The 115,343-nt window shown below is 55.9% G+C and carries 102 protein-coding genes and 2 pseudogenes (2 of these 104 running past the window's edge); 51 read left to right on the forward strand and 53 right to left on the reverse strand.

Annotation, left to right across the window (positions count from 1 at the left end):
- Together hslO and pckA are read left to right on the forward strand one after the other, a co-directional pair.
- A protein-coding gene (gene hslO, locus ACTJKZ_RS17560) for an Hsp33 family molecular chaperone HslO (protein ID WP_150011098.1) crosses the window boundary here: on the forward strand, positions 1-427 show its 3' end. The gene continues 440 nt to the left of window position 1, outside the view; the window shows 427 of its 867 coding nt (coding positions 441-867); its start codon lies off the left edge, out of view; its stop codon occupies positions 425-427.
- A 368-nt stretch (positions 428-795) separates the two neighbouring features.
- On the forward strand, positions 796-2,415 hold the full coding sequence (gene pckA / locus ACTJKZ_RS17565) for a phosphoenolpyruvate carboxykinase (ATP) (RefSeq protein ID WP_440829886.1): 1,620 nt from the start codon (positions 796-798) through the stop codon (positions 2,413-2,415).
- Between the two features lie 39 nt (positions 2,416-2,454).
- On the opposite strand, the gene envZ is transcribed toward pckA, so the two are convergent.
- Both envZ and ompR read right to left on the reverse strand, forming a co-directional pair.
- Entirely contained in the window at positions 2,455-3,822 is a 1,368-nt protein-coding gene (gene envZ / locus ACTJKZ_RS17570; protein ID WP_003853013.1) for a two-component system sensor histidine kinase EnvZ, read from the reverse strand.
- A complete protein-coding gene (ompR, locus tag ACTJKZ_RS17575; RefSeq protein ID WP_003853014.1) occupies positions 3,819-4,538 on the reverse strand; it encodes an osmolarity response regulator transcription factor OmpR in 720 nt (239 codons plus the stop codon). The genes envZ and ompR overlap by 4 nt, the downstream gene beginning before the upstream one ends.
- Before the next feature lie 535 nt (positions 4,539-5,073).
- On the opposite strand from ompR, the gene yjbE reads away from it, so the two are divergent.
- From yjbE to ACTJKZ_RS17595, 4 genes are all read left to right on the forward strand, one after another.
- Entirely contained in the window at positions 5,074-5,322 is a 249-nt protein-coding gene (gene yjbE, locus ACTJKZ_RS17580; RefSeq protein WP_150011104.1) for an exopolysaccharide production protein YjbE, read from the forward strand.
- 180 nt (positions 5,323-5,502) lie between these two features.
- Positions 5,503-5,976, forward strand: a complete 474-nt coding sequence (greB, locus tag ACTJKZ_RS17585) for a transcription elongation factor GreB (RefSeq protein WP_010253180.1) — start codon at positions 5,503-5,505, stop codon at positions 5,974-5,976.
- A 103-nt stretch (positions 5,977-6,079) separates the two neighbouring features.
- The gene (locus tag ACTJKZ_RS17590) at positions 6,080-8,407 is read left to right on the forward strand and encodes a Tex family protein (RefSeq protein WP_161733692.1); all 2,328 of its coding nucleotides are present in this window, start codon (positions 6,080-6,082) and stop codon (positions 8,405-8,407) included.
- A 127-nt stretch (positions 8,408-8,534) separates the two neighbouring features.
- Positions 8,535-10,220 carry an alpha-amylase family glycosyl hydrolase gene (locus tag ACTJKZ_RS17595; protein WP_440829887.1) on the forward strand — a complete coding sequence of 562 codons (1,686 nt, stop codon included), beginning with the start codon at positions 8,535-8,537 and terminating at the stop codon, positions 10,218-10,220.
- On the opposite strand, the gene ACTJKZ_RS17600 is transcribed toward ACTJKZ_RS17595, so the two are convergent.
- Positions 10,221-10,490 (reverse strand): YdgH/BhsA/McbA-like domain containing protein, encoded by a 270-nt coding sequence (locus tag ACTJKZ_RS17600; protein ID WP_010671554.1) that lies wholly within the window; start codon positions 10,488-10,490, stop codon positions 10,221-10,223.
- A 172-nt stretch (positions 10,491-10,662) separates the two neighbouring features.
- Positions 10,663-11,436: a pimeloyl-ACP methyl ester esterase BioH gene (gene bioH / locus ACTJKZ_RS17605; RefSeq protein ID WP_161733696.1), complete on the reverse strand. Its 774-nt coding sequence runs from the start codon at positions 11,434-11,436 to the stop codon at positions 10,663-10,665.
- A gap of 34 nt (positions 11,437-11,470) precedes the next feature.
- On the opposite strand from bioH, the gene gntX reads away from it, so the two are divergent.
- Together gntX and nfuA are read left to right on the forward strand one after the other, a co-directional pair.
- Positions 11,471-12,151, forward strand: coding sequence for a DNA utilization protein GntX (gene gntX, locus ACTJKZ_RS17610; protein WP_033784173.1), 681 nt, complete (start codon positions 11,471-11,473; stop codon positions 12,149-12,151).
- 58 nt (positions 12,152-12,209) lie between these two features.
- A complete protein-coding gene (nfuA, locus tag ACTJKZ_RS17615) occupies positions 12,210-12,785 on the forward strand; it encodes a Fe-S biogenesis protein NfuA (protein WP_161733698.1) in 576 nt (191 codons plus the stop codon).
- Between the two features lie 35 nt (positions 12,786-12,820).
- Here the strand turns inward: nfuA and malQ are convergent, their stop codons facing one another.
- The 5 genes from malQ to glpE form a co-directional block, all read right to left on the reverse strand.
- Positions 12,821-14,902, reverse strand: a complete 2,082-nt coding sequence (gene malQ, locus ACTJKZ_RS17620; protein WP_440829888.1) for a 4-alpha-glucanotransferase — start codon at positions 14,900-14,902, stop codon at positions 12,821-12,823.
- A gap of 9 nt (positions 14,903-14,911) precedes the next feature.
- Positions 14,912-17,317, reverse strand: a complete 2,406-nt coding sequence (gene malP / locus ACTJKZ_RS17625; protein ID WP_440829889.1) for a maltodextrin phosphorylase — start codon at positions 17,315-17,317, stop codon at positions 14,912-14,914.
- Between the two features lie 155 nt (positions 17,318-17,472).
- Positions 17,473-18,231 carry a DeoR/GlpR family transcriptional regulator gene (locus ACTJKZ_RS17630; RefSeq protein ID WP_013359303.1) on the reverse strand — a complete coding sequence of 253 codons (759 nt, stop codon included), beginning with the start codon at positions 18,229-18,231 and terminating at the stop codon, positions 17,473-17,475.
- A gap of 32 nt (positions 18,232-18,263) precedes the next feature.
- Positions 18,264-19,085: a rhomboid family intramembrane serine protease GlpG gene (gene glpG, locus ACTJKZ_RS17635; protein ID WP_161733705.1), complete on the reverse strand. Its 822-nt coding sequence runs from the start codon at positions 19,083-19,085 to the stop codon at positions 18,264-18,266.
- A 29-nt stretch (positions 19,086-19,114) separates the two neighbouring features.
- Positions 19,115-19,441, reverse strand: a complete 327-nt coding sequence (gene glpE, locus ACTJKZ_RS17640) for a thiosulfate sulfurtransferase GlpE (protein WP_260059411.1) — start codon at positions 19,439-19,441, stop codon at positions 19,115-19,117.
- 227 nt (positions 19,442-19,668) lie between these two features.
- Between glpE and glpD the strand changes: the two genes are divergently transcribed.
- The 9 genes from glpD to mdcH all read left to right on the forward strand — a co-directional run bounded on the left by glpD (position 19,669) and on the right by mdcH (position 28,589).
- Entirely contained in the window at positions 19,669-21,174 is a 1,506-nt protein-coding gene (gene glpD, locus ACTJKZ_RS17645; protein ID WP_161733709.1) for a glycerol-3-phosphate dehydrogenase, read from the forward strand.
- A gap of 354 nt (positions 21,175-21,528) precedes the next feature.
- Entirely contained in the window at positions 21,529-23,184 is a 1,656-nt protein-coding gene (mdcA, locus tag ACTJKZ_RS17650) for a malonate decarboxylase subunit alpha (RefSeq protein WP_161733711.1), read from the forward strand.
- Positions 23,185-24,045, forward strand: a complete 861-nt coding sequence (locus tag ACTJKZ_RS17655) for a triphosphoribosyl-dephospho-CoA synthase (RefSeq protein WP_161733713.1) — start codon at positions 23,185-23,187, stop codon at positions 24,043-24,045.
- An 8-nt stretch (positions 24,046-24,053) separates the two neighbouring features.
- Complete coding sequence (gene mdcC / locus ACTJKZ_RS17660; RefSeq protein WP_033734248.1) at positions 24,054-24,353, forward strand: malonate decarboxylase acyl carrier protein; 300 nt, start codon at positions 24,054-24,056, stop codon at positions 24,351-24,353.
- Positions 24,346-25,179 carry a biotin-independent malonate decarboxylase subunit beta gene (locus tag ACTJKZ_RS17665; RefSeq protein WP_135907562.1) on the forward strand — a complete coding sequence of 278 codons (834 nt, stop codon included), beginning with the start codon at positions 24,346-24,348 and terminating at the stop codon, positions 25,177-25,179. The genes mdcC and ACTJKZ_RS17665 overlap by 8 nt, the downstream gene beginning before the upstream one ends.
- Positions 25,179-25,979 carry a biotin-independent malonate decarboxylase subunit gamma gene (mdcE, locus tag ACTJKZ_RS17670; RefSeq protein ID WP_150011130.1) on the forward strand — a complete coding sequence of 267 codons (801 nt, stop codon included), beginning with the start codon at positions 25,179-25,181 and terminating at the stop codon, positions 25,977-25,979. The genes ACTJKZ_RS17665 and mdcE overlap by 1 nt, the downstream gene beginning before the upstream one ends.
- A gap of 132 nt (positions 25,980-26,111) precedes the next feature.
- Positions 26,112-27,071, forward strand: coding sequence for an AEC family transporter (locus ACTJKZ_RS17675; RefSeq protein ID WP_161733715.1), 960 nt, complete (start codon positions 26,112-26,114; stop codon positions 27,069-27,071).
- Position 27,072: 1 nt separating this feature from the next.
- The gene (locus tag ACTJKZ_RS17680) at positions 27,073-27,690 is read left to right on the forward strand and encodes a malonate decarboxylase holo-ACP synthase (protein ID WP_161733717.1); all 618 of its coding nucleotides are present in this window, start codon (positions 27,073-27,075) and stop codon (positions 27,688-27,690) included.
- Positions 27,687-28,589, forward strand: a complete 903-nt coding sequence (mdcH, locus tag ACTJKZ_RS17685; protein ID WP_161733719.1) for a malonate decarboxylase subunit epsilon — start codon at positions 27,687-27,689, stop codon at positions 28,587-28,589. The genes ACTJKZ_RS17680 and mdcH overlap by 4 nt, the downstream gene beginning before the upstream one ends.
- On the opposite strand, the gene ACTJKZ_RS17690 is transcribed toward mdcH, so the two are convergent.
- The 6 genes from ACTJKZ_RS17690 to glgB all read right to left on the reverse strand — a co-directional run bounded on the left by ACTJKZ_RS17690 (position 28,579) and on the right by glgB (position 39,158).
- Positions 28,579-29,505: a LysR family transcriptional regulator gene (locus ACTJKZ_RS17690; RefSeq protein WP_253420292.1), complete on the reverse strand. Its 927-nt coding sequence runs from the start codon at positions 29,503-29,505 to the stop codon at positions 28,579-28,581. The two genes, mdcH and ACTJKZ_RS17690, sit on opposite strands and share 11 nt — an antisense overlap.
- Positions 29,506-29,728: 223 nt before the next feature.
- Positions 29,729-32,176, reverse strand: a complete 2,448-nt coding sequence (gene glgP / locus ACTJKZ_RS17695) for a glycogen phosphorylase (protein ID WP_135907558.1) — start codon at positions 32,174-32,176, stop codon at positions 29,729-29,731.
- A 19-nt stretch (positions 32,177-32,195) separates the two neighbouring features.
- Entirely contained in the window at positions 32,196-33,629 is a 1,434-nt protein-coding gene (glgA, locus tag ACTJKZ_RS17700) for a glycogen synthase GlgA (RefSeq protein WP_161733723.1), read from the reverse strand.
- Positions 33,630-33,692: 63 nt separating this feature from the next.
- Positions 33,693-34,985, reverse strand: a complete 1,293-nt coding sequence (gene glgC / locus ACTJKZ_RS17705) for a glucose-1-phosphate adenylyltransferase (protein ID WP_161733725.1) — start codon at positions 34,983-34,985, stop codon at positions 33,693-33,695.
- A gap of 10 nt (positions 34,986-34,995) precedes the next feature.
- Positions 34,996-36,978 carry a glycogen debranching protein GlgX gene (glgX, locus tag ACTJKZ_RS17710; protein ID WP_440829890.1) on the reverse strand — a complete coding sequence of 661 codons (1,983 nt, stop codon included), beginning with the start codon at positions 36,976-36,978 and terminating at the stop codon, positions 34,996-34,998.
- Entirely contained in the window at positions 36,975-39,158 is a 2,184-nt protein-coding gene (gene glgB, locus ACTJKZ_RS17715; protein WP_260059414.1) for a 1,4-alpha-glucan branching enzyme, read from the reverse strand. The genes glgX and glgB overlap by 4 nt, the downstream gene beginning before the upstream one ends.
- 659 nt (positions 39,159-39,817) lie before the next feature.
- Here glgB and ACTJKZ_RS17720 point away from each other — a divergent pair.
- From ACTJKZ_RS17720 to ACTJKZ_RS17730, 3 genes and pseudogenes are all read left to right on the forward strand, one after another.
- Positions 39,818-40,327: pseudogene (locus ACTJKZ_RS17720) on the forward strand (DUF2778 domain-containing protein).
- Entirely contained in the window at positions 40,308-40,574 is a 267-nt protein-coding gene (locus ACTJKZ_RS17725; RefSeq protein ID WP_260059415.1) for a hypothetical protein, read from the forward strand. Before ACTJKZ_RS17720 ends, ACTJKZ_RS17725 begins: the two are co-directional and overlap by 20 nt.
- Position 40,575: 1 nt before the next feature.
- On the forward strand, positions 40,576-41,061 hold the full coding sequence (locus tag ACTJKZ_RS17730) for an Hcp family type VI secretion system effector (protein WP_440829891.1): 486 nt from the start codon (positions 40,576-40,578) through the stop codon (positions 41,059-41,061).
- Positions 41,062-41,866: 805 nt separating this feature from the next.
- Here ACTJKZ_RS17730 and asd read toward each other — a convergent pair.
- Positions 41,867-42,976, reverse strand: a complete 1,110-nt coding sequence (gene asd, locus ACTJKZ_RS17735) for an aspartate-semialdehyde dehydrogenase (RefSeq protein ID WP_161735516.1) — start codon at positions 42,974-42,976, stop codon at positions 41,867-41,869.
- Between the two features lie 217 nt (positions 42,977-43,193).
- Between asd and ACTJKZ_RS17740 the strand changes: the two genes are divergently transcribed.
- From ACTJKZ_RS17740 to ACTJKZ_RS17750, 3 genes and pseudogenes are all read left to right on the forward strand, one after another.
- Entirely contained in the window at positions 43,194-43,787 is a 594-nt protein-coding gene (locus ACTJKZ_RS17740) for a YhgN family NAAT transporter (protein ID WP_013359324.1), read from the forward strand.
- A gap of 179 nt (positions 43,788-43,966) precedes the next feature.
- Positions 43,967-44,392 carry a hypothetical protein gene (locus ACTJKZ_RS17745; RefSeq protein ID WP_440829892.1) on the forward strand — a complete coding sequence of 142 codons (426 nt, stop codon included), beginning with the start codon at positions 43,967-43,969 and terminating at the stop codon, positions 44,390-44,392.
- Positions 44,389-44,685: pseudogene (locus tag ACTJKZ_RS17750) on the forward strand (DUF805 domain-containing protein); the annotation flags it as partial. The gene ACTJKZ_RS17745 and the pseudogene ACTJKZ_RS17750, both read left to right, overlap by 4 nt.
- 44 nt (positions 44,686-44,729) lie before the next feature.
- On the opposite strand, the gene gntU reads toward ACTJKZ_RS17750, so the two are convergent.
- The 4 genes from gntU to ACTJKZ_RS17770 all read right to left on the reverse strand — a co-directional run bounded on the left by gntU (position 44,730) and on the right by ACTJKZ_RS17770 (position 48,543).
- Entirely contained in the window at positions 44,730-46,070 is a 1,341-nt protein-coding gene (gntU, locus tag ACTJKZ_RS17755) for a gluconate transporter (protein ID WP_008926287.1), read from the reverse strand.
- Positions 46,071-46,072: 2 nt separating this feature from the next.
- Positions 46,073-46,609: a gluconokinase gene (gntK, locus tag ACTJKZ_RS17760; RefSeq protein ID WP_161735522.1), complete on the reverse strand. Its 537-nt coding sequence runs from the start codon at positions 46,607-46,609 to the stop codon at positions 46,073-46,075.
- A gap of 140 nt (positions 46,610-46,749) precedes the next feature.
- Positions 46,750-47,745: a gluconate operon transcriptional repressor GntR gene (gntR, locus tag ACTJKZ_RS17765; RefSeq protein ID WP_161735524.1), complete on the reverse strand. Its 996-nt coding sequence runs from the start codon at positions 47,743-47,745 to the stop codon at positions 46,750-46,752.
- Between the two features lie 102 nt (positions 47,746-47,847).
- Positions 47,848-48,543: a pirin family protein gene (locus tag ACTJKZ_RS17770; protein ID WP_440829893.1), complete on the reverse strand. Its 696-nt coding sequence runs from the start codon at positions 48,541-48,543 to the stop codon at positions 47,848-47,850.
- A gap of 348 nt (positions 48,544-48,891) precedes the next feature.
- Between ACTJKZ_RS17770 and ACTJKZ_RS17775 the strand changes: the two genes are divergently transcribed.
- Complete coding sequence (locus ACTJKZ_RS17775) at positions 48,892-49,386, forward strand: GNAT family N-acetyltransferase (RefSeq protein WP_161735528.1); 495 nt, start codon at positions 48,892-48,894, stop codon at positions 49,384-49,386.
- Positions 49,387-49,716: 330 nt separating this feature from the next.
- On the opposite strand, the gene ggt is transcribed toward ACTJKZ_RS17775, so the two are convergent.
- The gene (gene ggt / locus ACTJKZ_RS17780) at positions 49,717-51,468 is read right to left on the reverse strand and encodes a gamma-glutamyltransferase (protein ID WP_161735530.1); all 1,752 of its coding nucleotides are present in this window, start codon (positions 51,466-51,468) and stop codon (positions 49,717-49,719) included.
- A 208-nt stretch (positions 51,469-51,676) separates the two neighbouring features.
- On the opposite strand from ggt, the gene ACTJKZ_RS17785 reads away from it, so the two are divergent.
- The gene (locus ACTJKZ_RS17785) at positions 51,677-51,964 is read left to right on the forward strand and encodes a DUF2756 domain-containing protein (protein WP_161735532.1); all 288 of its coding nucleotides are present in this window, start codon (positions 51,677-51,679) and stop codon (positions 51,962-51,964) included.
- Here ACTJKZ_RS17785 and ugpQ read toward each other — a convergent pair.
- The 10 genes from ugpQ to ACTJKZ_RS17835 all read right to left on the reverse strand — a co-directional run bounded on the left by ugpQ (position 51,961) and on the right by ACTJKZ_RS17835 (position 62,235).
- Positions 51,961-52,704: a glycerophosphodiester phosphodiesterase gene (gene ugpQ / locus ACTJKZ_RS17790; protein WP_161735534.1), complete on the reverse strand. Its 744-nt coding sequence runs from the start codon at positions 52,702-52,704 to the stop codon at positions 51,961-51,963. The genes ACTJKZ_RS17785 and ugpQ overlap by 4 nt on opposite strands.
- Complete coding sequence (locus tag ACTJKZ_RS17795) at positions 52,701-53,774, reverse strand: sn-glycerol-3-phosphate import ATP-binding protein UgpC (RefSeq protein ID WP_440829894.1); 1,074 nt, start codon at positions 53,772-53,774, stop codon at positions 52,701-52,703. Before ACTJKZ_RS17795 ends, ugpQ begins: the two co-directional genes overlap by 4 nt.
- 1 nt (position 53,775) lies before the next feature.
- Positions 53,776-54,621 (reverse strand): sn-glycerol-3-phosphate ABC transporter permease UgpE, encoded by an 846-nt coding sequence (gene ugpE / locus ACTJKZ_RS17800; RefSeq protein ID WP_440829895.1) that lies wholly within the window; start codon positions 54,619-54,621, stop codon positions 53,776-53,778.
- Entirely contained in the window at positions 54,618-55,505 is an 888-nt protein-coding gene (ugpA, locus tag ACTJKZ_RS17805) for a sn-glycerol-3-phosphate ABC transporter permease UgpA (protein WP_010253295.1), read from the reverse strand. Before ugpA ends, ugpE begins: the two co-directional genes overlap by 4 nt.
- A 53-nt stretch (positions 55,506-55,558) precedes the next feature.
- Positions 55,559-56,875: a sn-glycerol-3-phosphate ABC transporter substrate-binding protein UgpB gene (gene ugpB / locus ACTJKZ_RS17810; protein WP_440829896.1), complete on the reverse strand. Its 1,317-nt coding sequence runs from the start codon at positions 56,873-56,875 to the stop codon at positions 55,559-55,561.
- Positions 56,876-57,314: 439 nt separating this feature from the next.
- Positions 57,315-58,028: a high-affinity branched-chain amino acid ABC transporter ATP-binding protein LivF gene (livF, locus tag ACTJKZ_RS17815; protein WP_013359341.1), complete on the reverse strand. Its 714-nt coding sequence runs from the start codon at positions 58,026-58,028 to the stop codon at positions 57,315-57,317.
- A gap of 1 nt (position 58,029) precedes the next feature.
- A complete protein-coding gene (gene livG, locus ACTJKZ_RS17820; RefSeq protein WP_013359342.1) occupies positions 58,030-58,797 on the reverse strand; it encodes a high-affinity branched-chain amino acid ABC transporter ATP-binding protein LivG in 768 nt (255 codons plus the stop codon).
- Positions 58,794-60,065 carry a high-affinity branched-chain amino acid ABC transporter permease LivM gene (locus tag ACTJKZ_RS17825; protein ID WP_161735544.1) on the reverse strand — a complete coding sequence of 424 codons (1,272 nt, stop codon included), beginning with the start codon at positions 60,063-60,065 and terminating at the stop codon, positions 58,794-58,796. The genes livG and ACTJKZ_RS17825 overlap by 4 nt, the downstream gene beginning before the upstream one ends.
- Positions 60,062-60,988, reverse strand: a complete 927-nt coding sequence (livH, locus tag ACTJKZ_RS17830; protein WP_009087789.1) for a high-affinity branched-chain amino acid ABC transporter permease LivH — start codon at positions 60,986-60,988, stop codon at positions 60,062-60,064. The genes ACTJKZ_RS17825 and livH overlap by 4 nt, the downstream gene beginning before the upstream one ends.
- A 134-nt stretch (positions 60,989-61,122) precedes the next feature.
- Positions 61,123-62,235, reverse strand: a complete 1,113-nt coding sequence (locus ACTJKZ_RS17835; protein ID WP_013359345.1) for a branched-chain amino acid ABC transporter substrate-binding protein — start codon at positions 62,233-62,235, stop codon at positions 61,123-61,125.
- Positions 62,236-62,630: 395 nt separating this feature from the next.
- Between ACTJKZ_RS17835 and panM the strand changes: the two genes are divergently transcribed.
- A complete protein-coding gene (gene panM, locus ACTJKZ_RS17840) occupies positions 62,631-63,026 on the forward strand; it encodes an aspartate 1-decarboxylase autocleavage activator PanM (protein WP_013359346.1) in 396 nt (131 codons plus the stop codon).
- 60 nt (positions 63,027-63,086) lie between these two features.
- Here the strand turns inward: panM and rpoH are convergent, their stop codons facing one another.
- From rpoH to ftsY, 4 genes are all read right to left on the reverse strand, one after another.
- Entirely contained in the window at positions 63,087-63,944 is an 858-nt protein-coding gene (gene rpoH / locus ACTJKZ_RS17845) for an RNA polymerase sigma factor RpoH (RefSeq protein ID WP_003852201.1), read from the reverse strand.
- Positions 63,945-64,184: 240 nt separating this feature from the next.
- Entirely contained in the window at positions 64,185-65,174 is a 990-nt protein-coding gene (gene ftsX, locus ACTJKZ_RS17850; RefSeq protein ID WP_013359347.1) for a permease-like cell division protein FtsX, read from the reverse strand.
- Positions 65,164-65,832: a cell division ATP-binding protein FtsE gene (gene ftsE / locus ACTJKZ_RS17855; protein ID WP_440829897.1), complete on the reverse strand. Its 669-nt coding sequence runs from the start codon at positions 65,830-65,832 to the stop codon at positions 65,164-65,166. The genes ftsX and ftsE overlap by 11 nt, the downstream gene beginning before the upstream one ends.
- Before the next feature lie 5 nt (positions 65,833-65,837).
- A complete protein-coding gene (gene ftsY, locus ACTJKZ_RS17860; protein ID WP_161735572.1) occupies positions 65,838-67,532 on the reverse strand; it encodes a signal recognition particle-docking protein FtsY in 1,695 nt (564 codons plus the stop codon).
- A 231-nt stretch (positions 67,533-67,763) separates the two neighbouring features.
- Between ftsY and rsmD the strand changes: the two genes are divergently transcribed.
- Positions 67,764-68,363: a 16S rRNA (guanine(966)-N(2))-methyltransferase gene (gene rsmD, locus ACTJKZ_RS17865; protein ID WP_222924888.1), complete on the forward strand. Its 600-nt coding sequence runs from the start codon at positions 67,764-67,766 to the stop codon at positions 68,361-68,363.
- Positions 68,353-68,625, forward strand: a complete 273-nt coding sequence (locus tag ACTJKZ_RS17870; RefSeq protein WP_003852192.1) for a DUF1145 family protein — start codon at positions 68,353-68,355, stop codon at positions 68,623-68,625. Before rsmD ends, ACTJKZ_RS17870 begins: the two co-directional genes overlap by 11 nt.
- 26 nt (positions 68,626-68,651) lie before the next feature.
- Here the strand turns inward: ACTJKZ_RS17870 and ACTJKZ_RS17875 are convergent, their stop codons facing one another.
- The gene (locus ACTJKZ_RS17875; protein WP_222924887.1) at positions 68,652-69,008 is read right to left on the reverse strand and encodes a DUF2500 domain-containing protein; all 357 of its coding nucleotides are present in this window, start codon (positions 69,006-69,008) and stop codon (positions 68,652-68,654) included.
- A gap of 144 nt (positions 69,009-69,152) precedes the next feature.
- Between ACTJKZ_RS17875 and ACTJKZ_RS17880 the strand changes: the two genes are divergently transcribed.
- The gene (locus ACTJKZ_RS17880) at positions 69,153-69,782 is read left to right on the forward strand and encodes a lysoplasmalogenase (RefSeq protein WP_253420318.1); all 630 of its coding nucleotides are present in this window, start codon (positions 69,153-69,155) and stop codon (positions 69,780-69,782) included.
- An 85-nt stretch (positions 69,783-69,867) separates the two neighbouring features.
- Positions 69,868-72,159, forward strand: a complete 2,292-nt coding sequence (locus ACTJKZ_RS17885) for a zinc/cadmium/mercury/lead-transporting ATPase (RefSeq protein ID WP_285087182.1) — start codon at positions 69,868-69,870, stop codon at positions 72,157-72,159.
- 52 nt (positions 72,160-72,211) lie between these two features.
- Here the strand turns inward: ACTJKZ_RS17885 and tusA are convergent, their stop codons facing one another.
- Entirely contained in the window at positions 72,212-72,463 is a 252-nt protein-coding gene (gene tusA, locus ACTJKZ_RS17890; RefSeq protein ID WP_161735554.1) for a sulfurtransferase TusA, read from the reverse strand.
- 204 nt (positions 72,464-72,667) lie between these two features.
- On the opposite strand from tusA, the gene ACTJKZ_RS17895 reads away from it, so the two are divergent.
- A complete protein-coding gene (locus ACTJKZ_RS17895) occupies positions 72,668-73,333 on the forward strand; it encodes a 7-cyano-7-deazaguanine/7-aminomethyl-7-deazaguanine transporter (protein ID WP_003852182.1) in 666 nt (221 codons plus the stop codon).
- A gap of 116 nt (positions 73,334-73,449) precedes the next feature.
- Entirely contained in the window at positions 73,450-74,004 is a 555-nt protein-coding gene (locus tag ACTJKZ_RS17900; RefSeq protein ID WP_010253333.1) for a DcrB family lipoprotein, read from the forward strand.
- Between the two features lie 49 nt (positions 74,005-74,053).
- Here ACTJKZ_RS17900 and iolE read toward each other — a convergent pair whose 3' ends face one another.
- The 3 genes from iolE to iolD form a co-directional block, all read right to left on the reverse strand.
- Positions 74,054-74,950, reverse strand: a complete 897-nt coding sequence (iolE, locus tag ACTJKZ_RS17905) for a myo-inosose-2 dehydratase (protein ID WP_161735556.1) — start codon at positions 74,948-74,950, stop codon at positions 74,054-74,056.
- Between the two features lie 47 nt (positions 74,951-74,997).
- Complete coding sequence (locus ACTJKZ_RS17910) at positions 74,998-76,008, reverse strand: Gfo/Idh/MocA family oxidoreductase (protein ID WP_440829898.1); 1,011 nt, start codon at positions 76,006-76,008, stop codon at positions 74,998-75,000.
- 62 nt (positions 76,009-76,070) lie between these two features.
- Positions 76,071-78,011 carry a 3D-(3,5/4)-trihydroxycyclohexane-1,2-dione acylhydrolase (decyclizing) gene (iolD, locus tag ACTJKZ_RS17915; protein WP_161735560.1) on the reverse strand — a complete coding sequence of 647 codons (1,941 nt, stop codon included), beginning with the start codon at positions 78,009-78,011 and terminating at the stop codon, positions 76,071-76,073.
- A 544-nt stretch (positions 78,012-78,555) separates the two neighbouring features.
- Here iolD and ACTJKZ_RS17920 point away from each other — a divergent pair.
- Together ACTJKZ_RS17920 and ACTJKZ_RS17925 are read left to right on the forward strand one after the other, a co-directional pair.
- Positions 78,556-80,469: a bifunctional 5-dehydro-2-deoxygluconokinase/5-dehydro-2-deoxyphosphogluconate aldolase gene (locus ACTJKZ_RS17920; RefSeq protein WP_222924885.1), complete on the forward strand. Its 1,914-nt coding sequence runs from the start codon at positions 78,556-78,558 to the stop codon at positions 80,467-80,469.
- Between the two features lie 572 nt (positions 80,470-81,041).
- Positions 81,042-81,884 carry a MurR/RpiR family transcriptional regulator gene (locus tag ACTJKZ_RS17925; protein ID WP_010253340.1) on the forward strand — a complete coding sequence of 281 codons (843 nt, stop codon included), beginning with the start codon at positions 81,042-81,044 and terminating at the stop codon, positions 81,882-81,884.
- Between the two features lie 98 nt (positions 81,885-81,982).
- On the opposite strand, the gene iolB is transcribed toward ACTJKZ_RS17925, so the two are convergent.
- Positions 81,983-82,801 (reverse strand): 5-deoxy-glucuronate isomerase, encoded by an 819-nt coding sequence (gene iolB / locus ACTJKZ_RS17930; RefSeq protein ID WP_161735564.1) that lies wholly within the window; start codon positions 82,799-82,801, stop codon positions 81,983-81,985.
- Between the two features lie 112 nt (positions 82,802-82,913).
- A complete protein-coding gene (locus ACTJKZ_RS17935) occupies positions 82,914-84,419 on the reverse strand; it encodes a CoA-acylating methylmalonate-semialdehyde dehydrogenase (RefSeq protein WP_161735566.1) in 1,506 nt (501 codons plus the stop codon).
- 420 nt (positions 84,420-84,839) lie between these two features.
- On the opposite strand from ACTJKZ_RS17935, the gene ACTJKZ_RS17940 reads away from it, so the two are divergent.
- The gene (locus ACTJKZ_RS17940) at positions 84,840-85,655 is read left to right on the forward strand and encodes a TIM barrel protein (protein WP_440829899.1); all 816 of its coding nucleotides are present in this window, start codon (positions 84,840-84,842) and stop codon (positions 85,653-85,655) included.
- 75 nt (positions 85,656-85,730) lie between these two features.
- Here ACTJKZ_RS17940 and ACTJKZ_RS17945 read toward each other — a convergent pair whose 3' ends face one another.
- Complete coding sequence (locus ACTJKZ_RS17945; protein WP_222924882.1) at positions 85,731-86,954, reverse strand: MFS transporter; 1,224 nt, start codon at positions 86,952-86,954, stop codon at positions 85,731-85,733.
- A gap of 276 nt (positions 86,955-87,230) precedes the next feature.
- On the opposite strand from ACTJKZ_RS17945, the gene ACTJKZ_RS17950 reads away from it, so the two are divergent.
- Complete coding sequence (locus ACTJKZ_RS17950; protein ID WP_161734145.1) at positions 87,231-88,286, forward strand: AI-2E family transporter; 1,056 nt, start codon at positions 87,231-87,233, stop codon at positions 88,284-88,286.
- Here the strand turns inward: ACTJKZ_RS17950 and ACTJKZ_RS17955 are convergent.
- Positions 88,275-88,958, reverse strand: coding sequence for a FadR/GntR family transcriptional regulator (locus ACTJKZ_RS17955; protein WP_161734143.1), 684 nt, complete (start codon positions 88,956-88,958; stop codon positions 88,275-88,277). The genes ACTJKZ_RS17950 and ACTJKZ_RS17955 overlap by 12 nt on opposite strands.
- Before the next feature lie 148 nt (positions 88,959-89,106).
- On the opposite strand from ACTJKZ_RS17955, the gene uxuA reads away from it, so the two are divergent.
- The 5 genes from uxuA to ACTJKZ_RS17980 all read left to right on the forward strand — a co-directional run bounded on the left by uxuA (position 89,107) and on the right by ACTJKZ_RS17980 (position 96,295).
- A complete protein-coding gene (uxuA, locus tag ACTJKZ_RS17960) occupies positions 89,107-90,291 on the forward strand; it encodes a mannonate dehydratase (RefSeq protein ID WP_253420344.1) in 1,185 nt (394 codons plus the stop codon).
- 287 nt (positions 90,292-90,578) lie between these two features.
- Complete coding sequence (locus ACTJKZ_RS17965) at positions 90,579-92,186, forward strand: EAL domain-containing protein (protein WP_440829900.1); 1,608 nt, start codon at positions 90,579-90,581, stop codon at positions 92,184-92,186.
- A gap of 426 nt (positions 92,187-92,612) precedes the next feature.
- Positions 92,613-94,118 carry a glycine betaine/L-proline transporter ProP gene (gene proP, locus ACTJKZ_RS17970; RefSeq protein ID WP_161734137.1) on the forward strand — a complete coding sequence of 502 codons (1,506 nt, stop codon included), beginning with the start codon at positions 92,613-92,615 and terminating at the stop codon, positions 94,116-94,118.
- Positions 94,119-94,245: 127 nt separating this feature from the next.
- A complete protein-coding gene (hemB, locus tag ACTJKZ_RS17975; RefSeq protein WP_033734324.1) occupies positions 94,246-95,223 on the forward strand; it encodes a porphobilinogen synthase in 978 nt (325 codons plus the stop codon).
- 103 nt (positions 95,224-95,326) lie between these two features.
- Entirely contained in the window at positions 95,327-96,295 is a 969-nt protein-coding gene (locus tag ACTJKZ_RS17980; protein ID WP_222924879.1) for a sensor domain-containing diguanylate cyclase, read from the forward strand.
- 26 nt (positions 96,296-96,321) lie between these two features.
- On the opposite strand, the gene ACTJKZ_RS17985 is transcribed toward ACTJKZ_RS17980, so the two are convergent.
- Complete coding sequence (locus ACTJKZ_RS17985) at positions 96,322-97,344, reverse strand: alpha/beta fold hydrolase (protein ID WP_222924878.1); 1,023 nt, start codon at positions 97,342-97,344, stop codon at positions 96,322-96,324.
- 347 nt (positions 97,345-97,691) lie between these two features.
- Between ACTJKZ_RS17985 and ACTJKZ_RS17990 the strand changes: the two genes are divergently transcribed.
- On the forward strand, positions 97,692-98,192 hold the full coding sequence (locus ACTJKZ_RS17990; RefSeq protein ID WP_013359375.1) for a helix-turn-helix domain-containing protein: 501 nt from the start codon (positions 97,692-97,694) through the stop codon (positions 98,190-98,192).
- Here ACTJKZ_RS17990 and ACTJKZ_RS17995 read toward each other — a convergent pair whose 3' ends face one another.
- Positions 98,193-98,852 carry an epoxyqueuosine reductase QueH gene (locus tag ACTJKZ_RS17995; RefSeq protein WP_150011223.1) on the reverse strand — a complete coding sequence of 220 codons (660 nt, stop codon included), beginning with the start codon at positions 98,850-98,852 and terminating at the stop codon, positions 98,193-98,195.
- Between the two features lie 270 nt (positions 98,853-99,122).
- On the opposite strand from ACTJKZ_RS17995, the gene ACTJKZ_RS18000 reads away from it, so the two are divergent.
- Positions 99,123-100,511, forward strand: coding sequence for a sugar porter family MFS transporter (locus tag ACTJKZ_RS18000; RefSeq protein ID WP_440829901.1), 1,389 nt, complete (start codon positions 99,123-99,125; stop codon positions 100,509-100,511).
- 15 nt (positions 100,512-100,526) lie between these two features.
- On the opposite strand, the gene ACTJKZ_RS18005 is transcribed toward ACTJKZ_RS18000, so the two are convergent.
- Complete coding sequence (locus tag ACTJKZ_RS18005) at positions 100,527-101,204, reverse strand: SDR family oxidoreductase (RefSeq protein ID WP_222924877.1); 678 nt, start codon at positions 101,202-101,204, stop codon at positions 100,527-100,529.
- A gap of 227 nt (positions 101,205-101,431) precedes the next feature.
- Between ACTJKZ_RS18005 and ACTJKZ_RS18010 the strand changes: the two genes are divergently transcribed.
- Both ACTJKZ_RS18010 and ACTJKZ_RS18015 read left to right on the forward strand, forming a co-directional pair.
- Positions 101,432-102,451, forward strand: a complete 1,020-nt coding sequence (locus tag ACTJKZ_RS18010) for a LacI family DNA-binding transcriptional regulator (RefSeq protein ID WP_161734127.1) — start codon at positions 101,432-101,434, stop codon at positions 102,449-102,451.
- Positions 102,452-102,794: 343 nt separating this feature from the next.
- Positions 102,795-103,877: a type I restriction endonuclease gene (locus ACTJKZ_RS18015; protein ID WP_253420353.1), complete on the forward strand. Its 1,083-nt coding sequence runs from the start codon at positions 102,795-102,797 to the stop codon at positions 103,875-103,877.
- A 32-nt stretch (positions 103,878-103,909) separates the two neighbouring features.
- Here the strand turns inward: ACTJKZ_RS18015 and ACTJKZ_RS18020 are convergent, their stop codons facing one another.
- Together ACTJKZ_RS18020 and ACTJKZ_RS18025 are read right to left on the reverse strand one after the other, a co-directional pair.
- Positions 103,910-104,737 (reverse strand): hypothetical protein, encoded by an 828-nt coding sequence (locus ACTJKZ_RS18020; protein WP_253420356.1) that lies wholly within the window; start codon positions 104,735-104,737, stop codon positions 103,910-103,912.
- A gap of 1 nt (position 104,738) precedes the next feature.
- Positions 104,739-104,936 (reverse strand): anti-sigma-F factor Fin family protein, encoded by a 198-nt coding sequence (locus tag ACTJKZ_RS18025; protein WP_161734151.1) that lies wholly within the window; start codon positions 104,934-104,936, stop codon positions 104,739-104,741.
- A 292-nt stretch (positions 104,937-105,228) separates the two neighbouring features.
- Between ACTJKZ_RS18025 and ACTJKZ_RS18030 the strand changes: the two genes are divergently transcribed.
- Positions 105,229-106,215, forward strand: coding sequence for an aldo/keto reductase (locus ACTJKZ_RS18030; protein ID WP_260059433.1), 987 nt, complete (start codon positions 105,229-105,231; stop codon positions 106,213-106,215).
- A 7-nt stretch (positions 106,216-106,222) separates the two neighbouring features.
- Here the strand turns inward: ACTJKZ_RS18030 and ACTJKZ_RS18035 are convergent, their stop codons facing one another.
- Positions 106,223-107,407: an NAD(P)/FAD-dependent oxidoreductase gene (locus ACTJKZ_RS18035; protein ID WP_440829902.1), complete on the reverse strand. Its 1,185-nt coding sequence runs from the start codon at positions 107,405-107,407 to the stop codon at positions 106,223-106,225.
- A gap of 243 nt (positions 107,408-107,650) precedes the next feature.
- Here ACTJKZ_RS18035 and pitA point away from each other — a divergent pair, with 243 nt between their 5' ends.
- Positions 107,651-109,153, forward strand: coding sequence for an inorganic phosphate transporter PitA (pitA, locus tag ACTJKZ_RS18040; protein ID WP_150011381.1), 1,503 nt, complete (start codon positions 107,651-107,653; stop codon positions 109,151-109,153).
- A 36-nt stretch (positions 109,154-109,189) separates the two neighbouring features.
- Here pitA and uspB read toward each other — a convergent pair whose 3' ends face one another.
- A complete protein-coding gene (gene uspB, locus ACTJKZ_RS18045) occupies positions 109,190-109,525 on the reverse strand; it encodes a universal stress protein UspB (protein ID WP_150011237.1) in 336 nt (111 codons plus the stop codon).
- Positions 109,526-109,940: 415 nt separating this feature from the next.
- Between uspB and uspA the strand changes: the two genes are divergently transcribed.
- The gene (uspA, locus tag ACTJKZ_RS18050; protein WP_161734119.1) at positions 109,941-110,378 is read left to right on the forward strand and encodes a universal stress protein UspA; all 438 of its coding nucleotides are present in this window, start codon (positions 109,941-109,943) and stop codon (positions 110,376-110,378) included.
- 440 nt (positions 110,379-110,818) lie between these two features.
- Positions 110,819-111,061 carry a hypothetical protein gene (locus ACTJKZ_RS18055; protein WP_253420362.1) on the forward strand — a complete coding sequence of 81 codons (243 nt, stop codon included), beginning with the start codon at positions 110,819-110,821 and terminating at the stop codon, positions 111,059-111,061.
- A 190-nt stretch (positions 111,062-111,251) separates the two neighbouring features.
- On the opposite strand, the gene rsmJ is transcribed toward ACTJKZ_RS18055, so the two are convergent.
- Positions 111,252-112,010 (reverse strand): 16S rRNA (guanine(1516)-N(2))-methyltransferase RsmJ, encoded by a 759-nt coding sequence (gene rsmJ, locus ACTJKZ_RS18060; RefSeq protein WP_222924873.1) that lies wholly within the window; start codon positions 112,008-112,010, stop codon positions 111,252-111,254.
- Positions 112,011-112,018: 8 nt separating this feature from the next.
- The gene (gene prlC, locus ACTJKZ_RS18065; protein WP_161734112.1) at positions 112,019-114,061 is read right to left on the reverse strand and encodes an oligopeptidase A; all 2,043 of its coding nucleotides are present in this window, start codon (positions 114,059-114,061) and stop codon (positions 112,019-112,021) included.
- A gap of 407 nt (positions 114,062-114,468) precedes the next feature.
- On the opposite strand from prlC, the gene ACTJKZ_RS18070 reads away from it, so the two are divergent.
- Positions 114,469-115,311: a 23S rRNA (adenine(2030)-N(6))-methyltransferase RlmJ gene (locus tag ACTJKZ_RS18070; protein WP_161734110.1), complete on the forward strand. Its 843-nt coding sequence runs from the start codon at positions 114,469-114,471 to the stop codon at positions 115,309-115,311.
- Between the two features lie 7 nt (positions 115,312-115,318).
- Positions 115,319-115,343, forward strand: the start of a protein-coding gene (locus tag ACTJKZ_RS18075) for a CPBP family intramembrane glutamic endopeptidase (RefSeq protein WP_161734108.1). It continues 794 nt past the right edge of the window; the window shows 25 of its 819 coding nt (coding positions 1-25); the start codon lies at positions 115,319-115,321; its stop codon lies off the right edge, out of view.

Here is a 115,343-nt window from a genome sequence, read left to right on the forward strand (position 1 = left end):
CGAGCAGTTGCCCACGCGCCTGTTTATCCGCACCAGCGACAAAGGCGCTGCCGGTATTCTGTTGCAGGTACTGCCAGCGCAGGATACAGAGAAAGAGGTCTTCGAACACCTGGCGACACTGACCGAAACCATCAAAACGGAAGAGCTGATCGATCTGCCTGCTAATGAAGCGCTGTGGCGTCTCTACCATCAGGAAGAGGTTACCCTCTACGATCCGCAGCCGGTGATCTACAAGTGCACCTGCTCGCGTGAACGCTGTGGCGAAGTGCTGACCACGCTGCCGCAGGAAGAAGTGGATGAGATCATCGCGGAAGATGGCAAAATCGACATGCACTGCGACTATTGCGGCTCAAACTACGTGTTTGACGCCGTAGACATTGCCGGCATCCGTAGCCACTCCCATGAGAATAACGACCGACTGCACTGATTAATCGGGCGGCGTCTGCCGCCCCTTCTCTTTTCCCCCGCGCTATCCCCATAATTTTTCTGACAAATTATCTTTTTTTACTTTCATAACATCTTTTAAACGTTCGAAACATAGCCTTAACGCGCCCTGAGTCGCATTTTTAGATCACTGCCCTTTTTCCCTCTTCGCAGAAGAGTAAACTGCGCGCGATCGTGCAAACGCCCGGACGCCTGGGGCAGATGCCCTGAATAGCCCGGTTAGCTTTGCAGGCTGTCGTAACGACGCGCAGTAAACCGTCAGTGATTCACCGCACCCGATACCACAGCCGGTGGCACGATCCCAACCTATCTCTGCTTTGCAGAACAGACACCGATTTAAGGAGCAGTAAAATGCGCGTTAACGGCCTGACCTCGCAAGACCTTGCCGCTTTGGGCATCGTGGATACCACGGAAGTGGTTTACAACCCTGATTACGACACGCTATTTCAGGAAGAGACGCGCCCGGACCTCGAAGGTTTTGCTCGTGGCACCCTGACGCAGAGCGACGCGATTGCAGTAGACACCGGGATTTTCACCGGGCGATCGCCAAAGGATAAGTACATTGTGCGTGACGACACCACGCGCGATACCCTGTGGTGGAACGACCAGGGCACCGGCAAAAACGACAATCAGCCTCTGTCACAGGAGACCTGGAACGCACTGAAAAGCTGTGTTACCCGCCAGCTTTCCGGCAAGCGTCTGTTTGTAGTGGATGCGTTCTGTGGTGCCAATGCCGATTCACGTCTGAGCGTACGTTTCGTCACTGAAGTTGCCTGGCAGGCTCACTTCGTGAAAAACATGTTCATCCAGCCTACAGACGCTGAGCTGGCCGACTTCACGCCTGACTTTGTGGTGATGAACGGAGCGAAATGCACCAATCCTGACTGGCAGGCGCAGGGTCTGCACTCGGAGAACTTTGTTGCCTTCAATCTGACGGAACGCATGCAGCTGATTGGCGGCACCTGGTACGGTGGCGAGATGAAGAAAGGTCTGTTCGCCATCATGAACTACCTGCTGCCGCTGAAAGGCATTGCTTCAATGCACTGTTCAGCTAACGTCGGTAAAGCAGGTGATGTGGCGGTCTTCTTTGGTCTCTCCGGCACCGGCAAAACCACACTCTCCACCGATCCTGACCGCCAGTTGATCGGCGATGATGAGCACGGCTGGGACGATGATGGCGTGTTTAACTTCGAGGGCGGTTGCTACGCCAAAACCATCAACCTTTCTGAGCAGGCTGAGCCGGAGATCTACCGCGCCATTCGCCGCAATGCATTGCTGGAAAACGTGGTAGTGCGCGAAGATGGCAGCGTTGATTACGCCGACGGCAGCAAAACAGAGAACACCCGCGTCTCCTATCCGATTAATCACATCGACAATATCGTGCAGCCGGTCTCAAAAGCGGGCCACGCGAAGAAGGTGATTTTCCTGACCGCCGATGCGTTTGGCGTGCTGCCACCGGTTTCACGTCTGACGCCGGAGCAGACGCAGTATCATTTCCTGTCAGGCTTCACCGCCAAACTGGCGGGTACCGAGCGTGGCGTGACGGCGCCGACCCCAACCTTTTCCGCCTGTTTCGGCGCGGCATTCCTGACGCTGCATCCGACGCAGTACGCTGAAGTGCTGGTGAAGCGGATGGAGGCGTCCGGTGCGCAGGCTTATCTGGTCAATACCGGCTGGAACGGCAGTGGCAAACGCATCTCACTGAAGAATACCCGCGCCATTATCAATGCGATCCTGGCGGGTGAGCTGGATGATGCACCGACAGAAACGCTGCCAATCTTTAATCTGCAGATGCCGGTTGCGCTGGGCGAGCTGGACAGTGACACGCTCGATCCGCGTCGTAGCTGGGAGAGCGAAGAGAAGTGGACCGCTGCCGCCGAAGGTCTGGCACAGCGCTTTATTGATAACTTCGACAAGTACACGGATAACGCCGCAGGTGCTGCGCTGGTGAAAGCTGGCCCGCAACGCTAAAAGAACCGGCGCGGCAATGAAACTGCCGCGCCGTTTTTATCATCCCGACACGCTGTTGCTGCCGTTGTTGTGGCTCAGCGCCATGCTTTCCACTAACGGCAACCAGGCACGAATGCGTAAACCGCCGCGTTCGCTCTCACCAATCTCCAGCGAGCCCTGATGGGCATCAATAATACGCTGCACGATCGCCAGGCCCAGACCAGTCCCGCTGGTGCTGCGGGCGCTGTCACCGCGCACAAACGGCTGGAACAGATGCGCCAGCTGATCCGGCTTGATGCCAGGTCCGTCATCTTCCACCTGAAACCATGCCCGATGCAGTTCCCGTCCGCTACTGACCTTGATCCAGCCATTGCCGTAGCGTGCGGCGTTGACGACCAGGTTAGCCAGTGCGCGTTTAATCGACAGCGGGTTAATATCCAGCATTAACTCTTCCGGCATCACCGCATTTTCGATTTCACGCTCATAGCCGCTTTCAGCCGCCACGACCTCGCCCAGCACGCTGTTCAGGTCGGCACGCTCGGTCTGCATCTCCTGACCAGTGCGCAGGTAGTCAATGAACTGTTCAATGATGGCGTTGCACTCTTCGATATCTTTATTAATCGATTCGGCCAGATAGCCATCCTGCTCGCTCATCATCTCGGTGGCGAGACGAATGCGGGTCAGCGGCGTACGTAGATCGTGGCTGACACCCGCCATTAGCAGCGTGCGGTCATCCGCCAGCTGCTTCACGCCAGCCGCCATCTGATTAAAGGCGCGCGTTACCGATCGCACTTCTGATGCACCGTATTCGCGCAGCGGCGGCGGAATAATCCCGCGTCCGACCTGTAGCGCGGCGTGCTCCAGATCCACCAGGGGTCGGTTCTGAATACGGATAAACAGCCAGGCACCGCCTATCGCCAGCAGCATGATCGCCAGGGTGTAGCGGAACAGCGGTGAGAAGTCGCCCTGATGAATCTCCGTCAGCGGCACCCGCACCCAGATATCGGGCGACAGCCAGGTTTTCAGCCAGACCACCGGCGAGTTTTTGTTCACCTCCACCCGGACATCGGTGGGACCGCCAAGCTGCTGGCCCATCTGCTCGCTCAGGAATTCATAGTGCTGCGCCCAACGCAATCCGCTCTCCTCTGCTGCTGCATTGGTGTAGAGCGAGATCCCCAGCTCGCGGTAGATTTCCCGGCGAAACGCCGGGGGCACTTCCAGCTGCGTGCCATCTTCCAGCTGCAACCGGTCGGTCATCAGCATACGAACTTCGTAAGCGAGCACCTTATTGAACTGTTGCAGGCTGGGAAGAATAGCGAAGTTCAGCACCACCAGATAGGTCGTTACCAGGCTGACGAACAGCAGGGTAACGATCAGCAGCAGGGTGCGGGCAAACGAACTACGTGGCGAGAAGCGCAGTCGCTTCATGCTTTACTGCCGTCCGGCACAAAGACGTAGCCCAGACCCCAGACGGTCTGGATATAGCGCGGATGCGCAGGATCCTCTTCCACCATGCGACGCAGGCGGGAGATCTGGACGTCGATCGAACGCTCCATGGCGCTGTATTCACGGCCACGCGCCAGGTTCATCAGCTTGTCACGGGACAGCGGCTCACGCGGGTGGCTTACCAGCGCTTTCAGCACCGCAAACTCACCGCTGGTCAGCGGCATCGGCTCATCTTCACGAAACATCTCGCGGGTGCCGAGGTTAAGTTTGAATTTACCGAAGGCAATAATCGCCTCTTCCTGCGACGGTGCGCCTGGCAGTTCATTAGCCTGACGGCGCAGCACCGCGCGGATACGCGCCAGCAGCTCACGCGGGTTGAAAGGCTTGGGAATGTAGTCGTCAGCGCCGATCTCCAGCCCCACGATACGGTCCACCTCTTCGCCCTTGGCAGTCACCATAATAATCGGCATCGGGTTGCTCTGACTGCGCAGACGACGGCAGATAGAGAGGCCATCTTCGCCCGGCAACATCAGGTCCAGCACCATCAGATGAAAGGATTCACGGGTTAACAGACGATCCATCTGCTCGGCATTAGCGACACTGCGCACCTGAAAGCCCTGCTCGGTGAGATAGCGTTCAAGCAGTGCACGCAGACGCATATCATCATCGACGACCAGAATTTTGTAGTTCTCTTGCATTTTCAACTCCCAAAGGCGCTATTGCCTGAGCCAACATTGTTAAAAAAAGATGCCTTATAGTGACAGTCATTATTGGTTTATATTCTAGCCAAAATTGTTACAAAGCATATTAAACAGGAGCTTATATTTGAATTAAGGCGATTGTGGGGTCGTTTCAACCCGTTTACCCCTGCCTGGCTTCTGATACGGCAAATCTGAAAAAATGGCCCTGTTTCTCTGTATCGCTGGCGTCAGAAGCGAGCCAGTTTTTAATCGATGAATCAATTCAGTGAGTTAGCAGATAATTTGACTTAATGATCAGCCATCATTGTAGATAAGCTCCAGATAATCTACCTCAACAGCGTTGCGGCAGCATAATATTCCAGTAAATCTGCCTGACACCTCATGCTCCTCTCGGATTAGTTTCAGCAGCACGTTCAGCAAGGCCAGTTTAAATTAAAGCTCTTTAAATCAATCAGTAAAGCCAACTTTTCGCCCCTCTCGTTTTGAACCAGACTGCTCTGGCAACATTCGATGTCTCAACGGGGAATACACAATGAAAAAAACAATTTTACTGCTGAGCGCGCTGGCATTAAGCAGCGTCAGCCCAGGTTATGCTGCCACAGCCACCGGTGAAGCCGCCGGCGCAGCAGCGACAACCACTGCAAAAGGTAACTCTGACGCCATCGGCGTGGGTGCAGTCGCAGCCCTGCTGGGCGTTGCGCTGGCCACTATGGGCGGCGGCGGCGGTGACGGTCATAGCACCGGCACCTCGACCACTACGGCGACTCACGCCGGAAAATAAGTTTAAGCACCCTGCTGGCTTCAGATTACTGGTTTCATTTTGCATCACAGCATCAACCCTTTCGCCGCCGGGGAAATTAACGTGGGTTTTTAGCCTTTAAAAACCCTTTCCCCGACTCTTTTTTGCCGTGCCCTCTTTGCCTTACACTGTCGCTCCTGAGATTTCTGTGGCCGGTATAGCATGAAAACCCGACTTATTACCCGTGAAGGCTTCGATAAGCTGAAAGCGGAACTCGACTATTTATGGCGTGAAGAGCGACCGGAAGTGACGAAAAAAGTCACCTGGGCTGCCAGCCTTGGCGATCGCAGTGAAAATGCCGATTATCAGTACAACAAAAAACGGCTGCGTGAAATTGACCGCCGCGTTCGCTATCTGACCAAAAGTCTTGAACAGCTGCGTATCGTTGACTACTCACCCCAGCAGGATGGCAAAGTCTTCTTTGGTGCCTGGGTAGAAATTGAAAACGATGAGGGCGACCTCAAACGCTTCCGCATTGTGGGCTACGATGAGATTTTTGGCCGTAAAGATTACATCTCTATCGACTCACCCATGGCGCGGGCGCTGCTGAAAAAAGAGGTCGGCGATGCCGCCACCGTTGAGACGCCAGTGGGTCCGGCACTGTGGTATATCAACGCGATTGACTACCCGCAATAACGATTCAGATTATCGCTGAAAGCCGCCCGCGTCTCTGGCAATTTTGATTATCAATCCGTATAACTGTCGGCTATTTCTCAACCCGGAAAGCAAGACAGTCCTGATGATGAAAGTTCTGAGCCAGATAATTGCCAGTGAGCTACAGGCGCGACCAGAGCAGGTTGACGCCGCCGTTCGCCTGTTAGATGAAGGGAATACCGTGCCGTTTATCGCACGCTATCGTAAAGAGGTCACCGGCGGTCTGGATGATACCCAACTCCGCCAGCTGGAAACCCGCCTCAGCTATCTGCGTGAACTTGAAGAGCGACGCCAGTCAATTCTGAAGTCGATTGACGATCAGGGAAAACTGACTGACGACCTCGCCCGCGCCATCAATACCACCCTCAGCAAAACCGAGCTTGAAGACCTCTACCTGCCCTACAAGCAGAAACGCCGTACGCGTGGACAGATCGCGATTGAAGCGGGTCTGGAACCGCTGGCGGACACGCTCTGGCAGGATCCGTCGCACACCCCTGAGCAGCTGGCTGAGCAGTATGTCGATGCTGATAAAGGCGTTGCCGACGTCCGTGCCGCGCTGGATGGTGCCCGCTACATTCTGATGGAGCGTTTCGCCGAGGATGCCGCGCTGCTTGCCAAAGTGCGTAACTACCTGTGGAAAAATGCCCACCTGGTCTCTCGTGTAGTGGAAGGCAAAGAGGAAGCGGGCGCGAAGTTCCGTGACTACTTTGATCATCACGAAGCGCTGAGCACCGTGCCGTCGCATCGTGCGCTGGCGATGCTGCGTGGCCGCAACGAAGGTGTGCTGCAACTCTCGCTGAATGCCGATCCGCAGTTTGATGAAGCACCGCGTGAAAGCCACGGCGAAACCCTGATTGCTGAACACCTGAATCTGCGCCTGAATAACGCCCCTGCCGACAGCTGGCGTAAAGCCGTCGTGAGCTGGACGTGGCGCATCAAGGTGATGCTGCATCTGGAAACCGAACTGATGGGTACGGTGCGTGAACGCGCAGAAGATGAAGCGATCAACGTCTTTGCCCGCAACCTGCACGATCTGCTGATGGCCGCCCCGGCCGGGATGCGTGCCACCATGGGACTGGATCCCGGCCTGCGTACCGGCGTTAAAGTCGCTGTGGTCGATGCCACCGGTAAAGTCGTGGCGACCGATACCGTTTATCCACACACCGGTCAGACCGCCAAAGCGGCTGCCGCGGTTGCCGCGCTCTGCATTAAGCACCAGGTCGAGCTGGTGGCGATTGGCAACGGCACCGCGTCCCGTGAAACCGAGCGCTTCTTCCTGGATCTGCAGCAGCAGTTCCCACAGGTCACGGCACAGAAAGTGATTGTCAGTGAAGCTGGCGCATCGGTCTACTCTGCCTCTGAACTGGCGGCGCTGGAATTTCCGGATCTTGATGTTTCGCTGCGCGGCGCGGTGTCGATTGCCCGCCGTCTGCAGGATCCACTGGCTGAGCTGGTGAAAATAGACCCGAAATCGATCGGTGTCGGTCAGTATCAGCATGACGTCAGTCAGAGCCAGCTGGCGAAGAAACTCGACGCCGTAGTAGAGGATTGCGTAAATGCCGTCGGCGTTGACCTTAACACCGCCTCGGTGCCGCTGCTGACCCGCGTCGCGGGCCTGACGCGCATGATGGCGCAGAACATTGTCGGCTGGCGTGATGAGAACGGCCGCTTCCAGAATCGCCAGCAGCTGCTGAAAGTGAGCCGTCTTGGGCCAAAAGCCTTTGAGCAGTGTGCGGGCTTCCTGCGCATCAACCACGGCGATAACCCGCTGGATGCCTCGACCGTCCACCCGGAAGCCTACCCGGTCGTGGAGCGTATTCTGGCCGCCACCGAGCAGGCGCTGAGCGATCTGATGGGCAACGCGGGCAGCCTGCGTAACCTCAGCGCCCACGATTTCATTGATGAACGTTTTGGTCTGCCGACCGTTACCGACATCATGAAAGAGCTGGAGAAGCCGGGCCGCGATCCGCGTCCCGAGTTTAAAACTGCGCAGTTTGCAGAAGGTGTGGAAACACTGAACGATCTGTTGCCGGGCATGATCCTCGAAGGCGCCGTCACCAACGTCACCAACTTCGGTGCGTTTGTGGATATTGGCGTGCATCAGGATGGCCTGGTCCATATCTCGTCGCTTTCAGACCGCTTTGTGGAAGACCCCCATCAGGTGGTGAAAGCGGGCGATATCGTCAAAGTGAAAGTGATGGAAGTCGATCTCCAGCGCAAACGTATTGCCCTGACCATGCGTCTTGATGAGCAGCCGGGCGAAGGCAATGCACGTGGCGGCGCGAGAAACGCCGCCCCGCGCGAAGAGAAACGTCCGGCCGCCGGTAAAGGCCGTCCACGTCCGGTCAGTTCCTCTGCGGGTAATAGCGCGATGGGTGATGCGCTGGCCGCAGCATTCGGTAAAAAACGCTAAGCTTTTCAGGGGGCCACATCTGGCCCCCTCTTCTCGTCCTCTCCCCCGGTTGAAAATCCCCATCATCGCGCTACGCTAAAAAGACGCCTGTCATAAAAACAACACCTGCTGTGGCACCCAATTCACGATGGATACGATCACCGATCTGATTGAGAAGATTTATGCTGGCACATTCCCGGAGGCGACCTTTGCGCGCCTGCAGGCTGACATCGCTACCGCCCGCGAGGCGATTAAGCTGCCCCGTAAGGCACACTGGGATGAACAGGATGTGGTGCTGATCACCTACGCCGACCAGTTTCGTGAAGCCGGTAAACCCACGCTCAGCACCTTTTCCCGTTTCTATCAGCAGCATCTGCAATCCACGTTTCCGCTGGTTCACCTGCTGCCCTTTTTCCCCTGGTCGTCCGATGACGGCTTTTCAGTGATTGATTACCATCAGGTCGATCCGCAGTGCGGCGACTGGCAGGACATTGCGCGCCTGCATCAGGAAACCCGGCTGATGTTTGACTTCGTCTGTAACCATATGTCGTCACGGAGCGTCTGGTTCAGCCACTTCCTGGCGCAGGATCCTGGCTGGGATGATTTCTTTATCAGCATGCCGCCCGCCACCGATCTCAGCGCCGTCACGCGACCGCGCACCTCGCCGCTGCTGACGCCGTTTAAGATGGCCGATGGCGACACCCGTTTTATCTGGACCACCTTCAGCGCCGACCAGATCGACCTTAACTTTGCCAATCCTGAGGTGTTGCTGCGCATGGTCAACGTACTGCTCGACTATCTGATTCGTGGCGCTGACTATGTACGTCTCGATGCGGTCGGTTATATGTGGAAAACGCCCGGCACGCGCTGTATTCATCTGGAAAAAACCCATCAGCTGGTGAAGCTGTTCCGCGCCATTGCCGACCATGTCGCGCCTGGCACGGTGATTATCACCGAGACCAACGTGCCGCATCAGGACAACATCAGTTATCTGGGCAACGGGCACGATGAGGCGCAGATGGTCTATCAGTTTTCACTGCCGCCGCTGGTCCTGCATGCCATTCATACCGGATCGGCGCGCGCACTGCGGCAGTGGGCCAGTTCGCTGGATCTCAGCAGCAACGACACCACCTTCTTCAACTTTCTGGCGTCACACGATGGCATCGGGCTGAATCCGGCGCGCGGCATTTTGTCTGAAGTGGAGATTGTGGCGCTGGTGCGCGATCTGGCACTGGAAGGCGCGCTCGTCTCCTATAAAAATAACCCCGACGGCACCACCAGTCCCTATGAAATCAACGTCACCTATCTGGATGCGTTAAATAGCGAGGCTGACGATGACGACACGCGACTGAAACGCTTTTTGCTGGCCCATGCGATTCTGCTGGTCTTTCCTGGCGTGCCTGCCATCTATATCCAGAGCATTCTGGGCGGTCGTAACCATTATGATGGCGTGCGGGCCGCCGGACACAACCGGGCGATTAACCGTCAGAAGTATGATTTGCAGCTGATTGAAGCGGCGCTGGCGGGCGGTGACTGGCTGCGGCAGCAGATTTATACCCGGCTCGGCCAGTTGATACAGCTGCGTCGTCGCCAGCCTGCATTCCATCCCGATAATCCGATGACGCTGTATGACAGCGAAAATGCCGTGCTGGTGCTCAGCCGTCATCAGGCGGAAAGCGGCGACGGACTGCTTTGCGTATTTAATCTCAGTGGACGATCAGTGGAGACGCGACTGCCAATGGCGCATACGTTGCAGGATGTGGTGAGCGGAGAGAAAATTGATGGCACCCAGCCGGTTAAGCTGGATGCCTGGCAGTTCATGTGGCTACGTTAATTACTTGTAGACTTCAGCGGTGGCGCTGAATTTACCGTGTTCGCGGCCTGCGATCACGCGGTAGTATTTACCGCCCTTTTCGTCAGCGAGCTTCGACAACACTTTCTTAGCATCCATTGGCGAGGTAGTTTCCGCCGTGGTGTTAACGTTGCCGATCTTTTGCAGGTTCATTGTTTTAACTTCTTCCTGGGTGACTTCTTTCGCTGCCATCGCAGAAAATGAAATCGCGCCCATCATCATTGAAGCCACAACCCATTTAAAAACCTTCATTATGTTTACCCTCATTCATGATCCATTGTGAGATGTAAGCAGCCGCTAAACGCGTAAGGCAGTATGGAACGGCATAGTCATTTCCGTGACTAATCACATAAAATGCAGCGGCCTTGCTCACAGAGAGAAGTATTGCTGCTGTCTGCGATTTTGCCAGTTCAAAGCGTCATTATCACGGCAGATTACTGATAAAATTAACAATATGCTGGCAAAAGCGCTCAGGATGGGAAATAAAAGGCGCATGTGCGGCTTTTTCGATAACCACTGAAGGCGATGCTGGCAACATTTCATCTATCTCAGCGGCTATCCGGCGCGGCACCAGTCCATCCAGCGCCCCGTAGAGTCGCAGGAACGGCAGCGTAATCTGCGGTAACGCGTCGCGCAGATCGACCTGGCGCAAAATCTCCAGCCCGCCATCCAGCACCGCCACCTCCGGCATCGGCTGCGACAGCACCACCTCTTTCAACTGCCGCGCATCGGCGCGAGCCGTTTCGGTACCCAGCGTCTGCAGCGCCAGAAAGCGCTCCACCGTGCGCTGGAAATCATTGCTGAGCATCTGCTGAAAGTTCTGCAGCGTCTCCGGTTTAATGCCGGGCCAGCTCTCTGTGGCGGTGAAACAGGGCGACGAGGCAACGGTGATCAGTGCAGCCAGTTTTTCTGGCGCGCTCAGCGCAAGCTGCGTCGCCACCAGTCCGCCCAGCGACCAGCCCACCACAATCGCCTGCGGTGGCAGCAAAGGCAGTAACTCTTCTGCCATCTGCGCCAGCGTCAGCGCACCGAAATGCTGGCTGCGGCCATAACCCGGCAGATCGACCAGATGCAGGCGATAGTGCGGGCTGAGTCGCGGAATAATGCTTTGCCAGACTTCGGCGTTCAGTCCCCATCCGTGCAGCAGCACAAGATCGCGTTTTCCTTCCCCGCAGGTGTGCCAGTAGAGCGACATCATCAGTTACTATCCCGAAATTGATAAGGAGGTCGCTATGCTAGCAATGCCCGCCCTGTGTTGGCTATGCCGGATGCCGTTACGGATAGCCCGGCACGGCATCTGCAGTTTATGCCTGCGCGGATTACCGCCGTTGCCATTGCTCTGTCCGCGCTGCGGATTGCCGGCTGGCTCAGCAAAGGTCGCCTGTGGCCGTTGCCAGCTTAAACCGCCCGCCTGGCAGGCGCTGGTCTGCGTCAATGACTACTGTCCGCCGTTCAGCCAGTGGGTTAACCAGCTTAAATTTTCTCACATAACCGCACTCAGGGTGATGCTGGCGCGGCTGCTTTTGCTAAGCTGGCTGAATGTTTACCGGCGTGGCACGGTGCCGCGTCCCGATCTGCTGCTGCCGGTTCCGCTGCACCGGCGACGACGCTGGCAGCGCGGCTTCAATCAGACGGTACTGCTGGCCGCTCCGCTGGCGCACTGGCTGGGATGTGAATGGCGTGAAGGTGTTTCCCGCAGGCGAAGGGGCGCCCTACAGCATCAGCTCAGCGCCCGGCAGCGACGCACCAACTTACGCGGTGCCTTTCGCCTTGAAATGGCGGTGCAGGGACGCCATATCGCGCTGCTTGATGACGTCATTACGACCGGCAGTACCGTAGATGAAATCAGTCGTCTGTTACTGGCACAGGGTGCGGCCAGCGTGCAGGTCTGGTGCCTGTGCCGTACCTTGTAGAGCGTCTTTGATGGGCGTATTATAACCAACTAAATTAGTCAACTATTGAGCAATCGACATGATCCGAATTACTGACTCTGCCCAGGAACATTTTTCTAAACTGCTATCCAAACAAGAAGATGGCACCCAGATTCGCGTATTCGTGATTAACCCGGGTACGCCAACAGCAGAATGCGGCGTCTCTTACTGTCCGCCCGATGCGGTTGAAGCCACCGACACCGAACTGAAGTTCGAAAAGCTCTCAGCGTATATTGATGAGCTGAGCAAGCCGTATCTGGAAGATGCAGAAATCGATTTCGTTACCGACAATCTGGGTTCCCAGCTGACGCTGAAAGCACCGAATGCCAAGATGCGCAAAGTCTCTGATGATGCGCCAATGGTTGAGCGCGTTGAGTATCTGCTTCAGGCGCAGATCAACCCACAGCTGGCTGGCCACGGCGGTCGCGTGTCGCTGATGGAGATTACCGATGAGGGTTACGCCATTCTGCAGTTTGGCGGCGGCTGTAACGGCTGTTCGATGATCGACGTGACTCTGAAAGACGGTATTGAGAAAGAGCTGCTGGCCGCCTTCCCGGAACTGAAAGGCGTGCGCGATATTACCGAGCATCAGCGCGGCGAACACTCGTTCTACTGATGATAAAGCGCGGCAGCCCGGCTGCCGCGCCCTTCTTACTTCTCTTTCTTTCCTGACTGACGCTGCTGACTCACTACCTTCAGTAACGCATTCACTTCCTTGTCCGCAAAGATCTCCTCCAGCGTTTTGCTCAGCTTGCGTCGCCAGTTCGGATACTGATCCACGGTGCCCGGCACGTTGACCGGCGTGGTCATCCCAAGCCAGTCCTCAGGCTGCAGGCCCAGCAGCGCACTGTCGGTATCTGCCAGGAAACGATGGATCGCCCGGTTCAGCGCAGGCGTCATAGCCAGCTTCTCCGCCTTCTTCTGGCTGCGAGCCGGTAAGGCACCCGCCTGATGCAGCGCATCCAGCAGCGCCTGCTTCTGCGCGGCACGCTGCGCATGTAACGCTTTCACCGCATCGCCCGGATAAAGACCCAGCTTCTCGCCCAGTTCCAGATCGCCCTGCTCCCAGAAGCCGGTCAGCGTCGGCAGGTCATGGGTACTGGCGCTGGCGATAGACTGACGTGGATAGTCCTGCGGCGCGCGATAGCGCTGATCTTTCTCCTGCTCAAACCACAGCACCTTCCATGAAAAGACGCCGCTTTTGCGCAGCAGGCTGACGATCTCCTGAGGCACGGTGCCAAGGTCTTCGCCAATCACCATACAGCGCAGCCGGTGGCTCTCCAGTGCCAGAATAGCCAGCAGATCGTTGACCGGATAGGCTACATAAGCACCTTTATCTGCCGTTTCTCCGGCTGGCACCCACCACAGACGCAGCAGCGACATCACATGGTCGATACGCAGCGCGCCACAGTCACGCATATTGGCGCGCAGCATGTCGATAAACGGCTGGTAGGCGCGCGCCTGCATCACATGCGGATCCATCGGCGGTAAGCCCCAGTTTTGTCCCAGCGGTCCCAGACGGTCAGGCGGTGCGCCCACCGAGGCCTTGAGGCGATAAAGCTCCGGGTCGTGCCAGGTCTCCGCACTGCCTTCCGCCACGCCCACCGCCAGGTCACGGTAGAGACCGACGCTCATGCCCAGCGCCTGACTGTGCGCCCAGCAGCCTGAGAACTGCTGCTGCGCCAGCCATTGCAGCCACTGCCAGAAGGCGATCTCCTCTTCATGCTGTTCACACCACTGCTGCACTTCCGGCGACTGACTGTTGCGCCACGCCTCTGGCCAGGCAGGCCAGCCGCCCTGCTGTGACTTGTCTGCCTGCCGCTCCAGCTGTATGCCATCGTAGGCAGCCTGATAACGCAGGCTGTCACCGCCTTCACGCACAAAGGCTGCAAAGGAGAGAGGCTCTTCGCTCTGACTGTCACGCGCCTGAAAGTGTGTCCAGGCATGGCGCAACGCCGCCAGCTTCAGCGCCATCACGGCGTCGTAGTCGACCTGCTCCGCCTCACGCGCTTTGGTCAGCGCCTTCTGTGTTTTCGCGCTTTTCCACCATTTCTGCGCTGCCGCGCTTTGCTGAAAATCGTCCACCTGACTGACGTCGATATAGATCACGTTCAGCCAGCGGCGCGATGACGGACTATACGGGCTGGCAAAACCGGCGCTGGCAGGATAGAGCGCATGCAGCGGATTCAGCCCCACGAAATCGCCGCCGCGCTCAGCCAGCTGGACCAGCAATTGATAGAGATCGCCGAAGTCGCCGATGCCCCAGTTCTGTTCAGAGCGCACGGTATAAAGCTGAACCAGTGCACCCCAGCGTTTTTCCCCGGCCTCCAGCGCCGGAGGCAGATAGCAGCGCCGCGGCGCGACAATAATCTGCGTCTGCCAGCTTTTCTTCCCTTTGTTGAGCGTCAGCTGGTGATAACCCTGGGTCAGCGGTCCCGGCAGCGTAAAAGGCTCCCCGGCGGTTAACTCACCGCTGTGCTGTTTGCCCTTTTCGGTCTGCAACTGCCAGCGGTAAGTGCCACTGCCCTGAGGCGTCAGCTGTCGCTTACTGCTGCCGCTGAAGACCGCGACCGGCGGCAGCGGGGATTTACTGGCCTTCTGCGGTTCTGCCATCACCGCCAGCAGCGCGCGTTTGGTCTCATCGCTGACGGCCTCTTTCCTGCCGTTGACGTCGATGTAATCCAGTGAAATGCCTGCGGCACGGGCGGCCTGATCGAGTGAATTTTGCTGCATTGCTGCTCCTTAGCGCGGTGCCTGCCAGATACGTTGCTGATAGTCACGAATGGAACGGTCCGAACTGAACATGCCGGTTCGTGCCGTATTGAGGATGGCGGCGCGGGTCCAGCCTTCGGGGTCACGCCATAGCGCTTCCACCCGTTGCTGCGCCTCGATATAGGCCTGGAAATCGGCCAGCACCAGCCAGGGATCGCCATGTTTGGTCAGGCTTTCCAGCGTCAGGTCAAAGGCGTGCTTATCCCCGTCGCTGAATTTGCCCTTCTCCAGCGATTTCAGTAAATCGTCCAGCGGCTTGTTCTGCTTACGCACTTTTTTCGGGTTGTAGCCTTTCGCCTTGAGCGCCTTCACCTCATCCACGGTGTGGCCGAAGATAAAGATGTTTTCCTCGCCCACCTGTTCGGCAATTTCGACGTTGGCACCATCGAGCGTGCCAATCGTCAGCGCACCGTTCAGCGCCAGCTTCATGTTGCCGGTGCCGGAGGCTTCATAACCGGCGGTGGAGATCTGCTCAGAGAGATCGGCTGCCGGGATCATCTGCTCGGCCACGGTGATACGGTAGTCGGGGATAAACACCACTTTGAGTCTGTCGCCAACCCGCGGATCGTTGTTCACCACCTCCGCCACTTTGTTAATGGCGTAGATGATATTTTTGGCGAGGTAATAGCCCGGCGCGGCCTTAGCCCCGAACAGGAATACCCGTGGCGTAAAGGTGACATCTTCCGGGTTGTTACAGAGCGTCTGATAGCAGTAGAGGATATGCAGCAGGCTGAGATGCTGCCGCTTGTACTCATGCAGTCGCTTGATCTGCACATCGAACAGCGCAGCCGGATTCACGATGATGCCGGTATGCCGCGCGATATACTCTGTAAGCTGCGCTTTGTTCTGCTGTTTGATGCTGCGATAGCGCTGACGAAACGCCTGATCGTCGGCATAAGCCTCCAGACCGATCAATGCATCAAGGTTACTGGCCCACTCGATTTTCAGCGTCTCATCAATCAGCCCGGCCAGCGCCGGGTTACACTGCTTCAGCCAGCGGCGCGGCGTAATGCCGTTGGTGACGTTATGGAATTTTTGCGGCCAGAGCTGGTGATACTCCGGAAAGAGATCGCTGACCACCAGACGGGAGTGCAGCGCTGCCACGCCGTTGACCGCAAAGCCGCTGACGACGCAGAGATTGGCCATTCGCACCTGACCGTCAGCCACCACCGCCAGCTTGTGCCACATCGCTTTGTCATCCGGCCAGCGCTGCTTCACCTGCTTCTTCAGTCGCTGATTAATCTCTTTGATAATCAGCATGTGGCGCGGCAGCAGACTGCGCATCAGCTTCTCATCCCAGCGCTCCAGCGCCTCTGGCATCAGCGTGTGGTTGGTGTAGGCAAACAACCGGCTGGTGATCTGCCATGCTTCATCCCAGCTCAGCTGATGCTCATCCAGCAGCACGCGCAGCATCTCCGGTATAGCGATGGTCGGATGGGTATCGTTGAGCTGGATCACTTCGAAATCCGGCAGGCTGTGAATGCTGCGCCCCGCCAGATGGTGACGCCGCAGGATATCCGCCACCGCACAGGCGCACTGGAAATATTGCTGCATCAGGCGCAGCCGCTTGCCAGCCTGATGGTTGTCATTGGGATAAAGAACCTTGGTGAGCTTTGCCGCTTCGATGCCGGGCTGCTCTGCCTGCAGGAAGTGGCCGTCGTTAAAGGCGCTGAGATCAAACGGATGCGCGCTTACGGCCTGCCACAGGCGCAGCGGCAGCGTCACGCCGTTTCGATAGCCGGTAACCGGCAAATCCCAGGCCTCGCCGCGCAGCGTAAAATCGGGATGCCAGCGTACACCACCGTTTTCCAGTTTTTCAACCCGGCCGCCCATCGCGACGTCAACATCCAGCGCCGCGTTGTGACGGAACCACGGATAGCGCTCGCGCTGCCAGTCATCGGGCGTTTCAATCTGCTTACCCTCGTCAAAAGACTGGCGGAACAGGCCGTACTGGTAATTAAGCCCGTGACCGGTGGCAGACTGCCCTACCGTTGCCATTGAATCCATGTAGCAGGCGGCCAGTCGTCCCAGCCCGCCGTTACCGAGCGCCGGATCGACCTCCTGCTCCAGCAGTTCGGTTAAATCGAGCTGCTGCTCAGCCAGCGCCGCCTTAACCTCGTCATACCAGCCGAGATTCAGCAGATTGTTGCCGGTCAGACGACCAATCAGAAACTCCATCGACAGATAATTAACATGGCGCTGCTGCACCGCCGGACGCGGTGCCGGTTGCGCGGCCAGCAGTTCTGCCAGCACCGCACTCACTGCCTGCCACGCCTGATGCGGGGTCATCTGTTGTGCGGAGAGGAGACTTAACTGCTGCCACTGGCGGGTCAATGCGGCGTTAAAACGGGCTTTATTAAATTTCTGCTGCGGCATAGCACTCCCTTCTGTTACGCAATGAGGTGAAGCAAAAATAGAAAGCGCACGGGCTGGCAACCGGGTACCAGCAATCGTTAAGTAAAGACGGGAGTGAGGAAAAAAGCGACAGCAATCAAAGAAAAACGCCAGCCGGGCGGCTGGCGTGACAGGAATCAGCAGAGTTCGAGGTGAACCTCATGCTGCTCAATCACTTTCATGACGCTGGCGGGCGGCATTTTGTCGGTGTAGAGATAGTCCAGCAGACTCATGTTGCCAAGGTTAACCATGGCGTTACGGCCAAACTTCGAGTGATCCACCACCAGCATCACACAGCGTGAATTTTCAATGATGGCGCGCTTGGTGCGGACTTCGTGATAGTCGAACTCCAGCAGCGATCCATCCATATCGATGCCGCTGATCCCCAGGATGCCGTAATCGAGCCGGAACTGGGAAATGAAGTCGAGCGTCGCTTCCCCCATCACCGCGCCATCGCGGGTCCGTACTTCACCGCCTGCGATAATTACCCGGAAATCGGGCTTGCCCATCAACAGCATCGCGACGTTGAGGTTGTTGGTCACCACGCGTAAGTCGCTATGGTTGAGCAGTGCATGCGCCACCGCTTCCGGCGTGGTGCCGATGTCGATAAACAGCGTGGCCCCATCCGGGATCTGACTGGCAACACGCTGCGCAATCCGCGCTTTCTCCGCTGACCACATCATTTTACGATCGTGCCAGGCGGTATTCTCAGAGCTGGAAGGAAGCGCCGCGCCGCCGTGGTGACGCTGAATTTTATTCTGATCGGCCAGATCGTTGAGATCGCGACGAATGGTTTGCGGGCTGACCTCAAAGTGATCCACCAGCTCCTCAGTACTGACATATCCCTGACGACGGACTAAATCGATAATCGCATCATGACGTTGCGTCTGCTTCACGTTCCTCTCCTGTTAACCCGCTTATATCCTGTCTAACGACGCGTGACGTTACGCGTATCCACCAGCGCCATTGCCAGCCCGACGACCAGACCGGCGACGTGCGCCGCGTTAGCAATCGCCAGACCAAAGACGCCGAACCAGCCAATCACCAGCCAGACCAGCGCAAAACCGATCAATCCCCTTTCAAGATAGACGCCGCTGTCTGGATCGCGCTCGCCGCGCAGCCAGCAGTAACCCATCAGCGCATACACCACGCCCGACAGGCCGCCAAACCAGATGCCACTGAACTTCGCCTGCAGCCAGCCGCTGAGCAGCGCCGAAATCAGCATAATCACGAACAGTTTGCCGCTGCCAAGACGCTTTTCGACCGCGCCGCCGAGATACCACCACCACATCAGATTAAACAGGATGTGCAGCAGTGAAAAGTGCAGCAGCGCATGGCTGAACCAGCGCCAGACCTGCAGATGCTGGTCGGCATCCGGCCAGGAGAGCCACGCCATTACGGCCTGATCGCCCATCACCTGCATCAGAATAAACACGGCGATACAGAGCACCATCAGGGACAGGGTCAGCGGACCGGCCCGCTCGCGGATGTTCGCCCAGATGTTGCTGCGCTCATAGCGCAGACCGCTGTCGGTCTTGCCGCTATGCCAGCTGGCGGCCTGATAGCGCGGATGGTTAGGATCGTGCAAAAACTGCTGAAGCTCGTTTTCGACCACTGAGATCTTGCTCTCGTCATCCAGCATGATGACGTAGTGATTTTCATGCTCGATGCGCAGCGTGATGCCCTGCGTCGCCATGTAGTCCACAAACGCCTGCGCCATGCGCGGCTGATTAAACTGGGTAATGCGCATCAGTAACTCTCCATGTGACGGGCAGCAACTTATTCGCTGCCGGGGGCAACCTGCTGAGGGAAGGCGGCACGCCAGGCATCAAAGCCGCCATCAATGCTGTAGGCCGCGCTGAAACCCTGTCCCAGCAGATATTGCGCCGCGCTTTTGCTGCTGTTGCCGTGATAGCACATCACCAGCACCGGCAGGCTGTGGTCTGCGCCACTGATAAAGGCGCTGAGGTTGGTGTTGGTCAGATGCAGCGCGCCTGTCGCATGACCCAGGGCATAACTTTGCGGATCGCGGATATCCACCAGCAGTGCACCCTCAGCCAGATGCGCCTGCGCCTGCTTCACGTCAATACATTCGAACATTTCCATGGGATCTCTCATAACAGCGTCGTAATGGTGCGTAGTGTAACCCGAGAATCCACGCCGATAACCTGACAATCGTTACGGCTATCTGTTTTTTTGGTGGGCAGAATGTTAGCTATATCACGCAAAAATGTTTTTACCCAGTTAAAAGCTGGCGTCAATGTTGGTTTGCGATTATGATTATGCTCGAAAACGAACATTAATGAACTATTCCGAACATCGGAGGAGATGACGTGGAAACCAAAGACCTGATCGTGATCGGCGGCGGCATCAACGGTGCCGGCATTGCAGCAGACGCTGCAGGACGCGGACTGTCGGTGTTAATGCTGGAGGCGCGGGATCTGGCTTGCGCGACCTCCTCTGCCAGTTCAAAACTGATTCACGGCGGCTTGCGCTACCTTGAACATTACGAATTCCGTCTGGTCAGTGAAGCACTGGCCGAGCGTGAAGTCCTGCTGAAAATGGCGCCGCATCTGGCGTTCCCGATGCGCTTCCGTCTGCCGCACCGTCCGCACCTGCGCCCGGCGTGGATGATCCGCACTGGTCTGTTCATGTATGACCATCTCGGTAAGCGTACGAGTCTGCCAGGCAGTAAAAGTCTGCGGTTTGGCGCGGATTCGGCCCTGAAGCCGGAAATTACGCGCGGATTCGAATATTCTGACTGCTGGGTCGATGATGCCCGCATGGTGGTACTGAACGCGCAGGAAGTGGTGAAGCGTGGTGGTGAAGTCCGTACCCGCACCCGCGTGACCCGAGCCTGGCGCGAAGGCGGCCTGTGGAAAGTTGAAGCGGAAGATGTCGACAGCGGCAAAACCTTCACCTGGCAGGCGAAAGGCCTGGTCAACGCCGCTGGCCCATGGGTTAAGCAGCTGTTTGATGACAGCCTGAAGCTGAAATCGCCTTACGGTATTCGTCTGATCAAAGGCAGCCACATTGTGGTGCCGCGCGTTCATACCGAGAAGCAGGCTTATATTCTGCAGAACGAAGATAACCGTATTGTGTTTGTCATCCCGTGGATGGATGAGTTCTCAATCATCGGTACCACCGATGTGGAGTACAAAGGCGATCCGAAAAACGTCAATATCGACGACAACGAGACAGCCTATCTGCTGAAAGTGTTCAACGGACACTTTAAAAAGCAGCTGACCGCTGACGATATCGTCTGGTCCTATTCCGGTGTCCGTCCGTTGTGTGATGATGAATCCGATTCACCGCAGGCGATCACCCGTGATTACACGCTGGACGTGCGCGACGATAATGGTCAGGCACCGCTGCTTTCCGTATTTGGCGGCAAGCTGACCACCTATCGTAAGCTGGCGGAACATGCGCTGGAAAAACTGGTGAAGTACTACCCGAACGCGGGTCCGGCCTGGACCAAAAACTGCGTATTGCCGGGTGGCAATATCTCCGGCACCCGTGAAGATTATGCAGCCAGTCTGCGTCGTCGTTATCCATTCATCAGCGAAAATATGGCGCGCCACTTCTCGCGCACTTACGGCAGCAGCACGGAAACCCTGCTTGCTGGCGCGAAAAGTCTGGATGACCTGGGTGAGAACTTCGGACACGAATTCTACGAAGCGGAACTGCGTTACCTGGTACAGCATGAGTGGGTGCGTGAACTGGATGATGCTATCTGGCGTCGTACCAAACAGGGTATGTGGCTGACCAAAGAGCAGCAGGCTCGCGTTGCCGAGTGGCTGGCAGCGAAAGCGAAACCCGTCCTGTCACTGGCCTCCTGAGCAGAGAGTTAAAATACAGAAAGCAGGCTTCGGCCTGCTTTTTTTATGGCGGTTCATCGGACAACTATTCGGATCTATTTCAATACTCACGTCCAGAGTAAACGCTAGATGAAAATTAACTCTGGATCACACTTTTTTTTGATAATCAGTTACGACCAGCAATATTCACTGCTGTAACTTTTACTTCATGTATCGCAGCCTAAACTCATCCCTTCGCTTATCTCTTACTCCCTTTCTCTATCGTTACCTTAAATCTAACGTTCAGCTTTTTTGCTTAATTGAACGATGCATTAAGAAAGCTCAGACTTTCTTCAGCATAAACGAAGCAACAGCGATTCTAATCAGGAGGTTGAAATGAACACAGGCCAAACGCCTGCCCGGGAGTGGAACACACGCCGCAGTGAAAAAGCGCGTCGTATGGCTTCCTTTCCCCTTGATGGCAAAGTCATTCCTTCAGAAAGAGCTACAGAAGCCCTGGAAACACTCATTGCACCAGGCGACCGCGTGGTGCTTGAAGGGAATAACCAGAAACAGGCTGACTTCTTATCCCGCACGCTGGCAGCGGTGAATCCGGCAAAGATTCACGACCTGCATATGATTATGCCGAGCGTCGGCCGCAGTGAGCATCTCGATATTTTTGAAAAAGGCATCGCCCGCAAACTCGACTTCTCTTTTTCCGGTCCGCAAAGTCTGCGCATGTCTCAGCTGTTACAGGATGGCCAGTTGGAAATCGGCGCTATCCATACCTATATCGAACTCTATTCCCGCCTCTATGTTGATCTTAGCCCAAATGTGGCGTTGATTGCAGGATACAAAGCCGACCGCAAGGGCAACCTTTATACCGGCCCGAGCACCGAAGATACCCCGGCACTGGTGGAAGCCGCCGCGTTTCGTGACGGTATTGTGATAGCCCAGGTCAATGAACTGGTCGATGACGAAACCGACCTGCCGCGCGTCGATATCCCCGGCTCCTGGATTGACTACGTCGTCGTCGCAGACAAACCGTTCTTCATCGAACCGCTGTTTACCCGCGATCCACGCCTGATTAAACAGGAACATATCCTGATGGCGATGATGGCGATTAAAGGCATCTACGCCGAACACCAGGTGCAGTCGCTGAACCACGGTATCGGTTTTAACACTGCCGCCATTGAACTGCTGCTGCCAACCTACGGCGAGCAGCTCGGTCTGAAAGGTAAAATCTGTAAACACTGGACGCTGAACCCGCATCCAACGCTGATCCCGGCGATTGAGAGCGGCTGGGTCGAGAGTGTGCACTGCTTCGGCGGTGAGCTGGGAATGGAAGAGTATATCCGCGCCCGTCCTGACATCTTCTTTACCGGCAGCGACGGCTCAATGCGCTCTAACCGCGCCTTCTGTCAGCTGGCCGGCCAGTACGCGGTCGATATGTTTATCGGTGCCACCCTGCAGGTTGATGGGCTGGCAAACTCCTCTACCGTGACGCGTGGTCGTCTTTCCGGCTTCGGCGGTGCACCGAACATGGGCCACGATCCCCATGGCCGTCGTCACGCCACGCCCGCCTGGCTGAACATGATCACTGAGCCAGACCCGATGCAGCGCGGTAAAAAACTGGTGGTGCAGATGGTCGAGACCTTCCAGGCAGGCGCGAAACCGACCTTCGTTGAAACCCTTGATGCGGTTGAGGTCGCCAAAACCTCCGGCATGCCGCTGGCACCGGTCATGATTTACGGCGATGACGTGACCCATGTGCTGACCGAGGAAGGTATCGCCTATCTCTATCGCGCAGAAAGTCTTGAAGAGCGTCGCGCTATGGTTGCTGCTGTTGCGGGCATTACCGACATCGGTCTGGGTGTGGATGCGGCACGCGTCGCAGCCCTGCGTAAAAGCGGCAAAGTGGTCTACCCGGAAGATATGGGTATCCGCCGCTCTGACGCCACGCGTTCACTGCTGGCAGCGGGCAGCGTCGCTGACCTGGTTGAATGGTCAGATGGCCTGTACAACCCACCTGCTAAATTCCGGAGCTGGTAAATGAAACTCCTGTCACAGACTCAAGCCGAGGCGCAGTCCAGCCAGCTGGCAACGATGGCGCGCGATTGTCTGATCGATGAAGCACGTCTGAGCCCTAAGCCGGGTCTGGTCGACAGTCGGGGAAACGGCGCGCATCAGGATCTGACGCTGGCGCTGATGGAGCGTTCCGCTCACAGCCTGATGCCAGCCTTTCTGGCGCTGGCCCGTCACAGCTGGCTGCGTCCTGCTGATATCGCCCTGCGCGAAACGGTAGGCCGCCTGGGCCGTGACGGTGAGCAGCAGATGATGGCGGCAACCGGCGGCGTTAACACCCATCGTGGCGCAATCTGGGCGCTGGGATTGCTGGTGAGTGCCGCGGCCATGCACGGCGGCGCTGCCAGTGCCGACCAGCTGACCCGCACCGCCGCTGCACTGGCCAGCCTGCCCGACCGGGCAGCACCAAAGCTGTTCAGCAAAGGTTTGAAAGCGACGCACCGCTATCAGGTGCCCGGCGCACGCGAAGAGGCGCAACAGGCGTTTCCTCATGTGATGAAGCTGGCGCTGCCGCAGCTGCTGTCCAGCCGGGCGGTGGGTGCCAGTGAGAGCGAAGCCCGCCTGGATGCGCTGATGGCGATCATGACCTCGCTCAGCGATACCTGCGTGCTGTCTCGTGCGGGTATGACCGGACTGAACGCCATGCAGCAGGGCGCACGCGCCGTACTGCTGGCGGGAGGCTGCCGCACAGCCGCAGGTCAGGTGGCGCTGTCGCAGCTCGACCAGCGCATGCTGGCGCTCAATGCTTCGCCTGGCGGGGCCGCCGATTTGCTGGCCACGACGCTGTTTATTGATCGGGTCTGCTCGCCTGAACTTTCTTATTTTTAGAGGCCATTATGGAACACATCACATTATCTTTACCTGCTAACCGCCTGCTCAATGGCAGAGCGCTGGCCGGGGTCGTTGGTTCCGGTGATATGGAAGTGCTGTACACCGCAACTGAAGGCCAGACACTGAACATCGATATCACCACCTCACTGGATAACAGCGACGCGCGCTGGAAGGCGCTGTTTGATCGCCTGAACTTAATAAACGGCCTGCCCGCCGGAGAGCTGATTATTCACGATTTCGGCGCGACACCCGGCGTAGCGCGTATCCGTATTGAACAGGTTTTTGAAGAGGTGAGCCATGCGTAACGATGCCAGTTTTATTGAATTACGGGCTCGTGAACGCGCCCATGCGCTGCTGGATGCAGGCAGCTATCGCGAACTGCTTGATCCGTTTGAAGGCATTATGTCGCCATGGCTGGCCCCGCAGGGCGTGGTGCCTCAGTCAGATGACGGCATGGTAGTGGCGCGCGGTACCCTGAATGGTCAGCCTGCAGTGGTTGTCGCCATTGAAGGCACCTTCCAGGGCGGCAGCATGGGCGAAGTTTCCGGGGCGAAAATGGCGGCAGCGCTGGAGCTGGCGGCAGAAGACAACCGCAACGGCATTCCGACTCAGGCGGTGCTCTGCCTGGAAACCGGTGGCGTGCGTTTACAGGAAGCAAATCTTGGCCTGGCGGCGATTGCGGATATTCACGCAGCGATTGTCGATCTGCGTCGCTACACCCCGGTTATCGGCATCGTCAGCGGCACCGTTGGCTGCTTCGGCGGGATGTCTATTGCTGCCGCGCTGTGCAGCTACCTGATTGTCACGCGCGAAGCCCGTCTGGGGCTGAACGGTCCGCAGGTGATTGAGCAGGAAGCAGGCATTGAAGAGTATGACTCACGCGATCGCCCGTTTATCTGGAGCATGACCGGCGGCGAAATCCGCTACGCCAGCGGCCTGGTCGATGCGCTGGTGAGTGACGGCATCAACGCGGTGAAAACCGCCATGAATGACTTTATTGCCAAAGGCGTTCCGGCCCAGAACCGCAGTGATAACTATGCCGATTTCCTGTCACGTCTGTCGCAGTTTGATACCCGCCAGCAGGCGGACACCGCGCAGATTAAACAGCTTTTCGCCCGGGAGGAGAAATAATGACTCAGACAAGCAGCCGCGGTGCAACCTGGCTGGAAAAACTCGCACCCAATGCACAGCGTCTTAGCGGCCTGTGTGCCTCTGTTCAGGTGGCTGACGGCCAGCTCAATGGCGAAAACGTACGCTTTATTGCCGTTGTGCCCGATCCCCAAAACCACTATCCGCGCGCCGCGCAGGGTGAAGTCGGTCTGCTGGAGGGCTGGACGCTGGCGAAAGTGGTGAATGAAACGCGCGAAGCAGACAAAAACAGTGCCGTGAAACGCCCGATTGTGGCGGTGATTGATGTGCCGAGTCAGGCCTATGGCCGCCGCGAAGAGGCATTTGGTATTCATCAGGCGCTGGCCGGTGCGGCGGGGGCTTATGCCAACGCACGCCTTGACGGTCATCCGGTGATTGGCCTGATTGTTGGCAAAGCGATGTCCGGTGCGTTCCTGGCACACGGCTATCAGGCTAACCGACTGATTGCGCTTAACGATCAGGGTGTGCTGGTGCATGCCATGGGCAAAGCATCGGCGGCGCGTATTACGCTGCGCTCCGTGGAAGCGCTGGAAAAACTGGCTGCGACCATTCCACCGATGGCTTACGACGTGAATAACTTCGCCACGCTGGGCCTGCTCTCCGATCTGCTGAACGTGGGCAATCCTGATGCGCCGTCTGACGCTGATGTGGCGATGGTCGAGATTGCGCTGCACAAGGCGATTAGCGACGCTCGTCAGGATCCGAGCCTGAAAAGCCGCCTGGGTGCATCCAATCGTCACAGCTCCTCCCTGGTTCGCGAACGGATGCGCGCGACCTGGTAATCATAAAAAAAATAAACCTGCCGAAACCGGTCTGACGGGGCGCATCGCTAACTGCGCCCCGGAGCAGTGGCCGTGTTCAGAATTATAAACATCGCTGTTTTTTAAAGAATTCTTCTTAATTACAGGTGATTTATGATTTATATAATTGTTCATGCCCTTGCTCCGATCTTTGTCATTATGCTGCTGGGTTTCTGGGCCGGTAAGGCCGGAATGGTCAACAACAAAGACGTCTCTCTGCTGAATATTTTCGTCATGGATTTTGCACTGCCCGCCGCGCTGTTCAGCGCAACGGTACAAACGCCCTGGCCGGGCATCGTGGCGCAATGGCCGCTGATTGTGGTTATTACCGGCGCAATGTGGATTACTTATGGAGCTGTCTATTTCGCGGCTACAAAAGTTTTCAAAAAGTCACCGCAGGATGCGGCTGTGTTAACACTGACGGTGGCGCTGCCAAATTACGCCGCGCTGGGCCTGCCCATTCTGGCCAGCGTGCTGGGTGAAAATGGTGCCACTTCGCTCTCGGTAGCGGTCTCCATCGCCTGTGGTTCAGTGCTGCTTACACCGCTTTGCCTGCTGATTCTGGAACGTGAAAAAGCGTTTGCCGACGGCACCGAGCACGGTTCAACCCTGACCATGCTGCCGATTCTGATGTGGCGTTCAGTGAAAAAACCGATCGTACTGGGACCGTTGATTGGCGTGGTGTTATCAGCGCTGGGCGTTAAAATGCCTGATCTGGTGCTGGCCGCCATCAAACCGCTGGGTCTTGCTGCCACCGCCGCTGCACTCTTCCTGACCGGTGTCATCCTGTCGGCACGCAAACTGAAACTTAACGCGGTGGTGGGCGTCGGCACGGTGACTAAACTGCTGATTCAGCCCTTTATCGCCTGGGGTCTGGTACTGGCGCTGGGGCTTAACGGTTCAGTGGCCATTACCGCTATCCTGATGATTGCGCTGTCAGCCGGTTTCTTCGGCGTGGTATTCGGCAACCGCTTTGGCGTGCAGTCGCCCGATGCTGAAGCCGTGCTACTGTTGAGTTCGATTCTGTGTATTTTATCGTTACCGCTGTTCATCACGCTGACATCAGGAATGTAATATGAGTGCGCCGCGCCCCCACGATCTGCTCTGGCTGCGTCACAGCGACGCGTTAGCTGCGATTAAAGAGAACTGGGTCAGCACATTCTGGCATCCCGATCTGCCGGTGGTGGTACGGCGCGATCACCGTGAATCCGGTCTGATTCCGGTGGGTGTGCGCGGTGAGCGACGTGAGCAGCGCGCCGCCGGCTGGATTAATCCAGCCGATATTGTCCGGATGGTGACGCCAGAGAGAGTGGCAGAACGGGCATGGCTGCTGGATTCACCCTTTACCGCTTATGCGCCGGTTCGCGCGGCGATTACGCTCAGCGAGTCTCTCTGGCCCTGGCATTGGGGCATAACCGGCAGCACCGGTTATGCGCTGGCGACGCAACGGCCCACGCTGCATGCTGCCAGCGATCTTGATTTAGTGATCCGCGCCCCGCAGCCGCTGCCGCGCGATGCGCTGCAACAGTGGCAGACGCTGACCGACTCGCTGGACTGCCGGGTGGATACCCAGGTGGAAACGCCGTCTGGCGCGTTTGCGCTGAACGAGTGGCTGCGTGAGGGTCGCGTGCTGTTAAAAACCGATACCGGACCGATACTGACCGCTTCACCCTGGAGCAGGGAGAATTCATGAAAATACTCTTTACCTTTCCCGGCCAGGGCACCCAACGAGCCGGGATGCTGCAGCATCTGCCCGACGGCGACGCGGTATTAAACAGCGTGCGCGCGGTACTGGGCGACGAGACCGACCGGCTCGACAGCACTGATGCGCTGCGCCACACCCGCGCCGTGCAGCTCTGTCTGCTGATTGCCGGAGTCGCCTGGGCGCGCGAGCTGATCCGCCGTGGAGTGAAACCGGACATCGTCAGTGGTCTGTCGATTGGTGCATTTCCCGCTGCGGTGATCGCCGGTGCGCTCGATTTCAGCGACGCCCTGCGGCTGGTTGCACTGCGCGGCGATCTGATGGAGCAGGCTTACCCGCACGGATATGGCCTGACCGCCATCACCGGTTTAACGCTGAATCGTCTGGAGAAGCTGCTGGCTGGCAGCAATACCTACATCGCCAACCTGAATGCGGAAACGCAGATTGTGATTGCCGGTCGTGATGAGGATATGGCTGTCGTGGCGCAGAAAGCGCTGGATGCCGGTGCCAGCAAAGCGATCAGACTCGCGGTGAGCGTGCCGTCGCACTGCGCGCTGCTGGACAAGCCCGCCGCCGAACTGGCGCGCGCGTTTGCATCCGTCACCCTCTCCCGGCCCGATTGCGCTTATCTCAGCGGCTCAACCGGACGGGTGATTTGGGAACCGGAGAAGATTGCTGACGATCTCGCCTTTAATATGGCGCGCACGGTGCAGTGGAATGATGCGATGGTTGCCGCTAATCAGCGCGATGCCCGACTGGCGATCGAGATGCCGCCGGGCAATGTGCTGACGGGCCTGACACTGCAGGCGGGCTGGCAGGGCGAAGCGATCTGCATGGAGCGCAACAGCGTCGGGGTGGCGCTGCATCTGGCTAAACGGCTCAGTCAGTAAGGCTGCGGGCGTACATCCGCCCTTCTGCCGCCAGGGCCAGCAGGTCATTATCGCGTTCGCGACGATGTGAGTAGACAATCGAGATCTGCTGACGCATCTGACAAGGCTCAGCGAGCGGCAGCAACTGAATGTTGTTTTCATACACCTTCTTCATTCGTCCCGGAATCAGCGCCAGGCCAATGCCCGCCTGCACCAGGCTTATCATTGAGAAGATGTCATTTACCTGGGTGACTATGCGCGGTTCAAATCCGGCTATCTGAAACGCCTCCTGCGAACCGGTATAGGTGGCAAATCCCTCAGCCAGTGAAACAAAATCCCGGTCGGCAAAATCACGCAGATCCACCGGGCCGGTTTCCTCCCGCGTCTCCCCGGCTGGCGCAGCCAGAAAAATACTGTCTTCAAACAGCGGAATCACATCAAAATGCGCATCGCTGAGTTCGCCCTCATCGGTGGCGATCAGAATCGCATCCAGCACGTCATCTTCCAGCATATTCATGAGCATCTGATTGGAGCCCATGGTCAGATCAAGCTCGAGCGTGGGCCGACGCAGTTTCATGCCCATGATCAGCCGGGGAATGGTTTCAAGCGTTAGCGAGTAGAGTGTGCCAAGCCGCAGACGACCCACGCCGATACCCGCCACCTTGCGCGCCTCTTCAATACCTTTACCCATCAGGGTAGTCACGTCGCGACAGTAGTCCAGCAGCGTCCAGGCGGCAGGCAGCGGCACCAGATTACGGCCTTTGTGAATAAACAGCGGACAGTCAATGCCCTCTTCCAGCGTGTGCAGCGCGCGATGCACGCTGACACTGCTCAGCGCCAGCGCTTCCGCTGTGCGGGCGATATTCCCTTTGCTCATAAACATCATAAAAACGCTGAGCTTGCGGAAGGTAATTTCCTGATTGATGTTGTCACTCATGGGCTGCGGTTGCCTGTCGGATCGTTTTGCTTTTCCGCATAGTAGCGATTCTCAGCCGGAGTGTAATGATCTGGTTCGCTCTGTGGGCAGATACAGGCACCGAGGTCATAAGATGCTGAACCTTCTGAAAAAGCGACGGGGTGGCGGGAATGCCATGAGAAAAGATGACAATGCGGCCGGTTACCCGGCCGCAAAGAACGTCAGAAAGGCATACTGCCCGACCCTACAGCCTTATTGGTGTAATGTTCCAGATCTCATCGGCGTACTCCTGGATGGTACGGTCCGACGAGAAGTAGCCCATGCCCGCGATATTTTTCGCCGCGCGGCGCTGCCACTCATCCGGTTTACGGTAGAGCGCATCCACCTTATCCTGGGTATCCACATAGCTGCGATAATCCGCCAGTAACTGGTAGTGATCGCCAAAGTTAACCAGAGAGTCGAACAGATTGCGGTAACGGCCCGGATCCTGCGGACTAAACACGCCAGAGGCAATCTGAGTCAGCACCTGGTGCAGCTCTTCATCCCCTTCGTAATAGTCACGCGGGTTATAGCCGCCCTTACGCAGCGCTTCGACCTGCGGCGTGGTATTACCAAAGATAAAGATGTTCTCTTCCCCGACGTGATCCAGCATCTCAACATTGGCCCCATCCAGCGTACCTATTGTCAGCGCGCCGTTCAGCGCAAACTTCATGTTACTGGTGCCGGACGCTTCCGTCCCTGCGGTCGAGATCTGCTCAGAGAGATCGGCCGCCGGGATAATGATCTGCGCCAGACTCACGCTGTAGTTCGGGATGAAGACCACCTTCAGTTTGTTCTTCACCTGTGGATCATTGTTGATCACATTCGCGACATCGTTAATCAGATGAATAATATGCTTGGCGACGTAATAGGCCGACGCTGCTTTACCGGCAAAGATATTCACGCGCGGCACCCAATCCGCCTGCGGATCGGCCTTGATGCGGTTGTAACGGGTGATCACATGCAGCACGTTGAGCAACTGACGTTTGTACTCGTGAATACGCTTGATCTGGACATCAAACAGCGCGTTCGGGTCGAGCACCACATCCAGATTCTTCGCCACCCAGTCTGCCAGCCGACGCTTGTTCTGATGCTTGGCAACCGCGACTTTTTCAATAAACGCCGGATAGTCGATCTGTGCTTTCAGCTCATCCAGCTGGCTGAGATCGGTACGCCAGTTGCGACCAATCTCCTCATCCAGTACCTCTGATAGCGCCGGGTTCGCCAGCGCCAGCCAGCGACGGGGGGTGACGCCGTTGGTTTTATTGCAGAAGCGGCCCGGGAACAGACGGGAGAAGTCGGCAAACAGCGACTGGACCATCAGGTTAGAGTGCAGCTCTGACACGCCATTCACTTTATGACTGACGACGACGGCCAGCCAGCCCATGCGTACCCGGCGTCCATCGTTCTCGTCGATGATCGAAATGCGCGACAGCAGATCCAGGTCATCAGGATAGTGATCCTGAATCGTCTTAAGGAAGAAGTCGTTAATCTCGAAAATGATGCTGAGGTGGCGCGGCAGGATCTTACCGATCATATCGACCGGCCAGGTCTCGAGCGCTTCAGTCATCAGCGTATGGTTGGTATACGAGAAGACCTGACAGCAGACGTCAAAAGCGCTGTCCCAGCTGAATTTATGTTCGTCGATCAGCAGGCGCATCAGTTCGGGAATCGCCAGCACCGGATGGGTATCATTCAGGTGAATGGCGATTTTATCCGCCAGGTTGTCCCAGGTCTGATGCATCCGCCAGTGACGGTTCAGAATGTCCTGCACCGTCGCGGAGACAAGGAAATACTCCTGACGCAGACGCAGCTCACGGCCTGAGTAGGTCGAATCATCCGGATAAAGCACGCGCGACACGTTCTCTGAGTGGTTTTTGTCTTCCACTGCCGCGAAGTAGTCGCCTTGGTTGAACTTACCGAGGTTGATCTCGTTGCTGGCCTGCGCGCCCCATAGCCGCAGGGTGTTTGTGGCATCAGTGTCGAAGCCGGGAATGATCTGGTCATAGGCCATCGCCAGAATCTCTTCAGTCTCCAGCCAGCGCACTTTGGTGCCTTCGTGCTGAACGCGACCGCCAAATCGTACTTTGTAACGGGTATTGAAACGCTGGAATTCCCATGGATTACCATACTCAAGCCAGTAATCCGGCGACTCTTTCTGCTCACCTTCCACAATGTTCTGTTTGAACATGCCGTAATCATAGCGGATGCCATAACCGCGGCCCGGCATGCCCAGCGTCGCCAGTGAATCGAGGAAACAGGCCGCCAGGCGACCCAGACCACCGTTGCCCAGCCCCGGATCGTTCTCCTCTTCCATCAGCTCGGCCAGATCCAGACCCATCTCATCCAGCGCCTGGTTGAGATCGTCATAGATCCCCATCGCCAGCAGGGCATTCCCTAAGGTGCGACCCATCAGGAACTCCATCGACAGGTAATAGACCTGGCGGACATCCTGAGAGAGCTGGGCACGGCTGGAACGCAGCCAGCGCTCCACCATCCGGTCGCGCACCGCCAGCAACGAGGCATTGAGCCACTCGTGCTTGTTGGCGATCGAGGGATCTTTGCCGATGGTAAACATCAGTTTGTAGGCAATCGAATGCTTTAAGGCATCAACCGTCAACGTTGGTGAGGCGTAAGTGAAAGGTGCATTCATATCCAGTTTTCCCAATCCGTTACATCAAACGTTGGTAGAGATCACGGTAGGCTTGTGCGGCCACCTGCCAGCTAAAGTCCATCGCCATCGCCTGGCGCTGAACGTAACGCCACAGTGAAGGACGGGACCACAACACAAACGCGCGCCGGATGGCCCGTAACAGCGACCAGGCATTGGCATCTTCAAAGCTGAAGCCACTGGCAATACCGTCGGCCAGGTTCTCCAGAGAGCTGTCATTGACGGTATCCGCCAGCCCGCCGGTGCGGCGCACTAACGGCAACGTACCATACTTCAGGCCATAAAGTTGTGTCAGGCCGCAGGGCTCAAAGCGACTCGGCACCACGATCACATCCGCGCCACCGACAATACGGTGGGAGAACGCTTCGTGATAGCCAATCTGTACGCCGACACTGCCCGGATGCTCCGCCGCCGCCGCCAGGAATCCCTGTTGCAGTTCGGCATCACCCTGTCCCAGCAGCACCAGCTGTCCGCCCTGCGCCAGCAGGCCAGGCAGCGCTTCCAGCACCAGGTCCAGCCCTTTCTGTTTGGTCAGACGGCTGATCACGCAGAATACCGGCGCTTTATCATCCACCTTCAGCCCCATCGCCACCTGCAGCTGCCGTTTGTTTTCCGCTTTCGCTTCCAGCGTGTCGCGGTTATAGCGCGCGCTCAACAGCAGATCGTGCGCCGGGTCCCAGATAGAGGGATCGACGCCATTAAGGATCCCGCTAAGACGGCCTTCCAGCATCCGCTGTGCCAGCAGGCTTTCCATGCCATAAGCATATTCGGCAGAGGTAATTTCATGAGCGTAAGTCGGGCTTACCGCCGTGATATGGTCAGCGTAAAAGAGTCCCGCTTTCAGGAAGGAGATCTGTCCGAAGAACTCCAGCCCATGCATGTTAAAGAACGACCACGGCAGGCCAATCTCATCCATGTGATGCGCCATGAATAGCCCCTGGTACGCCAGGTTGTGCACGGTAAAGACTGATTTAGCCGGACGACCGCGCGCTTCCAGATAGGCACAGGTCAGGCCAGCATGCCAGTCATGCGCATGCACGATCTCGGGACGCCACATAGCGTCCATGCCGCACGCCAGTTCACAGCCGACCCAACCCAGCAGCGCAAAGCGCAGATAGTTGTCGACATACGCAAACTGCGACTCGTCATGGTAAGGACTGCCGGGGCGATCGTAGAGGCCAGGCGCATCAATTAAGTAGATGCCCACACCATTAAATTCACCAAATAACAGACGTATATGACCGGCAAATGTCTCTCGCTCTGTCACGACCTGGAGATCAGGTATGCCTTTGCGCAATGCGGGAAAAGCGGGCAACAGTACCCGTGTATCCGTGCCGCCCGCAATCTGCGCCTGAGGTAATGCCCCAACTACATCAGCCAGTCCGCCCGTTTTCAGCAGCGGGAAAAGTTCTGAACAGACATGTAAAACCTGCATCCTCGACCTCATTAAGTTATCCGGCACGCTCCGCGTGCCGATTGCGTAAGTTCCGCTTATCGCTTACAGCCCCGCTTTGGCCAGCCTGGCCAGCATGGCGCGGGTGACCAGTACGATCCCTTCATCCGAACGGTGAAAACGGCGACTGTCTTCATCGGGGTTTTCGCCAATAACCATGCCTTCCGGCAGTTCGCAGGCACGATCAATCACGCAGCGACGCAGGCGACACGATCGGCCCACTACCACATCGGGCAGCAGTACAGTTGAATCAATATTGCAAAACGAGTTAACGCGAACGCGTGGGAACAGCACTGAATTGACCACCACCGAACCGGAGATGATGCAACCGCCCGATACCAGTGAGTTCATAGTCATTCCGTGACTGCCGGAACGGTCCTGAACAAATTTCGCCGGCGGCAGCGGCTCCATGTGAGTACGAATCGGCCAGGTAACGTCATACATATCAAGCTCAGGCATCACCGATGCCAGGTCGAGATTGGCGCGCCAGTAGGCTTCCAGCGTGCCGACGTCGCGCCAGTAAGGCGGCGCATTGTCATCGTTCTGGACGCAGGAGAGCGCAAAGGAGTGCGCATAGCCTTCGCCGCTTGCCACGATTTTCGGCAGGATATCTTTGCCGAAATCATGATTAGAGCCAGGCGTCTGCAGATCCTCTTCCAACAGCGCATAGAGATAATCCGCGTTAAACACGTAGATCCCCATACTGGCGAGCGACTGCGTGTCATCACCCGGCATGGTGGGCGGTTTCGCGGGTTTCTCTACGAAGTCGATCACCATGTTATCTTCGTTCACCGCCATCACGCCAAAGGCCGTGGCCTCATGCACCGGCACGGGTAAACAGGCGATGGTACATTTCGCCTCGTTCACCACGTGATCCAGCAGCATGCGTGAATAATCCATCTTATAAATGTGGTCCCCGGCAAGGATCACAATGTACTGCGCCTGATAGCGGCGAATCACATCAAGGTTTTGCGTCACGGCATCGGCCGTTCCGCGATACCACTGTTCGGTCGAAAAGCGCTGCTGCGCTGGCAGCAAATCGACAAACTCATTCATCTCTTCATTGAAGATCGACCAGCCACGCTGGATATGCTGAGTCAGGGTATGGGACTGATACTGGGTAATTACGCCAATCCGTCGGATACCGGAGTTGACGCAGTTGGAGAGGGCAAAGTCGATAATGCGGAACTTGCCGCCGAAATGCACCGCCGGTTTAGCACGTTTGGCCGTTAAATCGACCAGGCGCGTGCCGCGTCCGCCGGCAAGGATCAGAGCAACCGTCTGTGTAGGGAGCTGGCGGGCCAGCATCAGGTGATCTGTTCTATCTAACTTAACCATGTCTGACTCCTTATGATTGCTTTTGGAACACGCACACACCGTGTGCGGGACCATGCCAGACAGTTAGCAGGATGGGGTTGTCGTCCCCGGCGAAAGGAGGAAGGGCACGCCATTCTCCGTCTGGTAACACGATGTCATTCACCGTATCCGTGGCGTTTATTGTTATTAACCAGCGGCCGGACAGCAGGATCTGCAATCTGTGCATCCCCTGTGCCCATTCATCGTGTTGCAGTGGCTGGCCACCGGCATTGAGCCACTGCACATTGCCGTCACCGTCCTGCCACCAGCGATCTGCGGTCAGCGCCGGAATGCGCTGGCGCAGAGCAATCAGTGCTGCGGTGAATCCGACTAATCCCTTCTCATCCGCCTGCCAGTCAAGCCAGCTCAGAGCGTTATCCTGACAGTAGGCGTTGTTGTTGCCGTGCTGGGTGTGGCCGCGCTCATCGCCGGCCAGCAGCATCGGCGTGCCCTGTGACAGCAGCAACGTCGTCAGCAGTGCCCGTACGCTGCGACGGCGGCGTTCGATCACGTCAAAGCTGACGTTCAGCCCCTCTTTGCCGTGATTGTGGCTGTAGTTATCACCGTGGCCATCACGGTTATCTTCCCCGTTCGCTTCGTTGTGTTTACGTTCGAAGCTCACCACATCCCACAGCGTAAAACCGTCATGGGCGGTGATCAGGTTAACCGTGGCGTGTGGCAGCCGGTCATCATGCTGGTAGAGATCGCTGGAGGCGGCAAAGCGGCGAACAAAATCGCCGTTGCTTACGTCGCCGTGCAGCCAGTAACGACGTGCGGTGTCGCGAAACTTATCGTTCCACTCGGTAAACGGCGGCGGAAAACGGCCAACCTGATAGCCGTCAGGGCCGATATCCCAGGGTTCCGCAATCAGCTTGACCTGGGAGAGCAGCGGACAGGCGCGTATCGCCTCGAAAAAGGGCGCATCACGCTGGTAATCGGGTGTACGACCCAGTACTGGTGCGAGGTCAAAGCGGAAGCCGTCGACGTGGCAGACCCGCACCCAGTAGCGCAGCGCCTCCAGGGCCCACGCCATTACCTGCGGATGGTGGATATTCAGCGTGTTGCCGCAGCCGGTCCAGTTCTGATAATCGCCCTGCTCATCCAGCCAGTAGTAGCTGGCGTTATCAATGCCACGCATGGAGATTGTCGGGCCAATCTCATCCAGTTCGGCGGTATGGTTGAACACCACATCCAGCACCACTTCGATACCCGCAGCGTGCAGGCTTTTGACCGCCTGCTGAAACTCCTGCAACGGCGTCACGCCCGGCTGACCGGAGGCGTAACGAGGGTCCACCGCCCAGAGCGCAAAGGGGTTGTAGCCCCAGTAGTTGCTGAGGCCGAGCTGCAACAGTCGCGGTTCGCTGGCGAAATGGGCCACGGGCAGCAGTTCAAGGGTGGTGATCCCCAGCTTGCGCAGGTAATCCACCATAACAGGATGACCCAGCGCCGCGTAAGTCCCGCGCAGCGTTTCCGGAATTTCCGGATGCTGCTGCGTCAGGCCGCGCACGTGGGCTTCATAAATTACCGTGTTGCCCCACGGCACGCGCGGTGCGACATCGTCCTGCCAGTCGAAATCCTCTGCGACCACCCGCGACCTGGGCGCAATCGCCGCGTTGTCATGCGGATCGGGTTGCGCCTCGCCGCCATGAAATAGCGGGTCATCCGGAACATCGCCTTCCACCGCGCGAGCGCAGGGATCGACCAGTAACTTCGCCGGGTTAAAGCGATGTCCCTGCTGCGGCGCCCAGGGCCCATGCACCCGGTAGCCGTAGCGCTGTCCCGGTTTTAACGCCGGAACATAACCGTGCCAGATATCCCCACTGCGGCCAGGCAGCTCAAGACGCTGTTCTGCGCCCTGTTCATCAAACAGGCAGAGCTCTACGCGCTCCGCATGCTGTGAGAACAGAGTGAAGTTAACGCCTTTGCCATCATAACTGGCACCCAGCGGTTCGGGATCTCCGGCAGTAATGGTCATTCAGCCTCCCGCACCAGCCAGACTGTTGCCAGCGGTGGCAGATCAAGACTCAGCGACTGCGGTCGTCCGTGGCTCTCCTGCTCATCGGTATGCACCCGATGAATGCGCACGTCACTACCGTGATACTCATGCTGATCGGTGTTCAGTACTTCTCGCCAGTAGCCAGGCTGATTAACGCCAAAGCGATAGCCCGGACGCGGCACCGGGGTGAAGTTACTGATGACGATTACTTCGTTGCCTTCACGGTCGCGGCGGACGAAAGCGAAGACGGAGTGTTCCGCATCGTTCACCACCAGCCACTCAAACCCTGCCGGATCAAAGTCGAGCTGATGCAACGGCGTGTAGTGCTGATAGGTGTGGTTGAGATCGCGCACCAGACGCTGAACGCCGTTGTGCCAGTTGTCATCCCCTTCCAGCAGGTGCCAGTCCAGGCTGACGTCGTGGTTCCACTCGCGGCCCTGAGCAAATTCGTTGCCCATAAACAGCAGTTTCTTGCCCGGGAAGCCCCACATCCAGCCATAGTAGGCACGCAGGTTGGCGAACTTCTGCCAGGCGTCGCCCGGCATACGATCGAGAATTGAGCGCTTACCGTGCACCACTTCGTCATGCGACAACGGCAGCACAAAGTTTTCGGTGTAGTTATACATCATGCCGAAGCTCATCAGGTTGTGATGGTGCTTGCGGTAGATGGGATCGACCTGCATGTAGTCGAGCGTGTCGTGCATCCAGCCCAGGTTCCATTTGAACCAGAAGCCCAGCCCGCCGCCTTCGGTCGGACGCGTCACGCCAGGATAGTCGGTTGACTCTTCAGCCATGGTTACCGACCCGGATGCCACAGTGCCGAGCGTGCGGTTGGTGTAACGCAGGAATTCGATCGCTTCGAGGTTCTCGCGGCCACCGAACTGATTCGGCACCCACTCTCCTTCGTTGCGGCTGTAATCGCGGTAGATCATCGACGCGACCGCATCCACACGCAGGCCATCGATGCCAAAGCGTTCGGTCCAGTAGAGCGCATTGCCCGACAGGTAGTTGCTCACTTCCCGGCGACCAAAGTTGTAGATCAGGGTGTTCCAGTCCTGGTGGAAGCCTTCACGCGGGTCGCTGTGCTCATAGAGCTGCGTTCCGTCGAAGCGCGCCAGACCGAAATCATCGCTGGGGAAATGACCCGGCACCCAGTCGAGCAGCACGTTGAGGCCCGCGTCATGGGCGGCGTCAATGAAGGCGCGGAACTCGTCACGGGTACCAAAACGTCGGGTCGGCGCATACATGCCCAGCGGCTGATAGCCCCAGCTGCCATCAAACGGATGTTCGTTGATCGGCAGCAGTTCGATATGGGTAAAGCCCATCTCTTTGACGTAGGGCACCAGCTGTTCAGCCAGCTCTTTGTAGCTCAGCCAGAAGTTGTTGTCGGTGTGACGACGCCAGGAGCCCAGATGCACTTCATAGATGGAGATCGGCGCGTCGAAGGCGTTGGCCGCCTTGCGCTCCGCTTTCATCTCAACCGGCTCTGGCAGACCACAGATCATCGACGCAGTCTGCGGACGCATCTGCGCCTCAAACGCGTACGGGTCCGCTTTGATGCGCAGTTCGCCATTGGCGTCGATGATTTCATACTTGTAGAGCTGGCCATTGACCGCGCCCGGTACAAAAAGCTCCCAGATGCCCAGCTCCTGACGCAGACGCATCGGATGACGGCGGCCATCCCAGAAGTTGAAATCGCCAACCACTGACACGCGACGGGCGTTGGGTGCCCAGACGCAGAAGCGGGTGCCGAAGACGCCATCAATGACGTCGCCGTGCGCGCCCAGCGTCTCATAAGGGCGCAGGTGTGTCCCTTCCGCCAGCAGCCACAGATCCATCTCCTGCAGCAGCGGACCAAAGCGATAGGCATCGTCTACCAGGTTTTGCTGGCCGTGCCAGTTCACCGCCAGCTGATAGCGGAACGGGTTTTTGCGGCGTGGAATGACGCCACTGAAGAAGCCGCGTGCATCTTCACACACCAGCTGAGCCAGTTTGCGCCCGGTGGAGGTTTCAATGACCCACACTTCAAGCGCTTCGGGAAGCAATGCCCTGACTTCAAGGCCTTGCTGAGTTCGGTGCATCCCTAGTAACGAAAAAGGGTCGGCATAATTACCCGCAAACAGGGCATTGATCGCATCGCGATCGGGAAGCTCTGACATGACTTTCTTCCTGTGATAATTGGCAGCCGAAATGAACGCGACACAGCCTGTCGCGGTTCATCTGCGCTGCTCTTCATTGAGCCATACGTACAACGACAAAGAAGTCAGGCCATTCCGTGGGAAAAGTGTTTTTGCCGTGTACCACAACCATTTAATCCGGAAAGCACAAGAGTGACCTGTGGCACATCATGGTTAAATCATAGCTTGGTCACGGGAGTTGCCATGGACTTAAGCAAAATATTCTTTAGCGATCGGCAAAAAAGGGAAGCAGATCACTGAGTAAGCGAAACGGTAGATTGTTTCGTGTACGACAGTGATGAAAAAGCCAAGTAAATGGATGATTATTTTCATTTAAGCTGCCCGAAATGCCCCAACTGATGAAGCAACATTTTTTACTGGATCGAAACGATAGCTCTGCCGCCGACCCTGGTCAGCCTCCGGAAGCGTGGAGTGCAGACAACGATCAAGAAAAGCTACCTGATAACGTGTTGTAAAGCGATGGTTAACGGCATGTTTCTGGGATTGGCAGGATTTGGGACACCAACAGGGCTGGAAGTGAATCGGCTTCACAAGCTTAATTTTTTACAGAAATAGCCATTCGTCTGTTTTTTTCTTTGTATTAGCATGCAAATAAAAATAACAGAGGCAAAGAAATGGCTATGATTTTATACGGAAAGTTTGTAATCAATAACGCTGATTATTCACCACTGAGTTTTCCGGGAGTAGGAACGTTTTAAGCGTTTTCTGGTAATGGCATCTATCGTAACAAGGGTGGTTGCGGGATGATAATTAATAAGGGACCATTACCTGCCGGACGTTACTACATTGTTGACCGCCCTTCTGGTAGTTGGATCAACAGCGTCAGAGCATGGGCAATTGACGAAATAAAATCTGCTTTTAAGTATCATGTTGATCATTCAGAATGGTTTGCCCTTTTTCGTGCAGATAACATGATCGACGATAGCACATTCTTTCGGGGCGTAGCCCGGGGCGGTTTCAGGCTTCATCCTGGTCATGTCTCAGAGGGTTGCATTACTCTTGCCTGGCAATCCGATTTCGACATGCTGAGAAATGCTCTGCTAAGAACGTCCAGAACCCCGATTCCGGGCAGCGACTTAAAAGCCTATGGCACCATTGAGGTAATCACTTATGGCGATACTTGCCCGTAAATCAGGGAAGGTAGCCTTTTTCCTTCTGATTTTACTTTGTGTGGGGCGGACTATGGGTGAACCGTATAACTGGATTAACTATGATTTCGTTTTGAAGATAGGAAACCTGCTTTATGGCCCTGGTGAAATTGGCGCAGAGGCAATAGATGATACGTTTTTCTATATTAGTTTCCTCGCTAATATAGTTATTACTGTGGTGGTTTTTTTCCTGACAATGAAGTTAATCACAAAAATAAGGAGATATTAACATGTCAATTCCTGCTTATATGTGGCTCAAAGATGATGGCGGCGCTCATATTAAAGGCTCCGTTGATGTCCAGGATCGTGATGGCAGCATTGAGATTGTGGGTTTCAGTCATAGGCTGAATATTCCTGTAGACAGCGCCAACGGCAAGATTACCGGCAAGCGTTCACACTCACCGATGATGATTGAAAAGGAGTTTGATAGCTCCAGTCCTTATCTGTACAAGGCGGTGGCGACGGGTCAGACGCTGCAAAGTGCGGAAATCCGCTGGTACAGAATCAACCATGCCGGTCAGGAAGAGTGTTACTTTGTTATGACTATCGAGGGGGTAAAGATTACCGGTGTGAATCCCGGCATGCCAAATGCTAAAATGTCAGGTAATGCGCAAATTAATCATATGGAATCGATATCCATGATGTATGACAAAATTACATGGCGTTATGTTGATGGAAATGTGCAGTATACGGATGACTGGAATGTACGGGCATAGCGCATCGGAAAGAAAAGCATGGCTGAAAAGGATTAATTAAAAAAAGGATTAGCTGAAAATCGCCGTGAATTTTACCCACTGGTGCAGTCGTAAAGTGGTACGCCAGTATCAGTGGGTAGTCGTTATAATAAAAAATAATCCAGAAACTTCATTAATTAAAAAAACAATCAAGCCAGTAACAGCGCAAACTTTCTTTAACTTTATTCACCCTGTAAAAACACAGCGCTAACATAATAAAAATTAGCAAGTCATTCTTTTTTGAACATCATCACACTTTAGATATTAAGCGATTAAGCAATCCTGACTGGAAATGAAAAAATAAACAATCATATTAAAAGTGGTTGGAAAATAACTTTCAAGAAGCGAGGTTTATTTTATGTCTAACGTTTATGTAGAACCACAGCCTACCGGACGCCCGGAAGGATCAGCGATCACACATTATACCGTCGAATATGCTGGAGGTCAGAGTATTGATGGATTGAATCATTCAACTCAAGACAGCGCAATTCAGGCAGCCAAAAAGGCAGGCCATAATCCGCTAGTCGCCCGAGTAAGAAATACCAGCAAAGGCAATCCTGATCACTGGCGCTCTGCCTGATAATGGCAATAGAGACATAAAAAAGCCCCTTGAGGCTTTTTTAAGTTATACCCGCTCATAACATTGCATTTAATTTTAACTAAACAAAAAGCCCGCAACCATCAGTAATGATTACGGGCTTTCACATAGCGACCAGGCGGTTAGCCGATCCATTGTTTCATCTGATCGGCATTGATTATCAATCCGCCCTGTGGCGATGTTTGCTGTTTAGTTGGTTAACAACCGCAGCATGCGACGCAGCGGTTCGGCTGCGCCCCATAACAGCTGATCGCCCACCGTGAAGGCGGAGAGATATTCCGGCCCCATATTCAGTTTACGCAAGCGGCCAACCGGTGTGGTCAGCGTGCCGGTAACAGCGGCTGGCGTCAGTTCACGCATCGTCAGCTCGCGATCATTCGGCACCACTTTGACCCACTCATTGTGAGAGGCCAGCAGTTGCTCAATTTCAGCCAGCGGCAGGTCGCGTTTCAGCTTCAGCGTAAAGGCCTGGCTGTGGCAGCGCAGCGCCCCGACGCGCACGCACAAGCCATCAACCGGAATGACTTTAGAGGTGGCGAGGATCTTGTTGGTCTCCGCCTGGCCTTTCCACTCTTCGCGGCTCTGGCCGTTATCCAGCTGCTTATCAATCCATGGAATCAGGCTGCCTGCCAGCGGTACGCCGAAGTTGTCGGTTGGTAAAGTGCCGGAACGGGTAAAGTCGGTCACGCTACGCTCAATGTCGAGAATGGCCGAAGCCGGGTTCTGCAACGCAGGCGCAACGTGATCGTGCAGCATGCCCATCTGGGTCAGCAGTTCGCGCATGTGGCGCGCGCCGCCGCCAGAGGCTGCCTGATAGGTGGCAACCGAGGCCCACTCCACCAGATCCTGCGCAAACAGGCCGCCCAGCGACATCAGCATGAGGCTGACAGTACAGTTACCACCCACAAAGGTTTTGATGCCACGGTCGATGCCCTGGCGAATCACCGCATGGTTGACCGGATCGAGGATGATGATGGCATCATCTTTCATGCGCAGCGTAGAGGCCGCATCAATCCAGTATCCCTGCCAGCCGCTGGCGCGCAGCTTTGGATAGACGTCACTGGTGTAGTCGCCGCCCTGGCAGGTGATAATGATATCCAGCGCGCGTAGCGCTTCAATATCAAACGCATCCTGCAGGGTGCCCTGCTGTTTGCCCGCAAACGCGGGTGCCGCCTGACCATGCTGCGACGTCGAGAAGAAGACCGGATTGATTGCATCAAAATCACGCTCTTCACTCATGCGGGACATCAGCACTGAGCCGACCATGCCGCGCCAACCAACAAAACCTACATTCTTCATGTCGTGTCCGTCTAAGGCAGTTACACCTGCTTTTCATTTCAGAGGAGAGAGCGGCGTGCTATTTTCACGCCGCTCTGCGTAATAATAGGATTTACCTGTGTCCCCTCACTCTACAAAATGCAGGCCGGGTAGCAAGTGAATTAATTCGATTACGCTAACTTTTTCAGCAGCGTAACTAATAACTCCGCTTTTTCGCGAACAACATGGCGCAAAACCGATGACTGAAATGATTTCGGCAACAATATTATTGTTGTTAATTATGGATCCGCTGGGCAATCTGCCGATTTTTATGTCGGTTTTGAAGCATCTGGAGCCGAAACGGCGGCGGGTGGTGCTAATCCGCGAAATGCTGATTGCCCTGATCATCATGCTGCTGTTCCTGTTTACCGGCGAACGCATCCTGGCGTTTTTAAATCTGCGCACCGAAACAGTGTCGATTTCCGGCGGGATCATCCTGTTTCTGATCGCCATCAAGATGATTTTCCCGTCGGCTGAAAGCAGCAGTTCTGGCTTACCGGCGGGTGAAGAGCCGTTCCTGGTGCCGCTGGCGATTCCACTGGTGGCCGGGCCATCGCTGCTGGCCACATTGATGCTGCTGTCGCATCAGTATCCGCATCAGATGTCGCATCTGGTAGGCGCGCTGCTGATCGCCTGGGGCGTAACGGTCGCTATTCTGCTGATGTCAGGTCTGTTCCTGCGTCTGCTGGGCGATAAGGGTGTGAATGCGCTGGAACGTCTGATGGGATTAATACTGATTATGCTGGCCACCCAGATGTTCCTGGATGGCATTCGGGCTTATCTGAAGTTATAAGCGCGCCTTTGTCCTTTTACACTGACAGGCAGGCAGCCGCATCAGTTCAGCCTGTTTATCACATAGTTACGGCATTGAAATGAACAATATTATTTATATAATGCTGTAAAAAAGGAGATATCTATGGCGGGTAGTATCGAAAGTTAGATACAGCGTCTGAAAACCCGGAGGGAAATGCAATGAGGTTGTTATTACCCTTTTTCTTCGGCGCGCTCTATCTGATAACAGGTTACGTCTCCCTTCAGGAAGTCCTGGAGTATGCCAGCAGCGGCCATTCAGGGGTGATCACAGATATGCGCAGTTATCTGGTTGCCCCACTACTCTGCGCGTTGCTCTGGCTACTGGTTTATCTGGTAGCCTGGTGGGATTTCAGAAAAATTGCCGCCCTGTCCGTGGCTAAAGAAACAGTTTTTCAGGCGCTATTCTTTCTGGCAAATATACTCTGTTTAGCTGGCCTGACCGTATTATCTGTCCCGAGCCAGAAAGCGGCGCTGAATGACGTGCAACTGATGCAAGTTGACGTCACTGATTTGGCCTGGGTTTACTTGCTTGCCGCCGCTATCACGCTGGTTGTTTTTGCTCTGATAAGAAGAAAATGGGCATGAACAGGCTGCTGCAAATTATCAAAAGCTGTCTGCTGCGCACGTTTAACTATGAAGGGCGTGAAGGAAGGACGAGCTATTTTATTTTCCTGCTGTTTCAGCTGGTCTGGTTCTGCTGTTATCTGCAATGGTTTACCGGGCCAGAGCATGAAATAAGCTTAATCGCGCTGCTGCTGTTTGTTTTGCCTCTATTTTCCTGCGGGGTGAGAAGAATAAATGACGCCGGCTATTCACGCGGCGTCATTGCCCTTTTGGTAGTGGCACCTTATCTGCTGTTCCCTTTTTTACTCTTCCCCGGCTCGCGGGAAAAAACTGACGGGCAGATAGCCCGTCGGGTTGGTCAGGAAAGCAGTTCGAAAGCAATCATTCCAACAACTGCACCCACGGTGCCGAGAATGGTCTCCATCAGCGTCCAGGTCTTCAGCGTTTCCGCTTCGCTGGCTCCGGTGAAGCGGCCAAACAGCCAGAACCCGGCATCGTTCACATGGCTGATAATAATCGAGCCACCGCCGATGCAGATCGACAGCGCCGCCAGCTGAGCACCGCTGTAATGCAGCGGTTCAATCACCGGCATGATTAAGCCGACCGTGGTCAGACAGGCGACCGTCGCCGACCCCTGAATCACCCTCACCGCGCCCGACAGGATAAAGCAGGCCAGCGCAATCGGCAGGCCCGCGCCGGTCAGCGCATTGCCCAGCACCGGGCCGACGCCGGAATCCACCAGCACCTGCTTGAACACGCCGCCTGCGCCAATCACCAGCAGGATAATCCCGGCCGGTTGCAGCGCGCTGCCGCACACCTGCATCACCCGCTCTTTATCCATACCCTGACGGTAAGCCAGACCATAAATCGCGACCAGCAGCGCCAGCAGGATGGCGGTGAAAGGATGGCCGATAAATTCCAGCCACTCATACAGCGTGGTGCCTTCGGTTGTGAAGCGTGCGCCGATGGTTTTCAGGCCGACCAGCACCAGCGGGAACAGAATCAGTGAGAGGCTGAAGCCAAACGACGGCAGTTTACTCTCATCAACATCCGGCTGATGATCTTCCGGTGGCGCACTGAACGTCACGTGATTGCCGATGAAGTTGCCAAACAGCGGCCCGGCAATCAGCATGCCCGGGATCGCCGCACAAAGACCCAGCAAAATCATCCAGCCAAAGTCCGCGTGCATCTGTGAAGCCAGCAGCATCGGAGCCGGTCCGGGCAGCAGGAACGCCGCCGACGCGGCCACACCGGCAAACAGCGGAATGACCAGCTTCACCAGATTGCCACCAGTTCGCCGCGCCACCGCAAACGCGATGCTGATCAACAGCACCACCGCCACCTCAAAGAAAAGCGGCAGCGCGCAGATCAGACCGGCAATGCCCATCGCATAATGGGCGCGGCTCTGACCAAAGGTTTTCAGCATCCGGATCGCGATTTGATCCACGGCGCCGGTTTCATGCAGGATTTTGCCGAACATTGCGCCCAGTGCAACCACAATGGCGAGGAAGCCGAGCGTGCCGCCCATCCCCTTCTGCATGGTTTCCGCGATTTTGTTCAGTGGCATGCCGGAGAACAATCCGGCACCGATGGAGACTAACATCAGCGCGACAAAGGCGTGCATCCGTGCCTTCATCACCAGAAAAAGCAGCAGCAGGACGGAGCCTGCTGCGGTCAAAACGAGTGTTGCGGTATTCATCTCTAACCCTGGCTGATAGCGTCCTGAATAGTTGCAACCGTAGCCGCTACCACCTCGTCCAGTGAATGCGCGATATCCACGACCAGGACATCCGGCTCGTCCCGCCCTGGCTCTTCCAGCGTGGCAAACTGGGTTACCAGCATCTGCGGCTTGAAGAAGTGGCCCTTACGCGCCTTCAGGCGGGCTTCGATGGTGTCAAAATCGCCTTTCAGGTAGACAAAACGCAGGTTGTCATTGCCCTGACGCAGAATGTCGCGATAACTTTTTTTCAGGGCTGAGCAGACAATGATGGAGATCGCCTGGGTCCGCTGCATGGCAAATGCGGCATCATTCAGCGCCTGTAACCACGGCTGGCGATCGCTGTCATCCAGCGGATGACCATCGGCCATCTTCAGGATATTGGCGCGCGGGTGGAGAAAATCACCGTCAAGAAAGGCTGTATTCAGCTGGTGAGAGACCTGGTTGGCGACAGCAGACTTTCCGCTGCCTGAAACGCCCATCAGGATAAAAACGTGATGCGACGGGGATTGCGTTGTCATTTTTCTGCTCCGGCAGGTGAGAATTTGCCAATGTTACCGATAACAATGTCGTTTCTCATTCTCCTGGCCGGTTAACAGCCTGGCAACCTTTTTACCAGGAAAAGCATAAAAGTGTGAGCTGACTCATAAAAACATCACAATCAGATGCTGCCACCTTCACTGATCTCAAAACCGATATCCCGAAGCGGATTATCACTGTTCTCACCGGCAATACGCGCCAGCAACATCGCCGCCGCTTCACGCCCCATGCGGTCGCGTGGCGTCAGCACGGTCGCCAGCTGTGGTGTGACGACCTGACTGATATCATGGCCGTGAAAACCCGCAATCGCCATCTGAATGGGTACCTGCAATCCCTGGCGCTGACACTCAAACATCGCGCCGACCGCCAGGTCATCATTGGTACAGAACAGGCTATCCGTTTCAGGATAGAGACGTTGCGCCTCACGCAGCAAATCGCCACCGGCGCTGAATGATGAGGCATCTTCCATCATCACGCTGTGCGGCGTCAGACCCGCTTCGTGCATGGCGATTTCATAACCGCGCTGCTTTTGCAGCGTACGTTCATCAAGGCGTGCGCCAAGATAGACGGTGTGACGATGGCCTTTACTGAGGATCGCCTGCGTCATCTGCCGGGCCGCTTCGACGTTATCAAAGCCGACCGCCATATCCAGGCAGGGTGTAACGCTGTCCATCACCTCAATCACCGGAATACCGGCCACTTCCAGCATACGCAGCGTGCCTGGCGTATGGGTGCGTTCGGTGAGGATAACGCCATCAATGTTCCAGCCCAGCAGCGAGCGCAGTTGCAGCTCCTCTTTTTGCGGGTTGTAACCAAAGTGGGCGACCAGCGTCTGATAGTTGGCTTCGTCAGTGACGGCTTCAATGCCGCGCAATACGTCAGCAAAAACCTGGTTAGTGAGTGATGGCAGCAGTACGCCGATGGCACGGCTGGTAGCGTTAGAAAGCATATCGGGGGCGCGATTGGGGATATAACCCAGCTCATCCAGTGCCACTGCAATCTTGTCCCGCAGGGCAACAGAGACCTGCTCAGGATTACGCAGGTAACGGCTGACGGTCATTTTTGTAATGCCGACGCGATCGGCAACATCCTGTAATACCGGTCTTTTCTTCTTCATCGTAGCGCCTGGGATCGCCCTGAAAGCTAAAGTACGATGAGTCTATCACTTTTCTGTCACAAAATTCCTAACCGGGCGCGACGAGTCGCGCCCGTTATCTGCTTAGACGGGTGGCAGATCAAATAGCAGAACTTCGGCAGCCGAGCTGGCTTCAATCGTCAGCGCGCTTTCGTCCCAGATCGCCAGGGCGTCGCTGGTGTTAACTGCGTTGCCGTTAACGGTAACATCACCTTTCACGACCTGAATCCAGATACGGCGTCCCGCATCAATCGCGACGTTATCCTGCTCACCGGCAGCCAGTACCCAGCGCGATAAGGTCATGTCCTGATAAACTTTCAGCGATCCTTCACGGGCATCGGGGCTTAACACCAGCTGACGTCCCTGCACATCCGGGAAGCGGCGCTGATCGTAGCGTGGTTCAATGCCGGTGCGCTCAGGAATGATCCAGATCTGATAGAGGTGCAACGGCTCGCTTTCGCTGGCGTTGTACTCAGAGTGACGTACGCCGGTGCCGGCGCTCATGATCTGGAACTCCCCTGCCGGGATCTGCTCTTTGTTGCCCATGCTGTCATGATGCTCAACCGTACCGGAGAGCACGTAGGTCAGAATTTCCATATCTTTATGCGGATGGGTGCCAAATCCCTGACCGCCATCGATCACATCTTCATTGATGACCCGCAGCGCGGAGAACCCCATGAAGTTCGCATCGTGATAGCTGGCGAAAGAGAAGGTATGCCAGCTATCCAGCCAGCCATGGTTTGCGTGACCGCGTTCTTCAGCTTTGCGTACATAGATCATGTTCAAATCTCCTCAATGTTTTTTATAGTGTGTCCCTGAGGCGGTTTGATTGATAGCTGAAAAACTTCACGCCTCTTTTCAAATTCATTGAATGAGTGCGACGCAGTGGCTGAAAAGGATTGAAGGAGTGCAGGCAAAAAAAAGCCAGCATCTAAGCTGGCGAAATAATACTGGAAGCAATGTGAGCAATGTCGTGCTTTTCCAGGCTGTCGGGCGACCTCCCGGAAACGCATAGCAATAATAATCATTATCATTCGCGTCTGTAAAGTTCTTTTCACATTTTTTACCCTGATTAACGCGGTGAATACCTTGATGTTTAAAAGGTTTTTATGGACTAAAGGAGAGACCATGAGTGAAATAGTTGTCCGCCACGTCATGCCAGAAGATGCTGCTGCGCTGCACAGGATTTACAGTCAGCCAGATACCCAGGCCAGCACGCTGCATCTGCCTCACTCATCGCTACAGATGTGGCAGACCCGCCTCGCTACACCACCGCCCCATTCGCATCTGCTGGTGGCCTGTATCGACGAAGAGGTTGTAGGCCAGTGTGCGCTGGACGCAGTAGCACGTCCCAGACGCCGTCACGTCGCCTCGCTGGGGATGGGCGTGGATGAACGCTACCGGCAGCGAGGCGTCGGTACGGCACTCATGCGTGAAATGGTCTCGTTATGTGACAACTGGCTACAGGTGAGCCGAATGGAGCTGACGGTGTTCGTGGATAATGGCCCGGCTATCGCCCTGTATCAGCGTTTCGGGTTTGAGATTGAGGGAACGGCTAAAGGCTTCGCAATGCGACACGGTGAACTGATTGACGCGCATTATATGGCGCGGGTTAAAGCCTGACGTGTGGAAGCAGAAAGAGCACCGAAGGCGCGCTTTCTGCTGATAAACCCTGACAAGGTTCGCTGTCAGTTAGCGGCTGCGCAGGAAACAGGGTCAGATCGGAAAGACGCAAAAGCCGTCATCCATGACATGCTCGGCCCGCGCGATTACGCACCTCATCCATGAGGTGCGCCCGTATCCGGGCCAACGCGTTGCGTTGTTCAAAAACGCTCCCGGCGTTTTTGTCCCAGTCGCGGGACGCTTTCCTCTTCTGACCCAGTTCCCTGCGCGTTAAGCTTATTTATTGCTGTCAGATTCACCCGGGTTTGAGTTTGTCAGCAGTCTCAAATCTCAATAACCCGCACTCAAATCATCGATGCTGCGCGGATCGGAAGCGCCGTAGAGCATGCCATCCGGCCCGATCATGATGCTCTGCGTACTGCCCATCGACGGAAGTACCTTCACATGCTGACCTTTGGTTTCCAGCAGACGCAGCGTATCGGGACTGAAGCCCTTCTCCACCCGCAGCTGATCCGGCAGCCACTGATGATGGAAGCGCGGCGCATTGGTGGCTTCCGCCACATTCATCCCGAAATCGATGCTGTTAACCACCATCTGCAATACCGTGGTGATAATGCGGCTGCCGCCAGGACTGCCGGTCACCAGCCAGGTTTTGCCCCCTTTGGCGACGATAGTCGGCGACATCGATGACAACGGACGTTTCGCCGGTTGCACCGCATTCGCTTCCCCGCCGACCAGCCCGTAGACATTTGGCGTGCCTGGCTTGGCAGAGAAGTCATCCATCTCATTATTCATCAGGATGCCACTCTTGCCCGCCACAATTCCGCTGCCGAAATAGGTGTTAAGGGTATAGGTTACCGCAACGGCATTGCCCTGCTTATCCACCACCGAGAAATGGGTGGTCTGATTACTTTCGTAAGGTTCGAGCTTACCGGGCTTGATCTCGCTGGAAGGGCGCGCCTTTGCTACATCGATCTGCTGCGCCAGGGTTTTGGCATAGGCTTTACTGGTCAGCGCCTGCCACGGTACCTTCACGAAATCGGGATCGCCAAGATATTCCGAGCGGTCCGCGTAGGCATATTTCTCCGCTTCTGCCATCACCTGCATGGCGTCAGCACTGCCAAAGCCCATCTTCGCCAGATCGAAGTTCTCCAGGATATTGAGGATCTGCACGATGTGGATACCACCGGATGACGGCGGCGGCATAGAGAAGACTTCATAGCCACGGTATGTTCCGCTGACAGGCGTTCGCTCGACCGCACGATAGGCCGCCAGATCAGCTTTGTTGATCAGGCCGCCATGCTGCGCCATCTCGCCGGCGATCTCATCCGCGATTTCACCTTTGTAAAACGCATCCGGTCCCTGACGGGCAATCAGTTGCAGGCTGTGGGCCAGGTTTTTCTGCACCAGCCGATCGCCCTTCTGCCACGGCGTGCCGTCCGGTTTATAGAAAATCGCTTTACTGTTCGGATGGGTGATCAACACTTCTTTGCCGTAGGTCTTCAGGTCATCCGCCAGCGCATCGTTGACCGGAATACCGTCACGCGCCAGTTTGATCGCTGGTGCCAGCAGCGTGCTCAGCGGCAGGGTGCCATATTTCTGCGCAGCCAGCGCCAGTCCGGCAACGGTGCCCGGCGTGCCGGAAGCAAGGTGTGACGTCAGCGACAGCTTACTGTCGGCGTTGCCCTGCTTATCCAGAAACATATCGCGCGACGCATGGCCCGGTGCCATTTCACGGAAATCGATAGCGGTCGCGCGGCCAGAGGCAGTGCGCAGCAGCATAAAGCCGCCGCCGCCCAGGTTGCCCGCCTGCGGATGGGTCACAGCCAGCGCAAAGCCCACGGCGACCGCGGCATCTACCGCATTACCGCCCTGACGCAGAATTTCCACGCCCACCTGGGTTGCAAGCGCATCCACCGACGCTACCATGCCGTGCTGCGCTTTTACCGGGTGAAAGGTATCACTGTCCACGCCGTAGGAGACCGGTGGTGCCTGAGTGGGCGCGGCATAAGTGCCTGCCACCATGGTAAAGCTCATCACCAGCGACCAGCTAAGCTGACGCACTGTCTGCTGCATTTTCATCCTGCCACCATCCCATGTTGTTATTTACATTTTTTTATCATTTCTGCAAGTGCCTACAAATACAGCAAAATAACCGGGGTTAAGTCAAATCAGGAATAGATCGGAAAGTAAGGTCTGTGATATCGCGTAAACTTATGGGTGCGACCCTGATATCGGTGTGCGCCGTTGTGCACCCAAAAAACCTGTCGCGATAAAGGAAGGAGCAAAGATGAAAAAGTGGATGATTGTTTTAGCCGCCCTGCTGCCTTTCGCCAGTCAGGCGAACACGCTGAACAGCACCAACGATCCAAATAAACCGGGCTATAACCCGAGCCAGCAGCGGATGCAGTCGCAGATGCAGAGCCAGCAACAGCAGCAACAGCTGAAGCTGCGCCAGGATCAGCAGCGTCAGACGCAGGACATGCAGCGTAAAATGCAGGAGCAGCGCAACAGCGCCCAACAGCGGGTGATAACCACACAGCCGGGCCAGCAGAACCAGAGTCCGAATCAGAACTAATGAAAATCGGGGCCAATGATGTCGATGCTGTCGGTACAGATGGCATCGACGCCCCACGTCAGCAATTCCCGCGCCCGGTCCGGGCTGTTCACGGTATAGACCAGAATCTTCAGGCCCGCACTTTTCAGCTCTGCAACCCGCTCCGCAGTCAGCACTTTATGGTTGAGGTGGATGGATACGCACGCCAGCGCCGTGGTTTTTTCCTGCCACTGTGGATCCCAGCTGTGCGACAGCAGGCCACGCGGCAGCCCTGGCTCGACCTGCATCGCCGCTTCCAGTGCTTCAAAAGAGAACGAAGAGAGCAACGGTGCGGTCTGACCCTGCCACAGGATCGCGGCAGCCTGCGCCACGGCGCGTCCGGTTTCGGCGTCACTGCCGGTGGTCGGTTTGATTTCGATGTTCACCATCATCTGATGCTGACGACAGCGGGCCGCGACTTCATCCAGCCGCGCCAGCTTCTCGCCGGTAAACGCGTTGCCAAACCAGCTGCCCGCGTCGAGCTGCGACAGCTTCTCCCACGGCAGCTGACCCGCGACGCCCCAGCCGTTACTGGTGCGATCCAGCGTGTCGTCATGCAGCAGGAAGATCTGCGCATCCGCCGATAATTTGGCATCAAATTCAATCATCTGATGACCATACTTCGCGCCAGTGTCGATCGCGGCCAGCGTGTTTTCTGGTGCCAGTTTACCGCCGCCACGATGGGCGACGATGCGGGGATAAGGCCAGTGTTGTGTGCTCATTCCAGACGCTTTCCATGAGTTGAATCGAAGAAGTGTAACGCATCTGACGGCAGATGCAGCCACAGCGTACTGCCTGGCTGCGGCCGTTCGCTGTGGGCTAAGCGTACCACCAGTGGCGTGTCACCGATGCGACCATGGGCCAGATTATCGGCACCCAGCATCTCCAGCGTATCGACCCGCAGCGGCACGCCGCCCTGCTCGCGGCTACTGAGCCGGATGTGCTCTGGCCGGATGCCCAGCACCACCGGCCGGTTGGCCCATTTCGCTTTTGTGTCGCTGAGCGTCAGGGCATGCGAGGCGTCGAGGTCAAAGCGCGATCCGTCGCTGCTGAACTGTCCTTTCAGCAGGTTCATGGCAGGCGCGCCGATAAACGAGGCAACAAACTGGCTGGCAGGACGTTCATACACCTCAACCGGCGTGCCAAGCTGCTCGACCACCCCTTTGTTCATTACCATCACCCGCTGCGCCAGCGTCATCGCCTCCACCTGATCATGCGTGACATAGAGGCTGGTGGTCTGTAAGCGGCGATGCAGCTGTTGCAGTTCCAGCCGCATCTGCACCCGCAGGCGGGCATCAAGATTCGACAACGGCTCATCAAACAGAAACACTGCCGGTTCACGTACGATGGCGCGCCCCATCGCCACGCGCTGGCGCTGTCCGCCAGACAGCTCGCGAGGCCGCCGCATCAGCAGGTGATCCAGCTCCAGACTGCGCGCCGTTTCAAGTACCCGCTGGCGAATCTGCTCTTTGCCCATACCGCGGATTTTCAGGCCATAGGCCATGTTCTCCTCCACCGACATATGGGGATAGAGCGCGTAGTTCTGGAACACCATCGCAATGCCGCGATCTTTCGGCTCTTCCTGAGTGACGCGCCGGTTATCGATATAGATATCGCCGGAGGTGACGCGCTCCAGTCCGGCCACCATGCGCAGCAGGGTCGATTTGCCGCAGCCGGACGGCCCGACCATCACCATAAATTCGCCGTCATTGATGGTGACGTTCAGCGGCTGAATGATCTGATTTTTGCCATCGTAGGACTTGGTTACTGCCTGAAGGGTTACGCCTGCCATCTTATTTCTCACTCTCAACCAGACCGCGCACAAAGGCACGCTGCATGACTAACACCATCACCAGCGGTGGGATCAGGGTTAATAACATTGCCGCCATCACTTCGTTCCACTGGGTCGGCGAACCGCTGGAGGAGATCATGCTTTTGATCCCTGCCACCGCCGTGCCGAGGCTGGCGTCATTGATAATCAGCAGCGGCCAGAGATACTGGTTCCAGCCGTAGATAAAGGTGATGACAAACAGCGCCGCCAGATTGGTTTTTGACAGCGGCAGAACAATGTCGATAAAGAAGCGCATCGCGCTGGCACCGTCGATGCGCGCCGCTTCCACCAGCTCATCCGGCAGTGACATAAAGAACTGGCGGAACAGAAAGGTCGCGGTTGCCGATGCCATCAGTGGCAGGGTTAATCCGCTGTAGCTGTCGAGCAGGTTGAGATCGGCAATCACCTGAACCGTAGGAAAGATACGCACCTCTACCGGCAGCATCAGGGTGATGAAGATCAGCCAGAAAAAGAGCGTGCGCAGCGGAAAACGGAACCAGACCAGCGCAAACGCCGACAGCATCGACACGGTGATTTTGCCGAAGGTGATGCCCAGCGCCATGATCATGCTGTTGAGCAGCATCAGGCCAAACGCTGGCCCGCTGCCGTTGACGCCATGGGTCCAGATGCGCGAGATGTTCTCCCACAGGTGCGTACCGGGCACCAGCGTCATCGGCACCTGATAGACCGCCTCGTTATCCAGCGTCGCCGCCACAAAGGCGACATAGAGCGGAAACAGGATAGTGAGCACGCCCAGCACCAGCACGATGTGGCTGAAGATATCCAGCCCGCGTCGATTCTCAATCATTGGTATTGCACCTTACGTTCAACAAAGCGGAACTGGAGCACCGTCAGCCCGATGACCAGCAGCATCAGCACCACCGACTGCGCCGCGGACGAGGAGAGATCCAGACCGGTAAAGCCTTCACGATAGATTTTGTAGATCAGCGTGGTGGTTGCCTGCACCGGCCCGCCGCCGGTCGCGGCATCAATCACCGGGAAGGTATCGAAGAAGGCGTAGATGAGGTTCACCACCAGCAGAAAGAAACTCACGGGCGTGATCAGCGGCAGTGAGAGGTTGAAGAAGCGACGCACCGGCCCGGCACCGTCAATGGCGGCGGCTTCCACCAGCGATTTGGGAATAGATTGCAGGGCGGCAAAAAAGAACAGGAAGTTGTAGCTCATCTGCTGCCAGATTGATGCCAGCACAATCAGGAACATCGCCTGACCGCTGTTTTGCGCATAGTTCCAGTTGTAGCCGATGTGGTTCAGCAGATAGCTGAACAGGCCCAGACCGGGGTTAAACAGAAACATCCACAGCACCGCAGCCACCACAGGCGCAACGGCGTAGGGCAGCAGCAGCAGGGTCTGATAGAGGCGGCGCAGTCGCACCACATAATCCACCAGCGCCGCCAGCAGCAGCGAAAAGACCATGCCGAACACCGTGACCATGCCGCTGAATTTTATCGTGGTCCAGAACGAGTCCAGATAGTAGGGATCGGCAAACAGGCGTCTGAAGTTTTCCAGCCCGACAAAGCTGCTGGAGATGCCAAAGGGGTCGAGGCTTTGCAGCGAGTACCACAGCGCTTCACCGGCAGGCCAGAGAAAGAAGATGGCGGTAATCAGCAGTTGCGGCAGCACCAGAAGATAGGGCAACAGGCTGGTGCGAAAAACCGGACGGGATGAAGACATGGCGTACCTGGCGTCAGAAAAGAGGGGCCAGCCTGGGCTGGCCAGAGGAGAGATTATTTCACCTGCTGCTGAAAGCGGCGCAGCAGTTCGTTGCCGCGTTTCACTGCGTTATCCAGCGCGATTTGCGGCGACTGTTTGCCGGTCCAGACGCTTTCCAGCTCCTCGTCGATCACGGTACGAATCTGCGGCATGTTGCCCAGACGCATGCCTTTGGTGAACGGCAGTGGCGGCTTGTTCATCATCTGGCGGGTCGCAATATCTGCACCCGGATTCTTATCGTAGAAGCCCTGCTGTTTCGTCAGCTCGTAGGCGGCGGTGGTAATCGGCAGATAGCCGGTTTTCTGGTGCCATTCCGCGGCGATTTCCGGTTTAGCCAGGAACTGCATGAACTCGGCCACGCCTTTGTAGGTTGCCGCATCTTTGCCTTTCATCACCCACAGGCTGGCCCCGCCGATCAGGGCGTTCTGCGGTGCATTCGGCACGGTGTCGTCATACGGCATCATGCCGACGCCGAAGTTGAATTTAGCGTAGTGGCGGATATCAGCCAGCGATCCGGATGAGGCGGTAGTGATACCGCAGTCACCGTTGTAGAACTTGGCGGTGGACTCATCTTTGCGGCCAAAGTAGGTGAAGTCCCCTTTTTTGTTCATCGCTTCCAGCAGGTCGATGTGACGAACCTGTACCGGCTTGTTGAACTCCAGCACCGCGTTGAGCCCATCAAATCCGTTGTTCTCTGTCGCCACCGGCAGCGCATGCCAGGCGCTGAAGTTTTCAATCTGGATCCAGCCCTGCCAGCCGCTGGCGTAGCCACAGCTCATCCCCGATTTGCGCAGTGCGGCGGCATCCGTCGCCAGCTCCTGCCAGGTTTTAGGGGGTTGATCCGGGTTAAGGCCCGCTTTTTTGAAGGCATCTTTGTTGTAGTAGAGCACCGGCGTCGAACTGTTGAACGGCTGAGAGATCAGCTGACCTTTGCTGTCGCTGTAGTAGCCCGCCACCGTTGGTACGAACTGCTTTTCATCAAAGGGGATGCCAGCATCTTTGAAAACCTGATGCACCGGCACAATCGCCTTAGAAGCCATCATGGTCGCCGTACCGACTTCATAGACCTGCAGCACCGCGGGGGCTTTGCCGCTGCGCACGGCCGCAATCCCTGCCGCCAGGCTCTGCTCGTAGTTACCTTTGTAGGTCGGAACAATTTTGTAATCGGGATGCGTCTGGTTAAAACGCTGTGCCAGCGAATCCACTTCTTTGCCTAACTCGCCTTCCATAGAGTGCCAGAAAGGAATCTCAGTGGCGGCCATGGCATGGCTGCTGAGTGTCAGACCGAGCAGCACGCTCATCAGGCTACGACGAAAGGTAACGACGGACATAGAATTTTCCTGTGCAGGTAAATACGCGTGAAATCACGGATTTCTGGTTCGCGAAGTAACATGACACGGGGAAATGACGGATTAATAACAGGAAGATGACAGGCGGGTGACAGGCTTTATTGAGAAAAAGAGGACGCTGGCAGCACGGCGGCAAAACGCCTGCGATACCAGTTTTTAGTTACATAAATTGCAGAGCGACTGGAAGCTGAAAATACCTTACTGAGGTTTTCACTTCACTGAAGTCGAAGGCCGTCGGCGGCTCCACTCAAACCAACACTCAAGGCCGTCAGCGACACATTCCGCATCACTTTCAAAGGCCGTCGGCGGCGCAGCCAGGTTGCGGGCGGACAGCGCGCAGCCACCGGAGCGTACACGTAGTACGTGAGGATGGCGAGCACTGCCCAACCGGAACCTGGCAAGTAAGCCAGGCCGTGCCCCATCAGGCACCTAAGTAAGCGCTGCGGACGGCTTCGTTTGATAGGAGCGCTGCACCGCTATCTTCGAGCACGACATGCCCGTTCTCCAGCACATAGCCCCGATCAGCCAGCTTCAGCGCCTGATTGGCATTCTGCTCCACCAGGAAAATCGTCATCCCTTCGCTGCGCAACTGCTCAATCGTGTCGAAGATCTGCTGAATAATGATCGGTGCCAGTCCCAGCGACGGCTCATCCAGCAACAGCAGGCGCGGCTGGCTCATCAGCGCACGGCCAATCGCCAGCATCTGCTGTTCGCCGCCTGACATCGTCCCGGCACGCTGGATTTTACGCTCCTCCAGCCGTGGAAAGAGTTCATACACGCGCTTAATCCGCGTCAGATACTCCGGGCGGCTGGCAAAAAAGCCGCCCATCGCCAGGTTCTCTTCCACCGTCATGCGCGAAAACACCCGCCGTCCCTCTGGCACGATGGCGATCGCTTCACGCATGATGCGCGCCGTTTGCCAGTCGGTAATGGCTTTGCCATCAAAAGTGATGGTGCCCTGGGTCGCGCGCGGCTCGCCGCACAGCGTGCCCAGCAGCGTGGTTTTTCCGGCGCCGTTAGCGCCAATCAGGGTGACGATTTCGCCCTGATTGATATAGAGACTAACGTTGTGCAGCGCCTGAATTTTGCCGTAGTGAGCGCTGACGTTCTCAATGGTTAACATCGCATTTGCCATCTCAGGCCTCTCCTAAATAGGCACGAATGACATCCGGATTATTACGAATCTCCTCCGGCGTTCCGTTAGCCAGCGGCGTTCCCTGATTAACCACGTAAATACGGTCAGAAATACCCATCACCAGCTTCATATCATGTTCAATCAGCAGCACCGACACCTTGTGTTCACCACGCAGTTCCGCAATCAGCGCGTCCAGCTCGTGGGTCTCTTTGGGGTTAAGACCCGCCGCCGGTTCATCCAGCATCAGAATCTCCGGGCGCGTCACCATACAGCGCGCAATCTCCAGACGGCGCTGCTGACCATAGGCCAGATTGCCCGCCTGACGGTTCGCCAGATCCAGCAGACCCACCCGCTCCAGCCAGGTCGCCGCACGATCCAGCGCCTCGCTCTCACTGCGGCGAAACGCCGGGGTTTTCAGCAGGCCGGAAAATACGCCGCTTTTCAGATGCTGATGCTGCGCGACCAGCAGGTTCTCAATCACCGTCATCTCACGGAACAGACGCACGTGCTGGAAAGTCCGCACGATGCCCATCCGCGCAATCTTCTGGCCCGGCAACCCTTCCAGATGCTGCTCACGCAGTTTGATCGTGCCACCGGTGGGTTTGTAAAAGCCGGTCAGGCAGTTGAACACGGTGGTTTTACCGGCACCGTTGGGACCAATCAGTGAAACGATCTCCTGTGGACGCAGCTCCAGTGCCACATTGTTCACGGCTAACAGACCGCCGAAGCGCATCATCAGGCCTTCAACGGCTAATAAAGGCTGAATCATGCCTGTTCTCCTTGTTTACCGGTTCTGAGCTTCAGATGCGGACGCTTCATCGGCAACAGGCCCTGCGGACGCCAGATCATCATCAGCACCATCAGGCCACCCAGCACCAGCATGCTGTATTCATTCAGGTCACGCATCAGCTCGCGTGACACCACCAGCAGAATGGCGGCCAGAATGACCGCAAACTGCGAGCCCATCCCGCCCAATACCACAATCGCCAGCACAAAGGCGGACTCGACAAAGGTAAAGGATTCCGGGCTGACAAAGCCCTGACGCGCCGCGAAGAGACTGCCGGCAAAACCGGCAAACGCGGCACTGATGGTAAAGGCAGTCAGCTTGATGCGGGTCGGACTCAGGCCCAGTGAACGACAGGCAATCTCATCTTCGCGCAGCGCTTCCCAGGCCCGGCCCAGCGGCATCCGCAGCAGCCGGTTGATCACGAACAGCGTCAATACCACCAGCAGCAGCGCCACCAGGTAGAGGAAGATGATGCGGTCGCTGGGATCGTACTTCAGCCCAAAGAAGTTATGGAAGGTATCCCAGCCGCCTTCACGGGGCGTACGGCCAAACTCCAGACCAAACAGCGTCGGTTTCGGGATCTGGCTGATGCCATTCGGCCCGCCGGTCAGGGCGGTATTGTTCAGCAGCAGAATACGCACGATCTCACCGAAGCCCAGCGTCACAATCGCCAGATAGTCGCCGCGCAGTCGCAGCACCGGGAAGCCCAGCAGCAGACCAAACAATGCAGCGACCATGCCGGAAAGCGGCAGGCATTGCCAGAAGCCAAGACCGTAATAGTGATTCAGCAGCGCAAAAGTGTAGGCACCGATGGCGTAAAAGCCGCCATAACCCAGTACCAGCAGGCCAGAGAGACCGACCACCACGTTTAAGCCCAGACCGAGCATCACATAGATCAGCGTCATGGTGGCGATATCGACGGTGCCGCGTGACACCAGGAATGGCCAGGCAATGGCGGCGATAATCATCACTGCCATCACCAGCTTCTGCTTTGGCGTCGAGCCATCCAGGCCAGGCAAAACCAGCGCCGGACCGGAGATTTTCTTCAGGCCGCTTTGCCACACCGGACGCAACAGCTGGAACAGAAACACCACCGCACAGCCTGCGGCGATCCAGTTCCAGCGCACGCTACCCGCGTTCTGCACTACCAGATTCGTGCCGTCCAGATTCAGGCGCAATCCCATAAAAAAGGTGGCAAGCACCAGCAGCATCACCGACGAGATCAGGGCATTGATAAAGGAGATCTTCATACTTTTTCAACCTCCGGGCGACCCAGAATCCCGGTCGGCATCACCAGCAGCACCACAATCAGCAGGGCAAACGAGACCACATCTTTATATTCCGTGCTGAGATACGCAGAAGTCAGCGCTTCAGCGATGCCCAGTACCAGGCCGCCAATCATTGCGCCCGGAATACTGCCAATTCCGCCCAGCACCGCGGCGGTAAAGGCTTTCATGCCCGCCATAAAGCCGATGAAGGGGTTGATCGACCCATAGAACTGGCCCAGCAGCACGCCTGCGACTGCCGCCATCGCGGCACCGATCACAAAGGTCAGCGAGATCACGCGGTCGGTGTTAATCCCCAGCAGGCTGGCCATTTTCAGGTCTTCAGCGCAGGCGCGACAGGCGCGGCCCATACGGGAATAGCGGATAAAGGTGGTCAGCGCCAGCATCGCCAGGAACGTCACCACCCAGATCACAATCTGCATGGTAGAAATCGTGGCGGCAAACCCGTTGCTCTCGCCTACCGTCCACTGTCCGGTGATCAGGCTCGGCAGCGCCAGGTCGCGTGAACCCTGCGTCAGGCTGACGTAGTTTTGCAGGAATATCGACATCCCGATGGCGGAGATCAGCGCAATCAGGCGCTTGGATGAACGCACAGGCCGGTAGGCGACGCGCTCAATGCTCCAGCCGTAGGCGCTGGAGATAATCACCGCCATCACAAAGCCAGCAGCAATCATCAGCCAGGTAGTGTCGATGCCCATCATCATCAGGGCGGCGATCACGATAAAGGAGACATAGCTACCGATCATGTAGACCTCGCCGTGGGCGAAGTTGATCATGCCGATAATGCCGTAAACCATGGTGTAACCGATGGCGATCAGCGCGTAAGTGCTACCCAGGGTCACACCGTTAAACATCTGCTGAATAAAATAGAGGAACTGCTCGGACATACCTTGACCCTTACTTAACCGATCGCAGGCGATCGGGGTACAAAAAACGCCTGGCAGACGAGCACCAGGCGTTCGTGTCGCTGGTCAGGGGAAACCGGTTACCCGGCCTCCCGCTCACCACAAAACAGCCTGGTTTACTTCACAGCCGTCGAGGTGCCATCGGCATGCCATTTGAAGACGCCGAATTCAAAGCCCTTGAGATCGCCCTTCTCATCCCAGTTCAGGTTGCCCATCACGGTTGGCACCGCGGCACCTTCCTTGAGGTTTTTTACGATAGCATCCGGCTCAGCACTCTTGCTGCGCTCCATACCGGTTGCCAGCGACTGCAGAGCGGCATAGGTGGTCCAGACGAACGGGCCGGTCGGATCCAGTTTCTTCGCTTTCAGCGCGTCAACGATCGGTTTGTTAGTTTCGACCTGGTCGTAACGTTTCGGCAGGGTCACCAGCATGCCTTCAGAAGCCGCACCAGCAATGTTCGACAGCGAGGCGTTACCCACACCCTCTGGTCCCATAAACTGGGTTTTCAGGCCAGCAGCACGTGCCTGACGCACGATTTGGCCCATTTCCGGGTAGTAACCGCCGAAATAGACGAAATCGACGTTCTCTTTCTTGAAGCGGGCTACCAGCGTAGAGAAATCTTTATCGCCCGCGGTGATTCCTTCAAACATCACGATATTAGCGCCCTGCTTTTTCAGGCTCTCCTGCACGGAGCGCGCCAGGCCTTCGCCATACTGCTGTTTGTCGTGAACCACTGCGATACGCTGCGGTTTCAGCTCGGTCATCACATATTTCGCGGCGGTCGGCCCCTGATCGGAGTCGAGGCCGGTGGTGCGCATAATCAGTTTATAGCCACGGGAAGTCAGGTCAGGTGCGGTCGCGGCCGGGGTGATCATCAGCACGCCTTCATCTTCATAGATGTCAGACGCCGGCTGGGTGGAGGAAGAGCAGAGGTGGCCGATGACGTAGCGGATGCCATCGTTAATCACCTTGTTCGCGACCGCAACCGCCTGTTTCGGGTCACAGGCGTCATCATATTTCACCGCCACCAGTTTGTTGCCGTTAACGCCGCCTTTGGCGTTAATATCTTCAATCGCCTGCGTTGCACCGGCGAACTGCATGTCGCCGTACTGCGCTACCGGACCTGACATTGCGCCGACAATTGCCACTTTGATATCTTCAGCCAGCGCCGCATGGCTCATCGCCAGTGCTACACATCCCGCCAGTAATGCGCGCCCTTTCATTTTCATCCTGACTACCCCATTTATTTTGTCGTGTATGTTGTGAGTGCTTGCGTTGCCAGATAAAGTCGAAAACTGATTAATGATGAATGAGTTAGCGTACTTTTCTGACATTTATTAGTAATAAGGCTTTATTTTTCAGGTTATTAAACAGGAAGTTTCTTCTGTAAATCAACTGACACATTCAGAATTGACCGGGTTAAACAGCATAATACACTGGATGCAATGGCCGGTTTATGACCACTTTGCCAGCGTGTTATGCTGGATTCTTCGCCCGCTATCCAGGTTTACTCCTGTTATCCTGGCATCCAGGCCATCTTTTGACCTGTTTTATTGATGAAAATGTGGTGGCCCTCTGGTTGTATACTTTCGCTACACTTTCCCCTTTTTTAGAGGTTTTTGTTATGAAGCTCACTATCCAGCGCCTGACCGCGCTGACGCCGCAGGACCGCATCGATCTTGGCAAAGTCTGGCCGGATCTGGAGATGGAAAAACTGGAACAGGGTTTAAGTGAGTCTCATCGTCTTTACGCAGCGCGTTTTAATGACCGTCTGCTGGCAGGTTTGCAGCTGGAAATCTCCGGCATCCATGGCAAGGTTCACCGGCTGGCGGTGCGCGATGTCACCCGGCGACGCGGGGTAGGACAGTATTTGCTGGAGGAGACAATCAGGCAGAATGGTTCAATCGCGGACTGGTGGATTGCCGATGATGGCAGTGACGATCAGCAGGTACGCGCGGCGTTTATGCAGGCGTGTGGCTTCAGGGCGCAGAGTGATGGCTGGATACGGGCGGCAGACTAGCCGGACGCAGAAAACAAAAAGGGCGACATCATCTGTCGCCCCTTAAGGTGTTGAAGTGCGTTACGCTTCAATCGCCATACGCAGTTTCTTCATGGCGTTCTTTTCCAGCTGCCGGACACGTTCGGCGGATACGCCGTACTGATCGGCCAGTTCCTGCAGCGTGGTTTTATTGTCTTCGTCCAGCCAGCGGGCGCGAATGATGTGCTGACTGCGCTCATCCAGACCTTCCATCGCATAGCTCAGCTTGTCAGCCGCATGCGCATCCCAGTTATCCTCTTCGATGCCGTCGGCAAAGTCAGAGGTTTTATCCTGCAGATACAGCACCGGTGCCATCGAACGGCCTTCGCTGCTCTCGTCGTCGGCAGACATATCAAAGGTCATATCCTGCGCGGCCATACGCGATTCCATTTCGCGCACGTCTTTGCTGCTTACGCCCAGCTCGCGCGCAACCATCTCGACTTCGTCCTGATTGAACCAGCCCAGACGCTGCTTGGTTTTACGCAGGTTAAAGAACAGCTTACGCTGTGCTTTGGTGGTCGCGACTTTCACAATACGCCAGTTACGCAGCACGTATTCGTGAATCTCCGCTTTAATCCAGTGCACGGCGAACGAAACCAGACGCACGCCCACTTCAGGGTTGAAGCGACGCACCGCTTTCATCAGGCCGATGTTGCCTTCCTGGACCAGGTCAGCCTGTGGCAGACCATAGCCGGAGTAATTACGAGCGATATGAACTACAAAGCGTAGGTGAGACAGGATCAGCGTCTTTGCTGCTTCCAGATCGCCCTGGTAATGCAGCCGTTCAGCCAACGCTTTTTCCTCTTCAGCCGAGAGCATCGGCCAGGTATTCGCAGCCCGGACGTAAGACTCCAGGTTGCCAAGAGGAGCAATAGCTAAAGTTTGCATTTCTTTGGTCATTCAAACCCTCACAAATTCAGTGGAATTGCCGCACATTTCCCTGCGCAGACGATACATTACGTCAACGTCGCGCGAGATCCGAAAGCAATCTGTGCTACTTAGAGTGATAAAGTTATCCACAAGTTCAATTATAGCAGTGAATATTTTACACACAGATGACAGGAAGGGAAGAGGGGAAAAATCCTCTGCACCCACTATCGGTAGCAGAGGACCATTATAACAAAAAAATGTTGCAGGCGTTTACTGCGGCGTAAATCGACGTAAATGTTGTACCGTTGCCAGCCAGGCTGCCACCCAGCCGATGATGGCCGCAATCAGTAGCAACAGCAGCGCTTCATCCCAGGAGAAACCTTCCAGCGAGAAGGTGGTACCAAATACGGTTGCCACACTGGCGACGACCGACTGCAGACGCAGCACCAGCACTTCTGACAGCAGCAGCGACAGCACCGCACCGCTGAAGCCCAGCAGCGCGCCGCCATAGAGGAACGGACGCAGGATAAAGCCATCGGTGGCACCAATGAGCTTCTGCACGTTAATGGTGTCGCGTCGCGCAAAGATGCTGAGGCGGACACTGTTACCGATCACCAGGAACACCGCCACAATCATCAGCACGCCAATCATGGAGGCAATCTGCCCCACCAACCCGGTCAGTGCCGCCAGCCGCGCAAACCAGCTGTCATCCATTCGCACTTCATCCACGCCCTGCACTTTGCTCACCCGATCGCGCAGGCTCTGCATGGTGTCTGAGTTCTGGAAGTTGAGCTTAGGCGTGATGATGGCTACCGCAGGCAGCGGATTCTGCTCCAGCATATCCATTGCGCCACCAAAGCCCGACCAGTTACGGAACTCATTCAGCGCCTCTTCCCGCGTCAGGTAGTTGACGTTATCTACGCCTTCGACCTGCTTGAGCTGCGCCACTACGTTTTCTGCCGCCGTGTCATCCAGCGTTTTGGAGAGATAAACGGTCAACTGCGGCGCCGGATACCACTGCGTGGCCGCCTGACTGACGTTTTTCCACACCATGTAGCAGACGCTGGGCAGCGTCAGAGAAATGGCGATGACCATCACCGTCAGCAGTGTAGCCAGCGGCTGACGCCACATATCCGAAAGCGTACCGCGCAGCGCATAGCGCCACTGCTCCTGCCAGCCGCCCTTCAGCGCTTTACTCTTCGACTTCGACGGCTGCTTAGCTTTCGGCGCAGCCGGACGTTTAATGCGTTTATTGACCATCGTGGCCTCCGTGCAGACGTCCCTGATTCAGCGTCATCATCCGGTAGTTGCGTCGGGCGATCAGGCCGCTGTCATGCGTCGCCATCAGGACGGTGACGCCGACGCGGTTAAACTCTTCGAACAGGCGCAGAATGTCTTCTGACAGCGCGTCGTCGAGGTTACCGGTCGGTTCATCGGCCAGCAGTACGGCCGGCTTGTTCACCACCGCACGGGCGATGCCCACACGCTGCTGCTCACCGCCCGAAAGCTGAATCGGATAACTTTTCGCTTTGTCGAGCAGGCCTACTTTATCCAGCGCCGCCGAGACGCGACGACGGATATCCTCGCCGCTGGCACCGGAAATAATCAGCGGGATCGCCACATTGTCATAAACCGACCGATCCATCAGCAGGTGGTGATCCTGGAAGATCATGCCAATCTGACGACGCAGGAAAGGCACCTCACTGTTACGCAGGCGGGAAATGTCATGGCCGCTGAACCAGATTCTTCCGGCACTCGGGCGCTCAATGCCACAAATCAGCTTCAGCAAGGTACTTTTACCGGCACCGGAGTGGCCGGTCAGAAACGCCATTTCGCCGGGACGCAGATGGAAATCTACCCCCTGCAGCGCCTGACGTCCGCCGAGATATGCCTTACTGACCTCTTCAAAGCGAATCATCCTAATTAGTCCTCTCGGGCAAACAGTGCCTCAATAAAATCTTCCGCCTTAAACGGCCGTAAATCTTCAATGCCTTCACCGACGCCGATGTAGCGAATCGGAATACCGAACTGATCGGCCACCGAGAAGATCACGCCGCCTTTGGCGGTGCCATCCAGCTTGGTAAGCGCAATCCCGGTCAGGCCGACGGCTTCATTAAACAGTCGGGCCTGGCTGACCGCATTCTGTCCGGTGCTGGCATCCAGCGTCAGCATCACTTCGTGAGGTGCGGAATCATCCAGCTTTTTCATCACGCGGGTGATTTTTTTCAGCTCTTCCATCAGGTGCGATTTGTTCTGCAGACGACCCGCCGTATCGGCAATCAGCACGTCAACGCCGCGTGATTTCGCGGCCTGAATGGCATCGAAAATCACCGAAGCGGAATCTGCGCCGGTGTGCTGCGCAATGACCGGAATGTTATTGCGCTGGCCCCACACCTGCAGTTGCTCAACCGCTGCGGCGCGGAAGGTATCACCGGCCGCTAACATCACGGACTTGCCCTCGGCCTGATACTGGCGTGCCAGCTTACCGATGGTGGTGGTTTTACCCACGCCATTGACGCCCACCATCAGGATGACAAATGGCGTTTTACCTGAGACATCCAGTGGCGCATCCACTTTCGCCAGAATCGAGGCCATCTCTGCTTTCAGCAGGCTGTAGAGCGCTTCCGCGTCACGCAACTGCTTGCGGTTTGCCTGCTGGGTCAGGTTGGTGATGATGCGACGCGTGGTATCCACGCCCACATCCGCAATCAGCAACTGCTCTTCCAGCTCGTCAAACAGGTCATCATCAATCTTTTTGCCACGGAACAGGCTGATAAAACCGGAACCGAGGTTCTGACGGGTTTTGACCAGGCTGCGCTTCAGGCGGGAGAAGAAGCCCTCTTTGCTGGGACGCTCCTGCTCCTGCACGATGAGCGGCGCGGCGGCCAGCGGCAGATCGCTGACGGTATCGGATAGCGACTCAGTCGGTTCCTGGTCCGTGACATCGGCGTCATCCAGTGCCAGTGCAGTCAGCTCTTCCTCAGTCAGCGGCGCGTCTGCTTCGCTATCCTGCGTTTCAGCGCTCGCGGCGTCATCCAGCACCTGTGGCCTGGGCACTTCGTCGTTTAACTGTGCTTCACTGTGCGGGGTTTCGACGATCTCTGCATCGCCCAGCGCCAGCGCCGTCAGCTCTTCTTCGCTTAACGGCGCGTCGGTTTCGCTGTGCGGGATGTCAACGATTTCTGCGTCGCCGAGCGCCAGTGCCGTCAGCTCTTCTTCGCTTAACGGCGCGTCTGCGGGTTCCGCGTCAGCGATCGGCGTGACCACGTCGTCGGCGTCTATGACCGGCGTCGCATCATGTTCAGGTGCGGCAACCTCCAGCAGCGCTTCAGGGTCGGCCTCAATCGGCTCAGCCTCATCCAGCACCGCAGGTGCTGATTCATGCGGCGCTGCCGCAGTGACTTCCGCCTCACGCTGCTGCCCGGCCACCGTTTCGGTGATGACGACAGTCTCTTCCGCTTGTGCTTCAGCCTGGCTTAATGCCGGGGCTTCCTGTTCTGTCTGCTGCTGTGCGGGTTCAGCGACCTCTGGTGTCTGCTCCTCCGCTACAGGTTGTTTCTCTTCCTCTTTGCCAAATCCCAGCCAGGAAAAAAAGCCACGTTTTTTCTCTTTTGCCATTGTGTGACGACACTCCTCGATGGCTTTGTCCCGGTCGCGCGTGGTTTCCAGGGGTAAATCAATGAAATTGGTCAGCGCCAGACCGGCGTAAACCGCAGAATAATGCATGACTTCAGCAACTCAGTAGTCTAACACTTTCCAGCCAGCTCACCACAGCACCCTTTTTTAACGTTTCTTCTCACCGATTCGCCCGTTAAACTACGCAACAAATTATGACGAGTTGTGAGCAAGATGAATAAAAACCCCCGCAGTACAGGCGGTGCCGGGCAGATTCGCATCATTGGCGGCCAGTGGCGCGGACGCAAACTGCCGGTGCCGGACAGCGCCGGACTGCGCCCCACGACCGATCGGGTTCGCGAGACGCTGTTTAACTGGCTGGCCCCGGTGCTGCCAGAAGCGCGCTGCCTCGACTGCTTTGCCGGTAGCGGCGCATTAGGACTGGAAGCGCTGTCGCGTTACGCGGGATCGGCGACGCTGCTGGAGCTGGAACGTCCGGTAGCACAGCAGTTATCAAAAAATCTGCAGACGCTGCGCGCCACGAATGGCACCGTGGTTCAGACCAATGCGCTAAACTGGCTGGCACAGGCGGGTACACCCTTTGATGTGGTGTTTATTGATCCGCCGTTTCGTCAGGGATTGCTGGAACAGACGTTACAGTTGCTGGAGCAGAATCACTGGCTGGCCGACCAGGCGCTGATTTACGTCGAAAGTGAAGTGGAAAATGGCGCACCGCCGGTGCCGCCAGAGTGGGATCTTTATCGCGAGAAAATAGCCGGACAAGTGGCTTATCGTTTGTATCAACGTCAACAGGAGACGCAGGATGTTACTTAATTTGGGGCGTCTGTTGATGCTATGCGTGTGGGGATTTTTACTGGCTAATCTGGTCCATCCCTACCCGAAGCCACTGACTTATTTTATCAACGTTGCACTGATTTTCATGATCCTGATGCATGGTCTGCAGCTGGTGTTACTGCGCACCACGCAGACCAAAGATGCGCCGCCGATTGACCGCGTCACCCAGGCCAAAGTGTTTCTGTTCGGGGTATTCGAACTGGTCGCCTGGCAGAAGAAAAACTTCCCACGTAAGAAATAAACCCGGGCGGGCGCAATGCCCGCCTGTTACTGCCGGGGTGTGAAGCTGATAAAGCGCGTGCCCTGCATCTTCAGCTCGCCTTTGGCACCCTTGTCCAGCTGATGATATTCCGCCTCTTTAAGCTGCACTTTGATGTCGCTGGCACCGTTCAGCGGGTGAAGCAGCACCTCGTAGCGCATCTCTTCCCCGGCGATAACTTCCCGCTGCCGTGAACGGCGATTGGGTGCAGGAAATTCACGTTTGGTTTTGACCTCAACCTGCAGAGAACGCTCGGGTGAAGCGTCATTCACCGCCACTTCCCGGCGTTGCTTAATGAACTGACGGGTCGCCAGCACGGCGATAATCGCCAGAACGATAATAAAGATTAGCGGCGGTTTGCTCATAGCGATCTGGTGCCTGCAGAATGATTAATCAGGCGGCAAAGCATACAACCAGAGTTGCCTGATTGTCACATCTCAGAGGCTTAACCTAAACTGGAAAGGATATTTTGGGATCTTTCACCATTTTGAATAAAAAAGGGAGAAACAATGCTCTGGTCTTTCCTCGCTGTACTTTTCTCCGGCTGGCTCTATGTCGACGCCACCTATCGCGGCCCGCAATGGCAACGCTGGTTATTTAAACCGGTCACGCTGCTGCTGCTTGTCGGGCTGGCCTGGCAGGCACCTGTGCTGCAGACTACGGACTACCTGATTCTGGCCGGTCTGGTCGCGACGCTGGTCGGTGATGCGTTAACGCTGCTGCCGCGTCAGCAGATGCTCTATGCCGTCGGGGCTTTCTTCCTGTCGCACCTGCTTTATACCCTCTGCTTCGCCGCCAGCATGACCATGACCTTCTTCTGGCCGATCCCGCTAACGCTGCTCATCATCGGTGCCGCTCTGATTGGCGTCATCTGGAGCCGACTGGAAGATCTGCGCTGGCCTGTCTGCACCTTTATCGGCATGACGCTGGTAATGACCTGGATAGCGACCGAGCAGTACTTCTTCCGCCCGACCGATTACAGCTTCTCGATCATGGTGGGTGCCGGTCTGCTGCTGCTGGCAAACGCCGTCTGGTTTATCTCACACTATCGTCGCCGCTTTACCGCCGACAGCGCGATTGTTGCCGCCTGCTACTTCGCCGGTCACTTTATGATCGTGCGCTCGTTGTGGGTCGTCTGAGAAAATAGCCTTGACTCTGGAGTTCACTCCAGAGTGTAGGATAGCGGGATGGGCAGCGTTGCTCATCCCATTATCCGGAGGTCATATGCATCAACATCACGCCTGTGGCTGCGGCAAACCCCGTGCCAGTCACGCCGCAGCAAAACCGCTGTGCCAGGTTCGCCAGGCTCGCCCCCTCTCCCTTTCTATTCACGCCGCGACGCCTGTACCTGCGGAGACGGCAGGCTGTTGCTGTGACTGCAACAGCAGCCCTGGCAACGACACCGACCCCGCTGAGGAAAGCGACCGGCGAGGTGCCGACAGTTATCCCTTTAGCTGGCAGGTCAGCGGGATGGATTGCCCGTCGTGTGCCCGCACTATTGAAACCGCTGTCCGTCAGATAAGTGGTGTGACCGACGCCCGTGTGCTGTTCAGCAGCGAGAAGCTGGTGGTTAACGCTGACCACGATGTACTGAACGCCGTTGAACAGGCGGTGAAAAAAGCCGGCTTCCAGCTCGCAACCCCATCAGCCACGTCGGCCACATTCCCCGCTAAGCCCGACTGGCAACATAACCGCATGCTGATTTTACTGGCACTGCTGGTGATCGCCAGCAGCGTTCTCAGCCAGTTCGCACCCGTCTGGGGCGATCGGCTGTTTGTGCTGACCACCCTGGTCGGCCTGATCCCGGTGGCGCGCGGTGCCTGGCAGCGTCTGCGCAGCGGATCGCCTTTTACCATTGAAACCTTAATGACCCTGGCGTCGGCTGGCGCACTGATCATTGGCGCGCACGCCGAAGCCGCGATGGTGCTGATGCTGTTTCAGCTGGGCGAAAAGCTGGAAAGCTATGCCGCCTCCAGGGCACGCAGCGGCGTCACCAGTCTGATGGCGTTGCGGCCTGAATCGGCGATTCGTCTGGAACAGGGCAAACGCAGTGAAGTGCCGCTGGCGGCGCTGCAACCGGGTGATGTGATTGAAGTCGCGGCGGGCAGCCGCCTGCCGGTCGATGGCTGTTTAATCAGCCCGCTCGCCAGTTTCGATGAGAGCGCGCTGACCGGTGAGTCGCTGCCGGTGACGCACACCAAGGGTGAAAAAATCCTTGCCGGTGCCACCAGCGTGGATCGGCTGGTGATGCTGGAAGTGGTATCGAAGCCGGGTGAAAGCGCGATTGACCGTATCCTGCAACTGATCGAGGAAGCGGAAACGCACCGTGCGCCGGTCGAACGCTTTATCGACCAGTTCAGCCGCATCTACACGCCGCTGGTGATGCTGCTGTCGCTGCTGGTCATGATGGTGCCGCCCCTGCTCTTCGCAGGCGACTGGCAGCCGTGGATCTATAAAGGGCTGACCCTGTTACTGATTGGCTGCCCCTGTGCACTGGTGATCTCAGTGCCAGCAGCCATTACCTCGGGGCTGGCTGCGGCGGCGCGTCAGGGCGCACTGATCAAAGGCGGTGCGGCGCTGGAGCGGCTGAGTTCGGTGCGCAGAATGGCGTTTGATAAAACCGGTACACTGACGCTGGGCAAGCCACAGCTGACGCAGATCCTGCGCTTTGGTACGGCCAGCGAGTCAGAGATGCTGGCGCTGAGCGCCGCTGCGGAACAGGGTGCCACCCATCCACTGGCCAGCGCTATCGTGGCGGCCGCGCAGGCGCGTAACCTGGTGATTCCTGACGCGCAGGATCAGCAGGTGCAGGCGGGACGCGGCATCCGTGCGCAGGTCTCAGGCCAGCAGATTCAGCTGCTGACGCCCAGCCATACGCCCGGTCTGACGCCGCAGCAAAATGCGCAGATAGCGCAACAGGAAGCCGAAGGTGAAACGCTGGTGGTGCTGATGCGCAATGGCGAAGCACTGGGTGCGCTGGCTCTGCGCGATCAGCTGCGCGACGACGCCGCCGATGCGTTAAAAGCGCTGAAAAAGCTGGGTATTGAGAGCCTGATGCTGACCGGTGATAACCCGCGCGCTGCGGCGACCATTGCCCGCCAGCTGGATATTGATTATCGCGCCAGCCTGCTGCCCGCCGATAAAGTCGCGGCGATCCGTGAACTGAGTCAGCAACAGCCGCTGGCGATGGTCGGGGATGGCATTAACGACGCGCCAGCAATGAAAGCGGCAACGCTGGGCATTGCGATGGGCAGCGGCACCGATGTCGCGCTGGAAGCGGCCGATGCGGCCCTGACGCGTAATCAGCTCAGCAATCTGGTGCCGATGATAGCACTGGCACGCCGGACACGGCGCATCATCCGCCAGAATGTCGGTATTGCGCTGGGGCTGAAGGCGATTTTCCTGATCACTACCCTGCTGGGTCTGACCGGACTCTGGCTGGCCGTGCTGGCAGATTCCGGGGCGACCGCGCTGGTCACGGCCAACGCGCTGCGGTTACTGCGACGTCGCGCCTGAGTAAAAAGCGCTGTCTGAAGAGTGCGGTTAACGGCGGCCTGAACGGCTGCTGTTAACCGGCTATACCTTTGCGGATCAGAAACTGATAGGGCAGCGTGTCGGTCTGCTGCGCCAGCAGGCCATGTTCCATAAAGCGGCAGAAGCCGGGAATATCGCGGGTCGTTGCCGGATCATCGGCGATGATCAGTAACGTCTCGCCATCCTGCAGGCTGCGTACGGTTTTGCGCACCATCATCACCGGCTCCGGGCAACGCAGGCCACGGGCGTCCAGCTGATGGTCGGCAGAGGAAAAGGCATCGCTCATAATCAACTCGGTTCAGGTAAGGGGCGCTCATTCTAGCGCGTGCTGGCGGTGAAGCAAGGCGATAACGATTGCGTTAAAATTAACCATTGCATAAAAAGCACAACGCGGTAATATGCCGCCGCTTTTTGCTCATAAAACTGCCAGGCGCTGCCCGAACGGCGTCCCGCAATGGGTTCCCTCACCCCAACATTAAAAAGGTTGAATATGCTCGCATTTTCTTCACGTCAGCGCATGCATGCGCTTTTCTGGCTATCGCTGTTTCACCTGCTGGTGATCACCTCCAGTAACTACCTGGTTCAGTTGCCGATCTCCGTCTTTGGCTTCCACACCACCTGGGGCGCGTTCAGCTTCCCGTTTATCTTCCTTGCGACCGATCTCACCGTGCGTATTTTTGGCGCACCGCTGGCCCGACGCATTATTCTGGCCGTAATGATCCCGGCGCTGTTTATCTCTTATGGCGTCTCGGCGCTGTTCTATCAGGGTGAATGGCAGGGCTGGCAGGCGCTGGAAGTGATGAACCTGTTTGTGGCCCGTATCGCCTGCGCCAGCTTTATGGCTTATGCACTGGGTCAGATCCTCGACGTTCATGTCTTTAACCGTCTGCGTCGTCTGCCTCAGTGGTGGATAGCACCCGGCTGCGCCATGTTCCTGGGGAATATCAGCGATACGCTGGCCTTCTTCTTTATCGCCTTCTATAAAAGCCCCGATGCGTTTATGGCGCAGCACTGGGTTGAGATTGCTCTGGTAGATTACAGCTTCAAGGTGCTGATCTGCATGGTCTTCTTCCTGCCCGCCTACGGCGTACTGCTCAATGCCGCGCTGAAACGTCTGGCTGAACGCCAGACCGCCCGCCAGGTCAATTTCGGCTAAGTGCCCATACGGTTTCCACTCCTATCCGCTAAGATCTTCTGACAATCATCAGGTTGCGTTTGCAACCTGATTCCTGTTGTATTAATGCCTGACTGGAAACTTAAAAAGGGATTCTGATGCGCAACCTGGTGAAATATGTAGGAATGGGTTTACTGGTACTTGGCCTGGCGGCCTGTGACCAGAAGAAAGATGAAGCGGCGAACGACAACGGCGTCAGCGCCAGTCAGTCGGCGCAGACCGTCACGCTGATGGATGGCAAACTGAGCTTCTCGCTGCCACCAGGCATGTCCGATAAAAGCGGTAAACTGGGTTCGCAGACTACGAACATGCACGTTTATGCGGATGAAACCGGTGCCCGCGCCATTATTGTGATCGCCGGTGACCCGACCAATGATGGTCTGGATGTGCTGTCGCAGCGCATGGAACAGCAGCAGCGTAACCGCGATCCACAGTTGCAGGTGGTGTCGAACAAATCTGTGACGCTGAAAGATCAGCCCGCCCAGCAGCTGGATACGGTGATTTCTGCTAACAACCAGACCTCATGGTCTTCCGTGGTTCTGGCAAAAGTGGATGGCAAGCTGGTGACACTGCAGATTACGCTGCCAGGCGATAATCAGCAGCAGGCACAGAGCGATGCTGACAACATTGTGAAAAGCATTACGCTGAAGTAAAACAAAAGGCGGGCTTCCCACCGGGAAGCACGCCTTTGTTCACAGAACTTTATAAGCCTGTATTTTCCCGGATATATTTCCGCGCTTTCACCGCATACTCAAACGGATTGGCCAGCGCCGGATCCTGCTCCGCTTCCACCACCATCCAGCCTTTGTAGCCGTAATCGTCCAGGATTTTAAACACGGGTTTGAAGTCGATCACGCCATCGCCAGGTACGGTAAAGGTGCCCTTTTTGACGCCCTCCAGGAATGAGAGATGGTTCTCGCGCACCTCAGCCACCACTTCATCACGCACATCCTTAAGATGAACATGGAAGATGCGCGGCAGATATTTTTCCAGTACCGCCAGCATCTTCTGCTGGGAGCCTTCGGAGTAGTAGACGTGGCCGGTGTCATAGAGTAAACCAACCTGCTCGTCAGTCATCGTCATAAACCGGTCAATCTCTTCAGTGGTCTGAATGCCGGTGCCCATGTGGTGATGCAGCGTCACGCGCATCCCCTTGTCCGCTGCGATGCGGGCCAGTTCGTTGTAGCCCTCTGCCGTTAACCGCCACTCTTCATCGCTGAAAATCGCTTTCTCTTCAAACACCGCAAGCCCGGTGCCCTGAATACTTTTACTCTGCTCAGAACAGCCAATCACCCGCGCGCCCATCGCATGCAGGAAGTTCATGTGCTCGATGAACTGTTCGATGGTTTTCTCTTTATCGCCGTTGGCAAAAAAGGTGCTGAACCAGGCATTGCAGATTTCGATGCCGCGAATATCGAGCATCGGTTTCAGAATCGCCGGATCCCGCGGGTATTTGCTGCCCACTTCGCTACCGGTAAAGCCCGCCAGCGCCATCTCACTGACGGTCTGCTGAAAGGTGTTTTCACTGCCGAGATCCGGCATGTCATCGTTGGTCCAGCCGATCGGCGCGATCGCCAGTTTTACATTCTCTTTGTTCATCTTCTCATTCCCAGGCGGAGAGCGGCCAGGCCGCATAGACAGCTGAATCAGTTATAGAAAGCGGGACGCGGTGGCATCTCTACCGTCTCGATCGCACCACTGTTCTGCGCTTTGATGCAGGCATCGGCGGCCACCGAGGCAGCAAAGCCATCCCAGGCAGAAGGACCAGTAAGCTGGCCCGCGTTGATATCGTTGATAAACGCCTGCAGCTCAACGTCATACGCCTCGATAAAGCGATCTTTCCAGTCCACCAGAATGGTGTTCGACAGGCGGGCATCTTTGCGCAGCTGCACCGAAGAAGGCTCTGGCAGGCGGGCAATGCCCTCTTCACCGACCACTTCACACTGAATGTCATAGCCGTAAGCGCAGTTAACGAAGATCTCGACGTCAATGCGGACCCCTTTGTGAGTTTCGAACAGGACGATCTGCGGGTCTTTCAGCTGACCATGAGACTTTGACGTCACGCGCGGGAAGATCACCTGCACCGTTTTATAGTCGTCACTGGTCAGCCAGCGCAGCACATCCAGCTCGTGGATCAGGGTATTCGTAATCGCCATCGGCGTGGTGTAGTTTTCTGGCACGGTCGGGTTGCGGTGCGCGCAGTGCAGCATCAGCGGTTCACCGATATCGCCATCGGTGATCACTTTTTTCAGGGCGCGATAGCCTGCATCGTAAGGGCGCATAAAGCCAACCTGCACCAGGCGTTTACCCGCCTGAATCTCTGCATCCACTACCCGGCGGCAGCCCTCGGCGCTCATCGCCAGCGGCTTCTCACAGAAGACCGGTTTACCGGCGGCAATTGCCGCTAAGGTGAACTCTTCGTGGGTCGGATCCCATGAGGTGACCAGCACCGCATCGACGTTGGATGACTGAATCACATCATGACCATTTTCAAACACCTCCGCCTCTATGTTCAGGCGTTGCAGTGCAGCCCGCGCGCCGTCAACATTGATGTCAGAGACGGCAACCACCTGAGCCCCCTGCAGCACATGGCTGCAGCGGCGAATATGTTCCTGACCAATTGCACCTGTACCGATGACGCCAAGTTTCAAAGTCATAATTACACCTGTGTAGGGTTCGTACGGAGAAGAGGAAAACGGGCCGCAGCACGGCCCGGAAATCAGTATTTGCGCGCCTGATCCAGATGGCTGTTGAGCTTGTCCGCCACCGCCTGAGCGCGTTCGGTTTTCGACGCCTGTGCTACGCCGACGTGCCACCAGCTGAAATATTTGTGGATCATGGTTTTTGGCAGCACTTTGATGTCGATAAGGGTAGAAACCGTCTGGGTGCGGGCATCTTCCAGCGCCGCTTTAAGCTGCTCCAGGCTGGTGACGCGATAAGTTTTGCAGCCATAACCGGCAGCAATGGCCGCGAAATCGACCGGGATAAAGCCACCGTCCAGCCTGCCGCTTTCCGCGTTACGGAAACGGAACTCGGTGGTGAAGCTGTCCATACCGTGTTCCATCTGCAGGTTGTTGATACAGCCGTTAGTCATGTTATCCAGCAGCACGACGTTGATCTTCGCCCTTTCCTGAATCGAGGTGACCAGCTCAGAGTGCAGCATCATAAAGGAGCCGTCGCCGACCAGCGCATAGACCTCGCGTTGCGGCTGCGCCAGTTTTGCACCCAGCGCGGCATTCACTTCATAGCCCATGCAGGAGTAGCCATATTCGACGTGGTAGGCGTTGTAATCTTTGGTGCGCCAGACGCGCTGCAGGTCGCCCGGCAGGCTGCCTGCGGCGGCTACCACGACCGCATCTTTCGGCAGTTGCTCATTTAAGGTGCCGAGCACGCTGCTTTGCGTCAGCAGTGACTGAGTCAGGCGGTTAAATTCTGCGAACACCGCTTCGCGATCGAGATGGTCAGCAATCTCCGGCACAAAGTCGCCATCGTGATATTCCACCTGATAGACGCGCTGCGTCTCTTTCAGCAGCTGACTCTGCGCCTGCTCAATCTGATTGCCCCAGTCATTGCTGTAGTGCTGTGAGGCCAGCGCAGCAGTGAGCGCGGTCAGCCCTTCACGGGCATCGGCCAGCAGCTGCACACCATCGAGCTTGTAGCTGTCGAAGTTGCTGACGTTGATGTTCAGGAAGCTGACATCGGGATGCTGGAAAATCCATTTGGATGCGGTGGTGAAGTCGGTGTAGCGGGTGCCGATGCCGATGACTAAATCGGCCTCTTTCGCCAGCAGGTTAGCGGCCAGACAGCCGGTTTCGCCTACGCCGCCGACATTCAGCGGATGGTCAGAGACCAGCGTGCCCTTGCCCGCCTGCGTCTCGGCAAAGGGAATCTGATAGCGTTCGGCAAACTGGCGCAGTGCCTCGCCCGCTTCGGAATATTTTACCCCGCCGCCGCAGATAATTATCGGCTTGCGCTTACGGTTAATCAGCGTCAGGGCATCCGCCAGCTGCGCCGCGACCGGCAGGCGACGATCCAGACGGTGCACGCGTTTCTGGAAGAAGTAGTCCGGGTAATCCCAGGCTTCGCCCTGCACATCCTGCGGCAGCGACAGCGTGACCGCGCCGGTTTCGGCCGGATCGGTCAGCACGCGCATGGCATTGATACAGGCGGACATCAGCTGCTCAGGGCGGCTGACACGATCCCAGTATTTGCTGACGGCGCGGAAGGCGTCGTTAGTGCTGATGCTGAGATCGTAGCTCTGCTCAATCTGCTGCAGCACCGGATCGGGCTGGCGCGTGGCGAAGACGTCGCCGGGCAGTAGCAACAGAGGAATGCGGTTAGCGGTCGCAGTGGCGGCGGCAGTAATCATGTTAGCCGCACCCGGTCCTACAGACGAACTGCAGGCGATAATCTGACGGCGCAGCGACTGACGGGCAAAGCCAGTGGCAGCATGGGCCATGCCCTGCTCATTACGCCCCTGCCAGACCACCAGATCGCCGCTGTCCTGTTCCAGCGCCTGGCCCAGCCCCAGCACGTTGCCATGGCCGAAGATGGCGAAGATGCCTTTGACGAACTTCGTCTCAACGCCATCAACATCGATGAATTGATTATCAAGAAATTTAACCAGCGCCTGTGCCGTGGTCAGTCTGATTGTGCCCATGTTTCTTCCTTACATGCTGGTGGACCCCGACTTCCGCGACAGCGCGCCAGGCGTTGTCATTGGCGGAAAAGCGGCCGGAATAACTGAAACGTGAGGCGATTATAAACAAATATATTTTTCATAAAACACGATTACAGAAGAAACATTTCATTTTGCGAGTGAGATCAAATTTAACGATGGCAGCAGGACTGGCGAGCGATCACGACGGGGAAATCTGGAACGTTTAGCAGAGAGTGGTTCATGATGAAAAAATTCATTTCAATGCAGCAGCTTGCCTGACTGGCGTGCTGATTCCTGCGATCGCCTTCACAACCCTGACATACCGCACATCGTAGCAGCAGAGATCGTGCAGGTGGGCGGCAATCAGGAGTTTTACCTGGTTCACAAAATTGCGATGGATATTTCATTTCATATTGAATATGGAATTTTTATTCCTCATACTCCCCTCATAGTCAGCCAGATACCCACAGACCCGGAAGCAGAGCCTGCCTGGATCGGTTTTTTCGCCCACCAGCTCTGCGAATCACAGAAGGAAACCACAGGTATGAGTACACAACAGAAGCCGCTTGATGTGATTTGTATCGGGCGCATCGCCGTTGATTTTTATGGCCAGCAAATCGGAGCGCGGCTGGAAGATGTCACCTCCTTTGCTAAATATCTGGGGGGATCGTCGGGCAACGTCGCTTATGGCACCGCGATTCAGGGGCTGAAATCAGCGATGCTGGCGCGGGTGGGAGATGAGCATAATGGTCGCTTTCTGCGTGAGGAATTGCAGCGCGTGGGCTGTAACACCGATGCCCTGATCACCGATGCAAAACGCCTGACTGGCATGGTGATCCTGGGGATTAAAGATGAAGAGACTTTTCCGCTGATTTTCTACCGTGATAACTGCGCTGATATGGGTCTGGTGCCGGACGATATCGACGAAGCCTTTATTACCTCGTCCCGCGCGGTGGCGGTCACCGGCACGCACTTATCCCATCCGCAGACGCGTGAAGCGGTGCTGAAAGCACTGGATATCGCCCGCCGCAATGGCCTGCGCACGGCGCTGGATATCGATTACCGCCCGGTGTTATGGGGACTGACCTCTCTGGGCGACGGTGAAACACGTTTCATTGAGTCCTCTCAGGTCACGCAGCAGTTGCAGGAAGTGGTGCACTATTTCGATTTGATCGTCGGCACCGAAGAGGAGTTTCATATTGCCGGTGGCAGCACCGATACTCTGACTGCGCTGAAAAACGTGCGTCAGGCGAGCCAGGCGACGCTGGTCTGCAAACGCGGTCCGCTGGGTTGTGTGGTGTTTGAAGGTGAAATTCCGGATAGCTGGGAACAGACTCAGCTGCACACCGGCGTGCGCGTCGACGTGCTCAACGTGCTGGGCGCGGGCGATGCCTTTATGTCTGGCCTGCTGCGCGGCTGGCTGAATGATGAAGGCTGGGAGCAGGCGTGCCGTTATGCCAATGCCTGTGGCGCGCTGGTCGTGTCGCGCCACGGCTGTGCCCCTGCCATGCCAACCAAAGCGGAGCTGGATGATTTCCTGAGCCGCGACACAGAGGTGAAACGTCCCGATCTCGACAGTCGTCTGAACCATCTGCACCGTGTGACCACCCGTAAGCAGCAGTGGCCGGAGCTGAACGTTTTCGCCTTTGACCATCGCAAACAGCTGGCGGATATGGCGCAGGAAGCGGGCGTTGATGAGAGCCGCATTCCACAGCTTAAACTGCTGCTGCTGGAAGCCGCTCAGCAGGCGGCCAGTGAGGCGGGACTAGAGAACAAAAGTGGCATTCTGGCGGATACCACGTATGGTCAGAAAGCGCTGAATGCCATCACGGGTAAAAAGTGGTGGATTGGCCGCCCAATCGAGCTGCCCAGCTCACGTCCACTGCGTCTGGAGCATGGCAACATCGGCTCGCAGCTAATCGACTGGCCCGCCGAACATGTCGTGAAATGTCTGGTCTTCTATCATCCACATGACAGTGCTGAACTGCGCAAAGAGCAGGACGATCTGGTGCTCGACGTCTGGAAAGGCTGCAATAAAAGTGGCCATGAGCTGCTGCTGGAAGTGATTCTTCCCGAGAGTAACCCGGATAAGAATGAAGCCTATTACCTCGATATACTGAGCCATTTTTACAGTCTGGGCATCCAGCCGGACTGGTGGAAACTGCCCCCGCTATCCGCAGAGAGCTGGCAGGCGATCAGCGGTCTGATTGAGCAGCAGGATCCTCACTGTCGCGGCATTCTGTTACTCGGTCTGGATGCGCCCGAAGAGAAGCTTAAAGCGGGCTTCGCCGCGGCGGCCAAAGCGCCCTGGGTGAAAGGTTTTGCGGTAGGCCGCACTATATTTGGTCAGCCTTCCCGCCAGTGGTTACAGGGGGAGCTGGACGATCAGGCGCTGATTGAGACGGTTAAAGGCAACTATCTGCGACTGATTGAGTACTGGCGCGCTGCCCGCGCCTGATTTCCTGCTCTGCCAGAGGCTGTCTCAACCGGGATAGCCTCAGACTGCTGACTCATTCAAAGCAGGGTGAATGTTGCCGCAACGAATAAGCTCAATGCGCAGGTAACACGGTCAGAGGAGGAAAGCGTCCCGCCGCCCGGATAAAAACGCCAGGCGTTTTTGAACAACGCAACGCGTTGGCCCGGCTACGGGCGCACCTCAGGGATGAGGTGCGTAATTGCGCGGGCCGAGCGGCCAGGGATGGCTTTAGCGACTTTCCGATCTGACCGTGTTACCTGAGCCTGCACAGTCTTACAGCGGGAAGGGGCACACTTTTCAACAATCTCACGCCATCCCAGCCGGGATGGCGTTTTTACTCGCATCCCTCTTCCCCTCACTGACTTTCCACGCCGGTTTTCATCCTGTTATGACCTGTGCAGAGGCGCGCCTCGGGCGCTGAGGCTAATCTGTGAACCATTTCATAAAGCCATGAAATAAACCGCATCGTTGACGCAAAGAAATGAAATTTTCCATCCATCTGATACTATAGCGCTCATTATGCAGCCATTATTCTAATGATACGGGCAGAAGTGATGAACAATAATCCCACCCAACTTTCTCTCTTGCAGGACGATATTCGTCGCCGCTACGAAACGCTGAGCAAGCGTCTTAAACAGGTTGCGCGCTACATCCTTGATAACAGTAACAGTATTGCTTTTGATACCGTCGCCTCAATTGCTCAGCAGGCCGATGTGCCGCCGTCGACGCTGATCCGTTTTGCGAATGCATTTGGCTTCAGCGGCTTCAACGAAATGAAACAGGTTTTTCGTCAGCACCTGATGGAAGAGACGGTCAATTATACCGAGCGCGCGCGTCTGTTTCGTCAGACCTCAACGGACGACAGCGCCAGTGCGCCTGAAAGTCCGGCGGAGATCCTTAACGTCTTTACCATGGTGAACAGCCAGGCGCTGCAGCAGCTGGCGATGCAGGTAAACCCTGAGCAGCTGAACAAAGCAGTGAAGCTGCTGAATGAGGCTGAGAACATCTATGTAATTGGCCTGCGTCGCTCGTTCAGCGTCGCCTCCTATCTGGTCTACGCGCTGCGTCATCTGGAGCGTCGTGCTTTTCTGATTGATGGTCTGGGCGGGATGTTCACCGAGCAGCTCAGCCTGGTTAACCCGAAAGATGTGGTGATTGCGATCAGCTACTCGCCCTATGCGCGTGAAGCGGTCGAGGTAGTCGAAATGGGAGCCAAGCGTGGCGCGCATCAGATTGCCATTACCGACAGTCAGGTCAGCCCACTGGCTGCCTTTAGCGATGTCTGTTTTGTGGTGCGAGAAGCACAGGTCGATGGCTTCCGTTCGCAGGTCGCCTCACTCTGCCTGGCACAGACGCTGGCGGTTTCGCTGGCGCTGAACAACGCAAAGACCAGCTGAGTTTCACACACAAAAAAGGGCAGCGCGACAGGCTGCCCTTTTTACTGATATGAACGCGGGTTATAAACGGTGATTGCTGTTTATTTTTCAGCGAAGACTTACGCTTTCCGTGGATAGCTGTCGCTGTTCACCCAGGCGTGATCTTTCTCCCAGGTAAATTTCCACAGCCGCACCGGCCCCGCCATCACGTTCAGATAGTAGTTGTTGTATCCCGCCAGCGTCGCTACCGGATGATAGCCGCGCGGTACCATCACAACGTCGCGATTATAGGGTGCCATACAGACATCCAGGGAACGGTCGTCGGTGTAAACGCGCTGCATGGCAAAGCCAGGTTCCGGATCGAAACGGTGATAGTAGGTCTCTTCCAGGTAGGTTTCGTTTTCACTCTCCTCCTGGTCGTGCTTGTGGCTGGGATAAGAGCTGGTATCGCCCTCGTTGGTATAGACTTCCACCACCAGCAGGCTATCAGCCGGTTCATTGTCAGGCAGGATATTGTGAACCAGGCGCTGATTGCGCCCTTTTCCGCGATGCTCAACACCGACATCGGCTGGCGCAATCAGTCTTGCAGGCAGATTGCCCTGACCGGGTGCGTTACAGACAGCCAGCTCAAGATCGCTGTCAGCATAGACTTCCACTTCATCATCATGCGGCACATACACAGAATATGGCGGCACACGTTCGAAAGGCGACATGCGCTTACCGATGCCGGGAAATTCAGCATGGCGGGTTTTCACCGAGGCCAGCCCGGCCACCAGCACCAGACACAGCTCTTTATCACCGCTGGTCAGACGCAGGGTTTCCCCTTTTTTCAGCAGATAAGCATCAAAGCCAACATAACGCCAGCCAGCGCGCTCAGGCGTCACATGCTGGATACGACCCTGTGCGTCAGGGGCCTGTGCTTTCGACAGTAAAGACATCCTGATCCTCCTCTCTGTCACGATTGACGCTGCGGTAGGCTCACGGGCGAGGTGCCAGCGAACAAAGCGACCGGCAGACTCTCCTGCCGGTCGCGATCAGCGTTGAAATAGATCAGCCTAAGGTTGGCATACTGAATTCAGACACGGTCTGCTGACCGGACGGCCAGCGCACGGTGGCGGTTTTCATTCGGGTATAGAAGCGCACGCCATCCGGCCCGTGAACATTGAGCGCGCCAAACACCGAACGTTTCCAGCCACCGAAGCTGTGAAACGCCATCGGTACCGGAACCGGCACGTTAACACCGACCATGCCCGCTTCAACGTTCTGCACAAACTCACGCGCGGTGTGACCGTTGCTGGTGAAAATGGCGCTGCCGTTACCAAACTCATGGCTGTTGACCAGTTGCAGCGCGCTGTCGTAGTCCGGTGCGCGCATGATGCTCAGCACCGGGCCAAAAATCTCTTCACGCCAGATCACCATCTCAGAGGTGACGTTATCAAACAGCGTGCCACCAACGTAGTAACCTTCGGCGTGGCCTGCAACCTGCACGTTACGGCCATCGACCACCAGCTTCGCGCCTTCCTGCTCGCCTTTATCGATGTAACCCAGCACCTTCTTCTGGTGTGCAGCTGAGACAACTGGCCCCATCTCATTTTCTTCGGCACCCTGATTGATCCCAGGGCCGATCCGCAGCGCTTTCACCAGCGGCGTCAGACGGGCAATCAGTTTGTCGGCAGTATCATCGCCCACCGCGACCACCACTGGCAGCGCCATGCAGCGTTCACCGGCCGAGCCAAATGCGCCGCCCATAATCGCGTTAACGGTGGCATCCAGATCGGCGTCCGGCATAACGATAGCGTGGTTTTTCGCCGCGCCAAACGCCTGCACCCGCTTGCCGTGGGCGCTGGCGGTTTTATAGATATGTTCAGCCACGCCCGATGACCCGACGAAGCTCACCGCAGCAATGCGCGGATCTTTATAGAGCTGTTCAGCATCTTCGTTAGAGCTGTGCACCACGTTGAATACGCCATCCGGCAGACCCGCTTCGGTCAGCAGTTCAGCCATACGCACGGCCGCAGACGGATCCAGCGCTGGTGGCTTCAGAACAAAGGTATTACCGCAGGCCAGGGCGATCGGGAACATCCACAGCGGCACCATTGCGGGGAAGTTAAACGGCGTAATACCCGCCACGACACCCACCGGCTGCATCAGCGAGAAGCTGTCAACGCCGCCGCCGACGTTCGGGGAATATTCACCTTTAAGCAGATGTGGAATCCCGCAGGCAAACTCAATCACTTCAATGCCGCGCGTCAGTTCACCTAACGCATCAGACCAGACTTTGCCATGCTCAGAGACAATCAGCGCCGCCAGCTCATCACGATGCTGCTCCATCAGGGCTTTAAAGTTAAACAGAACGCGGGCGCGACGCAGCGGCGAGGTTTTTGACCAGGCAGCAAATGCGTCATGTGCGACACCAATCGCCTGAGCCACTTCATCAGCGGTACTTTGCGTCAGTTCACGTACCACTTTGCCGGTTGCCGGATCGTAAACAGGAATGGTTTCGTTGCTGGCGCTGAACGTCGTTTGGCCGCCAATAAAGTTACCTATGATTGTCATGATGTTGCCTCTTAAGATGGTTAAGTTCCCTGCAGACGGGCCCTGTGGCCTGCCACACTGCCTGACCAGGCAAACCTGAAAGCGTGCTATGAAGCTATTACAGTGGAATAAATTTTTCAAATAATTCTTTTTGGAAAATTTGCTTTTAGCGGCACGGATCGCATTTTTGCCGCCCTTCAGCGCCTGACGATGTCCCGATGGCAGGAGGCGTTTAATAGCACTCAGCCTTAGCCTGACAGGCGAATAGCAGAGGTGGTGAGAGCTGGTATTCCTGCGACGTTGCTCCAGCGTTTATGCATCAGACTGAAACGGAATATGAAATTAATGCGAGACCGATCTAATAATTTGCATTTCATAATTCACTATCAATGAAATAAATGTTTTCTTTAGCCCATCATTCTCCTGTCCCGGAGTCAGCGCATGGCTATCGATCCCACCCGTTTCTGTATCAACCGCAAAATTGCGCCCCGGCTCTCGCTGGAGGCCTTCTTTCAGCTGGTTCAGCGTCTGGGGCTGAGCAAGGTCGAACTGCGTAATGACATGCCGGGCGGCAGCGTCACCGATGATCTCAGTACCGTTCAGCTGCGCGCCCTTGCCGATAAGTATCACATCGATATCGTCACGATTAATGCGCTCTATCCGTTTAACCGGATTGATGACGCGCTGCTGACGCGGGCCGAGTCGCTGTTACAGACAGCACAACAGATTGGCGCAAAGGCACTGGTGATGTGTCCACTGAATGAGGAAATTACCGTGTCGCCTCAGCAGACGCAGGCGGCGATGCAGAAGCTGGCGCCGCGCTTTGCCCATTACGGTATTCAGGGTCTGGTCGAGCCGCTGGGGTTTCCGGTCAGCTCACTGCGTTCGATCGTGCAGGCGCAGGAATTGATCGCAGAGGCAGGCGTGCCCTTTAAGCTGCTGCTGGATACCTTTCATCATCATCTCTATGAGCAGGCTGAACAGGAATTTCCGACAGGTATCGATATTGACCAGATTGGGCTGGTGCATCTTTCGGGCGTGGAAGATCGGCGTCCGACTGCCGAACTGACCGACGACGAACGGATCATGCTGAGTGACAACGATGTGCTGAAGAGCGTGGTGCAGGTTAAACGGCTGGAAATGCTCGGCTACAAAGGCGTCTACGCCTTTGAGCCGTTCTCCGGTCAGCTCAACAGCTGGACCCCGGCGGAGATTGAACGCCAGATCCGCCACAGTATTGAACTGCTGCAGGCCTGAAGCCTGTTTCAGCCATAATTTATACGTTTATCTGTGTCTGAAAAGACGTTATGGCCCACTGCTGGGCCATTTTTTTTATCCTGAACTCTCGTCCGTTACTGACGCTGAAGCGTGACGCCGCTGCAGACGCAGCGTGCAGAAAAACGCGACGCAGACCAGCAATCCCGTGAGCAGATAGACGCGTGAAACATCCGCATAATTCATGATGAACCCGGCCAGTGGCCCGGTTATTCCCAGCGACAGATCCATAAAAGCGGTGTAGGTCGCCAGGGCGCTGCCCTGATTCTGCTGCGGCACTACTTTTACCGCCACCACACCCAGCGCCGGGAACACCAGTGAGAATCCGGCGCCGGTCAGAAACGCGCCCGCTTTTGCCATCCAGGGATCACCCGCTGCAGCGACCAGAAAGAGTCCGGCAGCCTCAACCGCCAGACAGACGCTGGCGACCCGCAGGCCACCATGGCGGTTAATTGCATTCGGAAACAGCAGGCGCGCCCCGACGAAAGCAGCGCTGAACAGGGAGAGCGCAAAGGCGGCCCCTTCCCAGCCTTTATCCTGATAGAACAGCGTGATAAAGGTGGCAATCACGCCGAAACCTGCCGATCCCATCGCCAGAATTGCGCCAAAGCCAGCGATTTTCCCCAGCACCGCCCGAAACGGCAGCGGTCTGGCGCGGCTGGCTTTTACCGCCGGACGCGGGACCGCGCAGACGATGCCGACCACGCAGATGGCCACAATCACCAGTGACAGCCACAGCAGCCCACCTGCCCGGAAGATCACCACGCCCAGCGGCGCGCCTATCGCCATCGCACCGTAGGTGACGATGCCGTTCCAGGAAATCACGCGGCCAATGTGCAGTGACCCCACCCGCGCCACCCCCCACAACGAGGTGCCGGTGCCAGTAAAGCTCTGGCCCACACCCAGAATCAACCGGCCCACGCAGAGCAGTATCAGGCTCCACACCGGTGATGCGATCAGCGCCGCCAGCAGAATACACAATCCGCTAATCAGACAGCCCACCAGACCGGTCACCACCACTTTCTTTGGTCCCCAGAGATCGGCATAGCGCCCGGCGTGTGGCCGGCTCAGCAGTGTTGCCACATATTGCAGGCTGATCACCACGCCCGCCCAGAATGCGCTGAAGCCCAGCTGGTCATGCACCCAGCCAGGCAGGACCGCCAGCGGCAGACCAATAGTGAGATAGCTGGCAAAGTTGTAGGCGACGATAGAGAGGATCAGCAGCGAGATATTCAGGCTTCCGGATGGAGCATTCTGTTCCGCTGCAGGCTGTTCAGGCATAGGTTCTCGCGCGTAGTTGGCTGAATGATAAGGTTTATCCTTTAACTATACCCGCTTTCGTCACTGGCGCATCCCAATGGCTCGGTTATCGGGCAGCAGAACGCGGCGTAAAAACAGGAACAGCAGGGCGTCGCGGCCCTGGCGTCATAGCTGAGTGCGATGGCGCTGATTACCTCGCTATTATGCCGCCGCGCTTTACCGTTTCTCTGATAAATCAGATTGTTAATTTTCTTTCAGCTACACTTCCAACAGCCAGATTACGTCACGGGAGAGGCAATGAGCGAGCTGCAACGGGAAAAGATTGGACAAAATATTCTGATAAAACTGGCAATGCTGGTCATCATTCTTGCCGGGGTTCGGGCCGCGTCCGATATTCTGGTCCCGCTTCTGCTGGCGGCGTTCTTTGCCATTGTGCTGAATCCGTTGGTGACAATGCTGATGCGTCGTGGCTTCCGCCGTGGACTGGCGATTGGGCTGGTCATTACTGTGATCTTCTGCGGTATTCTGCTGCTGGGTGCCATCATCGCCAGCTCGATGAGCGAGTTTTCTGATCTCTACCCGCAACTGCGCGCCACCATGGAGCAGAAAATGACGGTGTTGCAACATCTGGCGGCGGGTTTTCATCTCAATATTTCTACCGATGCGCTGGTACAGCGCTTTGACCCGAATACCATGATGAACCTGGCGAGCGTGGCGCTCAGCGGCTTTTCCGGCGCGATGACCAATACCGTGCTGCTGGTGCTTACCGTGGTCTTTATGCTGTTTGAGGTTCATCACCTGCCTTACAAAATGCGTAACGCACTGGTAAATCCCAAAATTCGCATCGCCGGGCTGCATAAGGCGCTGAAAGGTGTAACGCACTATCTGGCGCTAAAAACCCTGGTGAGTCTCATCACCGGCATCGCCGTCTGGCTGAGTCTCTATCTGCTGGATGTAAAGTTCGCGCTGCTGTGGGGCGTCGTGGCATTTATCCTCAACTATATTCCTAATATCGGCCCGATTATTGCCGGCATTCCGCCTTTTCTGCAGGCGCTGTTACTGAACAGCCTGTTTGATGCCGCGATGGTGGCAGCGCTGTTTACCGCGATTCATATGGTGTTTGGTAACATGCTGGAACCGCGTCTGATGGGTCGCGGCCTGGGTTTATCAACGCTGGTGGTATTTCTGTCACTGGTCTTCTGGGGCTGGCTGCTCGGACCGGTCGGCATGCTGCTCTCGGTGCCGCTGACCAGCATTACCAAAATCCTGATGGAGACCACGCCGGGCGGCAGCCGTCTGGCGATTATGCTGGGCACCGGACGACCTAAACGCGTTCGGGGATTAACCAAGTAGCCGCTGCTGGACGTGCTGCAGATGGCTCTCCATCGCCTGGCGGGCTACTGCTTCGTCGCCTGCCACAATCGCGTCGGCGATCTGCTGATGGTCAGCGTTCATCGCCTGCGCAAAGCTGTTATCGGCATAATGGCGTTCCAGCCGCTGCACGTGTGGGCTGTGACGCCGGTTCCAGAGCTGCTCCAGCAGGTCGCGTAACACGTCATTGCCACTCATCTCACCGATCAGCAGATGAAAGCGTTTATCCTGCTCCAGAAACACCGCGTCGTTTTCATTGTACTGCTGCAGTTCAGCGGTCAGCGCCAGCAGTGCCTCCCGCTGCACGGCGGTTCCGTTACGGGCGGCAAATCCTGCCAGCATGCCTTCAAAGGCTTCACGCGCCTGCAAAAGGTCCTGCAGGCTGCAGGTTTCACTCTCCTGCGGGATTGCGGCCTGTGGCAGCGGCTGAGCGACGTAAACACCATTGCCGGTACGGATATCGACCCAGCCGGTCATCTCCAGCGCAATCAATGCTTCACGCACTGACGAACGGCTGACACCCAGCTGTTTTGCCAGCTCGCGCTCGGGCGGTAACAGGCCGCCCGCCACAAAATCACCGCGCGCGATACCGGCCATAATGGCGTTGGCGATCTGACGGTACAGGCGCTCCGTTTTAATGACTGGCAGGTTCATTACCTTCTCCTTTTATTCCGCATAAACCGCTCACTTGCCGGATGCAGTTTGTCATGCTGCGATCCGGATCACGGCCCTGTTTTGCCCTCTATCATACTCTTGGCCCAGCGGCCTGACCACTGGGCCGCATCACAGTTGAGGAGTAAAAATGGAACATACATGGCGATGGTACGGTCCGAACGACCCGGTCTCCCTGGATGATGCCCGTCAGGCGGGCGCAACCGGTATTGTGACGGCGCTGCACCATATCCCTAACGGCGAAGTGTGGCCGGTTGAGGAGATTAAAGCGCGTCAGGCGCTGCTGGCGGAAAAAGGTCTGGTCTGGTCGGTAGTGGAGAGCATTCCGGTTCATGAGGCGATCAAAACCCAGCGCGGTGACTACCTTCGCTATATCGCCAGCTATCAGCAGTCGATACGCAATCTGGCCGCCTGCGGCATTGATACCGTCTGCTACAACTTTATGCCGGTGCTGGACTGGACGCGCACCGATCTCGCCTGGACGCTGCCGGATGGCGCAAAAGCGCTACGCTTCGACGCCGACGCTTTCGCCGCCTTCGAACTTTATCTGCTGCAGCGTCCGGGTGCGGAGCAGGATTACAGCGCGGCTGAACAGCAGGCCGCCGCTCAGCGCTTTGCCGCCATGAGCGCTGAAGAGAAAAGCACGCTGGTGCGCAATATTATCGCCGGTCTGCCTGGAGCCGAAGAGGGTTACACGCTGGAGCAGTTCCAGGCACAGCTGGCGCAGTATGACGGCATCGACAAAGCAACACTGCGCGAGCATATGGCGACTTTCCTGCGCGCCATTGTGCCGGTTGCCGAAGAGGTGGGTATTAAACTGGCAGTACATCCGGACGATCCACCGCGCCCGATTCTGGGCCTGCCGCGCATTATCTCTACCCAGGAAGATATGCAGTGGCTGAAGGAAACCGTGGACAGTCTGCACAACGGTTTCTGTTTCTGTACGGGTTCCTATGGCGTGCGTGCCGACAATGCGCTGCTTGAGATGGCGGAAACCTATGCCGACCGCATTAACTTTGTCCACCTGCGCGCCACAAAACGCGAGGATAACCCCAACAGCTTCCATGAAGCCGCGCACCTGGCGGGCGACGTCGATATGGTCGGTGTCATCAGGGTCATTCTGGCGGAAGAGCAGCGGCGTCGCCAGGCAGGCAATCAGCGAGCGATTCCGATGCGTCCCGATCACGGCCATCAGATGCTGGATGACCTGCATAAGCATACCAATCCCGGCTATTCTGCCATTGGCCGGCTGAAAGGACTGGCTGAACTGCGCGGCGTTGAAGTGGCGCTGAAACAGATCTATTTTGCTGATTGAGAAACACGTTTACCCTGCGCCCGCTCTCAGGCGGGCCAGGGTCTCCCCGGGCTACCGCAAGTGATTCGCCCTTTTGCCGCGCCTGTCGTCCCTGCTCATCTGATTTTTTTGCTGAATACCAATAAAGGCAAAACAACCTGTCATTAAATGCAAAGTCTGGTCGATAATTGACCTGAGTCAGTTCAGTTGATGGCAAAAACGCTAATCTGCACCGCCCGGAGAAATGCTATGCTGCGCCACTGATTAGCCCCTCCGTATAATACCAATAATATCCAGAGGATTTAGCGGTGCCGCTACTAAAACGAAAACGCGACTACGCCAGGCTGGTGATTATTATCTCCGGTGTGCTGCCTCTGATTATTGGCATTTTTTTCACCGCCCTTGATGCGCGCCATACCGTTCGGCAGCAGCAGGTGAGCGCGGCAAACACCCTGTTATCTCAGGCCGAGAGAATGAGCGACAGCGCGTGGGATATGATTACTGAGCTGCGCCAGTTTCAGCATCAGTCGTGCCGCCAGATTGAAAACCAGTTGCAGCGCATCGGTTCGCTGAATCCCTATTTTCGCGCCGTCGGTAAGATGGAAGAAAACAGAATTGCCTGCTCTTCAGCCTATGGTACAAAACCGGGTTCTCTGAGCGATATGATCATGCGTGACGCGCCGGTCACCGGAAAAGCCTGGTGGAGCCTGTCGATTGCAGGAACCACAGGTGTGCCGGATCGTCCCGCAGTGATTTTTATGCGCGATCTGGCCGATGGTGAGGGATTCTGGGCAGTGATTGATGGCCAGTATCTCATCGATTTTATGCGCGCTATCAGCAGCACCCATCTCTATCATTTCAGCATGGAGTTTAACGACGGCGCGCCGATCTCGTTTGGCGATCCGCAAATCGCCCTGTCCGGCTGGTTTGAACCGCTGATTTATCAGGCCGGCTCCAGTCGATATCCACTCTCTGTCACCCTTATTGCCTCACCCTCTGAGCTGATCTCGGCATGGCGTCAGGTGATGTTGATCATCATGCCGATGGCGATAATTTTCTCTATTCTGCTGATGATGCTGATGGCGAACTGGCTGCAACGGCGTATTTCCTGGCGCGATGAGATTCGACGGGCCATCGCCAGCGGCCAGTTCAGGGCGCACTATCAGCCCGTCTATGACAACCGACAGCAGCGCTGCAGCGGCGCAGAGGCACTGCTGCGCTGGACAACACCGGACGGTAACGGGATCCGGCCCGATATTTTTATCGGTGCCGCTGAAGCGGAAGGCATGATTGTGCCGCTGACCCGTCATCTGCTCGATTTAATTGCAGAGGATGTGCAGGCGTGGCAGGTTGAGCCAGGCTTCCATCTGGCTATCAATGTGGCGGCCGATCATCTGCAGCATCCGGATTTTGTCGACGATATGCTGCACTTCGCCGGGCGGGTAAAAGAGAAGCAGTTCCTGATTACCCTGGAGCTGACCGAACGCAGCCTGATCAAAGACGGCGTTGAGGTAGCACGCAAACTGGAGCAGCTGCGCGGTTGCGGAATGAAAGTCGCGATTGATGATTTTGGTACCGGTCACTGTTCGCTGAGTTATTTACAGACCTTTACGATGGATTATCTGAAGATCGATCGCGGCTTTATCAACGCGATTGAATCCCTGGAGGGCAGAACCCCGGTACTGGATGCAATCATTCAGCTCAGTCATGAGCTTGAGCTGGAAGTCCTGGGGGAAGGCGTCGAAAACGCATTGCAGTTCAGCTATCTGCATCGGCGCGGCGTAGTCTTTATCCAGGGCTATTATTATGCCCGCCCGATGGACAACGCGGCGCTGATCGCCTGGCTCGCCAGGCAGGGCGAACAGCCGGTTAAAGCGGATCATGCCTCTGAGACTCATCAGACAGTCAGCCTCTGAACCGCCCCTGAACTTAACAGACTCGCCGCGCAATATCGGCGTCTAAGCGTCTTTGTTAAGCCGCCTGGCTTACTGCCATCCGGCTCTGTATAGCGAATAACCACCTGCGGCGTCGCTATCGCCGCGCATCACCCTCAATTTGCTGAAAAAAACGGCGGTTGTCACGCAGCGTGATAATTTTTTTCGCAGCTAATCAGCCGCATCAGTGGTAAAAATAGCCTGTATGTAGCCCAAACATGACAGATATCACACAAAAACGGTATACTCTGTCGCTGTTCGCAATAATCACAACAGTAATTATTGTGTCAGTGAGCGCGTAAACCGCGCTTATTTGAAGCTATGCTTAAATTTCTCAACGCAGCGGTCTGATGACTCACCGCGGCTCGCGCCGTTGAGGACTTTCGTGTTCCATTACAGGGTAATTCTATGAAATTGCGTAGGAAGCGTGTAAAACCAATTGGGATCGATGATGTGACTATCATCGATGATGCCCGTTTACGTAAAGCCATCACCGCGGCCTCTCTGGGGAACGCGATGGAGTGGTTCGACTTCGGTGTTTATGGCTTTGTGGCCTATGCACTGGGTAAAGTCTTCTTCCCGGATGCATCACCAGGCGTGCAGATGATCGCCGCGCTGGGTACCTTCTCTGTCCCCTTCCTGATCCGTCCGCTAGGTGGTCTGTTCTTCGGTATGCTGGGCGACAAATATGGTCGTCAGAAAATTCTCTCTATCACCATCATCATCATGTCGGTCAGTACGTTCTGTATCGGCCTGATACCCTCCTATGCCTCCATCGGCATCTGGGCACCGATTCTGCTGCTGTTAGCCAAGATGGCACAGGGCTTCTCGGTAGGCGGTGAATATACCGGTGCGTCTATCTTTGTGGCCGAATATTCGCCTGACCGTAAACGCGGCTTTATGGGAAGCTGGCTCGACTTCGGTTCGATTGCGGGCTTTGTGCTCGGCGCGGGCCTGGTCGTGCTGATTTCCTCTATTATCGGGGAAGAGCGCTTCCTTGAGTGGGGCTGGCGTCTGCCGTTCTTCGTCGCGCTGCCGCTGGGCATCATCGGTCTTTACCTGCGCCATGCGCTGGAAGAGACCCCGGCATTCCAGCAGCATGTGGACAAACTGGAACAGGGCGACCGTGAAGGCCTGCAGGATGGTCCGCAGGTTTCATTTAAAGAGATTGCGACCAAACACTGGCGCAGCCTGCTCTCCTGTATCGGTCTGGTTATCGCCACGAACGTCACCTACTACATGTTGCTGACGTACATGCCGAGCTACCTGTCGCACAACCTGCATTACAGCGAAGATCACGGCGTGATGATTATCATCGCCATCATGATTGGTATGCTGTTTGTTCAGCCGATGATCGGCATGATGAGTGACCGTTTCGGCCGCCGTCCGTTTATCATCATCGGCAGTATCGCCCTGCTGGTCTTCGCGATTCCCGCCTTCATGATGATCAACAGTGGCGTGCTGGGCCTGATTTTTGGTGGTCTGCTGCTGATGGCGGTGATCCTCAACGCCTTTACCGGTGTGATGGCCTCGTCACTGCCTGCGATGTTCCCGACGCACATCCGCTACAGTGCGCTGGCGAGTGCGTTTAACATCTCGGTACTGGTTGCCGGTCTGACGCCAACGCTGGCGGCCTGGCTGGTAGAAACCACCAACAACCTCTACATGCCAGCCTACTATCTGATGGTGGTCGCGGTGATTGGTCTGATTACCGGTCTGTTCATGAAAGAGACGGCGAACAAGCCACTGAAAGGTGCCACGCCGGCCGCCTCAGACATGGAAGAAGCGCGCGAAATCCTGCAGGAGCATCACGATAACATCGAGCACAAAATCGAAGATATCGACGAAGAGATTGCCCGCCTGGAAGCGAAACGTAAAAACCTGGTGCAGCAGCATCCGGATATCAACGAGTAATCGTTCTGCTCTCCCGCCGCCCGGCGGGAGAGTTCTTTTCCCCTCTTATTACCGCACACAAACCTTCATGCCTCGCAGACAAAGAGAGTAAACTGTAGCCACTTTTTTCACCTGCTTAAGAATGAAAATGTCTGATTATTCCCTTATCCAGCGCCCAAGACGATTGCGCGCCAGCGCTTCAATGCGTGAAATGTTCCAGGAGTCTTCTCTGAGCCTGAACGATCTGGCTCTGCCTATCTTTGTTGAAGAAGAAGTCGACGATTACAAAGCGATTCAGGCGATGCCTGGCGTGATGCGTATTCCGGAAAAACGTCTCGCCTATGAGATTGAGCGCATCGCCAAAGCGGGCATTCGCTCGGTGATGACCTTTGGTATTTCGCACCATACCGACGCGACCGGCAGCGATGCCTGGAACGAAAACGGTCTGGTGGCACGCATGTCCCGCATCTGCAAAGACACCGTGCCGGAAATGATTGTGATGTCTGACACCTGCTTCTGCGAATACACCAGCCACGGTCACTGTGGCGTGCTCTGCGATCATGGTGTCGATAACGATGCAACCCTGGCAAATCTGGGTAAACAGGCGGTGGTTGCCGCCGCAGCCGGTGCGGATTTCATTGCGCCGTCAGCGGCGATGGATGGTCAGGTTGAGGCGATTCGCCGGGCACTGGACGCGGCGGGCTTTACCCAGACCGCCATCATGTCCTACTCCACCAAATTCGCTTCATCGTTTTACGGCCCGTTCCGTGAAGCCGCCGGAACGGCGCTGAAAGGCGACCGTAAAACCTACCAGATGAACCCGATGAACCGTCGTGAAGCGATCCGTGAATCGTTGCTTGATGCGGCTCAGGGCGCGGATTCATTGATGGTGAAGCCGGCAGGTGCCTATCTGGATATCCTGCGCGACATTCGTGAACGTACCGAACTGCCGCTGGCGGCGTATCAGGTGAGTGGCGAATACGCGATGATCAAATTTGCCGCGCAGGCCGGTGCTATTGATGAGCGCAATGTGGTGCTGGAAAGCCTCGGTGCGATTAAACGCGCCGGTGCGGACCTGATTTTCAGCTATTTCGCCCTTGATCTCGCAGAACAAAAAGTGCTCTGATCCCCTCCTCATAAAGAGCGTGGTTGCTATGCCACGCTCTTCTTCTTCGCCGTAAGGCAAACACCAGAACCTGGCTTCAGCTAAAACAATAAAGGTCTCTGAGATGAAAGCACCTGAAATCCCTGCCGACGAGGCACAACGTTTATCGCAGTTGCGTGCGCTGAACATAATGAACACGCCAGCGGAGGAGCGGTTTGATCGTTTAACCCGCCTGGCGCGCCGCCTGTATGACGTTCCTATCGCGTTAGTCAGCCTGCTGGAAGCTGACCATCAGTGGTTTAAATCCGCTCAGGGCTATGAACCTAAAGGATCGCCCCGCAACATCTCATTTTGCGGCCACGCCATTCTTCAGGATGAGATCATGATCGTTGAAGATGCGCAAAAAGATGCGCGTTTTTATGATAATCCGCTGGTAACCGGTGAGCCGCACATTCGCTTTTATGCCGGCTGTCCTCTGCGTGCGCCGGGCGGTGCCAAAATGGGCACGCTCTGTATTATTGGCCGTGAACCGCGCCAGTTTAATGAAGAGGATCAGGCCACGATGCGTGACCTGGCCGCGATGGCTGAAGCGGAACTGGTCGCCTTTCAGACCGCCACCTGTGATGAGCTGACCCAGATTACCAATCGCCGCGGCTTTATGACGCTGGGGCAGATGGTGCTGAATGAGTGCCGGATGAAAAACCGGCCCGCCTGCCTGACCTTTCTCGATCTCGACAAATTTAAGCAGATTAACGACTCGCTGGGCCACCGTGAAGGCGACCGCGCGCTGATGGACTTTGCCGATGCGATGAAGGTGGTGTTTAAGCACTCCGATCTGTTTGCCCGTCTGGGCGGCGATGAGTTCGTGGTGCTGTTCAACGGCCTGCAGCAGCAGCAGAGCGAAGCATTGCTCGCGCAGTTTGACCGTTATCTGCAACAGCAGTCAGTCAGTCTGAATCGTCGTTATCGTCTGCAATTCTCGTCTGGCGTGGTGGAGTTTGACGCGGCGCATCCACAGTCGCTGGAGCAGTTGCTGCACGACAGCGATGAGCAGATGTACCTCAGGAAGAAGCAGAAACGCGTAGCGGTTTGAGATCAGGTGCCGCAGCACCTGACCCTTCAGGGCCGGCCCAGATCGTTGAGCAGCGCCTGGTTAAACTTTGCCGGTTCTTCCATTTGCGGCGCGTGTCCCATACCGGGAAATTCAATTAAGCGCGCGCCCGGAATACGTTCTGCGGTCTCTTTCCCCAGCACCGCATAATTCCCCAGCCGGGCTTTCACGTCTGCAGAAGCGATATCACTGCCGATGGCTGTGGTGTCTGAGGTGCCGATCATCAGCGTGGTGGGCACGTTCAGAGCGCCAAATTCATACAATACCGGCTGCGTGAAAATCATGTCGTAGATAAGCGCGGAGTTCCACGCCACTTTCTGATGTCCCGGCCCGCTGTTGAGCCCGGCCAGCATATCGACCCACTTGTCATAGTCAGGTTTCCAGCGCCCGACATAGTAGGTCTGCTGCTCATACTTCTTAATGCCCTCCGCGCTGAGTTTCAGTTCGCGCTGATACCACTGATCCACCGAACGCCACGGTGCGCCTTTGGCTTTCCAGTCCTCCAGCCCAATCGGGTTGACCAGCACCAGCTTCTGCGTCTGTTCCGGGTACATCAGCGCATAACGCGTTGCCAGCATTCCGCCCGTGGAGTGACCGATAATCACTGCCTTCTCTACACCCAGCCGGGCGAGCAGCTGATGGGTGTTATCTGCCAGCTGCTGAAAGCTGTACTGGTAACTGGCTGGCTTGGTCGAGCTGCAGAAGCCAATCTGGTCGGGCGCGATAACGCGATATCCCTGCTGAGTCAGCGCGCGAATGGTCTCTTCCCACGTTGCGCCACAGAAGTTTTTACCGTGCATCAGCACAACGGTTTCGCCGTTGGCACGCTGCGCCGGTTTCACATCCATATAGCCCATACTCAGCGGTTGCTGCTGGGACTGAAAATCGAAATGCTGCAGAGGATAGGGGTAATGAAATCCTTCCAGCTGTTCGCCATACACACCAGCGGCACTGGCAGGTGCATGCGCAAATAAAGCCAGCGAGGTGAGCAAAGCGGCAAGCGGTTTTTTCAACACGTATGTCGGGCTCATCCAGGGTTCTCCAGGTTAAAGGTAAGTCGTAAGCCTGGCATGTCGCGGCAGAAAATCTATTGATGGTCCGTGCTATGACGTTGATGTCATCGACGCTGGCTGCGTTAGCTGCGAGGCCGAAAGCCAAATCATATGCTCGCGTTTATTGTTATTCGCCCAGGATCGAGTATCCCTCGCCTGTAATTACCAACAAACCAATTACAATTCATGCTTTTTATTAATAACTGCTGTTCATATGAATCTCTTCAGAGATAACGATTCAAATACTGAAAGAACTTTACGCAAAGAATAAGCACATTAAGATAAATAATTCATAATTCCTCTTAATTAAACAGGGGAGAACAGCCATGAAAGAAAACAGATATAACGAAAGCGTGATCGTCTCAATTACTGAGTGGATTAATAATAATCTCGACCAGCGTTTAAGCGTGGATGATATTGCAGAAAAAGCCGGGTATTCGAAATGGTATTTACAGAAACTCTTTGCCCGTTATCATAATGAAACACTGGCGCGCTATATTCGTAAGAAAAAACTTAACGCCAGTGTGAATGATTTAAAAAACAGCCGCACGCCAATCATCAGCCTGGCACTGAAATACCATTTTGAAAGCCAGCAATCTTTTACCCGCTCGTTTAAGCAGATTATGGGCTGCACGCCAAGCGCCTGCCGTAAACGTCTGATGAGTGAAGAAGCGAAGCAGCAGATGGCCGACGTTGACGACCCCTGCGCGCTGTGCAGCTACGTAAGGCCAGGAAGCATAAAGCAGAGCTGTGGCGTAACAGTCCGGCCTGTTACGCGCTCAGCGCGCGGCTATGCGCAGGCAGATGCTTTCTGCGATATCAGTTAATCAGGATTCATCCGGCTGATAATATTGCACACCAATCTTAATACGCTCACGTCCCTGGGTGACGCGATGACGATTGGTGTCGCGCAGTGAATAGACGCAGCCGCAATATTCCTGCTGATAGAAACTTTCGCGCTTACTGATTTCAATCATGCGCGCCGATCCGCCACCTTTACGCCAGTTAAAATCCCAGTACATCAGATCCGGATACGCCGCCGCTGCACGGACACCACAGCTATTAATCTGCTTCATATCTTTCCAGCGTGAAATACCCAGACAACTGGTCATTACCGGGAATCCGTTCTCATGGGCATAGAGTGCCGTGCGCTCAAAGCGCATATCGAAGCACATGGTGCAGCGTTCACCCCGTTCCGGTGACCACTCCAGCCCGCGCGCCCGCTCAAACCAGTTATCCCGGTCATAGTCAGCATCGACAAACGGCACGCCAAATTTCTCGGCAAAACGAATATTCTCCTCTTTGCGCAGCTCATACTCTTTGAGCGGATGAATATTCGGGTTGTAGAAATAGATGGTGTATTCAATGCCGGAGGCCAGCATCGCTTCCATCACTTCCCCCGAACAGGGTGCGCAGCAGGAGTGCAGTAAAACTTTTTTATGACCGCCCGGCAAGGGTAGCGGCTGACGCTGGAAAGGTTCAGACATAAGCACCTTCAATCAATAGCAGAAAGGCGGAAGTGTAATGCCGCAGGCGGTCAGTTGCAAAATCTGACCTGATGCAGGCTGCTTTGCGTATTCGTGCCCTGCTGCGGTTTCCCGTTTCTGCATCAACCTGCTGATCTCTGATGCTTTCTTTTCGCAGCCATGTTGTGCGCCCCCAGCGATAAGCTGAAGTGTGATCGGACCCACATTGATATCGACTATGTTTACATAACATTAACAATATTGACACTGAATCACTGCAAGGAGACTCGCATGGCCGCGGCTAAAAAATCAGGAAATCATCAGAACCATTTTACCTGGTTCGTCTGTTTTATGGCGGCGCTGTCCGGCCTGCTGTTTGGTCTGGATATCGGCGTCATCGCAGGGGCCTTGCCGTTCCTGGCGAAGGATTTGCAGATTACCAACCATCAGCAGGAGTGGGTGGTGAGTTCGATGATGTTTGGTGCGGCGCTGGGTGCGCTGGCGGCGGGCTGGATGTCCTCAAAGCTGGGACGTAAGAAAAGTATGCTGGCGGGCGCGACGCTGTTCGTCATTGGTTCGCTCTGGTCCGCCTTTTCACCCGATGTAGAGTCGCTGGTCTGTGCCCGTGTGATGCTGGGGCTGGCGGTAGGCATCGCCTCTTACACCGCGCCGCTCTATCTGGCGGAGATTGCGCCGGAACGTATTCGTGGCTCAATGATTTCGATGTATCAGCTGATGCTGACTACCGGCATCGTGGTCGCTTATCTCTCCGACACCGCGTTCAGCTACAGTGGCAACTGGCGCGCAATGCTCGGCGTTATCGCTATTCCGGCAGTAATCCTGTTTATCGGCGTGCTGTTTTTGCCCAACAGCCCGCGCTGGCTGGCGGCGCACGGACGTTTTAACGAGGCACAGCGCGTGCTGGATCGGCTGCGTAACAGCAGCGAACAGGCGCGGGAGGAGCTGGAAGAGATCCGTGAAAGTCTGCAGGTGAAACAGCGCGGCTGGTCGCTGTTCCGCTCTAATGGCAATTTTCGCCGCGCGGTGTGGCTGGGGATGCTGCTACAGGTGATGCAGCAGTTTACCGGGATGAATGTGGTGATGTATTACGCTCCTAAAATCTTCAATATTGCCGGTTTCTCCAGCACCAGTGAGCAGATGTGGGGCACGGTGATTGTCGGGCTGGTCAACATGCTGGCCACGCTGATTGCCATCTTTTTTGTCGATCGCTGGGGTCGCAAGCCGATGCTGACCACCAGTTTTCTGGTGATGGCGGTGGGCATGGGCGTGCTGGGCACGCTGCTGCACATCGGCGTCGAAACGGATTTCCGCAAATACTTTGCGGTCGCGATGCTGCTGATGTTTATCGTTGGTTTTGCGATGGCGGCCGGGCCGGTGATCTGGCTACTCTGTTCAGAGATTCAGCCGCTGAAAGGGCGTGACTTCGGCATTACTGCTTCCACCACCACCAACTGGGTCGGCAACATGATTGTGGGTGCGACCTTCCTGACGATGCTGGATCAGTTGGGGAACGCCAACACCTTCTGGTTCTACGGTGCACTCAATCTGGTGTTTATCGTGCTGACCATGATGCTGGTACCTGAGACCAAACATGTGACGCTGGAGCATATTGAACGCAACCTGATGAAGGGTAAGGCACTGCGGGACATCGGGGCGTAACCGCCCCGTTTCAGCTTACCACTGCAGCTGCTGGCCGGCGTAATCGACGTAGTGATGGCCCCCGCGTCCGCCCCACTGGGTTAACTGCCGAACGATACCGGCCGCACTCTCTTCTGCCGTCAGCGGCGCACTCTCGCCGCCCATATCTGTTTTTACCCAGCCGGGATGCAGCGTCAGCAGCGTCCCGTTCTGTGCTTCAACTGCGGGGGTCAGCGTGCGGCTCAGCATATTCAGTGCAGCTTTGCTGGCCGAGTAAATCGGCATCTGCGCGTCCGGATTTTCATTCAGGCTGCCGAGCTGGGATGAGGTCAGCGCCAGTACGCCCTCCGGCTTCAGCAGCGGCAGCAGAATCTCTGCGCTGCGAACCGGTGCTATCGCATTAGTCAGGAACAGCTGCGCCAGCTCCTGATCGTTACTCTGCGACACCTTCTGGTGCGAAGGCCCGGAAATTCCGGCATTGATCAGAATCGCATCGAACGATTTGCCACTGAGCTGGCCGGCAAGCTGTTGAACCGCCGATGCGTCGGTCATATCGAGCGCCTGCCAGTCGATACCTGGCTTGTTGCCCTGCTCCGGAACGCCGCTGCGATGGGTGGCCGTGACCTGCCAGCCCTCACCGGCAAACGCCTGCACGACCGCCAGACCGATACCGCGTGATGCACCAATAATCAGAACTTCTTTTTGCTGCGCCATATTCACTCCTCGTTAATTGTCTCGCTACAAGCTTAACGGTATTTCCGTCCGGACAGCGGCCCGCTGTGCTTTTTAACCTGACGACCGCACTGAGGGTAAAAGCTCATGGCGCAATGCCATTGATGGTTTTCCATCATTAAATCGCTTTATCTTTTACTTTTAACCGGTTAGAAGAGATAAACAGTCTGGCAGGCAGCAGCTAAGCCCCGTTTACGCGTGGAGTCTGAATGAAAAAGCTCACCTTAGAGGTGGTGGCAAAAATGGCGGGCGTCGGGATTGCGACGGTCGACCGGGTGCTGAATGAGCGCGGCGGCGTCTCGCTGGAGACCAGCCGCAAAGTCCTGAAAGCCGCGCGCGAAGCGGGACTCCGGCGTCTGCTGCCAGAGGAGTATCAGCATCCCTGGCAAATCGAAGTCTTCCTCAGCAATAACGGCTCATCCTTTTTTCAGCAGCTCACCACCTGTTTCAGCGAGATCGCCAGTCAGCTTGGCTATCGCCGCCTGAAGCTGCACAAAACGCTGGTGGCCGAAGCGCAGCCTGAGCAGCTGGCGCAAAGCATTATCGCCTGCAGCAGTAACCGTGACGGCATCATTGTGTTTGCGCACGACTCGCCACCTGTCTATCGCGCACTGGCGCTGTGCCGCAGCCGCAATGTGCCGGTGATCACCATCGTCACCGATCTGCCCGACGCTGACCGCCTGTGTCATGTTGGCATCGACCAGTATCAGGCAGGCCGCACCGCAGGCCTGCTGATGAGTAAAACCCTGAACCAGCCCGGCGATATTCTGATGGTCAGCGGCCGCTTTGATTATCGCGCCCACCGTCAGCGTATCGCTGGCTTCCGTGAAGCCATGGAGCAGCGTGCGCCACTGCGTCATCTGCGTGAGGTGCTGTCGGGTCAGGATCAGCGGGAAACCATCCGCAGTGAGCTGGCCCGCCATCTGCGTCCGTCGCAGGCAGTTGCAGGGGTCTATAACACCGGCATGGGAAATAGTGATGTCAGCGACACCCTGCGCGCCCACCAGTTGCTGGGTAAATGCACCTACATCACCCATGAGCTTTATGATGTCACCCGCCAGCTACTGCTGAACGATGAAGTGGCCTTTACCCTGGATCAGCATGCCCAGCAGCATGCCCGTTTAGCGATTGATCTGATGCTGAGTTATCTCGAAACCGGCTATCAGCCGGATGTGTATCAGGCGGGCAAAGTGGCGTTTCGGCTGTTTACGGCGGAAAATATGGTGTGAGGTGGGCCATATTCAGGGGAGTGATGGCCTGATAAGCGATGACAGCGTTATGCGGCTAATACCTGGTGTAGCTGGTTAAAATTCAAAACCAGCCTTTTTAAAATGAATTTAATGAAAAAAAAACCTTTCCCATCGATCACGAAATAGCCAACTTCCTTTTTTTCTGATAATTTTTTCTTACTTTATCCTGAATTGAAGGAACAATTCAAAATGCTGCCTATCACATAAGCAATTGATCGGTATCATAAAGATATAAAAATGACCTTTTACATTCCGGCAACTTCATTACCTTAGCTAATGAAGTTAAAACGATGACTAAGAAGAACTAAAAACAGGGTGAGCTATGGATATTTTCAATAACCTCAATGGTCTTTCCGCTAAGATTCAGCAGCAAGCAGCAATTATTCAGACAGAAGAAGCCACTAAAAGCGCGTTTGTTATGCCCTTCATCAGTCAGATACTGGGATATGATGTATTTGACCCGACTGAAGTTATACCTGAGTTCATTTGTGATGTCGGCACTAAAAAAGGTGAGAAGATTGATTACGCCATTTCTAAAGGCGGAGAGATTCAGATTCTGATTGAATGCAAAAAGATTGGCGAACCTTTGAATGTTAAACACGCCTCGCAACTCTTCCGTTACTTCCATGTGACTAACGCGCGCATTTCCATCTTAACAAATGGCCAGCTCTATAAATTTTTCACCGATCTGGATGCACCTAACAAGATGGATGAAAAGCCATTTTTAGAACTGGATTTGCTGGATATTGATGAACACGTGGTTCCAGAGCTGGTTAAGCTCACCAAAAGTGCTTTTGATGTTGATTCGATTGTCAGTGCAGCTGGTGAACTTAAATTTATCAGTCAGATAAAGAAGATGATCTCCAGTCAGTTTAGTGAACCCGATGAGGACTTCGTTAAACTTTTTGCCTCACGTGTATATGACGGCATACTCACGCAGAAAGTCAGAGAGCAATTCTCTGTACTGACTAAAAAAGCTGCCACTCAGTGGCTAAATGATCAGGTGAATGAAAGACTCAAATCCGCGATCAGCGGTGGGGCGATGGTTTCGTCACAATCTACTCATGAGGATTCGGCAAAAAGCAGTAGTGAGAAGAGCGAGGCTGAAAGCGGCATGATTGTCACTACAGAAATGGAGATAGAAGGGTTTCACATCATAAAATCAATAATCCGAAAAGTTATTGAACCTCAGCGCATCACTTTCCGTGATACTCAAAGTTATCTTGGTATTTTAATCGATGACAACAATCGTAAGCCAATTTGCCGACTTCACTTCAATCGCAGTCAGCTGTATATCGGGATGTTTGATGGCGAGAAAAAAGAGACTCGCCATCCGATTACATCACTCAACGATATCTACAACTTTACCGATCTTTTAAGGGATGCAGCAAAGCAATATTGTTGATAGCAAGGAGCCAGGATGCTTTCCTGGCTCGATTAACCCGCAGTATGCCGGCTTTCATCATCCGGGCTGTCATCGTCATCATTCCCCTGACTCTTCTCCACTTCCTGCGGATGTCCCATCGAAAGCGCCGTGGCACTGGCCGGATCAAACAGTGACAGACTCTCAATCTGGTCCACCATGATCACTTTTCGGAACGACATCGCATCTTTGGGCTTCGAGTCGAGCGTAATCTCGTGCTCGGCGTACCATTTGCTATAGTTATGCTCTACCGCCAGCTTCAGCGTCTTACTGTCGCGATAGCCACTCAGCATCGGGATCAGCACGATGTTTTTGGTGCTTTCATATTCGAAGGTCGAGGCATGAACCATGCCGATGTAGATGCGGCGCGACTTCAGCGTAATCCACGCCAGTTCGCCCTCTTCCATGCACTGAAACAGCAGTTGCTCCACGCCATTAGAGCGTGACAGTCGCTGATAGAGGTCTTTACGACCGGAGACATTCAGTCTTGCGCTGCCTGCCCAGTTTGAGCGATAGAGACAGAGCAGAATGGCAAAGGCGAGCATGATCACCACCGGAGCCTGGATGCCCAGGAAGCTCCAGTTCATAAACTCCACCTGCCACTTCAGATGAACGCCGGGGATCATCTGGACAGCGTTGGCAATGCCGGAGATACAGAGCAGCAGTAACCAGACGATACCGGTCGCAAAGACACCCTGGAGCACAAAAATACAACCGTAAAGCGCGACCAGGAAATAGACATCCCAGCCCGACGAACGACGGATTTTAAAGCGGCTATTCAAATCACGGCTGGTGTACCAGTAACCACTGACCATCAACACCATAAATATTGCGGTACCCACCTCACACTCCCTTTAACATATTCACGTGGCGGGCGAAATCTTCCTGGACTTCCTCGCTCAGCGTGTTGACCGCGATATTGCCGTTTTCATCAATAATGATGCGCTCACCTTCTGCGATCGAGTCGTTGATATCCTGACGGGTCATGATCTGCAGGAACTTCTCGGGACTGGCGAAGACCGACTTAACAAATTTAAACATAGCGATCCCATTGTTGGCCTGAAAGTTGAAGTATGTGATGGAATCCACACTCTCGCCTGTTTAATTTCAGGTGAAATTTCTTAAAATCAATTAATTAGCGAAGCGGTATCTATCCAGCTTGAGCTGCTTTTCGCTGAAATCTTCAACGTAACCAGCAGCCTGCCGTAGCAGCATTGTATTTTTACCCGTCTGGTGTGCGACAACGTTAAAGCGCCTCTCCGTCGGAAAGCGCTAAGCTCAATGGTTAGCCCTTTTCTGTCACCCTGTCTGAAACGCATCGAGGAAGGTTTGCATGAAATTACGAAAACTGGGCCGTACCGGTCAGCGCGTCTCTGAAATTGGCTTTGGCGCATGGGCCATTGGCGGAACCTGGGGAGAAGTGAGCATAGAGGATGCCAAAGCCGCGCTGAACGCCGCGCTGGATGCGGGCATCACCTTTATTGATACCGCCGATGTCTATGGCGATGGCCGTTCCGAAAAGATTATCGCAGAGGTACTGAATCAGCGCGGCGGAGAACGCCCGTTTGTCGCCACCAAGCTGGGGCGTCGCCTTTCACCGCACGTGGCAGAAGGCTACAACGCCGAAAATCTCAACGCCTTTATCGATCGTTCACGGGAAAATCTGCAGACTGAGACGCTGGATTTGGTGCAGCTGCACTGCCCGCCGACCGAGGTCTATTACAACCCGGATGTGTTTGCGGTGATGGATGAGATGGTGGCGGCCGGTAAAATCCGTCACTACGGCGTTTCCGTTGAGAAAGTCGAAGAAGGCCTGAAGGCACTGGAATTTCCCAACGTCTCGTCGATTCAGCTGATCTACAACATTTTCCGCCAGCGTCCGGCAGAATTGTTGCTGCGTGAGGCGAAACGCCGGGATGTGGCGATTATCGCCCGCGTACCGCTGGCGTCAGGCCTGTTGACCGGCAAAATGCGTGCCGACAGCGTGTTTGCCGCTGACGACCATCGCACCTTTAACCGTAATGGTGAAGCGTTTGATAAGGGCGAGACTTTCTCCGGCGTGCCGTATGAGGTGGCGCTGGAAGCGGTTGAGGAGATTCGCCGCTTTGTGACGGGCGACACCACCATGGCGATGTTTGCGCTGCGCTGGATCCTGATGAACGAAGATGTCAGCGTGGTGATCCCTGGCGCAAAAAACCGTGAACAGGCTGAAGCCAATGCCCGCGCCAGTGATATCGATGCGCTCTCTGAGGAGACGATGGCGGCGCTGAAGCAGATCTATCAGGAGAAGATCGCGCCTCACGTGCATCAGCGCTGGTAAACGCGCGTTACAACGCCTGGGCACAGGCCCAGGCAGAACTCCACGCCCACTGGAAGTTATAGCCACCCAGCCAGCCGGTGACATCGGCTACTTCGCCAATAAAGTAAAGCCCCGGCACTGCACGCGCCTCCATCGTTTTCGAGGAGAGCTGCGTCGTATCCACGCCACCCAGCGTCACTTCGGCCGTACGATAGCCCTCTGTGCCGTTTGGCTGGATGCGCCAGGCGTGCAGCGTCTGCGCCAGTTCGGTTTGCTGTCTGCTGTTGAGCTGCTTCAGGGTGATATCCGGCACCACCTTCAGCCCCTGTAAGACTTCCACCAGACGCTTCGGCAGAATTTTCGCCAGGCTGTTCTTCAGGCTGAGATTCGGGTGTGCTTCACGCTGCGCCGTCAGAAACGCCTCAAGCGGCGTGGCGGGCGACAGATCGATAGTGACGAATTCTCCGGGTAGCCAGTAGCTGGAGATTTGCAGCACCGCCGGGCCGGAGAGGCCGCGGTGGGTAAAGAGCATCGCCTCTTTGAAGCGGGTGCCATCCTGCGCGTCAATCGTGGTTTCCAGCGCGACGCCTGACAGCGTCTGCAGCTGCTCCAGCAGCGGCTTGTGCAGGGTAAAGGGCACCAGCGCCGCGCGCGTCGGAAAGACGCTCAGGCCAAACTGCTCTGCAATTTTGTAGCCGAATGGCGAAGCGCCCAGGCCTGGCATCGACAGACCGCCGCTGGCGATGACCAGCTTCTCCGCCTGAACCGTACTGCCGTTGAGCTGCAGGGTGTAGCCGCTTTCATCGCGCGCCACGCTGAGCACTTCACTGCGCAGCCGCAGGGTGACATTGCCCTTGTCACACTCGACCAGCAGCAGATCGACAATCTGCTGAGCCGAGTCATCACAGAAGAGCTGACCCAGGGTTTTCTCATGCCAGGCAATCCCGTGACGATTGACCAGATCGATAAAATCCCACTGGGTATAACGCGCCAGCGCCGATTTACAGAAGTGAGGATTGTGCGACAGATAGGCCGCTGGTTCGGTATAGAGATTGGTGAAGTTGCAGCGGCCACCGCCAGACATCAGAATCTTGCGTCCCGGCTTTTTGCCGTTATCCAGCAGTAACACCCGGCGACCTCGCTGTCCGGCCTGGGCGGCACAGAACAGCCCGGCGGCGCCGGCACCAATGATGATAACGTCAAACTGTTCCACTGCGGTTCACTCACTTAACTGGAAAGGCGCAGATTGTAGTGATCTGCTCATCGAGACGCCAGCGTCAAAAAATTGCCGTAAATGTGTCATATTGTATCTGCTTAATATCTAACCCTTTTTAGCTGAGTTACCCTTCAGCTTTACGACGAAAGGTCAAATTAACGCTATATTTTCCTTTCCCATACAGCACGTTGTCGCGGATAATGCGCCGCGTTCATGTCCTCCAAAAATGGCGTAACGTTTATGCTACATCTGTTTGCTGGTCTAGACCTCAGTACTAGCCTGTTATTGGTTCTTGCCCTGCTGTTTGTATTGTTTTACGAAGCGATCAACGGTTTCCACGACACGGCCAACGCAGTTGCGACGGTCATCTATACGCGTGCCATGCGTGCCCAGCTTGCTGTGGTGATGGCGGGTGTATTCAACTTCCTTGGCGTGCTACTCGGTGGATTGAGTGTCGCTTACGCTATTGTTCATATGCTTCCCACCGATCTGTTGTTAAATGTTGGATCGGCTCACGGTCTCGCCATGGTGTTTTCTATGCTGCTGGCGGCGATTATCTGGAACCTCGGCACCTGGTATCTCGGTCTGCCGGCCTCCAGCTCCCATACGCTGATCGGCGCCATTATCGGTATCGGTCTGACCAACGCCCTGATGAGCGGAACCTCGGTGGTTGATGCACTCAACATCCCGAAAGTCCTGAACATCTTCCTTTCTCTGATTCTGTCGCCGATCGTTGGCCTGGTGATCGCAGGCGGCTTAATCTTCATTCTGCGTCGCTACTGGAGCAATACCAAAAAGCGTGCGCGTATTCATATGACGCCTGCTGACCGCGAGAAGATCGACGGCAAGAAAAAGCCGCCGTTCTGGACCCGTATTGCCTTGATTGTTTCGGCCATTGGCGTGAGCTATTCGCACGGCGCGAATGACGGTCAGAAAGGCATCGGCCTGATCATGCTGGTCCTGATTGGTGTGGCTCCGGCCGGTTTCGTGGTGAATATGAATGCCTCCGGTTATGACATCACGCGTACCCGCGATGCGGTCAATCACCTGGAGCAGTATTACCAGCAGCATAACGCCTCGCTGACCCACATCATCCAGATGGCACCGCCTAAGCTGCCAACGCCGGAAGAAGTGCCAGCGACCAGTCCGCAGGAGTTCCACTGTGACAGCGCGCGCGCACTGCAGGCCGTTCAGCGTGCTCAGGTGTTACTGAATAATCTGCAGAGCTACGACCAGCTGACGGTTGATCAGCGCGGTCAGATGCGTCGTCTGCTGCTGTGTATCTCAGATACCGCCGATAAAGCGGCCCGTCTGGAAGAGACCTCACCAGATGACAAGCGCTTCCTCAATAAGCTGAAAAGCGATCTGCTTGGCACCATCGAGTATGCGCCGATCTGGATTATTGTGGCCGTCGCGCTGGCGCTGGGCATTGGCACCATGATTGGCTGGCGTCGTGTTGCCACCACCATTGGTGAGAAGATTGGTAAAAAAGGCATGACCTATGCACAGGGCATGTCAGCACAGGTAACAGCAGCGCTGTCGATTGGCGTCGCCAGCTATACCGGCATGCCCGTCTCCACAACGCACATCCTCTCTTCATCGGTAGCCGGTACTATGCTGGTTGACGGTGGCGGACTGCAGAGTCGGACCATCAAGAATATCGCCATGGCGTGGATCTTCACCCTGCCGGTCTGTATTCTGCTGTCAGGTTCGCTCTACTGGATTGCCTTAAAACTGGTGTGATGCCAGCTAAAAAAGGGCGACGCAAGTCGCCCTTTTTTAATGCCAGATCGCCAGCGCCACCAGACTGATCACTACCAGTCCGCACAGCGCACTGGTCAGAAGAAACTGCCCCCGCACCCGCTCGCATCGCCGGATAAACTCATCGTCATGATGATCAAGATAGCGCTTTGCCCAGATATAGGTGACCAGCCGTACCTGCTTGCTCGGCTGACCGTGAGAGGTGAAGAATCCCGCCCCATCGACATACTGATACAGCAGCGGATCACAACCCCGTAATACCGCCAGCAGCGCACGCAGCGATGAAAAATAGCGCGCCATATTCACGATACATACCACACAAAGAGCCCAAAAAAGCGCAATAGTGCTGATCATATTCTCCCCCTCCCGGCTGGCATCGCAGCAACAGAACCAGCGTCAGACACCGTATCCGCCTGCAGAAAAAACCAGCCACTGAATCACCGGACTGCGAAAATTTTCGACCCCCTGAGCGGCTGCGAACCGGACCGCCTTTTTTCAGTGTAGGAGAGTTCTTTACATTTTTTCCAACGATGATTTTCGTTCAGCGCGAGTAAATCTGGCATAGCCTTGATCTTATTCATAAGCCAGACGGCAACAGCAGCATTTGCAGTGAGAGAAGGCTATACTCAGAACATAACAACATCATCACCTGCAACGCAGGTAGACACTTTGGTGGCGCTCATCGCCCGCTCGCGCAAAGGATTTCGCTAAGCTGTGACGCGGCAGGAACACCGGATGCCATCCTTAATCTCGTGAAAGGAGTTTTATCATGGCTTATAAACACATCCTGATTGCAGTAGACCTTTCTCCCGAAAGTCAGTTGCTGGTGGATAAGGCCGTCTCGCTGGCTCGTCCGTACGATGCCAGAATTTCCCTGATTCATGTTGATGTAAATTACTCCGACCTTTACACCGGCCTGATTGATGTCAACTTAGGGGATATGCAGAAGCGCATCTCTGAAGAAACGCATGCGGCACTGAAAGGATTATCAGATGCTGCGGGCTATCCGATCAGTGAGACGCTGAGCGGCAGTGGCGACCTCGGCCAGGTGCTGGTTGATGCGATCAAAAAATATGACGTTGATTTGGTGGTGTGTGGTCATCACCAGGATTTCTGGAGCAAGCTGATGTCTTCAGCCCGTCAGTTGATCAACACCGTGCACATCGACATGCTGATTGTGCCGCTGCGCGATGAAGATGAAGAGTAACCGCTGTTATTAAAGCCGGTGTAAGCCGGCTTTTTATCGGGATGAATATATTTACGCTTTATTCTGGCCCGCGATTTAAGTTCCTGATTCCCGGGCAACGCCATCGGAATCTATTTTTATTTATAAACCTATCCTCCAGGCTGTCTTTACACAAAACTAAATATCCGCTGCTTTATCATTTCTGATCTCTGTTTATATTACTTCCTTTTAGCGCTGTAATTACCGTCCCATACATAATTTCAAAGCCATTGTTACATTGCTCATTCATCCAGTCGCTAATGATAGAAATTTTATTGATAGCAAAGGGTAATTTATCAAAATCTTACTATAGGAAAAGGTTAATTCATCCGTTATCTTTCGCTGGCTTATCTGCTGCGCAGGCAACGGATAAAGCAGAATAATGATCCCCATTATTTAAAAAACCAATAAGGATATTAAAAATGAGAGAAATCAACCAGACAGAAATTGCTGCAGTTAGCGGCGCGGGCCTGACTGAATTTCTGGGTGAGGTTAATACCGCACTGACTGAAGTGTCCGGCTTATTTGACACCACCGTCGCATCAATCAAGGAAAGCACTGATCTGGGCCAGACTCTGGGCCTGACCTACAAGGCCATTGGCCTGAACTTCGCCAAAAGCTTCCTGAATGCATTTTCAGGCTTCCTGACTAAATTAGCCGCCTGACCGAATCAGTAGCACCGTATTAACGCGACAACGCGCATGCGGATAATTAAAGCCTGCCTGATAATAAGTTTCAGACAGGCTTTTTATTGAGCGCAATATGATAAACCGTTCGCTTTCAGAGTACATATGCGTTCATAACCGGCAGAGAAATTATCATGACCTGAAGTGACTGCTTCAGCTTGATAATTACCTAACGCGTACTGACCAGCGGCGGATAAATATCAAAGCGATGGCTTTTGGTTACCACAGCCGCCTGCGTCACGACACCCGCCAGCGGCGGTGCATAGTCTGGCCGTTTGACCACGATACGTTTCTTCGCCAGCCATCGGGCCGGTTCCAGTAGCGCATCCGCATCTTCATCCGGACCGACCAGCGACTGAAAGACCCGCATCTCTTTTTTCACCAGCGCACTTTTCTGGCGATGGGGATACATCGGGTCAAGATAGACCACATCCGGCTGCGGCGTAATCTCGCCCAGCGCCTGTGCACTGGCTGCATGAATCAGCGTCAGGCGTTCGCGCAGCCAGGGGCCAATTTCCACATCCTGATAACCGCGCTGCAGGCCATCTTCCAGCAGTGCAGCCACGACCGGATGGCGCTCCAGCATCCGCACCCGGCAGCCGAGTGCGGCCAGCACAAACGCATCACGCCCCAGTCCGGCCGTCGCATCGACCACATCCGGCAGATAGCCGCCTTTAATGCCGACCGCTTTGGCGACAGCTTCGCCACGTCCACCGCCGAAGCGACGGCGATGCGCCATTGCTCCGGTGACGAAATCAACAAAAATACCACCCAGCTTTGGCTCATCACGCTTGCGCAGCTCAAGGTGCGTCGGCGTCTGCACCAGTGCCAGCAGCGCGTCTTCGTCGTGCTCCAGCTGCCAGCGCTGCGCTAAACGTGATAAGGCGCCGTCTCCGGCGCCTGATTCATCGAGCAAACAGATTTTCACGAACCGACTTATCCCTGAATGCCGTAATGTTCCAGCATCGCATCAAGCTGCGGCTCACGGCCACGGAAGCGTTTGAACAGCTCCATCGGCTCCTCAGAACCGCCACGTGTCAGGATGTTATCCAGGAACGACTGACCGGTTTCACGGTTGAAGATGCCCTCTTCTTCAAAGCGGGAGTAAGCATCTGCCGCCAGCACATCTGCCCACAGATAACTGTAGTAACCCGCCGCATAGCCACCGGCAAAGATATGACTGAAAGCGTGTGGGAAACGGCCCCACTCCGGACTCGGAACAACCGCTACGCGGCTTTTCACTTCGCGCAGGGTTTCCAGAATCTGCGCGCCTTTCTCCGGATTAAACTCGGTATGCAGACGGAAATCGAACAGGCCGAACTCCAGCTGACGCAGGATAAACAGCGCGGCCTGGTAGTTCTTGGCGGCCAGCATTTTATCCAGCAACGCTTTCGGCAGCGGTTCACCGGTCTCAAAGTGACCCGAGATAAACGCCAGCGCATCCGGTTCCCAGCACCAGTTTTCCATGAACTGGCTTGGCAGTTCGACCGCATCCCACGGCACACCGCTGATACCGGAAACGCCAGGCGCTTCGATGCGGGTCAGCATGTGGTGCAGGCCGTGACCAAACTCATGGAACAGGGTAATCACTTCGTCATGGGTGAAGAGCGCAGGTTTGCCTTTCACCGGACGGTTAAAGTTACAGGTCAGGTAAGCAACGGGCTTCTGCAGGCTGCCATCGGCTTTACGCATCTGGCCCACGCAGTCATCCATCCAGGCACCACCACGTTTGTGCTCGCGGGCGTAGAGGTCGAGATAGAAGCTGCCGCGCAGTTCACCGGTTTCATCAAACAGATCGAAGAACTTCACGTCAGGATGATAAACCTCAACGTCGGTACGCTGCTTCGCAGTGATACCGTAAATGCGTTTCACCACTTCGAACAGACCGGCGACCGCGCGCGCTTCCGGGAAGTAAGGGCGCAACTGCTCATCGCTGATGGTGTAGAGATGCTGCTTCTGCTTTTCACCGTAATAAGTGAGATCCCAAGGATTCAGCTGCTCAACGCCATGCTCTTTCTGCGCGAAAGCGCGCAGCTGCTCCAGCTCTTTTTCACCCTGCGGACGCGCGCGTTCAGCCAGGTCATTAAGGAAGTCGATGACCTGAGAGGGGCTTTGCGCCATTTTGGTCGCCAGCGATTTATCCGCGTAGGAGTCGAAGCCCAGCAGCTGAGCCAGCTCGTGACGCAGCGCCAGTTCTTCCGCCATGATGGGGCCATTATCCCATTTACCGGCGTTCGGCCCCTGATCGGAGGCGCGTGTCGCATAGGCGCGATACATCTCTTCGCGCAGCGCCGCGTTGTCGCAGTAGGTCATGACTGGCAGGTAGCTTGGAATATCCAGCGTCAGCAGCCAGCCTTCCTGCTCTTTAGCTTCAGCCTGGGCTTTTGCCGCCGCCAGTGCGCTTTCCGGCATACCGGCCAGCTCGCTTTCATCGGTGATCAGCTTGCTCCAGCCCATAGTGGCATCGAGCACGTTGTTGCTGTAAGCCGAACCCAGCTCAGAGAGGCGCGCGGCGATTTCACCATAGCGCTGCTGTTTATCTTTTGGCAGACCAATACCGGAGAGTTCGAAATCACGCAGGGCGTTATCAACCGCTTTCTTCTGCGCCAGATCCAGTGCCGCGTATTGATCGCCCTCTTTCAGGTTGCGATACGCCTGATACAGCCCTTCATGCTGACCGACCCAGGTGCTGTATTCGGAGAGCAGCGGCAGCGTCTGTTCATAGGCTTCACGCAGCTCCGGGCTGTTTTTTACCGAATTAAGATGGCTGACCGGGGAAAATATACGGCTCAGGCGATCGTCGGTTTCCGCCAGCGGCTGAACCAGATTATCCCAGGTATAGGGCGCACCCTGCGCCACAACTTTTTCGACTTCTGCGCGGCATTGGCTCAGCACTTCCGTCACGGCAGGCACCACATGTTCAGGCTGGATGGCAGAAAAAGGGGGAAGCGTAAAAGATGTCAGTAGCGGATTGGTCATAGCGCAGTCCTTTATCGATGTATGGGGCGCAGCGGGTCGCGCAACGCAATCTAAGTAACATGCGGCTTAGTGTAGTGAAAATCAATGGGGGTCGGGATGAGGCGGGGAAGAAACACGCGAATGGCTACCCGAAAGCCCGCTGCTTTTTAAACCATGACAGCAATTATGGCGGGCGCGTCGGGCAGCTTTCTGCGTTTGCATGCGTGTAACAGGATGCCGCGCCCTGTCATCCCGATTTGTTATCACGCTTCTGGCCCATCGCCAGGCCATCCCTGATATAATCGCGGATTCTCATGCTTTTCCTGCGTCGGTTGCTGTGCGTCGTTCTGTGGGTAATACGTGAGGTAATAATTGGTATAAATTGATTTTCCATCAATTAAAACCTTATACATTCAACAGGATAAACAATGCTGAGTTATCGCCATAGCTTCCATGCGGGCAACCACGCCGACGTGCTGAAGCATACCGTTCTGAGCCTGATCATCACGGCGCTGAAAGAGAAAGAGAAACCGTTTTTCTACCTGGATACCCATGCGGGTGCAGGTCGCTACCAGTTGAGCGGCGAGCACGCCGAGCGTACCGGTGAATATCTGGAAGGCATCTCGCGTATCTGGCAACAGCCCGATGCACCGGAACTGCTGCAACCCTATTTTGACGCGATCGGTGCGCTGAATCGTGGCCCCTCGCTGCGCTACTATCCGGGTTCCCCGCTGATTGCCCGTCATCTGCTGCGTGAAGATGACCGACTGCAACTCACCGAGCTGCACTCCAGCGACTATCCGCTGCTGCGCAATGAATTCAGCAAAGATAACCGCGCGCGCGTCGACCGTGCCGACGGTTATCAGCAGTTGAAATCGAAACTGCCACCGCCGTCGCGTCGCGGTCTGGTGCTGATTGACCCGCCTTATGAGATGAAAAGCGACTACCAGGCGGTGGTGAAAGGCATTCAGGAAGGCCATAAACGGTTTGGCACCGGCGTCTTTGCGCTGTGGTATCCGGTGGTGTTGCGTCAGCAGATCAAACACATGCTGCGCGACCTGGAAGCAACCGGCATCCGCAATATCCTGCAGATCGAACTGGCCGCCCGTCCGGACAGCGATCAGCGCGGCATGACCGCCTCCGGCATGATCGTGATTAACCCGCCGTGGAAGCTGGCCCAGCAGATGAATACTCTGCTGCCATGGCTGCACAAAAAACTGGTTCCGGCTGGTACCGGTCACTTCGTGGTGAACCAGATCGTTCCTGAATAAAACGATTATGTGGATTCTGCTGGCAGGCGCAC

The sequence above is a fragment of the Pantoea sp. 22096 genome (genome assembly GCF_052045955.1).
In the GTDB taxonomy this organism is placed as follows: Bacteria; Pseudomonadota; Gammaproteobacteria; order Enterobacterales; family Enterobacteriaceae; genus Pantoea; species Pantoea alfalfae.

Coding starts and splice junctions, on each gene's coding strand:
- ACTJKZ_RS17825 (WP_161735544.1), bottom strand. CDS start 60,065: ATGAAGATCTCCTTTATCAATGCCCTGATCTCGTCGGTGATGCTGCTG.
- ACTJKZ_RS17785 (WP_161735532.1), top strand. CDS start 51,677: ATGAAAAAGTGGATGATTGTTTTAGCCGCCCTGCTGCCTTTCGCCAGT.
- ACTJKZ_RS17895 (WP_003852182.1), top strand. CDS start 72,668: ATGCTCGCATTTTCTTCACGTCAGCGCATGCATGCGCTTTTCTGGCTA.
- panM (WP_013359346.1), top strand. CDS start 62,631: ATGAAGCTCACTATCCAGCGCCTGACCGCGCTGACGCCGCAGGACCGC.
- ACTJKZ_RS18000 (WP_440829901.1), top strand. CDS start 99,123: ATGGCCGCGGCTAAAAAATCAGGAAATCATCAGAACCATTTTACCTGG.
- ugpA (WP_010253295.1), bottom strand. CDS start 55,505: ATGTCTTCATCCCGTCCGGTTTTTCGCACCAGCCTGTTGCCCTATCTT.
- pckA (WP_440829886.1), top strand. CDS start 796: ATGCGCGTTAACGGCCTGACCTCGCAAGACCTTGCCGCTTTGGGCATC.
- ACTJKZ_RS18010 (WP_161734127.1), top strand. CDS start 101,432: ATGAAAAAGCTCACCTTAGAGGTGGTGGCAAAAATGGCGGGCGTCGGG.
- prlC (WP_161734112.1), bottom strand. CDS start 114,061: ATGACCAATCCGCTACTGACATCTTTTACGCTTCCCCCTTTTTCTGCC.
- mdcH (WP_161733719.1), top strand. CDS start 27,687: ATGAAAATACTCTTTACCTTTCCCGGCCAGGGCACCCAACGAGCCGGG.
- ftsE (WP_440829897.1), bottom strand. CDS start 65,832: ATGATTCGCTTTGAAGAGGTCAGTAAGGCATATCTCGGCGGACGTCAG.
- yjbE (WP_150011104.1), top strand. CDS start 5,074: ATGAAAAAAACAATTTTACTGCTGAGCGCGCTGGCATTAAGCAGCGTC.
- ACTJKZ_RS17995 (WP_150011223.1), bottom strand. CDS start 98,852: ATGTCTGAACCTTTCCAGCGTCAGCCGCTACCCTTGCCGGGCGGTCAT.
- ugpB (WP_440829896.1), bottom strand. CDS start 56,875: ATGTCCGTCGTTACCTTTCGTCGTAGCCTGATGAGCGTGCTGCTCGGT.
- ACTJKZ_RS17910 (WP_440829898.1), bottom strand. CDS start 76,008: ATGACTTTGAAACTTGGCGTCATCGGTACAGGTGCAATTGGTCAGGAA.
- ACTJKZ_RS17875 (WP_222924887.1), bottom strand. CDS start 69,008: ATGAGCAAACCGCCGCTAATCTTTATTATCGTTCTGGCGATTATCGCC.
- asd (WP_161735516.1), bottom strand. CDS start 42,976: ATGAAGAATGTAGGTTTTGTTGGTTGGCGCGGCATGGTCGGCTCAGTG.
- ACTJKZ_RS17900 (WP_010253333.1), top strand. CDS start 73,450: ATGCGCAACCTGGTGAAATATGTAGGAATGGGTTTACTGGTACTTGGC.
- ACTJKZ_RS17990 (WP_013359375.1), top strand. CDS start 97,692: ATGAAAGAAAACAGATATAACGAAAGCGTGATCGTCTCAATTACTGAG.
- ompR (WP_003853014.1), bottom strand. CDS start 4,538: ATGCAAGAGAACTACAAAATTCTGGTCGTCGATGATGATATGCGTCTG.
- iolB (WP_161735564.1), bottom strand. CDS start 82,801: ATGTCTTTACTGTCGAAAGCACAGGCCCCTGACGCACAGGGTCGTATC.
- rsmD (WP_222924888.1), top strand. CDS start 67,764: ATGAATAAAAACCCCCGCAGTACAGGCGGTGCCGGGCAGATTCGCATC.
- tusA (WP_161735554.1), bottom strand. CDS start 72,463: ATGAGCGATGCCTTTTCCTCTGCCGACCATCAGCTGGACGCCCGTGGC.
- glpE (WP_260059411.1), bottom strand. CDS start 19,441: ATGGAAATGTTCGAATGTATTGACGTGAAGCAGGCGCAGGCGCATCTG.
- ftsX (WP_013359347.1), bottom strand. CDS start 65,174: ATGGTCAATAAACGCATTAAACGTCCGGCTGCGCCGAAAGCTAAGCAG.
- hemB (WP_033734324.1), top strand. CDS start 94,246: ATGTCTGATTATTCCCTTATCCAGCGCCCAAGACGATTGCGCGCCAGC.
- envZ (WP_003853013.1), bottom strand. CDS start 3,822: ATGAAGCGACTGCGCTTCTCGCCACGTAGTTCGTTTGCCCGCACCCTG.
- ugpE (WP_440829895.1), bottom strand. CDS start 54,621: ATGATTGAGAATCGACGCGGGCTGGATATCTTCAGCCACATCGTGCTG.
- malP (WP_440829889.1), bottom strand. CDS start 17,317: ATGCCGCAGCAGAAATTTAATAAAGCCCGTTTTAACGCCGCATTGACC.
- pitA (WP_150011381.1), top strand. CDS start 107,651: ATGCTACATCTGTTTGCTGGTCTAGACCTCAGTACTAGCCTGTTATTG.
- ftsY (WP_161735572.1), bottom strand. CDS start 67,532: ATGGCAAAAGAGAAAAAACGTGGCTTTTTTTCCTGGCTGGGATTTGGC.
- ACTJKZ_RS18025 (WP_161734151.1), bottom strand. CDS start 104,936: ATGTTTAAATTTGTTAAGTCGGTCTTCGCCAGTCCCGAGAAGTTCCTG.
- ACTJKZ_RS17740 (WP_013359324.1), top strand. CDS start 43,194: ATGACTGAAATGATTTCGGCAACAATATTATTGTTGTTAATTATGGAT.
- ACTJKZ_RS17980 (WP_222924879.1), top strand. CDS start 95,327: ATGAAAGCACCTGAAATCCCTGCCGACGAGGCACAACGTTTATCGCAG.
- glpG (WP_161733705.1), bottom strand. CDS start 19,085: ATGCGCATTACCCAGTTTAATCAGCCGCGCATGGCGCAGGCGTTTGTG.
- glgC (WP_161733725.1), bottom strand. CDS start 34,985: ATGGTTAAGTTAGATAGAACAGATCACCTGATGCTGGCCCGCCAGCTC.
- ACTJKZ_RS17680 (WP_161733717.1), top strand. CDS start 27,073: ATGAGTGCGCCGCGCCCCCACGATCTGCTCTGGCTGCGTCACAGCGAC.
- ACTJKZ_RS17595 (WP_440829887.1), top strand. CDS start 8,535: ATGGATACGATCACCGATCTGATTGAGAAGATTTATGCTGGCACATTC.
- ACTJKZ_RS17725 (WP_260059415.1), top strand. CDS start 40,308: ATGGCGATACTTGCCCGTAAATCAGGGAAGGTAGCCTTTTTCCTTCTG.
- ACTJKZ_RS17770 (WP_440829893.1), bottom strand. CDS start 48,543: ATGATCTATGTACGCAAAGCTGAAGAACGCGGTCACGCAAACCATGGC.
- ACTJKZ_RS18030 (WP_260059433.1), top strand. CDS start 105,229: ATGAAATTACGAAAACTGGGCCGTACCGGTCAGCGCGTCTCTGAAATT.
- ugpQ (WP_161735534.1), bottom strand. CDS start 52,704: ATGAGCACACAACACTGGCCTTATCCCCGCATCGTCGCCCATCGTGGC.
- ACTJKZ_RS17880 (WP_253420318.1), top strand. CDS start 69,153: ATGCTCTGGTCTTTCCTCGCTGTACTTTTCTCCGGCTGGCTCTATGTC.
- rpoH (WP_003852201.1), bottom strand. CDS start 63,944: ATGACCAAAGAAATGCAAACTTTAGCTATTGCTCCTCTTGGCAACCTG.
- gntK (WP_161735522.1), bottom strand. CDS start 46,609: ATGACAACGCAATCCCCGTCGCATCACGTTTTTATCCTGATGGGCGTT.
- ACTJKZ_RS17920 (WP_222924885.1), top strand. CDS start 78,556: ATGAGTACACAACAGAAGCCGCTTGATGTGATTTGTATCGGGCGCATC.
- ACTJKZ_RS18070 (WP_161734110.1), top strand. CDS start 114,469: ATGCTGAGTTATCGCCATAGCTTCCATGCGGGCAACCACGCCGACGTG.
- ACTJKZ_RS17655 (WP_161733713.1), top strand. CDS start 23,185: ATGAAACTCCTGTCACAGACTCAAGCCGAGGCGCAGTCCAGCCAGCTG.
- livG (WP_013359342.1), bottom strand. CDS start 58,797: ATGATTCAGCCTTTATTAGCCGTTGAAGGCCTGATGATGCGCTTCGGC.
- glgB (WP_260059414.1), bottom strand. CDS start 39,158: ATGTCAGAGCTTCCCGATCGCGATGCGATCAATGCCCTGTTTGCGGGT.
- glgX (WP_440829890.1), bottom strand. CDS start 36,978: ATGACCATTACTGCCGGAGATCCCGAACCGCTGGGTGCCAGTTATGAT.
- ACTJKZ_RS17935 (WP_161735566.1), bottom strand. CDS start 84,419: ATGACAATCATAGGTAACTTTATTGGCGGCCAAACGACGTTCAGCGCC.
- ACTJKZ_RS17690 (WP_253420292.1), bottom strand. CDS start 29,505: ATGAGTGACAACATCAATCAGGAAATTACCTTCCGCAAGCTCAGCGTT.
- ACTJKZ_RS17665 (WP_135907562.1), top strand. CDS start 24,346: ATGCGTAACGATGCCAGTTTTATTGAATTACGGGCTCGTGAACGCGCC.
- ACTJKZ_RS17675 (WP_161733715.1), top strand. CDS start 26,112: ATGATTTATATAATTGTTCATGCCCTTGCTCCGATCTTTGTCATTATG.
- iolE (WP_161735556.1), bottom strand. CDS start 74,950: ATGAACAAAGAGAATGTAAAACTGGCGATCGCGCCGATCGGCTGGACC.
- ACTJKZ_RS17955 (WP_161734143.1), bottom strand. CDS start 88,958: ATGAACCTGCCAGTCATTAAAACGGAGCGCCTGTACCGTCAGATCGCC.
- uspA (WP_161734119.1), top strand. CDS start 109,941: ATGGCTTATAAACACATCCTGATTGCAGTAGACCTTTCTCCCGAAAGT.
- bioH (WP_161733696.1), bottom strand. CDS start 11,436: ATGATGTCGCTCTACTGGCACACCTGCGGGGAAGGAAAACGCGATCTT.
- ACTJKZ_RS18015 (WP_253420353.1), top strand. CDS start 102,795: ATGGATATTTTCAATAACCTCAATGGTCTTTCCGCTAAGATTCAGCAG.
- mdcA (WP_161733711.1), top strand. CDS start 21,529: ATGAACACAGGCCAAACGCCTGCCCGGGAGTGGAACACACGCCGCAGT.
- gntR (WP_161735524.1), bottom strand. CDS start 47,745: ATGAAGAAGAAAAGACCGGTATTACAGGATGTTGCCGATCGCGTCGGC.
- ggt (WP_161735530.1), bottom strand. CDS start 51,468: ATGAAAATGCAGCAGACAGTGCGTCAGCTTAGCTGGTCGCTGGTGATG.
- ACTJKZ_RS17795 (WP_440829894.1), bottom strand. CDS start 53,774: ATGGCAGGCGTAACCCTTCAGGCAGTAACCAAGTCCTACGATGGCAAA.
- ACTJKZ_RS17940 (WP_440829899.1), top strand. CDS start 84,840: ATGGCTATCGATCCCACCCGTTTCTGTATCAACCGCAAAATTGCGCCC.
- gntX (WP_033784173.1), top strand. CDS start 11,471: ATGCTAGCAATGCCCGCCCTGTGTTGGCTATGCCGGATGCCGTTACGG.
- proP (WP_161734137.1), top strand. CDS start 92,613: ATGAAATTGCGTAGGAAGCGTGTAAAACCAATTGGGATCGATGATGTG.
- uxuA (WP_253420344.1), top strand. CDS start 89,107: ATGGAACATACATGGCGATGGTACGGTCCGAACGACCCGGTCTCCCTG.
- uspB (WP_150011237.1), bottom strand. CDS start 109,525: ATGATCAGCACTATTGCGCTTTTTTGGGCTCTTTGTGTGGTATGTATC.
- mdcE (WP_150011130.1), top strand. CDS start 25,179: ATGACTCAGACAAGCAGCCGCGGTGCAACCTGGCTGGAAAAACTCGCA.
- ACTJKZ_RS17985 (WP_222924878.1), bottom strand. CDS start 97,344: ATGAGCCCGACATACGTGTTGAAAAAACCGCTTGCCGCTTTGCTCACC.
- ACTJKZ_RS17745 (WP_440829892.1), top strand. CDS start 43,967: ATGAGGTTGTTATTACCCTTTTTCTTCGGCGCGCTCTATCTGATAACA.
- iolD (WP_161735560.1), bottom strand. CDS start 78,011: ATGGGCACAATCAGACTGACCACGGCACAGGCGCTGGTTAAATTTCTT.
- glgP (WP_135907558.1), bottom strand. CDS start 32,176: ATGAATGCACCTTTCACTTACGCCTCACCAACGTTGACGGTTGATGCC.
- glgA (WP_161733723.1), bottom strand. CDS start 33,629: ATGCAGGTTTTACATGTCTGTTCAGAACTTTTCCCGCTGCTGAAAACG.
- livH (WP_009087789.1), bottom strand. CDS start 60,988: ATGTCCGAGCAGTTCCTCTATTTTATTCAGCAGATGTTTAACGGTGTG.
- greB (WP_010253180.1), top strand. CDS start 5,503: ATGAAAACCCGACTTATTACCCGTGAAGGCTTCGATAAGCTGAAAGCG.
- ACTJKZ_RS17945 (WP_222924882.1), bottom strand. CDS start 86,954: ATGCCTGAACAGCCTGCAGCGGAACAGAATGCTCCATCCGGAAGCCTG.
- gntU (WP_008926287.1), bottom strand. CDS start 46,070: ATGAATACCGCAACACTCGTTTTGACCGCAGCAGGCTCCGTCCTGCTG.
- ACTJKZ_RS17590 (WP_161733692.1), top strand. CDS start 6,080: ATGATGAAAGTTCTGAGCCAGATAATTGCCAGTGAGCTACAGGCGCGA.
- nfuA (WP_161733698.1), top strand. CDS start 12,210: ATGATCCGAATTACTGACTCTGCCCAGGAACATTTTTCTAAACTGCTA.
- ACTJKZ_RS17600 (WP_010671554.1), bottom strand. CDS start 10,490: ATGAAGGTTTTTAAATGGGTTGTGGCTTCAATGATGATGGGCGCGATT.
- ACTJKZ_RS17885 (WP_285087182.1), top strand. CDS start 69,868: ATGCATCAACATCACGCCTGTGGCTGCGGCAAACCCCGTGCCAGTCAC.
- livF (WP_013359341.1), bottom strand. CDS start 58,028: ATGGCAAATGCGATGTTAACCATTGAGAACGTCAGCGCTCACTACGGC.
- ACTJKZ_RS18005 (WP_222924877.1), bottom strand. CDS start 101,204: ATGGCGCAGCAAAAAGAAGTTCTGATTATTGGTGCATCACGCGGTATC.
- ACTJKZ_RS18055 (WP_253420362.1), top strand. CDS start 110,819: ATGAGAGAAATCAACCAGACAGAAATTGCTGCAGTTAGCGGCGCGGGC.
- ACTJKZ_RS17925 (WP_010253340.1), top strand. CDS start 81,042: ATGAACAATAATCCCACCCAACTTTCTCTCTTGCAGGACGATATTCGT.
- ACTJKZ_RS17775 (WP_161735528.1), top strand. CDS start 48,892: ATGAGTGAAATAGTTGTCCGCCACGTCATGCCAGAAGATGCTGCTGCG.
- ACTJKZ_RS17835 (WP_013359345.1), bottom strand. CDS start 62,235: ATGAAAATGAAAGGGCGCGCATTACTGGCGGGATGTGTAGCACTGGCG.
- mdcC (WP_033734248.1), top strand. CDS start 24,054: ATGGAACACATCACATTATCTTTACCTGCTAACCGCCTGCTCAATGGC.
- malQ (WP_440829888.1), bottom strand. CDS start 14,902: ATGCAGCAAAATTCACTCGATCAGGCCGCCCGTGCCGCAGGCATTTCA.
- ACTJKZ_RS17870 (WP_003852192.1), top strand. CDS start 68,353: ATGTTACTTAATTTGGGGCGTCTGTTGATGCTATGCGTGTGGGGATTT.
- ACTJKZ_RS17950 (WP_161734145.1), top strand. CDS start 87,231: ATGAGCGAGCTGCAACGGGAAAAGATTGGACAAAATATTCTGATAAAA.
- ACTJKZ_RS17730 (WP_440829891.1), top strand. CDS start 40,576: ATGTCAATTCCTGCTTATATGTGGCTCAAAGATGATGGCGGCGCTCAT.